We start from the raw sequence: 112,629 nt of genomic DNA on the forward strand, positions 1-112,629 counted from the left end.
CAGCGCGCCCTGGAGAAGGCGCAGACGAAGTGGCTGGTGTGGGCGGGCACCGCGATCGGCCTCGCCTTCCTGGTCAAGACGCTGCAGGCGTTCCTGATCCTGCCGGTGCTCGCCCTGGTGTACGTCGTCCTCGCGCCGACGAGCCTGAGGAAGCGCATCGGGCAGGTGCTCCTCGCCGGTCTCGCCATGGTCGTCGCCGGCGGCTGGTGGGTGGCGGTCGTCGAGCTGTGGCCTGCGTCCTCCCGCCCGTACATCGGCGGCTCGCAGAACAACTCCTTCCTGGAGCTGACCTTCGGCTACAACGGCCTCGGCCGCATCAACGGCGAGGAGACCGGCAGCGTCGGGGGCGGCGGCTGGGGTGAGACCGGCTGGGACCGGATGTTCAGCTCGTCCATCGGCGGTCAGATCTCGTGGCTGATTCCGGCCGCGCTGATCCTGCTGGTGGCGGCCCTGGTCCTGACACGGAAGCTGCAGCGGACCGACACCGTCCGCGCCGGCTTCCTCCTCTGGGGCGGCTCGCTGCTGATCACCATGGTGATCTTCAGCTTCATGCAGGGCATCTTCCACGAGTACTACACCGTCGCCCTCGCCCCCTGCATCGCCCCGCTGATCGGCATGGGCGCCGCGCTGCTCTGGCAGGAACGCGGCCGGATGCGGGTGTCGCTGACGCTGGCGGCCGCGATGACGGCCACCGCGGCCTGGGGATACGTCCTGCTCAACCGCTCCTCCGACTACTACCCGTGGCTGAAGTGGCTCGTCCTCGCCGGCGGTCTGGTCGCCGCGCTCGGCCTGGTCTTCGTGGGCCGACTTGGGCGGCAACTCGCCCGGGCTGTCGTCGCGTTGGGCTTCGTCGCCGGGCTGGCCGGGCCGACCGCGTACACGCTCACCACGCTGGGCGAGGGCCACACGGGGTCGATCGTGACCGCGGGCCCGTCCGTCCAGGGCGGCATGGGCGGCGGCCGTCCGGGCGGTGGAGGCATGGGCGGCGGGCCCGGTGGCGGTGGCATGCCGGGTCAGCAGAACCAGCAGAACGGACAGAACCAGCAGAACGGACAGCAGCAGGGCGGCGGCATGGGCCAGCCCCCGACCGGCGGCTTCCCCGGCCAGAACCAGCAGGGCCAGCAGGGCCAGCAGGGCCAGCAGGGTGGTCTGGGCCGGCAGAACGGGACCGGTGACGGCGGCGGCATGGGCGGCGCCGGCGGCATGGGCGGCCTGCTCAACGGCGCCTCCGTCAGCGACGAGGCCAAGGAACTGCTGGAGGAGAAATCCGGCGACTACACCTGGGTCGCCGCCGCCATCGGCGCCCAGAACGCCGCGAGCTACCAGCTGTCCACCGGCGACCCGGTGATGTCGATCGGCGGCTTCAACGGCACCGACCCGTCGCCGACGCTGGCCGAGTTCAAGGAGTACGTGGCGGACGGCAGGATCCACTACTTCATCGCCGGCGGCGGCATGGGCGGCGGCTCCGGCAGCGGTACGTCCTCGCAGATCACCTCGTGGGTCGAGGAGAACTTCAAGGAGGTCACGGTGGGATCCGCCACCTTCTACGACCTGACGCAGCCGACGAGTTCGAGCAGCAGCTGACCTACTCCCGACCGATTCCCGCCGTACCGGCTCTCCGCTTCCGCTTCCGTACGGCGGGAATCCGTGTTGTACGCCGTATAGGAACTGTTCTACGGTGTACAACATGTCGACGACCTCCCAGGCGCAGTCCCCGCAGCAAGCCCCGGGCGGCCACCCGCAGCGCTGGCTGATCCTCGGTGTCATCTGTCTCGCGCAGCTCACCGTGCTGCTCGACAACACCGTTCTGAACGTGGCGATCCCCTCCCTCACCGAGGAGTTGGGCGCGGCCACCTCCGACATCCAGTGGATGATCAACGCGTACTCACTGGTCCAGTCGGGTCTGCTGCTCACCGCGGGCAGCGCCGCCGACCGCTACGGCCGTAAGAAGATGCTGATCACGGGCCTGGCCCTGTTCGGCATCGGCTCGCTGGTGGCCGGACTGGCCGACTCCACCGGGCAGTTGATCGCCGCCCGGGCGGGTATGGGCGTCGGTGGCGCGCTGCTGCTGACGACGACTCTCGCCGTCGCGATGCAGATCTTCGCGCCGGAGGAGCACGCCAAGGCGATCGGCATCTGGAGCGCGGTCAACGCGCTGGGCTTCGCCTGCGGTCCGCTGATCGGCGGCTTCATGCTGGACCACTTCTGGTGGGGCGCGATCTTCCTGATCAACCTGCCGGTCGTGGCGCTCGGCCTGGCCGCGGTCGTGGCGCTCGTACCGGAGTCGAAAAATCCGCAGGGCGACCGGCCCGACCTGCTCGGTGCGCTGCTGTCCACCATCGGCATGTCGTCACTGGTGTTCGCGATCATCTCCGGGCCCGAGCACGGCTGGACGTCCGGCCGGGTGCTGGTGAGCGGGGCCGTCGCGGTCGTGGTGCTGGCCGCGTTCGCCTACTGGGAGAGCCGGATCCCGTATCCCATGCTCGACCTGCACTTCTTCCGCAACCAGCGGTTCACGGGAGCGGTCGCCGGCGCGGTGCTGATCACCTTCGGGATGGGCGGGGCGCTGTTCCTGCTCACCCAGCATCTGCAGTTCGTGCTCGGCTACGGCCCCCTGGAGGCGGGGCTGCGGACGGCGCCCCTGGCGCTGACCGTGGTGGCGTTGAACTTCACCGGTGTGGCGGCCAAGTGGACGACGAAGCTCGGCATGCCGGTGTCGATCGCGCTGGGCATGGTGCTGATGTCCGGCGGCCTGGTGTCGATCGCGACGCTCGCCTCCGGCGGATATGCCGGCACGCTGCTCGGACTGCTGCTCATCGGCGCGGGGTGTGCCATCGCCAACCCGGCCATGGCGCACGCCATCATGAGCGCGATTCCGCCGGCCAAGGCGGGTGTCGGCGCGGGGATCAACGGCACGCTGGCGGAGTTCGGGAACGGGCTGGGGGTTGCGGTGCTCGGCGCGGTGCTCAACTCGCGGTTCGCCGCGTTGATTCCGGTGGCGGCGAGTTCGTTGCCGGCGGCGCTGTCCTCGGCGGACGGCGAGGCGGAGCGGGGCCGGATCCTGGACGCGTTCTCCTCCGGACTGGAGAGCAGTCAGCTGGTGGGGGCGGTGGCTGTGTTGCTGGGTGGGTTGCTTGCGGCGGTGCTGCTGCGCCGGGCGGAGCGAGACGCGTGAGAGCTCGGGTGGCATTGTCGTCTTGCGGCTGCGGGATCGTCGTGGTTGTTCGCGCTCACGGTGGGGTCCCCCCGCTCGAGCGAAGCCGAGAGTGGGGGAGGAGCCGCATGTCGATACAGCCCCGCGCCCCTTACCGGCGTTGCAGCCTAGCCTTGTGACCAGTTGACCGGAGTGTCTAGGAAGGTGCGCCCATGGCGAAGGCAGCGGCCGGGCGTTCGGCGCGGAGCAGTGTCTGGCTGGAGGGCAAGGCACCCCGCGGCGGGCGTGGGGGCGGGCAGCCGTCGGGACTGGACCGGGAGCGGATCACCGCGGTGACGGTGCGGCTGCTGGACGCCGAGGGGCTGGCGAAGTTCTCGATGCGCCGGCTCGCCGCCGAGCTGAACGTCACCGCGATGAGTGTCTACTGGTACGTCGACACCAAGGACGACCTCCTCGAACTCGCCCTCGACGCCGCCTACGGGGAGCTCCGGCTGCCCGACCCGGACGCCGACGAGGACTGGCGCGACCAGCTGCGCGCGCTCGCCACCGAGTACCGTGCGCTGTTGGTGCGCCACCCCTGGCTGTCGCCGCTGGCCGGGACGTACCTCAACATCGGCCCCAACAGCCTCGCCTTCTCCCGCGTCGTCCAGCGGGTGATCCGCAAGACCGGGCTGCCGGCGCGCGGCGTCACGGGCGCCATCTCGGCCGTCTTCCAGTTCGTGTACGGGTACGGCACGATCGAGGGCCACTTCTTCGCCCGGGTCGCGGACTCCGGCATGACCCCGGACGACTACTTCCAGCACGCCATGAGCTCGGTGACCGAGGTGCCGGAGACCGCCGAGGTCATCCAGGAGTCCAAGGACATCATGGCGGCCCGCGGCGGCGACACGGTCGCGGAGATGCTGGACCGGGACTTCACCTTCGCCCTGGATCTGCTGGTCGCGGGCATCGAGGCGATGGTGGAGCGGGACTGACCGATCAGTCCCCCGTCCCGGACACCAGCCGCGCCGGAAAGCCCCCCGTCGCCACCGGACCCCACCGCTCCGGTGTGACCCGGATGATCGACTTGCCCTGCTTGACCATGGCCTGCCGGTACTCGTCCCAGTCCGGGTGCTCACCGGCGATGTTCCGGTAGTACTCCACGAGCGGCTCGACCGAGTCGGGCGTGTCGATGACCTCGGCCGTCCCGTCGATCTGGACCCACGGCCCGTTCCAGTCGTCGCTCAGGACGAGAACGCCGACCCGCGGATCCCGCTTGGCGTTGCGGGTCTTGGCCCGCTCCGGGTAGGTCGAGACCACGATCCGCCCCGAGTCGTCGACGCCGCAGGTCAGCGGGGATGCCTGCGGACTGCCGTCGGCCCGTCGGGTGAACAGGATGGCCCGGTGCCGGGGACGTACGAACTCCAGCAGCTCGTCCAGGGAGACACGGGTGTTGGTCGCGATGTTCGGTGCCATGGCGTCAGCTTAGGCTCCCCCCGTGCCTGCGCCGGCGGAAGAATCCCCGGACTTGATAGGCAAGTGTGCACTTGCCTATGGTGTGGTCGTGGCCGAAGAACTCTTCAAAGCCCTGGCCGACCCCACCCGCCGCACCATCCTCGACGAGCTCACGGAGAAGTCCGGACAGACACTGTTCGAGATCTGCTCACGGCTGAGCATGAAGCATCAGCTCGGCATCTCGCGCCAGGCCGTCTCCCAGCACCTCGCCGTGCTGGAGGCCGCCGGGCTCGTCGAGACCAGGCGGGAGGGCCGCTACAAGTTCCACGACCTGAACACAGCCCCGCTGCGGCAGATCGCCGAGCGATGGCACGTGCCCGGCGCATCCGGACCGGAGGAGAGCACCCCATGAAGATCCATCTGACCAGCGTCTTCGTCGACGACCAGGCCAAGGCCGAGCGCTTCTACACCGAGATCCTCGGCTTCGTGAAGAAGCACGACGTCCCGGTGGGCGAGAAGGACCGGTGGCTGACCGTCGTCTCGCCCGAGGAGCCCGGCGGCACCGAACTCCTCCTGGAGCCCGCCGGCCACCCGGCCGTCAAGACCTACCGCGACGCGCTCGTCAAGGACGGCATCCCGCTCGCCCAGTTCGCCGTCGACGACGTGAAGGCGGAGTACGAGCGCCTGCGCGGCCTCGGCGTCCGCTTCATCCAGGAGCCCGTGGAGATGGGCCCCGTCACCACCGCCGTCTTCGACGACACCTGCGGCAACCTGATCCAGATCGCGACACAGCCGCAGTAGGCGCCCTGGTGAACAGCTGTGCCGTCCGTCAGCCTGCCTGCAGGGGTACCTCCCCCTGCACCGCCTGGACGTCCAGCTCCACCTTCAGCGTCGCACCGATCGCGGCGATGCCCGCCTGGACGACCTGGTTGTAGTTCATGGCGAAGTCCTCCCGCCGCAGCTCCGTCGTCGCCCGGAAGGCGGCACGGGTGCCGCCCCAGGGGTCGGGGCCCGTGCCGAGGTAGGCGAGGTCCAGGTCCACCGGGCGTACGACCCCGTGCATGCCCAGCTCGCCGTGCACGGTCCAGCGGTCGGGGCCGTTCGCCGTCAGCCCCGTCGACCGGTAGGTGATCTCGGGATAGTTCTCCACGTCCAGGAAGTCCGGCGACTTCAGGTGTCCGTCCCGCATCGCGTTCCCCGTGTCGATGGAGGCGGCCCGGATGACCGCCTCCACCCGGGACTTGGCGATGTCGTCCGGGGCGATCTCGATCGCGCCGGTGAAGTCGGTGAACCGGCCGTGCACGCTGGAGATCCCCAGATGCTGGGCGACGGCACCCACGCTGGAGTGCGTCGGATCGATCGTCCACGGCCCCGGCGGGGGCAGCTCGGCCCCGCCCTGCCGGGCCAGCGTCACCGTGCCGACCTCGGCCCGGCCGCTTGCCGTGACGATCGCGCTCGCGGCGGCGGGCGCGTAGCCGACAGCCGTGACGATGACGGTGTACGCCCCCGGCTCCAGCGGGGTCGCATCCCGTACGGCTCCCTCCGCGTCCGCCTCCGCCCGCAGCACCTGCGTTCCGGTCATGTCGGTCACCGTGACGACCGCGTGCGACACGGCCCATCCGTCCCGGGTACGGATCCTCGCGGTCAGTCCCATCTCACGTACTCCTCAGAAGCTCAAAGAAACCGGCCCGTGGCGGGCGCACCTCCGCTCAGAGCGCGCCGCCGCCACGGGCCGGGGTTCTGCTACTCGCCGGGATGGGCGAGTTCGATGTCGTGGCCGTCGACGCCGGTGCCGGTGACCGTCAGTGCCGTCGCCGCCGGCGGGTAGCCGGTCGCGATGACCGTGTAGTCGCCGCTGTCGAGATCGGTGAAGGCGTACGCCCCGTCCGTCCCGGTGGTGGCGGTGCCGACGACGTTGCCCGCCGCGTCGACCAGCGTCACCCGGGCGTCGGCCAGCGGCCCGTGCGGCGCCCGTACGACGCCCTGCACCTGGGCGCCCGCGTCCAGGTCGACCTCGATGCGGGTGATGCCCGTGCCGCCCACCTCGACGGGCAGCGCACGCGGCCGGTAGCCGGCGGCGTTCACCGCGACGGTCACCGTCCCCGGCACCAGCTCGGCGAAGCCGAACTCGCCGTACTCACCAGTGGTCTGGCTGGCCAGCAGGTCGCCGCGCACATCGGTCACGATGACCATCGCGTCCTTCACGGGCAGCGCGTTGCCGACGGCCCGCACGACACCGGTCAGCCCGCTGGTGCCGCTGAGCAGGATGTCGTACGTGAGCGGCTCACCGTTCACGACGATCGTCGACGCCTGCGGCTGGAACCCGTCGGCGGAGGCGATCAGGACGTACGAGCCCGTGCCCGGCGCGTCCACCGCGTAGGAGCCGTCGGCCTGCGCGACCGACCGGCCCAGCTGGCGGCCCGAGAGGGAGATCAGCGTGACCGCGGCCTGCGGGACGGGCGCGCTCTCGGCGCCGCGGACCTGGCCGCGGACCGGGATGCCGTCGCCGGCGGGACCCGGCTCGGCTGCCGTGGTGGCGACCGCCGCGAGCCGCTGCGTCCCCTCGGGACCGGCCGTCGGCGCCGCGGCGCCGACGGCCGGGACCCGCTCCTGCGCGCCGGCCGGCGCGGGCACGTCGGCGGCCGTCTCCGCCTGGGTGGACTGCTGGGCGGACTGTGCCAGCGCCTGGGTCTTCAGCGGAACCTCCTTGATGAACAGGGAGAACAGCAGAGCGAGCAGCGCGACCGGCGCGGCGTAGAGGAACACGTCCGCGATGCCGTGGCCGTAGGCGCTCTCCAAGAGGGTGCGGATCGGGCCGGGCAGGGCGTCCATGTCCGGGATGCTGCCGGAGGAGCCGGCCTCGGAGAGCGCGGACGCGTACTTCCGGGGGAGGTCGGACGCCCCTTCCTCGACGTAGTGCGTGATGCGGGTGCTCAGGACCGCGCCCAGCGCGGAGACGCCCACCGCACCGCCGAGGGACCGGAAGAAGTTCACCACCGAGCTCGCCACGCCCAGGTCGCTCGGGTCCACCTGGTTCTGCGTGGCGAGCACCAGGTTCTGCATCATCATGCCGACGCCGAGGCCCAGCAGCGCCATGTAGACCGCCACGTGCCAGTACTCGGTGTCGTAGCGGATCGTGCCGAGCAGGCCGAGACCGCCGGTCACCAGCACACCGCCGGCCACCAGCCAGGCCTTCCAGCGTCCGGTGCGGGTGATGACCTGGCCGGAGACGGTGGAGGAGAGGAACAGACCGCCGATCAGCGGGATGGTCAGGACGCCGGACATGGTCGGCGACTCGTTCCGGGCCAGCTGGAAGTACTGGCTGAAGTAGATCGTGCCGGCGAACATCGCGATGCCGACGAACAGCGAGGCGAGCGAGGCCAGCGTGATGGTGCGGTTGCGGAACAGCCGCAGCGGGATGATCGGCTCGGACGCCTTGGACTCGACGATCAGGAAGATCACCAGCAGCGCGAGCGTGCCGCCGAGTATGGCGTACGTCTCGGTGGACACCCAGTCGTACTTGTCACCGGCGAAGGTCACCCAGACCAGCAGCAGGCAGACCGCGGCCGTGATGAAGAAGGCGCCCGCCCAGTCGACCTTGACCTTCCGCTTGACGACCGGGAGGTGCAGGGTGCGCTGGAGCACGATCAGGGCTATGACGGCGAAGGGCACGCCGACGTAGAAGCACCAGCGCCAGCCCAGCCAGTCGGTGTCGGTGATGACACCGCCGATCAGCGGGCCGCCGACCATCGCGGTCGCGAACGTGGCGCCGAGGTAGCCGTTGTACCGGCCGCGCTCACGCGGCGAGATCATCGCCGCCAGGATGATCTGGGCCAGCGAGGACAGACCGCCCATGCCGAGGCCCTGGACGGCGCGGAACGTGATCAGCATCTCCGGGTTCTGGGACAGACCGGCGGCCGCCGAGCCCACCACGAAGATCACCAGGGCCAGCTGGATCAGCAGCTTCTTGGAGAAGAGGTCGGCGAGCTTGCCCCACAGCGGAGTGGACGCGGTCATCGCCAGCAGCGACGCGGTCACCACCCAGGTGTAGGCGCTCTGGCCGCCGCCGAGGTCGCTGATGATGTCGGGCAGCGCGTTGGAGACGATCGTCGACGACAGGATCGCGACGAACATGCCGAGCAGCAGGCCGGTCAGCGCCTCCATGATCTGCCGGTGCGACATCGCAGCGCCGTCGGCGGAGCCGTGCGAGCCTCCCCCGTGCTTGGCGTGGGCCCGCACACCGGCTGGTGTGGTCGTTGCCATGGGCTTCCTATCTCTTACGCGCATCTCTTAGGTGCGTGCGGGTGTACGGGTGGTCGGGTCGGCAGGAGGGGCGGACCGGGCGGTGGACCGGCAGTCGCCGAAGCTGGTCCGGAGCCGGGTCATGAGCCGGGTGAGTTCACCGACCTCGTCGTCGGTCCAGTCGCTCAGCCGGTCGGCCAGCAGCTCTGTGGTCCGCCGGGTCAGCTCGTCGAGCTTGGCGCGGCCGGTCGGGGTCAGGCGCAGGATGCGCGAGCGCTTGTCCGCCGGGTCGGGGGAGCGTTCGATCCAGCCCCGCTCGGCGACATGGGTGACATGGCGGCTGGTGACCGACATGTCGACGGCCAGCAGCTCGGCGAGCCTGCCGATGCGGATGTCGCCGTGCCGGTCGAGCAGCGTCAGCACGGCGACCGAGCCGCCCGGGCAGTCGGTCGGCAGAATCCGGGCCATCTCCCGCTTCACGGCCCCGACGCCACTGAGCTGGCGGGCCAGCTCCTCGTACTGCGCCTGTTCGGCCATGGCATCTCCCGTGTTTGTTGCTTAGGGCAACCATAGATTTATTGGTTGCTGCAGGCAAACTAAATCGGGTGTACCGGGCATAAAAACTTGGCAAAGGCAAGTATTGGCGGATGTAAAGGTGCAGGTCGGGCCTGCCGGTGCCGTGACGAACCCCGCACTTGGGCAGCCCCGACGTTTTCGCTAGGGTCTCGGGCCATGGCCAACACCCAGAACCCCCAGGGCAACCACGACCCCGCCGGCAGCACCCAGATGTTCCGCGCGTTCGTCGACGAGGGCCCTCAGACCCGGCAGCAGGCGGCCGCCCCGGCGGGTCCCCGCCTCGGCCTGATCGTCGGCATCGTGGCCGCCGTCGTGATCGTCGCCGCGGTCGCCTGGCTCGCGCTGAAGTAGCTCACCCGCACGGGAAGCGGCTCACTCCCACCGGACGTCGACGTCCCGCGTCTCGATGTGCATGCCGAGCGGCACGCGCCACGCGTCGACGCACACCGTCCAGGACTCTTCCTTCCGCGCGCCGGCTGCGATCGGCGCCGGAAGTTTCCCGCTGGACTCGACCGTCCCCCAGTCGATGCCGAGCGCGCCGATGATGTGCGTCCCGAAGGTCACCGTGCCCGAACGCACCGCGGTTCCCCCGGTGTTGTGCAGGGCGAGCGTCACCTTCTCGCACCAGCGTTTGTCGGTGGGCTCCCGCACGGGCTCGCCCACACTCAGCGCGGCCGGCCCCTGAGGTGCCGTACGCGTGGGGGAGGGCGTCGGAGCCGGCGAATCCGCCTCCGTGGGAGCGGAATCCGCGCCCGAGGGAGCGTCGGCGGCCGGCCTGCTGTGATCGCCGCTCGTGGGGACGGAGCCGCTGCCTGCGCTCGGCGTGCCGTCCGGCGACGGCTGACCTGAACTTCCCCTGCCGGCAGAAGAGTTGGCCGAAGGGCTGCCCTCGCCCTCGCCCTCGCCTGCCGCCTCCGCTCCGTCGAGGGGCACCAGCCGCACGCCACCCGTCGGCTCCGCCGCCGTACGCCCGGACGGGCCTCCGCCCGCGCCGACCGCGACGTATCCGCCGTCCGCGCCGCCGCCTCCGTACCCGGCGAGTACCGCACCGAGGCAGACGACGGCCGCCGACGCACCGATCACGGCACCCCGGCGGCCACGGGTCCAGGTCGCTGGAAGCATCGCGCCATAGTGGCTGACACTCCGTCAAATAGGAAGCACTCAGTCGGAGATGAGCCCCTCACGCAGCTGGGCCAGGGTCCGGGTGAGGAGCCGGGAGACATGCATCTGGGAGATGCCGACCTCCTCGCCGATCTGCGACTGGGTCATGTTGGCGAAGAAGCGCAGCATGATGATCCGCCGCTCCCGGGGCGGGAGCTTGGCCAGCAGCGGCTTCAGGGATTCGCGGTACTCCACGCCCTCCAGCGCCGTGTCCTCGTAGCCGAGCCGGTCCGCCAGCGAGCCCTCGCCGCCGTCGTCCTCCGGGGCCGGGGAGTCCAGGGACGAGGCGGTGTAGGCGTTGCCCACCGCGAGGCCGTCGACAACGTCCTCCTCGGAGACACCGAGAACGGCGGCGAGTTCGGTCACGGTCGGGGAGCGGTCCAGCTTCTGGGACAGCTCGTCGCTGGCCTTCGTCAGGGCCAGGCGCAGCTCCTGGAGACGGCGCGGCACACGCACCGACCACGACGTGTCCCGGAAGAACCGCTTGATCTCGCCGACGACCGTGGGCATCGCGAACGTCGGGAACTCCACGCCCCGTTCGCAGTCGAACCGGTCGATGGCCTTGATCAGGCCGATCGTGCCGACCTGGACGATGTCCTCCATCGGCTCGTTGCGGGAGCGGAAGCGGGCGGCCGCGTAGCGCACGAGGGGGAGATTGAGCTCGATCAGGGTGTCCCGGACGTACGCGCGCTCCGGGCTGTCCTCGTCGAGCGCGGCGAGCCGCAGGAACAGGGAGCGGGAGAGGGTGCGGGTGTCGATGGACTCCGAGGCCGGCGGGGCCGGGGTGGGCGTGGCCTCGAGGGCCGGGGCCGGCGTGGCCTCGAGGGCCGATACGTCGTTGAGGGCGCCGATGGCGTCGAGCGCGTCGAGAGCCTCCGGCGCTGCCTCGCTCTTCGTGAGCGTCAGCACCTTCGAGCTGCCCTGGTCTGCGGACATGCCACCCCCTTTGGGTCGCGGGACGGTCGCGGCGAACGCTCCCGATGAGGAACGTCAGCCTTCACCTGAATACCGGCGCCGGGGCACCGGCAAACGCTCTTCCCGCAGAATGTCACATGTCGGCAACACGCTGTAGAGACATGTCGACACGTGAGATGCGAATCCGCCCTGGAAGAAGGGGGTCTGACGGTCCTTCGGTACAAATTCGACGGCAACGGCCCTGGTGAGCGATTCGCCCGTGCTGGTGATGCCTCGATCCCCCTTTCGGTTGTGCGCCGGTTCGATTCCCGGTGGCGGGGCGATCCGGTTTCACGGCCGGGGCCTGTCCGGCGTGCGGCTGGGCAACGCCCTTAAGGGGCGCGGGGAACTGCGCGACCAGCCACAACGGCGCCGCAGACGACCGACGGCCTGTCCCGGCACCCCGCGGAGCGCTACGCCTCGATCCGGTTCGCCGAACGCAGCCGCTGAAAGCTCCGTGCAAGCAGCCGCGACACATGCATCTGCGAGACCCCGAGCTCCGCACTGATCTGCGACTGGGTGAGGTTGCTGTAATAGCGCAGCAGCAGAATCCGCTGCTCGCGTTCCGGGAGCTGGACGAGCAGATGCCGGACCAGGTCGCGGTGCTCGACCCCGTCCAGGGCGGGGTCCTCGTAGCCGAGGCGGTCGAGCAGGCCGGGCAGGCCGTCGCCCTCCTGGGCCGCCTCCAGGGAGGTCGCGTGGTAGGACCGTCCGGCCTCGATGCAGGACAGCACCTCGTCCTCGGTGATGCGCAGCCGCTCGGCGATCTCGGCGGTCGTCGGGGTACGCCCGAAGGCGGTGGTCAGATCCTCGGTCGCGCTGTTGACCTGCACCCACAGTTCGTGCAGCCGGCGCGGTACGTGGACCGTGCGGACGTTGTCGCGGAAGTACCGCTTGATCTCCCCGACGACGGTCGGCATCGCGAAGGTCGGGAACTGCACGCCCCGGTCCGGGTCGAAACGGTCGATGGCGTTGATGAGCCCGATGGTGCCGACCTGGACGACGTCCTCCATGGGTTCGTTGCGGGAGCGGAAACGGGCGGCCGCGTAGCGTACGAGCGGAAGGTTGGCCTCGATCAGCGCCCCCCGCACCCGGGTGTGTTCCGGCGTGCCCGGCTCCAGCTTCTTGAGCTCGGCGAACAGAACCTGGGTGAGTGCCCGGGTGTCGGCGCCCCGGCTGCGCTGTGGCGCGGCCTCCTCCTCGGGGGGTGCTTGAGGCGCAGTACTGGCCGACACGGTCAACTCCACCTCATGGTCCATCAACACATCCGTCAAAAGCGGTCATAGCATCACAAGACATGTGCACCGTGTGCAAGCACCGCATAACGCCGTGTTGAAGGCGAGTTGGGGCATAAGATGCATGGGAGCCCCCCGCCGTTCCGGCGGAGGGCTCGGCGGTCCGTGGGCCTCAGATCTCGTAGTCGGCGATCACCCAAGTGGCGAACTCCCGCCACAGGGCGACGCCCGCCCGGTGCGCCGGATGCTCCACATAGCGCTTGAGGGCGTCCTGGTCGTCGACGGCCGAGTTGATCGCGAAGTCGTACGCGACGGGCCGGTCGCTGACGTTCCAGCCGAGCTCCCAGAAGCGCAGCTCCTCGATCTGGTCGCCGAGGGCCCGAAAGGCCTCGACGCCCTGCACGACGCGCGGGTCGTCACGCTCGACGCCCTCGTTGAGCTTGAACAGGACCAGGTGGCGGATCATGACTCTCCTCCGTTGGCGACCCAGGTCATGAAGTCACCGATGGCCTTGGCGGCGTCCGATATGCCCTCGAACCCTATCTGGACGTAGTCGGCGGCCTTGGACGGATCCGTGATGATCACGTAGAGCGCGAAGACCACAAGCACATAGACGGCGATCTTCTTCGAATTCACCGCCACTGCGGCCTCCCCTGTGCCTGCTGCGCCTGATGGGACCCCTGTTGCCGGCGGTGAGTGTAACTTCACGTCGTATTTGACGACCAACGCCTCGCCGGGCGGGATCCGCTGTCCCGGCATGTCCCGGCATGCACGAAGGGCCCCGTCTGACGACGGGGCCCTTTCTCGAGCGGTAGCGGAGGGATTTGAACCCTCGGTGACTTGCGCCACACTCGCTTTCGAGGCGAGCTCCTTCGGCCGCTCGGACACGCTACCGAGGGAGACCTTACAGCAAGGTGGGGCATGGTCCGAAATCGGTATTCGCGCCTGCCACGGCGGCCGGTCAGCGGTCGCGGAAGAAGTCGGTGAGCTGCCGGGCGCACTCCTCGGCGAGCACGCCCTCGATGACCTCGGGGCGGTGGTTGAGCCGCCGGTCGCGTATGACGTCCCAGAGGGAGCCGGCCGCGCCCGCCTTGTCGTCGCGGGCGCCGTAGACGACGCGGTCCACGCGGGACTGGACGATCGCGCCCGCGCACATCGTGCAGGGTTCGAGGGTGACGACGAGGGTGCAGCCGGCCAGCCGCCACCCACCGAGCTTCGCCGCCGCGCGGCGGATGGCGAGGACCTCGGCGTGCGCGGTCGGGTCGCCGGTGGCCTCGCGTTCGTTGTGCCCGGTGGCCAGCACGGTCGTACCGTCACCGGACAGCACGACCGCGCCGACGGGGACGTCGCCGCCGCGGACGGCCCGTTCGGCCTCGTCCAGGGCGTGCCGCATCGCGGCCCGCCAGCGGTCGCGTACCGGGTCTGGGGACCGTGCGGTGCCGGGCGGGGTCAGCGGACGGTCTCCAGGACGTCCGAGGCGCCCAGGGACTCGGCGATCGAGGTGAGGGCGTCCTCCGAGAGCGACAGCAGCTCCTTCTCGCTGACGCCCAGATCGTCGAGGACGGCGGTGTCGCCGACCGGGCCGTGCGGCACGGCCTCGGCGGAGCCGCCGTCGCCGGCGTCCGCGTCGGCGTCGTCGTCGGCGGGTTCACCGTCCTCGGTGCCGTCGAGGTCCAGGGAGTCCAGGTCGGCGCTGTCGTCGCCGGGCTCCCTGCCGAGCAGCTCGTCGGTGAGCAGGATCTCGCCGTAGCTGCTGCGGGCAGCCGCGGCGGCGTCCGAGACGTAGATCCGAGGGTCGTCCTCGCCATCGATGCGGACGACGCCGAACCAGGCGTCCTCCTGCTCGATCAGGACGAGCACCGTGTCGTCGTCGGGAGAGGCTTCCCGGGCCAGGTCGGCCAGATCCGACAGGGTCTCCACATCGTCGAGCTCTGTGTCGCTCGCTTCCCACCCGTCTTCGGTGCGCGCGAGCAGTGCGGCGAAGTACACCGTGACTCTCCCACTGGTCAGAGGCGTGCCGGTTGGGGATCCCCCCGGCGGAGGCTGCGGGCGGGGAGAGCTCGGGCTCCGAGTCCCACCCACTCGGAATCGTGGCAGAAACAAGGCGCTCAGGGGACGTCTTCGGCTCCCTGTGTCCGGCAGTTTTGATCGTACGTACGCGAACGACTCACCGGCGCACTCATTGCCGCCACCTGCGGATCGTACGCGGCTTTCGAGGCCGACCCCGCACGTCCACTCCCACAACGACCGTTTGGGGCGCAGATCTTCCCGCCGCCGGCCCGGGCAGTGGATCTACCAGCGGAACGTTCGCATGCGCATGGCGTGGCGCAGCCGGGCCGTCTTGGCGCGCCGGGGCTGGACGCGGTCACGAAGTTCTCGCGCTTCGGCGAGTTCGCGCAGGAACCGGGCCCGGCGCCGCCTCCGCTCGGCGTCGGTCTCCTGCGGCGTCGCGGCTGTGCGCCGTCCGGCGGAATCCCGGTCCCCCGGAGTGTCGCCCTCGGGCAGGTCAGGCAGGTCAGGCATAGGCAACCACCCCTATCCGTCACTCCCACCTTCCCCCGGACGGGGGGTTTGACGCCAGGGCGTGGCGGCCACGAAGCGCGGCTACTGTTGGGGACATGCGTCTCCACGTCGTCGACCACCCCCTGGTCGCCCACAAGCTCACCACGCTGCGCGACCAGCGCACCGACTCCGCGACCTTCCGCCGTCTCGCCGACGAGCTGGTCACCCTGCTCGCCTACGAGGCCACGCGCGACGTGCGCACCGAGCAGGTCGACATCACGACCCCGGTCGCCTCCACCACCGGCGTGAAGCTCTCCCACCCGCGCCCGCTGGTGGTGCCGATCCTGCGGGCCGGCCTCGGCATGCTGGACGGCATGGTCCGGCTGCTGCCGACCGCCGAGGTGGGCTTCCTGGGCATGATCCGCAACGAGGAGACGCTGCAGGCGTCCACGTATGCCACCCGTATGCCGGAGGACCTCTCCGGGCGGCAGGTGTACGTCCTGGACCCGATGCTCGCCACCGGCGGCACACTGGTCGCGGCGATCCAGGAGCTGATCAAGCGCGGCGCCGACGATGTGACCGCGGTGGTGCTGCTGGCCGCCCCGGAGGGCGTCGAGCTCATGGAGCGCGAACTGGCGGGCACCCCGGTGACGGTGGTGACGGCCTCGGTCGACGAGCGCCTCAACGAGAGCGGCTACATCGTGCCGGGCCTGGGCGACGCCGGGGACCGGATGTACGGGGCGGCCGAATAGGGCCCTGCTGAAGCCTCGTACGAGGCTTCAGCAGCTCTTCTTCGACGCGGTGGGCGTCGGCTCCGGCTCGGCCAGTGCGGCCAGCGCCGCGGCGGCGTCCGCCTGCTTCGTCAGCCCCTTGAAGCCGTTGCCGAGGATCAGGTCGACGGCCGGGCCCTTGCGTCCGGCGTCGGTGCGGCGTTCGGCGGTGGTGAGCTGGGTGGCGAGGACGGGCAGCGAGGTGTTCAGGGACGCGTCGGGGCCGAGGAGTATGCCGGTGCCGCGGACCTTCTTGTCGAACTCCTTCGGCGCGTTGCCCACGTCGCCGATCCTGAAGCCACGTTTCTTCAGTTCGTCGGCGGTCTGCTTGGCGAGGCCGCTGCGGGTCGTGGCGTTGAGCACGTTGACGGTGATCGCGCGGGGCTCGGGCAGGTCCCTGGCCGCGCTGGGCGAGGGGCTCGCCTTGGTCGCGCAGTCCGCCTTGGAGCCGGCGGCCGAGGCCTTGTCGCCGCCGGTGAAGACGTCGACGAGCTGGAGGGTTCCCCAGCCGAGGACGCCGAGCACGGCGACGGAGGCGGTGACGAGGAGTACGAGCCTGCCGCGCCGCCGGGGCGGGCGCATCCGCGGGTACTTGTCCCCCGTGATGCGGTACTGGCCGCCCATGCCGGGGGGAGTCAGCATGCTCATGGGCGCAGCGTAGTGCGCCCGGGCGGCAATGCCTACTAGATGATCATTCGACGCCGCTCAGGAGAACCCGAAAGGGCCAAGCCGTTGCCGGCGGGTGCCTCGGGCGGGCCTCAGTCCAGCTCGAGCACGCGGGCGTGCAGCACCTGGCGTTGCTGGAGGGCCGCCCGCACCGCGCGGTGGAGGCCGTCCTCCAGATACAGGTCTCCCTGCCACTTCACGACGTGCGCGAAGAGGTCGCCGTAGAACGTCGAGTCCTCGGCCAGCAGGGTCTCGAGGTCGAGCTGCTGCTTGGTCGTCACGAGCTGATCGAGGCGGACCGGGCGCGGCGCGACGTCCGCCCACTGCCGGGTGCTTTCCCGGCCGTGGTCGGGGTACGGCCGGCCGTTTCCGATGCGCTTGAAGATCACACGGAAAGCCTACCGGTCAAGCCTCCCCGGCCGCAGCTTCCCGGCTCGGGCCGTGCTGGTCAAGTGCGCGCAAATCATGGTCAATACCGGTCAAAGGGGGTGGGTGTGGATGAGGCCGCCCGCAGAAAGCGGTGAGCCGGACGCCCCGTGCGGGGCGTCCGGGCTTCACGTCAACCGCGCCGCCGCTCCCCGACGTGGCCGGGCTGTTGCTGCGGCTTGGCTTCCTTCGCTTCCGGTTTCGGGGCACTGCGGGCGGCCTCCGCGCGCACCAGGGCGCGCAGCACCGCGTAGGGATCTGAGGGCATGGCTGCTTCTTCCTTGCGTCCGTCTGTCTTCCTTGCGTCGTACTGACCGGCCTGGGGGACGACGGGTGCATCAGCAGCGCAGGACCACGGAACGCAGGGCGCTTGGGGTGTACGGCGGCCAGGACGGGGCCGGGCAGAGGCGGGCCGGCATCCCGTGGGGCGCCGGGGCCGGTGCGCGGACCGGCCGCTGCGGCAGGGCGGGCTGGTGCACGGCCCGCCCCGGCGGCCGTACGGCGGTGTCCAGCACGTCGCCCTCGGTCACCTCGCCCACCACGGTCACGGCGGGCACGGCGACCGCTTCGGTGTGCGCCGCCGGCACGAGCAGGGCGAGCAACAGCACGACCATCCGGGCCCAGCGACCCGGAGACGGGACGGCATTCACGGCTGCTCACCTCCCCGGCGGGCGGACGAGGCCCTTGGGGCCTGCGCTATTCGCTCGCTCGGCGTAGCGGGCTCGGGCATGACGGGCATGAGGTTCTCCCGGTCACAGCTCGCGGGGGACGTGGCGGGTGAGGGCGCGGATGCGCAGCGCCGTGAGGAGCTCGACGATGCCCACCGCGACCAGCCAGCAGCCGCCGACGATCGTGAGGACGGCGACCGACTCGAACGGGGAGACGATCAGAACGACGCCGGCGAGGACGGTGACGATGCCGAGGAGGATCTGCCAGCCGCGGGCGGGCACCGCCGGGTCGGACGCGGCGGCCAGGGTCTGGGTGATCCCGCGGAACAGCCAGCCGATGCCGATCCACAGCGCGAGCAGCAGGATCGACTGCATGGCGCCGCGGAAGCAGAACAGGCCGAGCAGGATCGACAGGGCGCCGCTGATGAAGGCCAGCACACGCAGCGAGGTCGTCTTGTGGGTGCCGAAGGCGGAGGCGAGCTGGAGGACGCCGCTGACGAGGAGGTAGAGGCCGAAGAGGATGCCGGCGGCCAGCAGCGTGGCGTCCGGCCAGAACAGGACCAGGACGCCCAGGGCCAGCGAGGCGATCCCGGTGACCAGCACGACCTGCCAGGCGGCGCGGGAGATCAGGTGCAGCGGTCCCTCGAAGGGCGGTTCGGGGCCGTCGTACGGCGGGCGCGGCGCGTGCGGGTCACGGGTGGCGTGCACGCGCCGGTCGTCGTACTCGGGACCCCAGGGGGAGCCGCTCGGTGGCTCGGTCATGCTCCATGCTGGGAACGCCGACGAACGGCCCGCATTTTGGAGCGGGCCACTCGGCTGACAGCTGCTTCTTCGCGGCCCTGGCCGCCGCCCGCACCCTGGCCGGCGACTCCGGCTCGCCGTAGGCGCCCTTCCGGACGGCGCTCACATCACCGTCGTAGTGCTCGGCGAGGTACTGGCACCACTGCTGGATCCGCCGCGTCCGGTGTCAGGTCGCGCGCCAGTACCCCAGCGCGTGCATACGGTCCTTCGGCACGGACAGGTCCTTGCGGACGTACGCCGACAGCGTGCGGGTCGTCGCGGTGTCGCAGGCGATCCAGACGTACGGGTGCGGGGTGGCCGCCAGGAGTTCGGGCAGCGTCGTCTTCACGTCGTCGACCAGGTGTCCGCGGGGGAGCGTGCGCAGCTCGTGGCGGTCGTTGTCCCCCCGGTACGGCAGTCCGGCCGGCTCGCCCTCGAACCAGATCGTCGCCGGCGCCGAACCCAGTTCGTCGAGGAGGGAGTTGAGCGCGGGCAGCGAGGCCGGGTCCCCGATCGCGAAGACGTGCGAGGGCTCGGGATGGGGCCGCTGGAACCCCGTTCCCTGCACCGTCGCCTCGATCGTGTCCCCTGGCTTCGCCGCCCGCGCCCAGTCACTGGCGCACCCCTCGTGGAGTGCGAACTCGAGGCTGAAGGTGCCGGCCGCCGGATCCGGGTCGACCAGCGTGTACGCCCGCTGGTGCGGCTTTCCCGCGTTGTCGAACCACAGCCGGACCCACATCGTCGGGTGGACGCCGGTCGCCGCGAGCATCCCGCCGTCGGTGAGGTGGAGCCGCCGGTACTCGGCGGTGACGTCCTCGGCGCCCGTCACGGTGAACACGAAGTCCTTCGCCCGCAACAGCCTGAGGACCGTGCCCTCCCAACCCCGCCCCTGCCCCATCGCGTCTTCACCCTTCGCGTACGATTCCGCCACGACTCACTTAGGTGAGCCTAACCTAAAGCACAGGAGGGTGACAGGGTGACCACCGAGATCCACCGCGATGCCTGGGGCATCCCGCATCTGCGCGCTTCCGGCGCCCGCGAACTCGCCCGCGCCCAGGGCCGGGTCACCGCCCTCGACCGCGCCTGGCAACTGGAGGTCGAACGCCACCGCGCCCAGGGCACCTCGGCGTCCTTCCTCGGTCCGGACGCCGTGGCCTGGGACGTCTTCGCGAGACGGGCGCGACTGGACGACACGGCGAGACGTTGCTTCGACGCGCTGGACCCCGACACGTCCGACTGGGTCCGGGCCTACGTCGACGGCGTCAACGAGGGCCTCGCCGAAGGCGCCCGCCGTACGCCCGAGTTCGCCGCGACCGGACTGGCCCCCGGCCACTGGGAGCCCTGGACCCCGCTCGGCGTCTGGCTCGCCACGCACATCCTGTTCGCGGGCTTCCCGGCGAAGCTCTGGCGCGAGCAGGTCGTACGGCACCTGGGACCGCAGGCGGTGGGGCTGTTCGCCACCGACGGTCCCGGCACCTCCGGCAGCAACGGCTGGCTGGTCGCCGGCGAACGCACCGTCACCGGGCAGGCCGTCATCGCGGGCGACCCGCACCGGTTCATCGAGGACCCCGGTGTGTACCAGCAGATCCGCCTGTGCTGCCCGGAGTTCGACGTCGTCGGCCTCGCCGTCCCCGGTGTCCCCGGCATCGCCCACTTCGGCCACACCGGCACGGTCGCCTGGGCCATCACCAACGCCATGGCCGACTACCAGGACCTCTACCGGGAGCGGCTGCGGCGCACCGGCGCCGGTGTCGAGGCGCTCGGCCCGGACGGGCGCTGGCAACGGGCCGCGCGGCACACGGAGTTCGTCGAGGTCGGCGGTGCGGAGCGGGTGCCGGTCGAGGTGATCGAGACCGAACGGGGACCGGTCGTCGCCGGTGGACCCGAGGGGCTCGACGACGGCACCCCCCTCGCCCTCAGCCTCCGCTACCCGCCCCGCGTCACCGGCGACCTCGGCTTCGCCGCCCTGCTGCCGCTGCTGCGGGCCCGCACGGTCGCCGACGTCGACCGCGCCTTCGACGTATGGGCCGAGCCGGTCAACGTCGTCCAGGCCGCCGACACCGAGGGCGGGACCCTGCACCGGGTCGCGGGCCGGGTACCGGTGCGCGCCGAGGCCAACCGCATCCGGCTGGTCCCCGCCTGGGAGCCCGGCCACGAGTGGCGCGGCTGGCACGAGATGCCCCGCGCGGGCCTGACCGACGGCATCGCGGTGATGGCCAACCAGCGCGGCCCCGCCACCCCCCTCGGCGTCGAGTTCGCCGCGCCGCACCGCGCCGGCCGGATCGCCGCGCTGCTGGGCGAGAAGGACCAGTGGTCGGCAGCCGACATGCCCGCGATCCACACCGACACCCACCTCGCCTCCGCCGGGCCCCTCCTCGCCCACCTCGAGGCCCTCGACGACCTGTCCCCCGACGCCGCCGCCCTGCGCGAGAGCCTCCTGCGCTGGGACCGCCGGATGGACGCGGCCAGCCCCGAGGCCGCCGCCTACGCGGCCCTGCGCGGCGCGGTGGTCCGCCGGCTCGCCGCCCACCCGGCGTTCACCCCGCTGACCGAGCCGCCCGCCTACCCGGAGGTCCTGCTTCCGTGGCTCGCGCCCGTCCCGCGCATCGGCCTCGCCCTGGAACATCTGCTGAGCACGGAGGAGTTGTACGGCATCGACCGCGCCGCGATCGTCCGGGACGCGGTCCGGGAGGTCGCCGGGCAGCCGCAGCGCACCTGGGGCGACACCCACCGTCTCGCTCCGTGGCGGGCCCTGGCCGGCCCGTCGGACGACGAGCCCGGCCTGTCCGGCGACCACGACTGTGTGCTGTGCACCTCCGCCGTCCCCGGCCTCACCGACCGCGCCGCACGCGGCCCGGCCGCCCGTTACGTGTGGGACCTGGCCCGCCGCGAGGACAGCCGGTGGGTGGTGCCCTTCGGCGCGTCCGGCGTCCCCGGCTCGCCCCACCACCGCGACCAACTCCCCTTGTGGCTCAGGGGAGATCTCGTGCCCGTCGTCACCGACTGGGCCCGTCTGACGAAGGAGACCGACGATGTCTGACCCGTACGCCGCCCGCACCGCCGTCCACGAACAGGCGGTCGACGGATTCGGCACCGTCCGCATCCTGCCCCTGGACGCGAAGGGCGACGCCGAGGTGATCCACGGCTGGGTCAGCGAGGAACGGGCCGCCTTCTGGGGCATGAACGGCCTCACGCCGGACCAGGTCGCCGACATCTACGCGCACATGGACACCCTCGACACCCACCACGCCCACCTGGTCGTGCGGGACGGCGCACCGGTCGCGCTGCTCCAGACGTACGAGCCCGGCGCGGACCGGGTCGGCGAGGCTTACCAGGTCCGCCCCGGCGACATCGGCATCCACCTGCTGCTCGCGCCCACCGGACCGGGTGGCGCACACCCCGGCTGGACGGCGCTGCTGGTGTCCGCCATCACCTCGTACGTGCTGCTCACCCTGGACCGGCAGCGGATCGTGGTCGACCCCGACGTGCGCAACGACAGGGCGATCGCCCGTTTCGTGCGGCAGGGCTTCGAAGCGGGGCCGAAGGTCGTGCTGCCGGAGATCGACCTGCCCGATGTGTACCTGCCGGAGAAGCAGGCTCAACTCGCCTTCCTCGACCGGGCGGTAGCCTTCCCGGCGTGACCCCAGAAGACCTCGTCGCGCACTACGCCATGGAGCCGATCCCCCGCGAGGGCGGCCTCTTCCGAGAGACCTGGGCGGGCCCCCGGCGGCCCGACGGGCGCCCGGAAGGCACCGCCATCGTCGCCCTGCTCAAGCGGGACGACTACTCCGCCCTGCACCGCCTGCCCACCGACGAGGTCTGGCACTTCTACCTCGGCGACCCGCTGGAACTCCTGCTCCTCGCCCCCGACGGCACCTCCCGCACCGCCGTGCTCGGACCGGACGTACTCGACGGCCAGCACCCCCAGTTCACCGTGCCGGCCGGTACCTGGATGGGCGGGCGGGTCGTCGAGGGCGGCGCCTGGACGTTCTTCGGCTGCACGATGGCACCCGGATTCACCTTCGAGGGATACGAACACGGGGACGCCGCCGACCTCACCGCCCGCTACCCGGACCGGGCCGACCGGATCGTGGACCTCTGCCGCCCGTGAAGCGTGTGCGTGAGCACACCGGCGCCCGCGTCCGTACGTATCGCGGAGACACATCCGACGACGGAGAAGCGATGGGGCTGCGCGATGGCGGACAACGGGACGACGGCGACCACGGAGCGCACGGACACCCCCGGCGACTTCACCGGCTGGTGCTGCTGGGCGCCGTGCTGGTCCTGCTCCTCCTCGGCGGGGCCGGCCCCGCGTCGGCCCACGCCGGACTCGGCAGCACCGACCCCCGCGACGGCACCCTCCTGGACGCCGCCCCCCGGCACCTCACCCTGACCTTCACCGAGTCCGTCGGCCTGCTCGACGACTCGGTCCGGGTCATCGCCCCCGACAACCGCCCGCTGCGCACCAGCGGGGCCGCACACGTGGACGGCAGCTCCGACACGGTCCGGCTGCGGCTGCCCGCCGGCCTGGAGGACGGCACGTACACCGTGGCCTGGCGCGTGGTCTCCGCGGACAGCCACCCCGTCTCCGGCGCGTTCATCTTCTCCGTCGGCGAACCCTCCGCGACCACCGTCGCCGTCACCGCCCCGGCCGAGGACCCGGCCACGACCTCGCTGTACAACATCGCCCGCTACTGCGCGTACGGCGGACTGGCCCTGCTCATCGGCGTCCTCGTGTTCACGGCCGCGGTCCTCGGCGGCCCCTCGAAGGCCCTGCGCCGGCTGATCCCCGCGGCCTGTCTCACCCTGCTGGTGTCCACCACCGCCCTGCTCATCCTGCGCGGCCCCTACGAGCGCGGCACCGGTCTCGCCGACGCCCTCGACCCGGCCGTCCTGCGCGCCACGCTCACCAGCAGACCGGGACTGGCGCTGCTGGCCCGGCTGGCGCTGCTGGCGGGGGCGTTCCTCCTCGTACGACGGTCCTGGCGCCGTCCGCACGCCGTGCTCGGCGTCCCCCTCGCCCTCGGCCTCGCCCTCACCTGGGCCGCCGCCGAGCACGCCTCCGCCGGCATCCAGGTGCCCGTGGCGATCACCTCCTCGGTGCTGCACCTGCTCGCCATGGCCGTCTGGCTGGGCGGTCTGACCGCCCTGCTCACCGTGCTGTACCGCGCCCCGCAGGACCTCACCGCCCCCGCCGTCACGCGCTTCTCCCGGCTGGCCTTCGTCTGCGTGGCCGTCCTGACCGTCACCGGCGTCTACCAGTCCTGGCGCGGCGTCGGCTCCCTCGACGCCCTCACCGGCACGACGTACGGCCGCCTCCTGCTCGTCAAGCTGGCCGCGGTGACCCTGCTGCTCGCGGCCGCGGCCGTCTCCCGCCGCTGGACGTCCCACTGGGCGGCACAGCCGGCCCGCACCACTGCCGCGGAGAGGGTTCCGGAACTGGTGGGGGGCCGGCCGGCGGGCGGGAGCGAACCGGTCGACGGTGCCCCCGTCCCCACCCCGACCCCCACCCCACCTCCCGACGGCGACCCGCACCGCCGTGCCCTGCGGCGCTCCGTCCTCGTCGAGTTCGTGACCGGAGTGCTCGTCCTGGTGATCACCACGCTCCTCACGGTCACCCTGCCGGGCCGGGTCGCGAGCGAGAGTGCCGCCGCTCAGGCGGCCCCGGCGGGCGGGGCGGCCGCCGCCTCCAGCACGATGGTCCCCTTCGACGTCGGCACGCCGAACGGGCGGGGCAAGGTGCAGGTCGAGCTCTCCCCCGGCCGCGTGGGCCGGAACCAGGTGCAGGCCGTGGTCTACGGCTCCGACGACGGCCTGTCCACCGTTCCCGAACTGCGGATGACGTTCACCCTGCGCGCGCAGGACGTCGGCCCGATCGACGCCCGGCTGGAGGACCGCGGCGGCTACTGGGTGACGGACACGCTCCGGCTCCCGCTGGCGGGCACCTGGACGATGCGGATCACCGTCCGGACCACGGAGATCGACCAGGTCACGGTGGAGAAGGACGTCCGCCTCGGCTAGGACAGGCCCGGGGCCCTGACCGGTTGTGTTGGTTTCTGTGACGGCCTGTGCGTGATCGCTGGGGCGTACGCGTGTGACGGTTACGTTTCAACAAAGAGTGACGGCCACTCTTGACGTATGACCGGACATGCGGCTGTTATTACGCCACCCTCGTGTTCGGTCAGGTTGTTTTCTGATTGGTTTCGACCAATTTTCGGACCGAACCCTGTGCCCCCTCAGGAGCCGCTATGCACACAACTCCCTCCGGCCTCACGCTCCCCGGCCCGAGCCGCCGCACCCTGCTGCGCGGCGTCGGCGGCGCCGCCGTTCTCGGCGCCGGCATACCCCTGCTCAGCGCCTGCGGCGGCAGCGGCACGGCAGCCGACCCGAAGACGGTCACCCTGGGCTCCAAGGCGTCCGACCCGGTGCCGAAGAAGGCGTTCGCCGACATCTACGCGGCCTACAAGAAGAAGTCCGGCATCACGGTCGACGTGAACACCAAGGACTCGAACACCTTCCAGGAGCAGATCAACTCCTACCTCCAGGGCACGCCGGACGACGTGTTCACCTGGTTCGCCGGGTACCGGATGCAGTTCTTCGCGGCCAAGGGCCTCGCCACCCCGATCGACGACGTGTGGCAGAAGATCAGCGGCAACTTCCCCGAGGCGATGCAGAAGCTCAGCAAGGGCGAGGACGGCAAGTACTACTTCGTGCCGCTCTACACGTACCCCTGGGCGGTCTTCTACCGGAAGAGCGTCTTTGCGGAGAAGGGCTACGAAGTCCCCACCACCTGGGACGACTTCATCGCCCTGTGCAAGCAGATGCAGAAGGACAACCTGGTCCCGATCGCCTTCGGCGACAAGGACGCCTGGCCCGCGCTCGGCACCTTCGACCAGATCAACTTCCGTAAGAACGGCTACGACTTCCACGTCGACCTGATGGCCGGCAAGGCCTCCTGGACCGACGCCAAGGTGCGCGCCGCCTTCGACCTGTGGGCCGAGATCCTCCCCTACCACCAGGAGGGCGCCGTCGGCCGCACCTGGCAGGACGCAGCCCAGACGCTGGTGTCGAAGAAGGCCGGCATGTACCTCCTGGGCTCCTTCGTGGCCCAGCAGTTCACCAACCCGGACGACCTCGAGGACCTCGACTTCTTCGCCTTCCCCGAGATCGACCCGGCCCACGGCCAGGACACCGTCGAGGCGCCGACCGACGGCTTCATGATGAGCAAGAACCCGAAGAACAAGGCCGAGGCGGTCAAGCTCCTGGAGTACCTGGGCACGCCGGAGGCCGAGGACATCTACCTCAAGTCCGACCCGAGCTCGGTCCACGCCTCCAGCAAGGCCGACACGTCCTCGTACACCCCGCTGCAGAAGAAGGCGTACGAGATGATCTCCGGCGCCAAGTCCCTGACCCAGTTCATGGACCGTGACAGCCGCCCGGACTTCACCTCCACGGTCATGCAGCCCGCGCTGCAGAAGTTCGTCCGTGACCCCAAGGGCGTCGACAGCCTGCTGTCCTCGATCGAGCGCCAGAAGAAGACGATCTTCGCGTCCTCATGAGCACCGACATCACCAAGGAGATCCCGGAGGCGGCCGCCGTGCCGCCTCCGGGCGCTGCCCCCGCCCAGCAGAAGAAGGTGTCCCAGGGGCACCGTCGCCTGCTCACCCGCCGCGACCGGCTCACGCTCGGTCTGATGGCGACCCTGCCGACGATCCTGCACATCGCCCTGGTGTGGGTGACCGCGCTCGCCTCGATCGCCCTCGCGTTCACCACCTGGGACGGCATCGGCTTCGACTCGATCCAGTGGGTCGGGCTCGACAACTTCCGTGAACTGTTCATCAACAACCCGCAGTTCTGGCCGGCCGTCCAGCACAACGTCATCTGGTTCGTCGTGCTGATCGTGATCCCGACGCCGCTCGGCCTCTTCCTGGCCGTGCAGCTGGACAAGAAGATCAAGTTCAGCCGCTTCTACCAGACGGCGTTCTTCCTGCCGGTCGTGCTGTCCATGGCCGTCATCGGTTTCGTCTGGCAGCTCGTCTACAACCCCGACACCGGCCTGATCAACAGCATCATCGGCGCCAACGAGCCCGGTAAGTACATCGACTGGATCGGTGACCCGGACCTCAACCTGTGGGCGATCCTCGTCGCCGCGTCCTGGCGGCACGCCGGCTACATGATGATCCTCTACCTGGCCGGTCTGAAGGGCGTCGACCCGTCGCTGCGCGAGGCCGCGGCGATCGACGGGGCGGGCGAGTGGCAGACGTTCAAGAACGTCGTCTTCCCGACCCTGCGCCCCACCAACACGATCGTCCTGGTCGTCACCATCATCGAGGCGCTGCGCGCCTTCGACCTGGTCTTCGTCTTCAACAAGGGCGCCGAGGGCACCGAGCTGCTGTCGATCCTCGTGACCAACAACATCGTCGGTGAGTCGAGCCGGATCGGATACGGATCCGCGATCGCGGTCGTGCTGCTGCTGATCTCCCTCGTCGTGATCATTCCTTACCTGGTGAGCACCTTCCGGAAGGAGCGGCGAGCATGAGCACCGCGACTGTTGCCGTGAAGAAACGCACGCCGGTCCGCCCCGCCCGGGTCCTGCTGCACGTCGTGCTCGGCAGCATGGCGCTGGCCTGGCTGGCGCCGCTGCTGTGGGCGATCTACGCGGCCCTGCGCCCGTACGCCGAGACCAGCGAGAAGGGCTATGTGTCCCTCCCGGACACGCTGAACTTCGACAACTTCACCAACGCGTTCACGCAGTCGGACATGACGCACTACTTCGGGAACACGCTGCTGATCGCCGTGCCGGCGGTGCTGCTGACGCTGTTCCTGTCGTCGATGGTCGCCTTCTACGTCAGCCGCTTCGACTTCCGGATCAACCTGTTCCTGCTGCTGGTCTTCACGGCCGGCAACCTGCTGCCGCAGCAGGTCATCATCACCCCGCTGTACCGCATGTACCTGCTCATCGACCTGCCCGGCATCACGATGAGCGGCAAGCTGTACGACTCCGCGCTCGGCCTCGTCCTCATCCACGTGGCGTTCCAGTCCGGGTTCTGCGCCTTCGTGCTGAGCAACTACATGAAGATGCTGCCGCACGAGCTGACCGAGGCCGCGCTGGTCGACGGCGCCTCGGTGTGGCGGCTGTACTGGCAGATCACCCTGCCGCTGTGCCGTCCGGCGATGGCCGCCCTGGCGACGTTGCTGTCCATCTGGATCTACAACGACTTCTTCTGGGCCCTCGTCCTGATCTCCACCGGCGAGAACATGCCGATCACCTCGGCGCTGAACAACCTCTCCGGCCAGTACTTCACCGACCCCAACCTGGTCGCCGCCGGCGCCCTGCTCACCGCGATCCCGACGCTGATCGTCTACTTCCTGCTCCAGCGGCAGTTCGTCAGCGGCCTCACGCTCGGCGCCAACAAGGGCTGACGCCCGCCTTTTCGAAAGAGAACCACCGTGCCCCACCCCTTCACGCCGCTCGCCTCCGTGCCCGTGGACGTCGGTACCGCCCGCGTCCACGAGGAGGGCTGGCAGTCCTGGAGCCCCAGCGGCGCCTACGCCCTCGGCGACAAGCCGTACCGCCCGACCAACGACAACTGGGCGACGGTCTGCTACCGCCCCGGCCACACCGTCCCGGACGACACCTTCCAGGGCGAGGGCCTGCTCGCCCTCGACCCCGGGGACGGCTCCCCGGTCCGCCTGTGGGCGGCGGCCGACCCGACCCGCGAGGTGCCGTCGATCCGGCTGGTCGTGACGGACGGCACCGCGGAGGTGAGCGCGAACGGCCCGGTGAAGGAGTGGACGGGCGCGGACATCCAGTCGACGCTGGCGGACTGGGCCTCGGGGCTCGGCCTCGAAGCCCCGCGCACCGCACCCACCGTCTGGTGCTCCTGGTACGAGTACTTCACCGCCGTCACCGAGGACGACATCCACGAGAACCTCCGTGCGATGGACACCCTCGACCTGCCCGTCGACGTCGTCCAGATCGACGACGGCTACCAGAAGGCCCTCGGCGACTGGCTCACCCTCTCCGGGCGCTTCCGCTCCCGCGCCGGGATCGCGGACGCCATCCGTGACCGGGGCCGCCGGGCGGGCATCTGGACGGCGCCGTTCCTGGTCGACCCGGCCAGTGCGCTGGCCGCCGAGCACCCCGACTGGCTCGTCCGGTCGTCCGACGGTGCCCCGCTGCACGCGGGCCGCAACTGGGGCCACGACCTGTACGTCCTCGACACCACCCACCCGGACGCGGCGGCGTACCTGACGGAGGTCTTCACGACCCTGCGCTCCGAGGGCTACGACTACTTCAAGGTCGACTTCCTCTACGCGGGCGCCCTGGAGGGCGTACGGCACACGTCGGTGGACGCGCTCACCGCGTACCGCTCCGGGATCGAGCTGATCCGCGCGGCGATCGGCCCGGACGCGTACCTGCTGGGCTGCGGCGCGCCGATGCTGGCGTCGATCGGCCTGTTCGACGCGATGCGGGTCAGCCCCGACACCGCCCCGCACCGTCGCCCCGAGGCCGACGACTACAGCCAACCCGGCCAGGACCCGGCCGAGTTCACGGGCGTCGGCCGCCAGTGGCAGCACGGCCGCCTCTGGATCAACGACCCCGACTGCCTGATGGCCCGCCCGGCCGTGGAGACCCGTGAACGCTGGGCCGCGCACGTCGAGGCGACCGGCGGCCTGATGGCCTCCAGCGACCGCCTGCTGTCGCTGGACGAGTGGGGCGTGGCCACAACCCGCCGTCTGCTGGGCGGAGGTGCCCGATGAAGCGTGTGCTGAACGTCCCCGGTATCGCCTACGGCGGCGACTACAACCCCGAGCAGTGGCCCGAGGAGGTCTGGGCCGAGGACATGCGCCTGATGCGCGAGGCCGGGGTCACCATGGTCAGCGTCGGCATCTTCTCCTGGGCGCTGCTGGAGCCGGCCGAGGGGGAGTTCGACTTCTCCCGCATGGACAGGATCCTCGCCCTGCTCCACGAGAACGGCATCGCCGCCGACCTGGCCACCCCGACGGCCGCACCGCCGGCCTGGTTCTTCCGCGCCCACCCCGAGGCGCTCCCGGTGGACAGGGACGGCCGCGGACTGTCGTACGGCAGCCGCCAGACGTTCTGCCCGAGCAGCCCGGCGTACCGCAGGGCGGCCCTGCGGATCACCCGCGCCCTCGCCGACCGCTACGCCGACCACCCGGCGGTGGCGATGTGGCACGTCCACAACGAGTACGGCTGCCACAACGCGGAGTGCTACTGCGACACGAGCGCGGCGGCGTTCCGGGTCTGGCTGCGCAACCGGTACGAGGACCTGGCTGCCCTGAACCACGCCTGGGGCACCACCTTCTGGAGCCAGTGGTACTACGACTGGGACGAGATCCTGCCGCCCCGCGCCACCGGAGCCGTCCCCAACCCGACGCACCAGCTGGACTGGCGCCGCTTCTGCTCCGACGAGCTGCTGTCGCTCTGCACCGCCGAGCGGGACGTGCTGCGGGAGGCGGCCCCCTCGATCCCCGCCACCACCAACTTCATGGTGATGCAGAACTTCGACGCGCTGGACTACTGGCGCTGGGCGCCCGAGCTGGATGTCGTCTCCAACGACCACTACCTGATGTCCACCGACCCCGAGTCGGAGATCGACATCGCGCTCAGCGGCGATCTGATGCGCTCGCTGGCGGGCGGCCCGTGGCTGCTGATGGAGCACTCGACGGGCGCGGTCAACTGGCAGCCCGTCAACCGCGCCAAGCGCCCCGGCGAACTGCGCCGCAATGCGCTGGCCCACGTCGCCCGCGGCGCGGACGGCATCGCGTACTTCCAGTGGCGGGCCGCGAAAGCGGGCGCCGAGCAGTGGCACTCGGCGATGCTGCCGCACACCGGCACCGACAGCCAGATCTGGCAGGACGTCGTCCAACTGGGCGCAGATCTGCAGGCGCTGTCGGAAGTCCGCGGCAGCACCGGCACCGCCGAGGTGGCCGTCGTCTGGGACTGGAACGCCCGCTGGGCCCTGGAACTCCCCTCCCAGCCGAACGGCGAACTCCGTTTCCAGGACCTGGTACGGCACTGGTACGAGCCACTGTGGCGCGCGGGCATCGCCGTCGACTTCGTCCGCCCGGACGCGGACCTGTCGTCGTACCGCCTGGTCCTGGCCCCGAACCTCTACCTGGTCGACGACACGGGCGCCGCGAACCTCACCGCCTTCGCCCGCCGCGGCGGCACCCTCGCGGTCGGCTTCCACAGCGGCGCGGTCGACGAGAACTGCCACGTACGACTGGGCGGCTACCCCGGCGCGTTCCGCGAGGCGCTCGGCGTGCGCAGCGACGAACTCTTCCCGCTCCTCCCGGAAGAGACGGTCGGCCTGACCGGCGAGGTGCCGCCGGGCGCGAGCGGGACCCTGTGGTCGGAGCGGGTGCGCACCGAAGGTGCCCAGGTCGTGGCCTCGTACACGGACGGTCCCCTGACCGGCCGCCCGGCGGTGACCCGCCACACCTTCGGCGAGGGCACGACGTGGTACCTGGCCACCCGTCCCGACCCGGCGACCCTCGGTTCGCTGCTAGACCGCATCCGCTCGGAAGCGGGCGTGGCGCCGGTCCGCACGACACCGGACGGGATCGAGGCGGTGCTGCGCCGCGGCCCGGACGCCGACTACCTCTTCCTGATCGACCACACGGGCCGGGGCGCGGAGGTCTCCGTGTCGGCAGCGGCGACGGAACTGCTCACCGGCAAGCCGGCCGAGGACGGTTCGGTCACGGTCCCGGCGGGGGGCGTGGCGGTGGTACGGGAGCCGCGGGAGTAGCCCCTGACACCGGGAACACATCGCCCGGAGGGAGCCACCATGGAGGTGAGCGTGCTCACCGTGCCCGGCCGACCGCTGGGGGGCTCCCTCCATGCCCGAACTGCCAGACGTCGAGGCATTCCGGAAAGTGTTCGAGTCCTGCGCGCTGCGCAGGGTCGTCCGACGCGTCGACGTGCGTGACGCCGGTGTGCTGCACGGGGTGAGCGCGCGGGGGCTGCGCGACGCGCTCGAGGGCCGGCGGTTCACCGGCCTCGAGCGCCACGGCAAGTGGCTCCTCGCCCGTACCGGCGGCGGCCACACCCTCATGCTGCACTTCGGCATGACCGGTCGACTGGTCTGCGGCCGTCCCGACGACGCCGCCGAACCCCACGACCGCGTTCTGTTCACCCTGGGCCGGGACCGTCAGCTCCGCTACCGCGACCAGCGCAAGCTCCAGGGCCTCTGGCTGGCCGACGACGCGGATGTCGCACGGTTGCTGGCCCGTCAGGGCCCCGACGCGATGGCGGTGGACCGCAAGGAGTTCGAGGCCGCGCTGTCCTCCCGCCGCGGCGCCCTCAAGACCGCTCTCACCGACCAGTCCGTCCTGGCCGGACTCGGCAATCTGCTCGCCGACGAGATCCTCTGGCGCGCGCGACTGCGCCCCACCGGCCGGGCGAGCGAGCTCACCGAGGCCGACCGCCGGCGCCTGTACACACAGATGCGCCGCACCCTGCGCTCCTCGGTCACGGCCGGCTGCGTACCACCGCGTGACTCCTGGCTCACCGGCCACCGCGACGACCCCGACCCGCACTGCCCACGCTGCGGCACCTCCCTGCGCCGGTCCCGCCTGGCAGGCCGGACCACGATGTGGTGCCCGCGGTGCCAGCCACTCGGCCGTCAGCCTTGATCTTCTTCATGGTGAGGTGGGACTCGAGGCGATGAACCGCGGCCAGGCCCATGAGCTTCTCGGTGACGAAGGCTTCGTAGGCGGCGTGGTCGGCTACGGCGACGCGGACGAAATAGTCGGGGCGTCCGTACATGCGACGGAGTTCGATGACCTCTTCATAGGAGGCCACGGTGTCCTCGAACTCCTCGACGGTTCTGCGGTCCTGGGCGTAGATCTCGACGTCGACGAGGACTTCCAGCCCGCGTCCCAGGGCCTCGGGATCGATGACGGCCCGGTAGCCGGCGATGACGCCGGCCTCTTCCAGCCGCTTGACCCGGCGCAGACAGGGCGGCGGGGTCAGACCGACCCGCTTGGCCAGTTCCACGTTGGTCAGCCGCCCGTCCTGACGTAGATGAAACAAAATTTCCTTGTCCAGGGCGTCAAGGCTGATTTCATTGCTCATGAAGGGATCATACGGGCACAATTGGCAACCATGTAAGGCAAGAAGCTTTCTAAAATGTCGACATGCGCACAAGTCCCGCCGTTACCGCCACCACGGCCGTTGCCGACGGCCGGTCCGGACCCGCCCCCATGCGGGCGGCCTTCACGGACTCCACCTCGGTGGGCCTGGGCTTCCTCCCGCTCGGTCTCGCCTTCGGGGCGCTCGTCGTTCAGTCCGGTCTCGACTGGTGGTGGGCGGGCCTGTCCGCCGCGCTGATCTACGGCGGATCGTTCGAGTTCCTGCTCATCGGCATGGTCACCGCCGCCGCCCCCCTGGCGGCGATCGCCCTGACCGCCTTCATGGTGAACGTCCGGCACGTCTTCTACGCGCTGTCCTTCCCCCTGCACCGTGTGACAGGCCGCCTCGGCAAGGCGTACGGCACCTTTGCGCTGTCCGACGAGGCGTACGCCCTGACCGCCGGCGAGCAGGCCCGCACCTGGCCCAGCCGCCGCATCCTCTGGCTGCAGTTCTTCCTGCACCTGTACTGGGCGGGCAGCTCGACCGCCGGAGCCCTGCTCGGCTCCCTCATCCCGGACAGCGTCACCGGCCTGGACTTCGCCCTGACCGCCCTGTTCACCGTCCTGGCCCTCGACGCCCTCCGGGACCTGCGCGGCGACCTGCCCACCCCGCTGCTCGCCCTCCTCAGCGCCCTGGCCGCCCGTCTCCTCTTCCCCGGCCAGCTGCTCCTGGCCGCCTTCGCCCTGTTCACGGCCGGGCTCCTGGCCCGCCACTGCACGACCGGCAGGAAGCCGAGCCATGTCTGACACCCGCTATGCCATCGCCGCGATCGCCGTCACCGCCGCCGTCACCTGGGGCCTGCGCGCCCTGCCCTTCGTGGCCCTCGCCCCCCTCCGCGCGAGCGGCACCGTCCAGTACCTCAGCACCCGCATGCCCGCCGGCGTCATGGTGATCCTGGTCGTCTACTGCCTGCGCGACCTGCCGCTGCCGGAGCCGCGCGCCGTCGCCCCACTGGCTGCCCTGGCCGTCACCGTCGGCCTGCACCTGTGGCGCCGCAACGCCCTCCTGAGCATCCTCGGCGGCACGGCCGTACACGTGCTCCTGGCGAACATGGCCTTCGCGCACTGAGCCCGAACGACCAGGGCGGGACCTACGTGGGCATGACACCGTGAATGCGGGAGAGGGTGAAGACGCGGTCGTCGTCGCGCAGGTGGCACCAGGCATACAGGTAGGGCGCGTCGAGTTCGAGCTCGCTGAGGGTGCGCACGGTGCGGCTGCCCGAGGCGGCGACGTACTCGATGGTCACCTCCCGGCCCTCGTCGATGGCGTGGGCCAGCTGACGGACATCGGCGAGGGACAGCAGGCGCGCGCACCCGGCGACGATTTCCTCGGTGTCGCTGTCGAAGGGGATTCCGTTGCCCGGATCGGGCTGCGGGGTGCTTGGCGGGGCGGCCCGCAGCCTGGTGGCCAGGGCGCCCAGGTCGACGGCCGCCGGGACCTGCGGGGTGCGGGCGGCCGCGTTCCGCCTGCCCGCCGTGCCGCCCGGCAGGCGTGGCGGCGGGACCGGGCCGGCGGCGCGGGGGCGCCGGTTCTGCTCCACCCGTACGGTTCCGTCAGCGGTCTCGGCGACGGGGGCGTAGCCCGCGGCCCGGAGCGCGGCCAGGGTCTTCTCGAGCGGGGTCCGGCTGACCAGCACCGTGGGTGCCAGCTGCCGCAGGCCGAGGCGGGTGAGCTTCCGGTGGGCGGCGAGTTCGGCGAGGAGGGCGGGTTCTTCGCCGTGGATCACGCAGGCCGCGGAGGTCACGCGCATCCGGCCGTGGCTGCGCGCGGTGTCGTGGATCAGGTACGACAGCGGCTGGGGGAGGGCGCCGACGGCAACGGCGGCCAGGTCGGCCGCGAGGGAGTCGGGAGTCCGGCCGGCGTCCAGGGCGCGGCGGACGGTGCTCGGGCTGAAGCGCCACACGGATGCCGTGCCGCCGGCTTCCCTGTCGGCGACGGCATCCAGCAGCGCGGCGAGGTGGGCGGACGGTGTGCCGGTGACGACGGCGGTGAGGTCGGTGCCGAAGCGGGCTGTCCTGGTGGCCGTCGGCAGCAGCCGCTGACAGGCCACGGCGAGTGCTTCGGCGTCGTCGGCCTCGAGCGCGGCACCGATGCGGGACAGGGCACCCCGCGCGATGACGCCGAGCAGTTCCGCCTCGCGGACCAGGGTGGCGAAGGGTGTGGTGTCCTCGGGGAGTCGATCGGCGAGCGGGCGGTACCAGGCGACCAGCGGCCCCAGTTCCGCGGCGTTCTTCGCTCCCTGGCCCGCAGGAAGGTGCGTTGCGGCGGTGAGGAGCCCGTGCCGGGCCTGTACACAGCCGGTGCAGGGCGGTGCTCCGGCGAGTGCGGGCAGCGCCTTGCCGTCTTCGTCGCGGGCCCCGGTCGGGGTGAGCGGCAGCGTCCGCCAGGCCTGGAGCAGCACGGTGAGCTGCTCGGCAGGTTCTCGTTCCGCCCAGGCGTCGTAGCCTTCCGTCGCCGCGACCTGGTCGCCGTCCCGGGCCAGCAGCCCGGCGGCGTACGCCGTTTCCAGAACGAGACGTACCACGATGTCGTCGCACTGCGCTGCCCTGCCGGTCCGGGACAGTTCACGTGCCCCGACCCCGCCGGACTTCAGCCGCTTCGGCGGAACGGCGGCGCACGCCGCCAGCACCGAGGCGGCATGCGCGGCGAACGCCGTGGCCGCGGCTGCCGCCTCCCGGTCCACTTCTGCCGAGCCGACGGGCACCGTATGCACGACGGGCGGGACGGGTTCGAACGGGGCGCGCCAGTCGGCTCCCCGCAGGGCGAGCGCCACCTCGGCCGGCATACGGGCGGCTCCGTACCGGTGACGGTCCTGGACCAGCAGTCCCCGCTCCAGCGCCCAGCGCACACCCGGCCCCGAGTCGGCCTGCGGGGCCCCGAAGACGGTGAACTCCGGCCGGTCCGGCGCGTAACTCGCCCGCCGCTCAAGCAGGTTCCGGGTGGTCGCGGGTGCCTGTGCCACCAGTGCGGCGATCCGTTCCGGGTCGCTGTGGTGATCCACCAGAGCCGCCAGCCGTTGCTGCTTGGTGCCACCGGGCCGTTCGCCCAACGCCACCAGCATGGAGCGCAGTTCCTCGGAGGTCATGTCCGCCAGCAGCCGGGTCAGGGGCGCGTCCAGCCCCAGGGGTGCGTCCCACGCCTGCCGCAGCGGGGCCGCCATGTGCAGCAGGCCCTTGTCGTCCGGCCAGACCAGTGCGTGATCGGCCAGCACGTCCAGCGCCGCGTCCAGCCCGCAGGCGCTCTCCTCGTCCGTGGCTCCCAGCAACCGCGCCAGGCCGGCGCGCGGCACGGACGCCACGGCTGCCAGCGCCTCGGCCACCTGAAGATGCGGCAGCGCGAGCCGGGGCAGCACCAACGCCACCGATGCCGGGCGCTGCAGACGGTCCGCCAGTTCGCCGACCGATCGCGGCTCCGGCGGGGACACGGCGTCCGCCCGAGCCGCGAGGACCCGCTCCAGCCGTGGGGTGTCAAGACCGCGTAGCCATGCGGCCAGAGTCGATCCGCTGCGCATACTGATGCGAACACCTCACCGTGACAAGAACACCCTGTGCTTTCCGGACCGGCGACGGCCCTGGCAGGGCACAAGGATGGCGCATCGAAGGACGGCGCGCGCCACACGGCAGCAGGATTCAACCGGAAGGGCAACTGAAGGCCGGCGAGAGGGTGTGGCAGCTGCGTACCCTGCGGCGGCGCCGCAGGGCAGCGGTCACGGACCCGGTGCTGCGCCCGGTGGCGGTGCGCGGCCGGCAGCTCTAAGGACGGGTCGTGACCCGGTTCAGCGCTGCCGAGGCGGCCGCCCCCAACCTCGGCCTGGTCGTCGCCGCGCTGTAACAGGCTCCGCAGCTCTGTGCAGATCGATCAGCGACGGTCATGGCGGTCACGCCGAAGCCTCCAAGAGACACTGCGGGCGTGTGCCCTACTTGAAGCGGGAATCCTTGTTCTGCGCCGCGTCGGCACATCCCCGAACCCAGTCCTTCTCAACCACCTTGTGGTCCGGGGTGGCGAGTTGACGCTGCCGGAAGAAGGAATCACAGTCCGCCTCCACCTGCTCGCGGCTCCGACCGTCTGTAGGTACGAGCGCTCCACCGAAGGCGTTGTAGCCCTTGGTGTAGCTGTACCTGTCCACATTGGAGTTGCCGGAGTGATTGACCACGATCAAGGCGAGGAGCAGAACGGCGACACCGATCACTACACCCATGACGATCTGGCGGACGAGGTACGTCACTTCACCCTCCTCGGCGGCTCGAGAATCCTCACCTACCCAGTACCTGCGGAAGACTCGGTCCAACAGCGCCCGAGGTGCGTGAGCGCAACGACTCCTGTCGCTTCCCGCCGGGCTGGGCCCGCGAAGGGCACTGGGCTGCCACCGATCACCGCTTCAGGAGTTCGATCACCGACCGCCCACGAGGGCTGTGTGGTGCTTGGCCTGTGGCTCAGTCGCCCGAGTGGCCCCAGAAGTAGATCTCTTGGGGGTTGCCCTCGTCGTCGTGCAGCACCGCGCATCGTCCGATCCACCGCGACCGGGGGAATACGTCGAAGTCCTTGACGTGCGCACGGGTCAGCTTGTCGGTGCCCAGCAACGCGCGCGCTTCCTCAGTCGTCACGGGTTCCACGGTGTTGTAGTCCGGGGTGTCGTCAGGCCCCACGACGCGGAAAATGTCCAGGATCGAGTGGGTGCCGGCCTCCTGGACCAACTCGTCCTCCCACAGCTCCTCCAGAGACTGCGGCCGCGGCTCCCGCTCCTCCTCCGGTCGCCAGTCGCCGCCGTTGACCCAGTAGTAGTCCCCCTTTGCGAACACCTCGTGCCGCAACTGTTGAAGCGCCGCGTCCAGGTCCTCCTGGTACGGCACGTAGTAGTCCCACCCCGAAGCCCCCATCAGGCCCCCATCCTCTTTCGTTTCTCCGAGACGGCGGAACTTAGCAGTCGGGTCCGACATCGATACCCGCAGCTTGAAGCGCTCCGGTATCGGTGGAGGCTCCGGCCTGCCCCGGAGCGCTTCCTGCCGCTCGCTCCGGTACCGACTGCCATCCCGGCTTGCTTACGCCTGGCCGTAGAGGCCTGTCAGGTCGACGAGTTGAATGTCCGGTGAGGTCTCAGTGGCGGCGTGTGCCGTGTCGTTGAAGCCTGCTGCTCCGCTGAAGCACAGCAAGCGAGTGCGGGTGGTGGCGTAGCGGCCGGCCTGGGCGATGAGCTCGCGGATGTGCTTGAGACGTTCGATGTGGGCGACGCCCATGGTGTCGTTCCACTTGGCTTCGCCGATGGCCAGAAGCGGGGGCTTGGCGTGTCCGTCGGCGATGCCCACAACGGCCACGTCGACCTCGTGGCCGGTGCGGGCTTTGGGGTCGTGGGCCACTCCATGTCCGACGCGGGCGGGCAGGCCACCGAGTACATCGGCGTCGGCATGATGCAGGGCCCAGTCGCGGCAGAGCTGCTCGAAGTGGGGGCCCCAGGACGTTGCTGACGAACCGGCGGCGGCTGGTCTGCCAGACCCGGACAGCGCTGCCGGGGCGCTCCAACTGGTCCCATACCGGGCGCATGACGGCGTGGTAGAAGCCGATCAGTGGTTCGGCGATGCGGTAGGTGGGGCGGTTGTCGCGGAAGGCGTCGGCGTCCCGGTACAGCAGACCGGCGTCCTCGAGGACGTGGATGGGGTGTGCGATGTCGGTGGCCTTGCGCTCCAGATACCCGGCCATGCCTCCACGCGTGGCGTTGCCGTCGGCCACAGCCGCCAGGACGGACAGGTACAGGGCGGTGTCACGCAGGTCTGGTTCCTCGGCCAGCAGGTACCGAGCCTCGCGAAAGAGGGGCGTCTCGGGGTTGAGGACCGTACGTACGACCCAGTCGTCGAAGTCCTCCGGCCCGGCTGGACTGTCGCCTCGGGCGAACTCACGCCGGTAGGCGGGAGTACCGCCGACGATCGAGTTGACCTGCAGCGCAAGACGGGGGATCCGTGATGTTCCAGAACTCGGCGGCGAAACGGTGATCGAGGGGGCGTACGACAAGTTCCAGTCCCGCCCGGCCGCGCAGAGGCGCGTTGCCTGACAGCAGCCGGCCCATGAAGGACAAGGCCGACCCGCACAGCAGCAACCGAGTCCGGGAGCCGGTGCGCCGGTCACGCAGAGGACGCAGGGCCTCCTGGATGATCGAGGGGAGCTCCGGGTCGGCCTTGGCGAGGTACGGGAACTCGTCGATCACAACGGGGACGGGGCGCTCGGAACCGAGGGCGAGCAGAGCGTCGACGGCCTCCGACCAGTTGGCGAAGTGGTACGGGCCGGCGGGGCGGACGTGGGCGGTCAGCGCGGAGCTGAGCCGGCGAAGCGACTCGGCGTCGGCTGCTTCGGTCGCACCGAAACAGAACCCACCGGCGGCACGGCAGGCGGCGTCCAACAGGAATGTCTTGCGCTGGCGGCGACGTCCGGAGACCACGCCGAGGGTCGCGCCTGGCTGCGGATCGGTGATGAACCGGCTCAGCGCTGACCACTCGTAATCCCACGCCCCGCGGGTGTACCCGTCGAGCCCGAGCCGTGCCCGAGGGTTCGCCGGGGCGTGCGCCGCTCCGCATGAGAGGAATGCCCCTGATGCCGGAGATGAATGAGACCAAAACTGAGACCAGGGCACGCCGAAGGCCCCGGCCGCTGAGCGGTCCGGGGCCTTCGTTTCGCCTGTTCGGGCGACTGCGGAGGATACGAGATTCGAACTCGTGAGGGGTTGCCCCCAACACGCTTTCCAAGCGTGCGCCCTAGGCCTCTAGGCGAATCCTCCGCCGGAAACATTACATGACCGAGAGGAGTGCTCGCGAACTCGTTCCCGCACCTCAGCATCAGGTAGGCTGTGCGAAGCCCCTCACGCGGCGCTATCTGACTGAACTCCCCCAGGGCCGGAAGGCAGCAAGGGTAGGTTGGCTCTGGCGGGTGCGTGGGGGGCGCTTGCGTTGCCGGGGCCGGGGGCTCGCGGTTTCCTGGGCGGGGCCTGTTGTCAGTGGGCGCCTATAACCTCGTATGCGTGTCGTCTCTCGCGCTGTACCGCCGCTATCGCCCGGAGTCGTTCGCCGAGGTCATCGGGCAGGAGCATGTCACTGACCCGCTGCAGCAGGCGCTGCGGAACAACCGGGTCAATCACGCGTACCTGTTCAGCGGTCCGCGTGGATGCGGCAAGACGACGAGCGCACGGATCCTGGCGCGGTGTCTGAACTGTGAGCAAGGTCCTACGCCGACCCCCTGCGGGGAGTGCCAGTCGTGCCGGGATCTCGCGCGGACCGGACCGGGATCCATCGACGTCATCGAGATCGACGCCGCCTCGCACGGTGGTGTCGATGATGCCCGTGAGCTGCGGGAAAAGGCCTTCTTCGGACCCGCGAGCAGCCGATACAAGATCTACATCATCGACGAGGCCCACATGGTCACGTCGGCCGGCTTCAACGCACTGCTCAAGGTCGTCGAGGAGCCGCCGGAGCATCTGAAGTTCATCTTCGCGACCACCGAACCCGAGAAGGTCATCGGCACGATTCGGTCGCGGACCCATCACTATCCGTTCCGGCTCGTGCCCCCCGGCACCCTTCGGGACTACCTCGCCGAGGTGTGTCAGAAGGAGAGCATCCCCGTCGAGGACGGCGTGCTGCCGCTGGTGGTGCGTGCCGGTGCCGGGTCCGTACGTGACTCCATGTCCGTCATGGACCAGCTGCTCGCGGGCGCCGGGGCGGACGGTGTGACGTATGCCATGGCCACCTCGCTGCTGGGCTACACGGACGGCTCACTGCTCGACTCCGTCGTCGAGTCCTTCGCCACCGGGGACGGGGCCGCCGCCTTCGAGGTCGTGGACCGGATCATCGAGGGAGGCAACGATCCGCGGCGGTTCGTCGCCGACCTGCTGGAGCGGCTGCGGGACCTGGTGATCATCGCCGCCGTGCCGGACGCGGTGGGCAAGGGGCTCATCGACGCTCCGGCCGACGTGCTGGAGCGGATGCAGGCCCAGGCAGGCACCTTCGGCCCCGCCGAGCTGAGCCGAGCAGCCGACATCGTCAACGAGGGGCTGACCGAGATGCGGGGAGCGACCTCCCCGCGCCTCCAGCTCGAGCTGATCTGCGCGCGCGTGCTGCTGCCGGCCGCGTACGGGGACGAGCGGTCCGTGATGGCCCGTCTTGACCGGCTGGAGCGGGGGGTGAACTTCTCGACGGGTGCCGGGGCGCCCGCCATGGAGTACGTGCCCGGGCCCGAGGCGCACGGGGGAGCGGCTGCGGCGATTCCGCCGGGCGGTGGCGTGGCTGCGGCTCGGGCTGCCGTACGAGGGGCCGGCGGCGGCCCTGGCGCGCCGGGTACCTCGGATACGGCGGCTGGTCCCCCGCCCGGTGGTCCCCAGCAGGACGGAGCGCCGGGAGGCCCGGGCGGGCCCGGGGAACGGCGTGTGGCCGCCGCTCAGGGCGCGCCGGGTGGCCAGGACCTTCCCGCCGGGCCCGCTCCTGCCGTGGGCGAGCCTGCCCAACCTCCGGCTCCCGCACCAGCAGCCTCCGCACCCGGAGCCTGGCCCACCGCGACCGCCGCGGGCAGTGGCCGACGGCCCGGCGGCTGGCCCACCGCGGCCCCCGCGGGCGGCGGCGGCCGACCCGCGACGCCGCCCGGCGCCTCCCCGTCCGCGTCGCCGACGCCTGCCACGCCCCCCACGCCTTCCGTGCCCGCCGCCCCGCCGGCTGCCTCACCGGCCCCGAGCGGCGGCCTCGACCCGCGCGCGCTCTGGCCCAACATCCTGGAGGCGGTCAAGAACCGCCGCCGCTTCACCTGGATCCTGCTCAGCCAGAACGCCCAGGTCGTCGGCTTCGACGGCACCACTCTCCAGCTCGGTTTCGTCAACGTCGGCGCCCGGGACAACTTCGCGAGCAGCGGCAGCGAGGATGTGCTGCGCCAGGCGCTGGGCGAGCAGTTCAACGTCAACTGGAAGATCGAGGCGATCGTCGACCTGTCGGGCGGTTCAGGCACGCCGCCGGCCGGGGGCTTCAACGCCGGTGGTGGCTACGGCGGCAGTGCCACGGGCGGTCACAACAGTGCCGGTGCCGCCGGTGGCTACGGCAGCGGCACTGCCACCGGTGCGTACGGCAGCGGTACGGCGGCCGCTCCGCAGCGCCCCGCACCGGCACAGGCCGCCACGTCCCCTGCACCGGCCCCGGCGACCCCGGCACCGGCTCCCGTCCCCTCGCCGCCCTCCGCCCCGGAGTCGCCGTCCTCCGCCCCCGTCGCCCCCGAGGACGACATCCCCGAGGACGACGACCCCGATCTCGACGAGTCGGCCCTCTCCGGCCAGGAACTGATCGTGCGGGAACTGGGCGCGACGGTGGTGGAGGAGCTCTCGAACGAGTAGCGCAGGCCCCTTCCGGCAGGGCCTCGTTCGAGCACGCCTTCCTTCGAGCCGACTCTCCTTCGAGCAGGCACAAGGCCTCCTTGGAGGAACCCACAAGCCGCCTCCCCCCACCCTTTCGGAAGCCCGCACAAGGACACCCCGCCGCCTGCCGTTAGGCTGACCCCGTGAAGGTCCTCGTCATCGGCAGCGGCGCCCGCGAACACGCCCTGTGCCGTTCCCTGTCCCTCGACCCCGCCGTCACCGCGCTGCACTGCGCCCCCGGCAACGCCGGCATCGCCGAGGTTGCCGAGCTGCACCCGGTCGACGCCCTGGACGGCGCGGCCGTATCGGCGCTGGCCGCACAGCTCGACGTCGGGCTGGTGGTCGTAGGCCCGGAGGCCCCGCTTGTCGCGGGGGTCGCCGACGCCGTGCGCGAGGCTGGTATCCCGGTGTTCGGCCCGTCCGGGGAGGCCGCGCAGCTGGAGGGGTCCAAGGCCTTCGCCAAGGACGTGATGGCCGCGGCCGGGGTTCCCACCGCCCGCTCGTATGTCTGTACGACGGAGGCGGAGGTCGACGAGGCGCTCGACGCGTTCGGCCCGCCGTACGTGGTCAAGGACGACGGTCTGGCCGCCGGCAAGGGCGTCGTCGTGACCGGTGACCTCGACGCGGCGAAGGCGCACGCGAACGCCTGTGAGCGCGTCGTCATCGAGGAGTTCCTCGACGGCCCTGAGGTCTCCCTCTTCGCGGTCACCGACGGCGAGACGGTCGTCCCCCTCCAGCCCGCCCAGGACTTCAAGCGCGCGCTGGACAACGACGAGGGCCCGAACACCGGCGGCATGGGCGCGTACTCCCCGCTGCCGTGGGCGGACCCGAAGCTGGTCGACGAGGTCATGGAGACCGTCCTGCAGCCGACGGTCAACGAGATGCGGCGTCGCGGCACCCCGTTCTCCGGCCTCCTCTACGCCGGGCTGGCGATCACTTCCCGCGGTGTCCGAGTGATCGAGTTCAACGCCCGTTTCGGTGACCCCGAGACCCAGGTGGTGCTGGCCCGTCTGCAGACCCCCCTGGCCGGCGTCCTGCTGGCCGCCGCGAACGGCACCCTCGCCGACCTGGAGCCCCTGCGCTGGAGCGACGACGCGGCCGTCACGGTCGTCGTCGCCTCGCACAACTACCCCGGCACCCCGCGCACCGGCGACCCGATCACCGGTCTCGACGAGGTGGCCGCGCACGACGCCCCGCACGCATACGTCCTGCACGCGGGTACCAAGCGCGGCGGCGATTCCGTCGTCAGCGCGGGTGGTCGTGTCCTGTCCGTCACCGCGACGGGCGGTGACCTCACGGAGGCGCGGGAGCGGGCCTACCGGGCGGTCTCCCGCATCCGTCTGGACGGCTCCCAGCACCGTACGGACATCGCGGCGAAGGCGGCGGGCGCATAGTCCCACCACCCGTACGATCCACCGCCTGACCAGGCACTTCGCAGGCCCCGGATGCTTCCCGCAGCCGGGGCCTGATCCTTGCCTTCCGTCATCCACCTCTCCCCAGAGCCATTCCATCGAGTGACCGATGTCCTATCCGGCTGACGAGGGACGAGGCCCCAACTAGGGTGCGGCGCAAGCGTTCCGGCACTTGGCCCATCGGCATTGCGATGTCAGTGGTGGGTGCCACAGTGGGGGAGTGAGCAACGCCAGGACAGCCAGGACGGGAGGGGGTGAGATCCGGTCGTGACCGGTATGGGTGTGGAGACGGGGGCGCAGGCCGCGCGCTCCCGGGCGCTGGCCGTGCTGCGGATCCGCAGCCGGGCGCTGGCCGTCGCCGTGCTGCCCGGGGCGGTCGCCGTGGTCCTGCTCGCGGGCGGTTCCACCGGCCATCTCGTCGGCCTCGGCTGGGACGTCGCCCGCTGGGCGGTGAGCGCAGTCGCGCTCCTCGTCCTGCTGGCCGCGGGCGGTTTCGCGCTGCTCGTCGCCCGGGCACGGCCCGCGGTGAGTCCGACGGTGCCGATCGCCGAGGAGGCGGCCCCCGATCTGTACCGGTTGGTGCGCGACCTCGCCGACCGTCTCGACGTCCCCGCCCCGTCCGCGATAGCGCTCACCCCGGACTGCGACAGCTGGCTGGAGGACCGCACCCATCCGGCCCACGGTCCCCCGCACGCGCTCGGAGGCGCCGAGGGGACGTCGGGCACCGAACGGCACGCCGCCCAACGCCGTACGGACGCCGCCCCCGTCCTCGTCATCGGCTCCCCGTTCCTGTGGTGGATGCGGGTCGGGGAACTGCGCGCGGTCCTGGCCCCGGTCGTCGCCGGTACGGGGCCTTCCGCACACCCCGACATAGCCGCGGCCCGGCGCTTCGTCCGGGGCCTGGACGCGGCGGCGGCCGTCGCCTCGACGCCGGGCCGCGGTCCCGTGGTCCGCACGGTGTGCGCGGGCCTCGGCTGGGTGGCCCGCCTGCTGCTGCGCGGCTGCCAGGAGCACACGGCCCAGATGGAACGCGGAGTCGCCGCAGCGGCCGCCGAGCGTGCACAGGCTGTGGATTACGGGCTGCGGATCGTCGCGCAGGAACAGGTCGGGCTGGCGTACGCCGGTTGGGACCGTCTGCTCACCCGGGTCGCGCTGCCCGCCTGGCGGATGGGCCGCTGGCCCTCCCGGCTGGACGCGGGCGTTGTCGCGGCCCTCACCGAACTGTCCCGACGCGACCGCCTGGCCGAGGGCTTCGCCTCCCGACTGGGTGAGCGTCCCGCCTGCGACCTGCTCGAAGAGCCCGGCGCGATCGACGAGGCCGCTTCACTGCTCGCCGCCCGCCTCTTCCACGGCGGGCCGGCCGAATCCGGTCCCGCCTGGTCGCCGGTGGACTGGCAGGAGTACCCGGACGAGGTCGTCGACCGCAAGTGGCGCACGGACGCGGCCCGCCTCCACCGCGTCCTGGACACCCTCGGAGTCCGCCGAGTCACCCGCGGCGCGGACAGCGGCCCAACCCTGGCCCGCGTCCTCGACCACCTCACAAACCCACCTCCCGCACACGGCCCCCCACCGGACCCAACGACACCGGAACCCCTGATGCGGGCCTCGGACCGATCAACCGGGACATCGGGTGTGCCGAGGGGCGCATCGGATCTGCCGACCGGCATATCGGACCTGCCGACAGGGGCCTCGGGCGGGTCGGCCGAGGCGTCGGGCGAGTCGACCGAGGGATCGGTCCCCTCGGCCGGGCAGCCGGGTCAGCAGATCGAGGGGCCGGTCTCCCCGACCGGGACATCGGGTGTGCCAATCGGCATATCGGACTCGCCGACGGGAACCTCTGCCCGCCCGACCGACGCATCGGACCAGTCAACTGGCATAGACGCATCGGACCAGCCAACTGGCATATCGGACCAGCCAATTGGAACGTCGGGCCAGTCGACCGAGACTTCGGACCGCCCGACCGAGACTTCGGACCGCCTGACCGAGACCTCGGACCGCCCGACCGACGCATCAGACCAACGGACCCGGACACCGGCGGCCCCCCAGACCCCGACCGCCCACCCACCTCAGGCGCCGGACGCCCCCACCCCCGCCGCCAAGCCCGCCAACCCCCCAACCCTCCACCCGCCCACCCACGAGCCCCCGGAGCCCCTGCTCATAGCCGACCCCCCACCCCCAACTCCCCGCTGCGCCGCCCTGGCCGCCGGGCTCAGTGCGGAGCTGGCGCGGGAGGAGGCCTCTGGTCTCGCCCCCCAGGCAGGCCCACCGGCCGCCGCCCTCGACATCCCCCTCTGGGACGGCGGAACGCTCCCCCTCTTCCCGCTCCAACCCCCACGCACCCCCCGCGAACTGCTCGCCGACCACGTCACCGCGATGGTGTGCTGTGCCGCGATGGACACCGCCGGCGCAGTCCCCGGCCTCGACTGGCTCGACGGCCCGTCCCTCCTGGTCAACGGCGAGCGCGCAGCCGATCTGACCCCCAAGGTGCTGAGCCTCATAGAGGACGGCGACCCGGCACCCCTGCGGTCCTGGCTGGCCGAGGTCGGGATACGCCCGGAGAAGCCGGTACGGCTCGTCTGAGCCCCGACACGGAGCCCCCGACGCGGAGCCCCTTCTTCCGTTTTCGGTCAATTCAAAACGAACCGTGACGGACTCGGTGCGGAATGTGATGTGCTGGGTACTGAACGCGCACATGGCAAGAGCGCTCGACATAGGACGAGCACGCAGGACACGCACCACGCACCGCAGGACCCGCACCACAGGACAAGCACGCACCCGCAGCCGGCACAGCACGACAAAACGGGGCCCGAGGGAGGCGACCATGGGGTCGGAGCAGATCCGCCGCTGGGAGTCGGGAGCACTGGCACACGCCGTGACGGATCCCTTCGGCCAGGGCCCGGTCCCCTGGCTGCGCGGCAGCGAGACGTACTTCGACGACACCGGCCAGGTCGTCCCCTGGTACGTGGACCCCGCCCCCGGCCGGCAGCCCCCGCCCACCGCAACCGGCACCCCCCGCGTCCCCGCCCCCCGCTCCGCCGGCGGCCCCCGCTCCGCGGACGACGTCCACCGCCAGATCAAGGGCTTCACGTCCACCGGCGCGGTCGCACCCGGCGAGGCAGTCGACTTCCACATCACCGTCGACCCGCCCCAGGAATTCGCCGTGGACATCTACCGCATCGGCCACTACGGCGGTGACGGTGCAGCCAAGATCACCACCAGCCCCCGGCTGTCAGGCATCGTGCAGCCCCCGCCGCTCACCGCAGACCGCACGGTCTCCTGCCACCACTGGTGGCTGTCCTGGCGGCTCCAGATCCCGTCGTACTGGAACGTCGGCGCCTACGTCGCCGTCCTCACCACCGCCGACGGCTACCGCTCCCACGTCCCCTTCACGGTCCGCCACCACCACCCGGCCGACCTGCTCCTGCTGCTCCCGGACATCACCTGGCAGGCGTACAACCTCTACCCGGAGGACGGCCGCACGGGCGCGAGCCTCTACCACGCCTGGGACGAGCACGGCCGGCTGCTCGGCGAGGCCGACGCCGCGACCACCGTCTCCTTCGACCGGCCGTACGCGGGCGCGGGCCTGCCCCTCCATGTGGGCCACGCCTACGACTTCATCCGCTGGGCCGAGCGCTACGGCTACGACCTCGCGTACGCCGACGCCCGCGATCTGCACGCCGGCCGTGTCGACCCCACCCGCTACCGCGGCCTGGTCTTCCCCGGCCACGACGAGTACTGGTCGACGAGCATGCGCCGCACCGTGGAACTCGCCCGGGAGTACGGCACGTCCCTGGTCTTCCTCTCCTCCAACACCATGTACTGGCAGGTGGAGCTCGGCCCGGCACCGTCCGGCACCCCGGACCGTCTCCTCACCTGCCGCAAGCGCAAGGGCCCGGGCAGGCCGGTGCTGTGGCGTGAAGTCGACCGCCCGGAGCAGCAGTTGATCGGCATCCAGTACGCGGGCCGCGTCCCCGAACCGCACCCCCTGATCGTGCGCAACGCCGACCACTGGCTGTGGGAGGCGACCGGCGCGCACGAGGGCGACGAGATCGAGGGCCTGGTCGCGGGAGAGGCCGACCGCTACTTCCCGCGCGCCCCGCTCCCCGACCACGACGAGCGTGTCCTGCTCGCCCACTCCCCCTACACCGACAGCGAGGGTGTGCTTCGCCACCAGGAGACGTCCCTGTACCGCGCCCCCTCAGGGGCCCTCGTCTTCGCGGCCGGGACGTTCGCCTGGTCCCCCGCCCTGGACCGCCCCGGCCACGTGGACGCCCGTGTCCAACGGGCCACGGCCAACCTCCTGGACCGCATCTGCAAACGTGACTGACCTGACCCGCTGTCCACGCTCATCCCGGCATACGGGAGAATCGACCCATTGGACAGAACCACGGGGAGGAACCGTGTCCGGATTCGTAGAAAAGCCCGAGCCGATCCAGGTTCCGGGCCTGGTGCATCTGCACACCGGCAAGGTGCGCGAGCTGTACCAGAACGAGGCGGGCGACCTCGTGATGGTCGCCAGCGACCGTATCTCCGCCTACGACTGGGTGCTGCCGACCGAGATCCCCGACAAGGGCCGCGTCCTCACCCAGCTCTCCCTGTGGTGGTTCGACCAGCTCGCCGACCTGGTCCCGAACCACGTCCTGAGCACCGAGCTGCCGCCGGGCGCCCCCGCCGACTGGGCCGGCCGCACCCTGGTCTGCAAGTCGCTGCAGATGATCCCGGTGGAGTGCGTGGCCCGCGGCTACCTCACCGGCTCGGGCCTGGCCGAGTACCGGGAGTCCCGTACCGTCTGCGGCCTCGCCCTCCCCGAAGGCCTCGTCGACGGCTCCGAACTCCCCGCCCCGATCTTCACGCCCGCCACCAAGGCCGAGGTCGGCGAGCACGACGAGAACGTCTCCTACGAGGAGGTCGCCCGCCAGGTCGGCGCCGACACCGCCGCCCAGCTGCGCCAGGCGACCCTCGCCGTCTACTCCCGCGCCCGCGACATCGCCCGCGACCGCGGGATCATCCTGGCCGACACCAAGTTCGAGTTCGGCTTCGAGAACAAGAACCTGGTACTCGCCGACGAGGTCCTCACCCCGGACTCCTCCCGCTTCTGGCCGGCTGACCAGTGGCAGCCGGGCCGTGCGCAGCCGTCGTACGACAAGCAGTACGTCCGCGACTGGCTGACCTCCGCCGAGTCGGGCTGGGACCGCACGAGCGAGCAGCCGCCGCCCCCGCTGCCGCAGCAGGTCGTGGACGCGACCCGGGCCAAGTACGTGGAGGCGTACGAGCGCCTGACGGGCACCACCTGGAGCTGAGCCACGAAAAAGACCCCGGTCGTGATGACCGGGGTCTTTGTCCAGAGCGGACGACGAGGCTCGAACTCGCGACCTCAACCTTGGCAAGGTTGCGCTCTACCAACTGAGCTACGTCCGCAGTGCGCCGTGGCGCGAGAGCAACTATACCCAACCCCGCTCGCGGGCGAGCCGTACCGCCGTATGACGGTTCTCCGCCCCGAGTTTCGACACGGCCGACGACAGATAGTTCCGTACGGTCCCCTGTGACAGCGCGGCCCGCTGGGCGATCTCCGCGACGGGCGCCCCGTCTGCGGCCAGCTCCAGCACCTCGGCCTCGCGTGCGGTCAGTGGCGAGTCCCCGGCGGAGATCGCGTCGGCGGCCAACTCGGGGTCCACGAACCGGTTTCCCGCATGCACCGTGCGGATGATCTCAGCGAGCCGCTGCGCACTGACCGTCTTCGGGACGAACCCGCGCACACCTGCCGCGAGCGCCCGCTTCAGATGCCCGGGCCGCCCGTGGCTGGTCACGATCAGCACCTGACAGCCGGGCAGTTCGGCACGCAGGGATGTGGCCACCTTCACACCGTCCGCCCCGGGCATCTGAAGATCGAGCACAGCCACATCCGGCTCGTGCGCCCGCGCCATCGCCAGCGCCTCCGGCCCGCTGGCCGCCTCGGCGACGACCATGAGGTCGTCCTCCAGGGAGAGCAGCGCGGCGAGCGCACCCCGGATCAGATGCTCGTCGTCGGCGAGCAGCAGGCGCACGGTCACGAGGCGACCTCGCAGTCGGCCGCCGTGAACGGCACCTCCGCCACCAGCCGGAACATCCCGCCACCGACCGGCCCCGCCGCCAGCGTCCCGTCGACCGCGGTCAGCCGCTCCCGGAGCCCGGCGAGACCGGAGCCCCCGCCCGCGGCCCCCAGCCCGGCAGGCCCCGAGCTCCCGCCCCCGGCCCGCAGCCCGCCCGCACCGTCGTCCGCCGCACTGCGGCCCTGCGAAGCCCCGCGGCCCGAACCGCTGCTGTCCGAACCCCGGTCGCCTGTACCTCCGTTGCCGGAACCGTTGCCGGAGCCCCCGCTGCCCGCGCCCCCGTCGGTGACCCCGTCGTTCTCCACCGTGAGCACCACAGTCCCCTCCTTCACCCGCAGCCCCACGACACATCGCCCGGCGTCCCCGTGCCGCAGCACGTTCGTCGTGGCCTCCCGCACGACCCATCCGAGCGCCGACTGCACCTCCCCCGGCAGCCCGGTGACCTCCCCGGTCACCTCGCACTCGATGCCGGCGGCCGTCAACACCCCGTGTGCACCGGCGAGTTCCACCCCGAGGTCGATCTCGCGATATCCCCGTACGACATCCCGTACCTCGCGCTGCGACTGCTGCGCGATCCGCTGCACCTCGATCATCTGCTCCACCGCCTCGGCCCGGCCGCGTCGGGCCAACTGCACGGCCAGTTCGCTCTTCAGCGCGATCACGGCCAGGTTGCGCCCCATCACATCGTGCAGATCCCGGCCGAACCGCAGCCGTTCCTCCGCGACGGCGAGCCGCGCCCGGGTCTCGCGGGCGGCGTCGAGTTCGTAGACGGCGTTGAGCAGCCAGACGGAGAAGACGGAGGTGAAGGCGAGGAACCCGCCCCCGAACAGCACGGCGAACGTCCCGATCAGGGCGTCTCCCCAGGGGGTCCCCAGCGGCAGCGACACCGCTCCGGCGCCCGCGGCGAAGCCGGCCACGACCGCGAACACCCGCCGTCGGCTGCGGATGCCGAGCGTGATGCTGCCGACACCGAAGATCAGGACGATCCCGAAGACCGTGCCGGTGGCGGTGGCGGCCTCGCCCCGGACCGGGAGGTACTTCACGAGCACGAGCGCGGTGACGGAGATCACGGTGCTGAGCGCGCCGAGCGTCCACAGCAGCCGGACCGGCTGCTCGCGCCTGCCGAGCGTCCAGTCCAGAGCCCGCGAGGCGGTCACGGCGCAGACCCCGGCGTGCACGCACACCATCAGCAGGAGCCAGCTCCCCAGCCCCGGCCCCGCCTGGCCGATGACCGGAACCCCGATCGTGAGGAGCTCGGCCACCCCGAAGAAGTGGTACGACCACCGGGTGTACGTCTCGATCTTGGCCGGCGTGCTCTTGCCCCGCCACCAGCTCCCCGGCCCGTGCAATGCCCCGCTCCTCCCGTTCGTCAGCGCCTCGGCTCCCAGCGGAACCATCGCCGTACAGCAAACACCGCGAGCACGGTCCAGGCCAGTGCGGTCGCCACGGCGCCCAGCGCCTCGTAGGCGGACAGGTCCCCGGTCCAGCCGCCGCGCACCAGGGTGATGACCGGCGTCAGCGGCAGCAGTTCGCACACCGAGGCCAGCCGGTCGGGGAGCAGTTCCAGCGGGACGGTGACGCCCGAGCCGAGCATGGACACGAACAGCAGCGGCAGGCTGGTCACCTGGGCGCTCTCGGCGGTCCTGGTGAACCCGGCCGTGACCGCTGCCAGCGCCCCGCACAGCACGAGCCCCAACAGCACCCCGACGACAGCGAGATGAGGAGCGGGCGGAGCCCCGAGATCCAGCAGGACCGTGCAGCCGGCCGCCAGCAACACGCACTGGATGAGCCCGATCCCGGTCGCCGGCAGCGCGGCGCCGACGAGGATCTCCCGGTCGTGCAGCTCCCCTGTGCGCAGCCGTTTCAGCACGAGTTCCTCGCGGCGGACGACATAGGCGCTGGTGAGGGCGGCGTAGACCGCGAAGAGCAGGGAGAAGCCGACGGCGGCGGGCAGGAGCACGGTGCCGACCGTGAGCCCGGCGTCCGCCAGGTCCATCCCGTCGATGGCGGAGCGCGCGCTCAGCGGCAGCAGCAAGGGCACGAGGACCGCGGTGACGAGGGTGGCCCGGCTGCGTACCAGCAGGGTCAGTTCGGCCCGCGCCAGCGCACTCATCCGAGCCGTGACGGTCGTGGTCATGCGGTCACCTCCGCCTTCTCCGTCTCGGCGACGGCACCGCGCCCGGCGATCTGCAGGAACGCCTCCTCCAGCGAGGCCGACCGCACATCCAGCCCCCGCAGTTCGACCCCGGTGTCCCGGGCCCACATCAGCAGTGCGGTGGCCGCCCGTTGCACCTCGTGCGTCCGCAGCCGTACGGCCCGCCCGTCCACCTCGTGCCCGACGACCCCCAGCTCACCGAGGGGCGGCAGGTCTCCCAGGAAGTAGCCGTGGGGCAGCTCGAAGGAGATCCGGGCCGGCTGTGACGCCGTCACCTCGGCCGGTGTCCCGGTGGCCGCGATCCGCCCCTTGTGCATGATCGCCAGCCGGTCGGCCAGCCCCTCCGCCTCCTCGAGGTAGTGCGTGGTCAGCAGGACCGTCGTCCCCGTGTCCCGCAGTCTGCGGACCAACTCCCAGGTGTCCCGTCGCCCTTCGGCGTCCAGCCCGGTCGTCGGCTCGTCCAGGAACAGCACCTCGGGATCGCCGAGCAGGGCGAGCGCCAGGTCCAGGCGCCGCCGTTCACCCCCGGACAGCTGCTTCACGCGTACGCCGGACCGCGGGCCGAGCCCCACGAGCTCCAGCGCCTCGTCCACCGTCCCGCCCGTCTCCCGCCGCCACCCCTCCAACGAGCGGCTGCGCCGCGCACCCCTCTTTGCCCCGCTGGTACAGCCCGCCCACATCCGCACGGTCTCCGCGACGGTCAGCTCCGAAGGAAAACCGCCCTCCTGCAACATGACCCCGGTCCGCGGCCGGACGACGGCCCGCTCGGCGTAGGGATCACTCCCCAGCACCCGCACCTGGCCTCCGGCGGGCGCCGCGAGTCCCTCCAGCAGTTCGACGGTGGAGGTCTTGCCGGCGCCATTGGTGCCCAGCAGCGCGAAGAGCTCGCCACGTTTCACGTGGAACGTGATCCCGCGCACAGCCTCGAACCCGCCCCCGTACACACGCCTCAGGTCGGTGACCTCGATCACGTGCTCGTGCTCGTGTTCCTTCGTGTTCATGACCACAAGCATCCCGGCGGCCGCGGCCCGGCAGGAGTGCACGGTGTCACCACTCGGGATGACAAATGTCAGACGCCGGCCGTCCGCACCTAGGCCAAAGGCCCCGGTCGATGACCGGGGCCTTTGTGACTGGAGCGGACGACGAGGCTCGAACTCGCGACCTCAACCTTGGCAAGGTTGCGCTCTACCAACTGAGCTACGTCCGCATTGCTCCCGATCAGCTTTCACTGACCGGTGCGAGCACCAGCCTACCTGATCCACTTGAGTGGTCGGGACGGCGATGCAGAGCGGGTGACAGGGATCGCACACTGCGCCTTCCCCCTGGAAGGGGGATGTTCTACTACTGAACTACACCCGCATGACTCCGTGGGCTGGGCTTTTCCGCCTCGCCCCTCGGCGTGCTCCAGACTCTAGCTGATCACCAGGGGTGCTGCGCAAGTCGGCTCCTGCGAGGGGCGCGTGAGCGGCCGAGCCCGGAGCCCGTCCAGCTCCACGGTGCGGGCTCACCGGGCCGCGGCGAACGCCTCGTAGACCTTCTTCGGGATCCGGCCCCGCGCGGGCACGTCCATCTTGTTGGCCTGTGCCCAGGCCCGAACGGCCGCCGGGTCGGGGGCGACCTCCGTCTGCCGATAGGCCTTGCCCGACTTCGACCGCTTGCGGCCGGCTTCCACGTACGGCTCGAGCGCCTTACGCAGTTTTTTGGCATTGGTTTCGTTCAGGTCGATCTCGTACGACTTGCCGTCGAGTCCGAAGGCGATCGTTTCCGCCGCTTCCGAGCCGTCGATGTCGTCAAAGAGAGTGACTACGACACGCTGCGCCACGAATATCGGTCCCTTCGTGCGGCACCTCGGTGATGACGTGCCAAGACGTCATGGAGATGCCGCGGAGATGTCGGCTGTCGGCCAGTTATCGGGGAAAGTATCGGCTATTGCCAATTCATTTGTACAGTGCTCGGCAAAGCAATGTGAAGCCCGAGTAAATCTCCCCGCGTGTCCAGGATTCAAGGGGGAGGGCGGCGACTTCGATTGAGGGTGGTGGGGGGAGGTGGGCGGGCGCAATAGCCATCGCGTGCGGATCCTGGATCTTTCCCAGAACTTTTCGTGAACGGGTCACTCCGATGCCGGATCGTGATGATCAACCCGTAGCTTCCTACAACTCTACCCGCGTAGAAATTTTGTGCGGGTAGTCTGAAGGAACCTGCTCAGCACCACACACCGGGAGTGCCAGTGGCACGCGTCGTAGTCGACGTCATGCTCAAGCCGGAGATCCTCGACCCCCAGGGCCAGGCGGTGCAGCGCGCACTGCCGCGGCTGGGTTTCGACGGGATCTCGGACGTACGTCAGGGAAAGCGATTCGAACTGGAAGTTGAGGGGCCGGTCGACGAGGCCGCGCTCGCCCGCATCCACGAGCTTGCGGAATCCTTCCTCGCCAACACCGTGATCGAGGACTTCACCGTCAAGGTGGAGGAAGTCGCGGGGGCTGCGAAGTGACCGCACGTATTGGCGTCGTCACTTTTCCGGGCAGCCTCGACGACCGGGACACACAGCGTGCGATCCGGCTCGCGGGCGCCGAGCCTGTTGCTCTCTGGCACAAGGACAAGGACCTGAAGCAGGTCGACGCCGTGGTGCTGCCCGGCGGTTTCTCCTACGGCGACTATCTGCGCGCCGGGGCCATCTCCCGTTTCTCGCCGGTGATGGAGACCGTCATCGAGCAGGCGAAGTCCGGACTTCCGGTCCTCGGCATCTGCAACGGCTTCCAGGTTCTCACCGAGGCCCACCTCCTCCCGGGCGGGATGCTCGGCAATGACCATCTGCACTTCATCTGCCGCGAGCAGAAGCTGCGGGTGGAGAACGCGGACACCTCCTGGACCAGCGACTACACGGCCGGCCAGGAGATCCGCATCCCGCTGAAGAACATGGACGGGCGGTACGTCGCCGACTCGTACACGCTCGACCAGCTGGAGGCGGAGGGCCGGGTCGTCTTCCGCTACCTGGACTTCAACCCGAACGGTTCCCTTCGGGACATCGCCGGCATCACCAACGAGGCCGGCAACGTCGTGGGCCTGATGCCGCACCCGGAGCACGCCGTGGAGCCGCTGATCGGCACCGGCCGCACCGACGGCCTCCCCTTCTTCACCTCGATCCTCAAGAAGCTGGTCAACGCATGAGCAGGACGCCTCTGGACACGGTCGAGCACGCGGCCGCGACCCCCGACGTCGCGCTGCCCTGGGCCGAACTCGGCCTGAAGAAGGACGAGTACGAGCGGGTCGTGGAGATCCTCGGCCGCCGCCCGACCGGCGCCGAACTCGCCATGTACTCGGTGATGTGGTCCGAGCACTGCAGCTACAAGTCCTCCAAGGTCCACCTCCGCCAGTTCGGCGAGAAGGCCCCCGAGTCCGACGCCCTCCTCGTCGGCATCGGTGAGAACGCCGGTGTCGTGGACGTCGGCCAGGGCTATGCGGTCACCTTCAAGGTCGAGTCGCACAACCACCCGTCGTACGTGGAGCCCTACCAGGGCGCCGCGACGGGCGTCGGCGGCATCGTCCGCGACATCATCGCGATGGGCGCGCGCCCGGTCGCCGTGGTCGACCCGCTGCGCTTCGGCGCGGCCGACCACCCCGACACCAAGCGCGTCCTCCCGGGCGTCGTCGCCGGTATCGGCGGCTACGGCAACTGCCTGGGCCTGCCCAACATCGGCGGCGAGGTCGTCTTCGACCCCTGCTACCAGGGCAACCCGCTGGTCAACGCCGGCTGCATCGGCGTCATGCGGCACGAGGACATCCACCTCGCGAAGGCGTCCGGCGCGGGCAACAAGGTCATCCTGTACGGCGCCCGGACCGGCGGCGACGGCATCGGCGGCGCGTCGATCCTGGCCTCGGAGACCTTCGACGACGCCAAGCCGTCGAAGCGTCCGGCCGTCCAGGTCGGCGACCCCTTCCAGGAGAAGCTCCTCATCGAGTGCACCCTGGAGGCGTTCCGGGAGAAGCTGGTCGTCGGTATCCAGGACCTGGGCGCGGCCGGTCTGTCCTGCGCGACCAGCGAACTCGCCTCCAACGGCTCCGGCGGCATGACGGTCGTCCTCGACGACGTACCGCTGCGCGACTCCACGCTCTCGCCCGAGGAGATCCTCATGAGCGAGTCGCAGGAACGCATGTGCGCGGTCGTCGAGCCGGGCAAGGTCGACCGCTTCCTGGAGATCTGCGAGAAGTGGGACGTCATCGCCACGGTCATCGGTGAGGTGACCGACGGCGACCGCCTCGAGATCTTCTGGCACGGCGAGAAGATCGTCGACGTGGACCCGCGGACGGTCGCCCACGAGGGCCCGACGTACGAGCGCCCGTACGCCCGCCCCTCCTGGCAGGACGCCCTCCAGGCCGACGACGCGGGCAAGCTCCCGCGCCCGGAGACCTCCCAGGAGCTGAAGGACCAGGTCCTGAAGCTGGTCGGGTCCCCGAACCAGGCCTCCAAGAAGTGGATCACCTCGCAGTACGACCACTTCGTGCAGGGCAACACCGTCCTCGCCCAGCCCGAGGACTCCGGCATGATCCGCATCGACGAGGAGACCGGCCTCGGCGTCGCCATCGCGACGGACGGCAACGGCCGGTACGCCAAGCTGGACCCGTACAAGGGCGCCCAGCTGGCCCTCGCGGAGGCCTACCGGAACGTGGCGACGACCGGCGCGAAGCCGCTGGCCGTCTCCGACTGCCTGAACTTCGGCTCGCCTGAGGACCCGGCGGTGATGTGGCAGTTCGCGGAGGCGGTGCGGGGCCTGGCGGACGCCTGCCAGCAGCTGGGCACGCCCGTGACCGGCGGCAATGTCTCGCTCTACAACCAGACGGGCGAGGCGGCCATCCACCCGACCCCGGTCGTCGCGGTCCTCGGCGTGATCGACGACGTCGCTCGTCGCACGCCGGTCGGTTTCCAGGAGGAGGGGCAGCTGCTGTACCTCCTCGGCGACACGCGTGAGGAGTTCGGCGGTTCGGCCTGGTCCCAGGTCGTCCACGACCACCTCGGCGGCCTGCCGCCCGAGGTGGACCTGGAGCGTGAGCGGCTGCTCGCCGAGATCCTGATCTCCGCCTCCCGCGACGGAATGATCGACTCCGCGCACGACCTGTCCGACGGCGGTCTCGTCCAGGCCGTGGTCGAGTCGGCGCTGCTCGGCGGCAAGGGCGCCCGTCTGGTCGTCCCGGACGGTCTGGACGCCTTCACCTTCCTCTTCTCCGAGTCGGCCGGCCGCGCGATCGTCGCCGTCCCGCGCTCGGAGGAGGTCCGCTTCAACGACATGTGCGGCGCACGCGGCCTTCCGGCCACCCGCATCGGTGTCGTGGACGGCGACGCGGTCGACGTCCAGGGCGAGTTCGCGCTCTCCCTGACGGAACTGCGCGAGGCCCACGAGGCGACGATTCCGGCGCTGCTGGCGTAACCACTCGCACGACCTCGAAGGCCCTGTCCGGTTGCCGGGCGGGGCCTTCTGGTGTCCGTACCCACGTCACCGCTGTCGCCGAGCGGCGTGCCTGCACGGACGTGAAGTTCCCGGCCCCGTCGACCTTCCGAGGGAAGAACTAGGCTCCGACCATGCCCCCGGCCAAGAAGCGCCCCCGCACCTACGACCCCGCCAAGACCCGCGCAGCCGTGCTCGCCCAGTTCGGCAACGTACGGGAGGCCGTCCGCAGCCTCACCCCCGAGCAGCTGGCCCTGTCCACCCGCCTCGGTGACTGGACCGTACGGGAGTTGATCGCGCACACCGGGATGGCCCTCGCCGCGGTGAGCCGGCTGGTGCGGGAGCCCGCGCCCGCACGGCAGGACGCGCGGCTGCTCGACTGGCCGTTCGCGATCGCCGACGACGCCCCGGGCATCGCCGACACCGCCCGTCACCTGGCCGAACAGCACCCCGACCTGGACGCCCACCTCGCCGGCCTCGAGCAGCGCTTCACCGCCGACCTCGCCGTGCACCCCGGCACCCGGCTGCTCCCCACCAGTGCGGGCGCCCTCCCGCTGGCCGACTACGTCGTCACCCGCACCGTGGAACTCGTCGTCCACACCGACGACCTGAACGCAGCCGTCCCCGGCCTCGGCATCCCCTACGACCGTCAGGCCCTCGCTGCCGCCACCCGGCTGCTCGCCGATGCGCTCGCCGCGAAGGCACCCGGCGGGGCGACCGAGGTGCGGATCCCGCCCTACGCCGTCGTGCAGTGCGTCGAAGGCCCCCGGCACACCCGCGGCACCCCGCCCAACGTCGTCGAGACCGATCCGCTGACCTGGCTCCGGCTCGCCACCGGGCGGATGGAGTGGACCGAGGCCGTCCGCGAGGCGAAGGTGAGCGCGAGCGGGGAGCGGGCGGATCTGGGGGAGTTCCTGCCCTTGATGCGCTGAGTCGCGCACGGGGTGGCGTACGTATGGAACCAATCACCCCACCCGCCCCGTCGAATCGGCATGTACAGGCAGAAGCAGCGCATCACCCTCACGGCCGCCCTCGCCCTCGTCCCCCTCGCCGCGGCCTGCGGCAGTGAACAGGCGGGCAGCACGTCGGCCGCCGCCCAGAAGCCCGTCACCGGCGTGCACTGGACCGTCGACAGCCTCACCGTCGACGGCAAGCAGCACGACGCCCCCACCGACGCACACGTCACCATCGACGACAGCGGCAAGGCCCAGGGCAACTACGGCTGCAACCACTTCAGCGCCCGGGCCGCCTTCGACGGCGACCGCATCCGGCTCAGCGACGCCACGATGACCGAGATGGCCTGCGAGGAAGCCCCCATGGCCTTCGAGGAGAACCTCGCCCGCACCCTCGCCGACGGCCCGCTGAAGACCGAGGTCAGCGGCGACCGCCTCACCCTCACCACCGACGCTGGCGACACCGTCCGTCTGACCGAGGAGCAGGACGCCCCGCTGTACGGCACGAAGTGGACGGTGACGGCACTGGGCGAGGGCGCGGTGGCCGAGTCCCTCCCGAAGGGCGCCGAGGGCAAGGCGTACCTCACCTTCGAGGAGAAGCCCGGCAAGGTCGGCGGCCGCCTCGCCTGCAACAAGGTCAACGCCGAGGCCACCGTGCGCGACGGGCGGATCACCCTGGGCACCGCATCCACCACGCGCATGATGTGCGAAGCCTCACTCATGGATACGGAAAAGCGCCTCCTGCGCCTCTTCGACGGCACGGTCAGCTACCGCCTGGAGCACCGCACCCTCACGCTGACCAGCGAAAACGGCGAGTCCGTGACCGCGACGGCCGGGAAGTGACCGGTTACCGCCGAGTATCCCCAATTCGGACCAGTGGTCGATCTCGCCTACACTCGGAGCCGTGCCACGTGGTGACGGTCGACTCAATCACGATCTGCTTCCCGGCGAAAAAGGCCCCCAGGACGCGTGTGGCGTCTTCGGTGTCTGGGCTCCGGGTGAAGAGGTCGCAAAGCTCACGTACTTCGGGCTCTACGCCCTCCAGCATCGGGGCCAGGAATCCGCGGGAATCGCGGTCAGCAACGGCTCCCAGATCCTCGTCTTCAAGGACATGGGACTGGTCTCCCAGGTCTTCGACGAAACCTCCCTCGGTTCCCTCCAGGGTCACATCGCGGTCGGTCACGCCCGCTACTCGACCACCGGCGCCTCGGTGTGGGAGAACGCCCAGCCGACGTTCCGCGCCACCGCGCACGGTTCCATCGCGCTCGGCCACAACGGCAACCTGGTCAACACCGCCCAGCTCGCCGAGATGGTCGCCGACCTGCCCAAGCAGGACGGCCGCACCACCCGGGTCGCGGCGACCAACGACACCGACCTCCTGACGGCCCTGCTCGCCGCCCAGGTCGACGCCGAGGGCAAGCCGCTGACCGTCGAGGAGGCGGCCCCCGTCGTCCTGCCACAGGTCAGGGGCGCCTTCAGCCTTGTCTTCATGGACGAGCACACCCTGTACGCCGCCCGCGACCCGCAGGGCATCCGCCCCCTCGTCCTGGGCCGCCTGGAGCGCGGCTGGGTGGTGGCCTCCGAGACCGCCGCTCTCGACATCGTCGGCGCCAGCTTCGTGCGCGAGGTGGAGCCCGGCGAGTTCATCGCCATCGACGAGCAGGGCCTGCGCACTTCGCGATTCGCGGACGCGAAGCCCAAGGGCTGTGTCTTCGAGTATGTGTACCTGGCCCGCCCGGACACCGACATCGCCGGCCGGAACGTCTACCTCTCCCGCGTCGAGATGGGCCGCCGCCTGGCGAAGGAGGCCCCCGCCGAGGCCGACCTCGTCATAGCGACCCCGGAGTCCGGCACCCCGGCGGCCATCGGTTACGCGGAGGCGAGCGGCATCCCGTTCGGCGCGGGTCTGGTCAAGAACGCGTACGTCGGCCGTACGTTCATCCAGCCCTCGCAGACGATCCGCCAGCTCGGTATCCGTCTGAAGCTGAACCCGCTCAAGGAAGTCATCAAGGGCAAGCGCCTGGTCGTCGTCGACGACTCGATCGTCCGCGGCAACACCCAGCGGGCCCTGGTCCGCATGCTGCGCGAGGCCGGCGCGGCCGAGGTCCACATCCGGATCTCCTCCCCGCCCGTGAAGTGGCCCTGCTTCTTCGGCATCGACTTCGCCACCCGCGCCGAGCTCATCGCCAACGGCATGACCACCGACGAGATCGGCACCTCCCTCGGCGCCGACTCCCTGGCGTACATCTCCATCGACGGCATGATCGAGGCGACCACCATCGCCAAGCCGAACCTGTGCCGCGCCTGCTTCGACGGCGAGTACCCGATGGAGCTCCCGGACCCCGAGCTGCTCGGCAAGCAGCTCCTGGAGACCGAGCTTGCGGCCGGTACGGCCGCCCCGGCTGCCGTCGACGCGATCCGTCGCCCGTAAGCCCCGTAGCAACCAACCCGAAAGATCCCAGGCAATGTCTGAGACCAATGCCGGTGCGTCCGGTGCTTCCTACGCGGCTGCCGGCGTCGACATCGAGGCGGGCGACCGCGCGGTCGAGCTGATGAAGGAGTGGGTGAAGAAGACGCAGCGCCCCGAGGTCCTCGGTGGCCTCGGCGGCTTCGCCGGCCTCTTCGACGCCTCCGCTCTCAAGCGCTACGAGCGTCCTCTGCTCGCCTCCGCCACGGACGGCGTCGGCACCAAGGTCGACATCGCCCGCCGGCTGGGCGTCTACGACACGATCGGCCACGACCTGGTCGCGATGGTCATGGACGACATCGTGGTGTGCGGCGCCGAGCCGCTGTTCATGACCGACTACATCTGCGTCGGCAAGGTCCACCCCGAGCGGGTGGCCGCCATCGTGAAGGGCATCGCCGAGGGCTGTGTGCTGGCCGGCTGCGCCCTGGTCGGCGGTGAGACGGCCGAGCACCCGGGTCTGCTGGGCGAGGACGACTTCGACGTCGCCGGTGCCGGTACCGGCGTCGTGGAGGCCGACCGGCTGCTCGGCCCGGATCGTATCCGTACGGGTGACGCCGTCATCGCCATGGCGTCCTCCGGTCTTCACTCGAACGGGTACTCACTGGTCCGGCACGTTCTGCTGGACCGTGCGGGCCTGGCCCTGGAATCGGAGATCGCCGAGCTCGGCCGCACCCTCGGTGAGGAGCTGCTGGAGCCGACGAAGATCTACTCCCTGGACTGCCTGGCCCTGACCCGCACCACCGAGGTGCACGCCTTCAGCCACATCACCGGCGGCGGACTCGCGGCCAACCTGGCCCGGGTCGTCCCCGACGGGCTGCACGCGATCGTCGACCGCTCCACCTGGACCCCGGCCCCGGTCTTCGACCTGGTCGGCCGGACCGGTGACGTCGAGCGCCTCGAGTTGGAGAAGACCCTGAACATGGGCGTCGGCATGATCGCGATCGTGCCGGAGGAATCCACCGAGGTGGCGCTGGCGACGCTGGCCGACCGCGGGGTGGACGCGTGGGTCGCCGGCGAGATCACGGACCGGGGTGAGCACACGACCGGTGCCGCCCTCGTGGGTGACTACGCGTAAACGGAAAACCCCTTGGGCTCCCCCTGCTCGAGCGCAGTCGAGCGTGGGGAGTTCGAGGAGCGGGTCCGGGACGAAGCCCTGAAGCGGCAGCACGAAACCCGGTCCGGCGCTCGAAGCCCCGGACCGGGTAAGGCACGGCTAAGCCGCTGCAGGCATCACGCGCCGCGACGATGCTGAGAGGACTGGTCGTCCTCGTCGTCCTCGTCGTCGTCCTCATAGAGGTCGGCGTACCGCGAATACAGGTCGTCGTCCTGCTCATCGTCCTCGAAGCGGTCGCCGTTCGGCGACTGGTTCGACGTCGATGCGCCCAGCTCTTCAGCCAGGCGTGAGAGGTCAGTCCCACCGCTGTTGTACTTCAGCTGGCGGGCGACCTTCGTCTGCTTGGCCTTGGCCCGGCCGCGCCCCATGGCTCGACCCCCTCAACGACGGGGCTCGACGGCCCCAGAGTCTGACACGCGTTCATGATCCGGAACGGACTCTCCGTGGAGAGGCCGGTCCGTAGGGCTTCCACGGTACCTGAGCCCGCGCCCATACGGTACGTCGCCCGCAGGAAGGGCGTGTGCACAGGACCTTCGAGGAGCCCTGTCCTCGCTGGTCAGTGGCGATTTTAACCACTTATTGGCGGACGACCCGCCGGTCGAAGTGAGAGTTCTCTCCAAGTGCCCACCGGCAGGTACCGCCCAAACCTGTCAGGCGCCCGCGCCGAACGTCACCATCCCCGCAACGCGGCGCCGTCATGCATCCGCTGTTCCGCGATCCGGTCGGCCGCGGCAGCCGGCGGAATGCCATCCGCCTTCGCGCGTGCGAATATGGCCAGCGTGGTGTCGTAGATCTGCGCGGCCTTCGCCTTGCACCGGTCGAAGTCGAAGCCGTGCAGTTCGTCGGCGACCTGGATGACGCCGCCGGCGTTGACCACGTAGTCGGGCGCGTAGAGGATCCCGCGGTCGGCGATGTCCTTCTCCACGCCCGGGTGGGCGAGCTGGTTGTTGGCCGCGCCGCAGACCACCCTGGCGGTCAGCACCGGCACGGAGTCGTCGTTCAGCGCCCCGCCGAGCGCGCAGGGAGCGTAGACGTCGAGCCCGTCGATCCGGATCAGCGCGTCGGTGTCGGCAACGGCCAGCACGTTCGGGTGCCGCTCGGTGACCCGCCGTACGGCCTCCTCGCGCACATCCGTGACGAAGACCTCGGCGCCCTCCGCCAGCAGGTGCTCCACCAGGTGGTGGCCGACCTTGCCGACGCCGGCGATCCCGACCCGGCGGCCGCGCAGCGACGGATCGCCCCACAGATGCTGGGCGGACGCCCGCATGCCCTGGTAGACGCCGAACGCGGTGAGCACGGAGGAGTCGCCCGCGCCGCCGTTCTCCGGCGAGCGCCCGGTCGTCCAGCGGCACTCGCGTGCGACGACGTCCATGTCGGCGACATACGTACCGACGTCACAGGCAGTGACGTACCGACCGCCCAGCGAGGCCACGAACCGGCCGTAGGCGAGCAGCAGCTCCTCGGTCTTGATCCGCTCCGGGTCACCGATGATCACGGCCTTGCCGCCGCCGTGGTCGAGCCCGGCCATGGCGTTCTTGTACGACATCCCGCGGGCGAGGTTCAGCGCGTCGGCGACGGCCTCCGCCTCGTTCCGGTACGGGTAGAAGCGGGTACCGCCGAGCGCGGGGCCCAGGGCGGTGGAGTGGATGGCGATGACGGCCTTGAGGCCGCTCGCGCGGTCCTGACAGAGCACGACTTGCTCATGACCCCCCTGGTCCGAGTGGAACAGGGTGTGCAGTACATCAGCAGGTGCGCCGGTTACGTCGGTCACGGTGGTGACTCCTGAGTAAGTAGCGGCGGTTGACGGGGCTCCCGTGGTGGTGGCGGGGGCCTGTGAGCATGAGATTAGAGCCTTGTGGCCCCGCCGACCGAGCAGTGCTCAGGATCACCTCCGGACGGAGTACGTCCGTGCGACGATTTGCATAGTTTTCCCGCGCGTTTGTGGGCGGGTTCCGCAGTTTTCCCCGGCAGCCGGCGGGGGAGGGAGCAGGCGTGCCCAAGGTGTCCTCGGTGATCGTCCCGTATGCGGCGTACCTGCGCGTGTACGAGCCGCTGGCCGCCTTCCCGGAGCCGGAGCGCGGCCAGTGGGCCCGCTACGCCCACCGCCCCGGCCGCCCCTCCTACCAGGACGAACTCCGCCGCTCCCTGGCCGACTTGCTGCCCACCCCGCCCGTCGCGGTGCCGGTGCACGAGAGCCGCGACGCTTTCGTGCTGGAGGCCGACGGGGTGGTCCACGTCTGCCCCTGGCGCACCCGGCTGCGCGGCTGGCAGGCCCTGGGCGATCTCGCCGAGGAGTTCCCGCCGCCCCTGTTGGACGCCGTCCTGCCTCCGCTGGTCCGCCACCAGGCCGCCCAGGACTACGAGCGCTGGCTCGCCCTCAACCCGGACGCCCGCCCCTGGATCCGCACCGCGACCTGGCAGGTGCCGCTGACCTGGTTCGTCCTGGTCTCGGACGAGGAGCGGCAGTACGACAAGGGCGCCGGGGGCACGGAGGACTCCGCGCCGGTGCTGCGCTACCGCACGCCCATGGTGCAGGCCCGGCGCCGGGTGGCCCGCGCCCTGCGCACCCTCAGGAACGCCATGGACGAGGGACCGCTCATCGACGGTCTCGTGGACGTCGGGCGCTGGCTGGAGGAGTTCCATCCGCGCTCCCTGGTGGAGCTGGACTACGGCGGGCTGGTGCACGCCCTGCCGGCCGGCGAGCTGGAGGGCGATCACTCGGCGGCCGACGTGGCCGAGGGGATCGAGGCGCTGCGCAACGGCGACGGGGCCGCGGCGGGCGAGGCGTACGGCCGGCTCGTGGAGCGCTGGCGGTCGGTACGCGACCTGCGTTCGGCGAACTGACGTACTGTGCTGTGACGCACCTTACGGAGCCTCAACAACGGACCTAGAGTGCGATCTGGGCGTTTGTGTCAAGGGTGTGACGGGGGCGACAAGCGTGACGGACCGCACTTACACGTCCCTTGCGCCGCTTGACCCCCCTCATGCCAAAATAGGACAAGGAGTCCGGGGAGGACTCCCTCCGTCCCATGTGCTCAACTATGGCCGGAATCTCAGCATTGCACGCTTTGGTGGGTCTAGTGACTCCGGATCGCCGCTGTGACTGATCGTCACAGCGGCGTGACTGTCCGCTATGGCATGGTCCATCGGCTTCCGTCGCTGATGAACACCTGGGAGGGCAATTCCATCGGTTTGGCCGACGCGGCTGGACAGATGGTGTAGTTGTAGTGCCGAGGACAAGCCGTTCGTCCTATAACCGACTCGACTCGCGTCCGCCATTTCGGGCAACGCGGGTCAAGGTGCAGAATTTAGAGGAAAGAACCGAGAAGGTTCGGTTCTCCCGAGGAGGCCGCTCATGACCGCTCGCACCCCTGATGCCGAGCCGCTGCTGACCCCGGCTGAGGTCGCCACGATGTTCCGCGTCGACCCGAAGACGGTCACGCGGTGGGCGAAGGCCGGCAAGCTCACTTCCATCCGTACGCTCGGCGGGCACCGCCGCTACCGCGAGGCCGAGGTCCGCGCACTGCTCGCGGGCATCCCGCAGCAGCGCAGCGAGGCCTGAACAACTGAATAACCGGGCAAACCGGCTGGTTCCCCCAACCAGCCGCGGCGTCCGAACCAAGCTCCAACCGACGCGGATCCTGCCCCAACAGGGTCCACGCCCAAGGTCTTCAGGCAACTGACAGGGTGCGTCATCGATCGCGCTGGACTCCGCCGGGTCCAGCGCGATCTTTTTGTGCGCCGGAGGTCGACCCTGTGGGCTGCCTTGTCGGAGTCTGGGGAGGGGTGTCGGAGCTGCTGTGCAGGCACCCTCCCCGGTGGTGCAATTGCACATATTAAATTGAACTGTTGTAGGGGATGGGTAAGTACCGCGGTTTCAGAAACTCATGCGGTGACACCCGTCACATGACGGGGTGCTTGTTGCCTCTGACCCATGTGCGATAGGGGAGTTGGTCATGTGACGGAGGCGCTCGAGGGGCGCTCGTCCTCGGCGCTCTCCTCCGGTACGTCCGTCGCCCGCGGCGCGGAGGCCATGGCGAGCCGCAGGAGCTGGTGGCAGATCGGGCAGTGCCGGGTCAGATGCCGATACGACGATGCGGCCGACAGATGCGCGCGGAGCAACGCCCGCGTCTCGTGCCTGACCGATGCCGCCATACGCCACCTCCGGGGTCGTACGGGAACGCTGCCCTGGTTTCTGAGTACCGAGCGAATGTGACGCCGTCAAGGCGGCGAGGGGCTCCGCCGGTACCGGCGCTTCGTGACACCCGGCGCTGCGGTGACCGCCCCTGGGGGCCTGCGGCCCCCAGACCTCCGCTTCGGCCCTGAACGGGCCTCGTCCTCAACCCCCAGAGGGGGCACCCCCCAGACGGGCTGAGATTTCGCCGACCGGCGCCGGATGTGTGCGCCAGGGCATGAGTAAGGCCCGCAGCCTCTTGCGGGATGCGGGCCTCAATCGTTTGCTGCGGTCCTGACGGGATTTGAACCCGCGGCCTCCACCTTGACAGGGTGGCGAGCACTCCAAACTGCTCCACAGGACCAGGTTTCGCTGCGCGTTTGTTGCGTTGCGCTGCGAGAAGAGACTGTACAGGAGGGCGGGGCCCTGGTCGAACTCACCCTGGGTGGCTACTCCGTTACGGGGCCGCCGCGTCGATCGCCTTCACGATGCGCTTGTCGGAGACCGGGTACGCCGTGCCGAGGGCGTGCGCGAAGTAGCTGACGCGGAGTTCCTCGATCATCCAGCGGATGTCCAGCACCGAGGACGGGACCGGGCGCCCCTGTGGCATCTGCTCGAGGAGCCAGGCGTACTCGTCCTGCATCTCCTTGACCTTCTCCATGCGCGTGGCGTCCCGCTGGACGTTCGTCGGCATCTGCTGCAGCCGGCGGTCCGCGGCGACCAGGTAGCGCATCAGGTCCGGCAGGCGCCGCAGCCCCGCCTCCGTCACGAAACCGGGCTTCACAAGGGCGTCCAGCTGCCCCCGTACGTCCTGGACGTTTGCCAGGAGCGCGGGGCTGCGTACGGCCTTCAGGCGGCGCTCACAGGCCTGCCAGGCGGCCAGGACCTGCTGCACCTGCCCGACCGTACGGACCGTCGTGTCGACGATCTCGGCACGCACCCTGTCGTACAGCTTCCGGTACGACTCCTCGTCCCACGCCGGCCCGCCGAAGTCCGCGATCAGCCTGTCGGCCGCGGCCGTCGCGCAGTCGTCGAACAGGGCCTGGATCGAGCCGTGCGGGTTGGCGGAGAGGGCGAGCTTCTGAGCGTTCGTCAGCTTCTCGGATGCGAACTTCGCAGGATTCACCGGGATGTTGCGGAGGATCAGGCGGCGCGTGCCCTTCCACATGGCCTCGGCCTGCTCCGCCTCCGTGTCGAAGAGGCGTACGGAGACCGTGTCGCCGTCGTCGACGAGCGCCGGGTACGCCTTCACGGGCTGGCCGGCCCGGCGGGTCTCGAAGACGCGGGTGAGCGTGCCGATCGTCCAGTCGGTCAGGCCCTTGCGCTCGACGGACTCGCCGCCCTGACGCTCGGCCGTGGCCGCGGCGGCCTGCGAGAGGGCCTTGCGGGCCTTCGGCTTCAGCCGGAGCTTCAGCGCCTCAAGATCCTTGTCCTCCGCCAGCTTGCGGCGGCGCTCGTCGACGATGCGGAACGTGATGCGCAGATGGTCGGGGACCTTCGACCAGTCGAAGTCCTCGGCGGTGAAGGGGACGCCGACCATCCGCTTCAGCTCGCGGGCCATGGTGATGGTGAGGGGTTCCTGGAGGGGTACGGCCGTGTCCAGGAACCGCTGCGCGAAGTTCGGCGCCGGTACGTAGTTGCGGCGGATCGGCTTCGGGAGGGACCGGATCAGCTCGGTGACCACTTCCTCCCGCAGGCCCGGGATCTGCCAGTCGAAGCCCTCGTCCGTGACCTGGTTGAGGACCTGCAGCGGAATGTGGACGGTGACGCCGTCGGCGTCCGCGCCCGGCTCGAACTGGTACGTGACCCGGAACTTCAGCGGGCCCTGCCGCCAGGAGTCCGGATAGTCCGCCTTGGTGACCGCCTCCGCCGACTCCCGGATGAGCATCTCGCGCTCGAAGTCCAGGAAGTCCGGCTGCTCGTGCCGCTTGCGCTTCCACCACGAGTCGAAGTGAGCGCCGGAGACGACGTGCTCGGGGATCCGCTGGTCGTAGAAGTCGAAGAGGGTCTCGTCGTCGACCAGGATGTCCCGGCGGCGGGCGCGGTGCTCCAACTCCTCGACCTCGGTGAGGAGTCTGCGGTTGTCGGCGAAGAACTTGTGGTGCGTGCGCCAGTCACCCTCGACCAGGGCGTTGCGGATGAAGAGCTCGCGGGATGCCTCCGGCTCGATCCGGCCGTAGTTGACCTTGCGCTGGGCGACGATCGGGACGCCGTACAGCGTGACCTTCTCGTACGCCATCACCGCGGCCTGGTCCTTCTCCCAGTGCGGTTCGCTGTACGTCCGCTTGAGAAGGTGCTCGGCGAGCGGCTCGACCCACTCCGGCTCGATCTTGGCGTTGACGCGGGCCCAGAGGCGGGAGGTCTCCACAAGCTCGGCGGACATCACGAACCGCGGCGGCTTCTTGAAGAGCGCCGAGCCCGGGAAGATCGCGAACTTGGCGTTACGGGCGCCGAGGTACTCGTTGCGCTCCCTGCGCGCGCCGGAGTCCCTGCTGTCCTTGGACTCCTTCACGTCCTTCATCCCGATGTGGGAGAGAAGGCCGGCGAGCAGGGAGACGTGGATGCGGTCGGTGGGGGCGTCGTCCTCGTTGACGTGGATGCCCATCTGCTTGGCGACCGTGCGCAGCTGGGTGTAGATGTCCTGCCATTCGCGGATGCGCAGGAAGTTGAGGTACTCCTGCTTGCACATCCGGCGGAAGGAGGACGAGCCGCGCTCCTTCTGCTGCTCGCGGATGTACCGCCAGAGGTTGAGGTAGGCGAGGAAGTCGCTGGTCTCGTCCTTGAAGCGGGCATGCTGCTGGTCGGCCTGGGTCTGCTTGTCGGCCGGGCGCTCGCGCGGGTCCTGGATGGACAGCGCGGCGGCTATGACCATGACCTCGCGGACGCAGCCGTTCTTGTCGGCCTCCAGCACCATGCGGGCCAGCCGCGGGTCGACGGGGAGCTGCGCGAGCTTGCGGCCCGTGTCGGTGAGACGCTTGCGCGGGTCCTTCTGGGCCGGGTCGAGCGCGCCCAGCTCCTGCAGGAGGTGGACGCCGTCGCGGATGTTGCGGTGGTCCGGCGGGTCGATGAACGGGAACTTCTCGATGTCGCCGAGGCCGGCCGCGGTCATCTGGAGGATGACGGACGCCAGATTCGTCCGCAGGATCTCGGCGTCCGTGAACTCCGGCCGCGCGAGGAAGTCGTCCTCGCTGTACAGCCGGATGCAGATGCCGTCGGACGTACGGCCGCAGCGGCCCTTGCGCTGGTTGGCGCTCGCCTGGGAGACCGGCTCGATGGGCAGCCGCTGGACCTTGGTGCGGTGGCTGTAGCGGGAGATCCGGGCGAAGCCGGGGTCGATGACGTACTTGATGCCCGGGACGGTGAGGGACGTCTCGGCGACGTTGGTTGCCAGAACGATCCTGCGGCCGGTGTGCGGCTGGAAGACCCGGTGCTGCTCGGCGTGGGACAGGCGGGCGTACAGCGGGAGGATCTCGGTGAAGCGGTACTGCTTCCTGGTGAGGGCGTCCGCGGTGTCCCGGATCTCCCGCTCACCGGAGAGGAAGACCAGGATGTCGCCCTGGCCCTCCCTCTGGAGCTCCTCGACCGCGTCGGTGATCGCGGTGATCTGGTCGCGGTCGGCGTCGTCGCCGTCCTCTTCGAGGAGGGGCCGGTAGCGCACCTCCACGGGATACGTACGTCCGCTGACCTCGACGATCGGCGCGTCGCCGAAGTGCCGGGAGAAGCGCTCGGGGTCGATGGTGGCGGAGGTGATGACGACCTTGAGATCGGGCCGCTTCGGCAGCAACTGCGCGAGATATCCGAGCAGGAAGTCGATGTTGAGGGACCGCTCGTGGGCCTCGTCGATGATGATCGTGTCGTAGGCGCGCAGCTCGCGGTCGGTCTGGATCTCGGCGAGCAGAATGCCGTCCGTCATGAGCTTGACGAAGGTGGCGTCCGGGTTCACCTGGTCGGTGAAGCGGACCTTCCAGCCGACGGTCTCCCCGAGCGGAGTGTCCAGCTCCTCGGCCACCCGCTCGGCGACGGTACGGGCGGCGATACGGCGGGGCTGGGTGTGCCCGATCATGCCGCGGACACCACGCCCGAGCTCGAGACAGATCTTCGGGATCTGTGTCGTCTTGCCGGACCCGGTCTCACCGGCGACGATCACGACCTGGTGGTCGCGAATGGCGTCGGCGATCTCGTCCTTCTTCTGGCTGACGGGCAGCTGGGGCGGGTAGGTGACCGCGGGCACGCGCGCCCGCCGGCCGGCCATCCGCTCCTCGGCCCTGGCGACTTCCGCCTCGATCTCGGCGAGCACGGCGGCACGCGCCTCCGGCTTACGGATCTTGCGCGCACCCTCGAGCCGCCGCCCGAGCCGGTGCGCATCGCGCAGCGAGAGCTCGGTGAGGCGGGGGGCGAGGGTGCCGAGGGCGGGGGCGCCGGGGGCAGGCTGCGTAGACATACGGGACCCAGGATCTCATCCCGGGGAAATCCATGGCGAATGCTTTTGTAGGTGCCGCAACGCGAAACCCCCGCCGATGATCTCGACGGGGGTTTGCTGCCCTCGGGGCGGTGGTGGCTGGGGCCGGGGTCGAACCGGCGACCTTCCGCTTTTCAGGCGGACGCTCGTACCAACTGAGCTACCCAGCCACGAGGTTTCACGTGAAACCTCAGCGGTCCTGACGGGATTTGAACCCGCGGCCTCCACCTTGACAGGGTGGCGAGCACTCCAAACTGCTCCACAGGACCAAGCTATGACGTACGACAGTGTCGCACACCGTACTGCGTGCCCCCAACGGGATTCGAACCCGTGCTACCGCCTTGAAAGGGCGGCGTCCTAGGCCGCTAGACGATGAGGGCTATCGGCCCGCCTGGGCGCTTCTCAGCGCGTCGGGGACGTGAGAAGCATATGGGATGGCGGGAGGGATCGCCAAAACGGTTTATGGAGACGGGGTGGGCGAGGGAGTGGGGGACGGGCTCGGGGACGGGGTGGCTCCCGGCTGGTTCTCCTCGACCAGGTGGCGGCTGACCTCCGCCGTCGTCAGGCCCAGACCGCCCAGCCTGATCGCGTCCCAGGCCTGGAGGCGGCGGGTGTCCCGGTCGAAGTAGAGGATCGACGCCTCGATCGGGTCCGGGTGCTCGCCCTCCACCGCGCGCAGGCCGCTGCCGCCCGTCGAGCCTTCGATGCGCAGCCGGGTGCCGTACCGCATGACCTCCGTTTCCTGGTGGTGCACATGGCCGGCCAGGACCAGGGGGACCTCGCCGTCGGTCTGGCGGGCGGCCGGCGGCTCGTGGGCGATGGCCACGTCCACGGGGGTGCCGGCGGCCCGCTGGTCGCGCAGTGCCGAGGCCAGGCGGGCGCCGGCCAGTTCCTGGGAGGCGTCGGCTCCGGGTTTGTTGGTGCGGTCGGGGGTGAACTGGGGGTCGCCGATGCCCGCGAAGCGCAGGCCCGCGATGGTCGTCGCCCGGCCGTCGTCCAGGACGTGCACGTTCTTGAGGCCTTCGAGGTAGCGCTGGGTGATCAGGGAGTCGTGGTTGCCGCGGACCCAGATGTACGGGGCGCCCAGGTCCTCGATGGGGTCCAGGAAGCCGTTCTCCGCCGCTGTGCCGTGGTCCATCGTGTCGCCGGAGTCCACGATCACGTTCACCTCGTACTGCTCCACCAGCGAGGCGATGATCTTCCAGCTGGCCGGGTTCAGGTGGATGTCGGAGACGTGCAGGACGCGGATGGTGGTGGGGTCCGGCTGGTAGGCGGGGAGCGTGGAGGTGGCGTCGTAGAGCTTCGTCACGTTCGTCACCAGGCGGGCCAGCTCCTGTTGGTAGACGTCGAATTCGGTGACGATGCTGCGGGCGTCGCCGACCAGGGAGGGGGCGGAGGAGAGCAGGCCGGAGAACCTCGGTTCCAGGACGGACTTGGGGTTCCAGGTGGCGTACGCGGTCGCCCCGGAGGCGGTGAGCAGGGTGAGGGCGAGGCCGCCGGCCGCCAGGGCCCGGCGCGGGCGGCGGTAGACCGCGAGGCCCAGGGCGGTGGCGCCCGCGACCACGGCCACGCAGGAGCGCACCGCCAGGTCGAGGGCGCCGTGGCCGACGTCCTGGGCGACCTCGTCCTGGAGGCCGGAGAGGCGTTCGGGGTGGTCGACGAGGGCCTGGGAGCGGTCCGGGTCGAGCTGGTCGACGTTCACGTCCAGGCGGACCGGGGCGATGTGGCTGTCCAGGTGGAGGGCGCCCAGCGGGGAGATGTTGATCTTCGTGCCGCCGGCGAGGGACGGGCGCAGGGTCATCGTCGTGTCCATCGGGCCGACCGGGACGCGCACGTTGCCGACGACCAGCAGACCGAGCCAGGCGCCCAGCAGGACGACTGTGATCAGGCCGAGGGCGCGGATCCAGGGGTTGTGGGGCTGGGAGACGAGTTCGACCGCGGGGTGGGGGCGGAGGCGGCGCGGCCTTCGTATGCGGGTGATCGTCTTCAGGACTGCGGCTGGGACGCGGGCCATTGGTCCCCTATGCCCGTGTGCGGGGGTGGGTATGCGGGGCTGTGCGGGTCGTAACGGGGCGGTCCTGTGGCTCTCGTACGGGGGTGTCGTGCCGGACAATGGGCCTGTGCTGGAGATGACGCGCGAGGAGTTCGAGGAACTGGTCGCCGAGGCGCTGGACCGGATTCCGCCGGAGCTGACGCGGCTGATGGACAACGTCGCGGTGTTCGTCGAGGACGAGCCTCCGGTGGACGATCCCGAGTTGCTGGGGCTGTACGAGGGGACTCCGCTGACGGAGCGGGGCGAGTGGTACGCCGGGGTGCTGCCGGACCGGATCACGATCTACCGGGGGCCGACGCTGAGGTTCTGCGTGTCGCGGGAGGACGTCGTCGCGGAGACGGAGATCACAGTGGTGCACGAGATCGCCCATCACTTCGGGATCGACGACGCGCGGTTGCACGCCCTGGGATACGGATGACCGTGCGCGTGTCCTCTTGTGGGCGGCGGGAGTTGGGCATGTTGACTCCTTCACCCTCCCCGGAGGTGGCTGCCCGTGCGCCCCTTGCTCGTACCTGTCCGCCTGGCCGCCACCGTCGTGGCCTTCGCCGCTGCCGCCGGCTGTATGAGCGTGGGTGACGACGACGGAGGGCGGGCCAGGCCGTCGCATTCGGCGGGGCAGGAGGGCGGGGCGGCGCCCGGCGGGGGGCCGGTGGGGCCGGACGGTGGCGCCGGGCACGGAGAGGCCGCGGGCGGGGCCGAGGACGGGCGCGGCAAGGGCAGGAAGGGACACGGTACGGCGAAGCCGGGGGAGTCGGCCTCGCCGTCGGGGTCGGCGGACGTGCCCGGGGCGAGTGCCTCGGCTTCGGTGCCGGGCGGGCCGGGGCGGACCGTGGGGCCCGGGGATCCCGCGCCGACGCCTGCGCCGCCGAGTCCGACGCGGACCAGTCCTGCGCCGGAGCCGCCCCCGCCGTCACCGGAACCGCCGGCGTCTCCCGAGCCGACGGCTGCCGAGCCGTCGTCGTCGGCGCACGAGGAGCCGAGGCCGCAGCTGGTGCACCGCGAGCCGGCGCCGGAGGCCGGGGCGCCGGTCTAGTGCCGCGCCGTTGGGCCGGGTGTACCAGCTCGGTTTGCCATGAGGGGCGGTGGGTGCGTATGGTGGTAGATCGTTTGATCCCATTTGCCCGGCGCCACCGCAGAGCGCGCCGTGTGGCGCGTACTCTCCCTTGCCGTGGCGGACCGCATTGAGGCGGTCGTATTGCGAATCACGGAGTTGACGGGCGCGTGCCGACGAGACTCCGGAAGGTTTCGCATACGCATGTCCATTTCCAGTACTGATCACGTCGTCGTGCCCGAGAACGAGGCCGTCGAGGAAACCCCCGAGCTGACCTTCGCGGACCTCGGCCTCCCCGAGGGTGTCGTGCGCAAGCTCGCGCAGAACGGCGTGACCACCCCCTTCCCGATCCAGGCGGCGACCATCCCGGACGCCCTGGCCGGGAAGGACATCCTCGGCCGTGGCCGCACCGGCTCCGGCAAGACCCTCTCCTTCGGTCTGCCGACCCTGGCCACGCTGGCCGGCGGTCGCACCGAGAAGCGCAAGCCGCGTGCCGTCATCCTCACGCCGACCCGTGAGCTCGCCATGCAGGTCGCCGACGCGCTGCAGCCGTACGGGGATGTCCTCGGGCTGAAGATGAAGGTCGTCTGCGGCGGTACGTCGATGGGCAACCAGATCTACGCCCTGGAGCGCGGCGTCGACGTCCTCGTCGCCACCCCCGGTCGCCTTCGCGACATCATCACCCGCGGTGCCTGCTCCCTCGAGGACGTGCAGATCGCGGTGCTCGACGAGGCCGACCAGATGTCCGACCTGGGCTTCCTGCCCGAGGTGACGGAGCTGCTCGACCAGGTTCCGGCGGGCGGTCAGCGGATGCTGTTCTCCGCGACGATGGAGAACGAGATCCAGACCCTCGTCGACCGGTACCTCAACGACCCCGTCTCGCACGAGGTCGACGCGGCGCAGGGCGCGGTGACGACCATGTCGCACCACATCCTGGTCGTGAAGCCCAAGGACAAGGCGCCGGTCACGGCGGCCATCGCCTCCCGCAAGGGCCGCACCATCATCTTCGTCCGCACCCAGCTCGGCGCCGACCGGGTCGCCGAGCAGCTGCGCGACGCCGGTGCCAAGGCCGATGCGCTGCACGGCGGTATGACGCAGGGCGCGCGCACGCGGACGCTGGCGGACTTCAAGGACGGCTACGTCAACGTCCTGGTCGCGACGGATGTGGCGGCGCGCGGCATTCACGTCGACGGCATCGACCTCGTCCTGAACGTCGACCCGGCCGGCGACCACAAGGACTACCTGCACCGGGCCGGCCGTACGGCGCGCGCCGGGCGCACCGGCACCGTCGTCTCCCTCGCGCTGCCGCATCAGCGGCGCCAGATCTTCCGGCTGATGGAGGACGCGGGCGTCGACGCCTCGCGGCACATCATCCAGGGCGCGGGCGCCTTCGAGCCGGAGGTCGCCGAGATCACCGGCGCCCGTTCGATGACCGAGGTGCAGGCCGAGTCCGCGGGCAATGCGGCGCAGCAGGCCGAGCGTGAGGTCGCCCAGCTCACCAAGCAGCTGGAGCGGGCGCAGCGCCGTGCCGCCGAGCTGCGCGAGGAGGCCGACCGGCTGGTCGCCCGGGTCGCACGCGAGCGGGGCGAGGACCCCGAGGCGGCGGTGGCCGAGGCGCAGGCCGCGGTGGCGGAGGCCGTCGAGGTGTCCGTGCCCGAGCAGCCGGTGGCGCGGGACGTGGACCGGGCCGAGGCTTCGTCGTCGTACGAGCGTCGTGAGCGGCGTGAGGAGCGGGGTGACCGTGGTGGCTTCCGTCGGGACGACCGGGGTGACCGTGGTGGGCGTTCCTTCGAGCGGCGGGACGACCGGGGCGGGTTCAACCGGGACCGGGACCGTGGCTTCGAGCGCCGGGACAACGACCGTGGTGGCTTCCGTCGGGACGACCGCGGTGACCGTGGCGGCCGTTCCTTCGAGCGTCGGGACAACGACCGCGGTGGCCGTTCCTTCGAGCGCCGTGACGGTGACCGGGGCGGCTTCCGTAGCGACGACCGGGGTGACCGTGGTGGCTTCCGCCGTGATGACCGCGGTGACCGTGGCGGGCGTTCCTTCGAGCGTCGGGACAACGACCGTGGTGGGCGTTCCTTCGAGCGCCGTGACGGTGACCGGAGCGGCTTCCGCCGTGACGACCGCACCGCCGGTCGCCGTGACGAGCGCGGCGGCCACCGTGGCAGCGACCGCCCGTTCAACCGGGACCACCAGGGCGACCGCCCGGGCTTCCGCACCGGCGGTCACGAGCGTCCGTACGGCCGCCGTGACGACCACCGCGGCGGCGGTTCCTTCGGGCGCCGCGAGGACAAGCCGCGTTGGAAGCGCAACGGCTGACGCCGACTGACCTTCGAGGGCCCGTACGACTCCGGTCGTGCGGGCCCTCGCGCGTTCTGCGGGGGTCAAGTAGGGGTCGAGTACGGGGGGCAGTAACGGTTTTCTCTGCGCTCTCTATTCACTACCGGAACCTGTGTGACGGTTGTTAACATCCCTTGGCTTGCATGGGGGAGCGCGGCCGAGGGGGAGTTCGACGAGGCGCGCATCGGCACAGGGCGAATACACACCCGGCCGCCATGCCTTCTCGTATCCCTGGGGAGGGACCCTTGACTCGGCGTGTACACGCACGCTCTGCCGCGGCCCGGCGTGGCCGCATCGCACTCACTCTGGTGGGCCTGGCGGCCCTGGGCGCCGGCTCGCTGACCACCGCGGGCCCGGCGGCCGCGGACACCACGCCGATGCCGCTCCGGACGGACGGGGTGTGGGGCATCGACTACGCGGGGGGTGTCCTCACCACCGTGGAGGTCGCCCCGAGCGGTTACCGCTTCGTCCTCAACCGTCCCGTCTCCGCGGACGGTTCCACGGTGGGCGAGCTGGAAGGCCGCGGCTACGCCGACACCTTCGCGGGCGGCGACCATGTGCAGCGGGTGTCCTGCGACGCCGGCTCCTGTGTACCACTGCGGGCGGCCGGGAACGGCGACGTCGGCTACTTCTTCGTCGATGACGGCAAGGAGTACGCGCAGGTCTGGACGGGCGAGGACACCCTTCACCAGGGCGAGGAACCCGGCGTGACCGGTGGCCGGTTCGTGGACATCACCGGACGCTTCTACGTCTACAACGCGGCCTCGACCGGCAAGCAGTACGTCGATTCCGTTCAGCCGTACCACTATCAGGACGTTCGCAGGACGCGCTCCGTCACCGCCGCCTCCGTGTGGGGCACCCGGCTGTACACGCCGGGCTCGGGCGCCGGTGCTGTCACCGTGTACGACCTGGAGCAGAAGAAGACCGTCGAGACACTCGCCACTGGCGCGCCCTGCACGGTCAAGGAGCTTCAGGTGGTGGGCCGTTGGGTTTACTGGAACTGCGGGGCCACGGGCGCGGCGGGGGTCTACGACCGCACGGCCAAGAAGAAGATCACTGTGCCGTCCGGCCCCACGCTCGTCGGTGACGGCTATCTCGTCCGGCACGACAGGACGGCCGGGAAACTGATGCTCACCGACTTCCACACGGGTACGGCCGCGGCGGCGCGTGCGATCGCCGACCTGCCGACCGGGACCACCGCCGACCAGCGGCGGCAGACCTGGGCCGTGGACAAGTTCGGCGGGGACATCGCGTACGTGGACGCGGACCACGACGTGCACGTCGTGCAGAGCGGGGTGCCGTCGCAGCCGCTGCTGAAGATCGAGTCCGAGGTGGCCGGCGACTACGTCAACGCCAAGGACGCGTACTGGAACAGCACCTGGCAGTTCAACAAGCCCGCGACCTGGACCTTCACCGTGAAGGACGCCCGCGGCCGTGCCGTCTACACCCAGACCGGTACGGGCGCCGAGGCCGACGCCGGCTGGAACGGGAAGACGGACGCGGGCACGTACGCGTACAACGGGAGCTACACCTGGACGCTGGCCGCCACGGCGACCGAGGGCAGCGGCACGTACACGACGAGCGGTGCGTTCGGGCTCAACGGCGGACTGCCGGGCCACCACGACCAGGGGTACTACAGCTTCGGCGAGCTGGTCACGCTCAACTCCTCAGGTGGCCTGACCCTGCACTACACCAAGGGCAAGGGCACGTTCACCCACAAGGAGTCCGCCTCTGGCTGGCCCGCCGGCACTCTCGCCGTGCCGTTCGGCGACATGGGCAAGGACCGGTGCGGCGAGATGCTCGTCCGCATGCCGAACGGTGAACTGCGCCGCTACACAGGCCGGTGCGGGTTCTCGTACAGCCCGTCGAACAGCCACACCTCGCTGGGCACCGGCTGGAACGCGTACAACGTCCTCACCGCGCCCGGCGACCTGACCGGTGACGACCGGGCCGATCTGCTGGCGCGGAAGGCGTCGACGGGGGACGTGTACCTGTTCGCCAACGACGGTGCGGGGAAGCTGAAGGCGGGCGTCAAGATCCGTACGTGGTCCGGGTACAAGAAGATCGTCGGTGCCGGTGACCTGAACGGCGACGGCTTCGGGGACGTGCTGGCGCTGGACAAGGCGGGGACGCTGTGGCGCTACGACGGCACGGGCGCCGGCCAGGTGAAGGAGCGCGTGAAGGTCTTCTCCGACTGGGGCGGCACCTACAACGCGATCGTCGGCGTCGGTGACATCACCGGCGACGGCAAGAACGACCTGGTGTCGCGGGACACCGCGGGCAACCTCTACCGCAACACCGGTACGGGCAAAGGGTCGTTCGCGCCGCGCGTGAGGATCGCGAGCGGCTGGCAGGGCTACAGGGGGATTTTCTGATGCGTCACTCGTTCATACGCGCCGCGAGCGCGGCCGGAGTCCTGGCCCTGACCCTGGTCCTCACTCCGGTCGTCGGGGCCCCGGCCGCCGCTGCGGACGCCCCGGCCCAGCTGGACGTCACGCCCAACTGGCGTACCGTGCCCCGGGCCGACTCACTCGGCTCCTTCGGCGCGACCGGGTTCGTGCACTCGCCGGAGGATGCGGAAGACAGCTTCGGGCAGGAGTTCCAGTGGACCCGGCTCGACACCGGGGAGACGACCACGCTGCTCGGCTACGGCAACAACGAGGAGGCCGAGTTCGGCGAGTTCGGCGCCGAGTCGGACTATGCCGCCCACCACCACCTCGGCTCGATCGACATCCGGAACATGGCGGACGGCACCACGCGCCGGTTCGACGTGCCGTCCGGCGACCTGTTCGAAGGGCTGGTCGGTGCCGCAGTCCTGGTGAAGGACTACACCGGTGACGACCTGGAGACGGTCGACAGCTGGTATCTGCTCCCCGCGGACAACCCGGTGGCCGACGCCAAGGTTCCCGTGACGGGCTGGCCCGAAGGCACGGACCTCAAGGGCGTGCGCCTGGTCGCGGGTGACGCGGACGAGGCGGTCGTACGCTTCTCCACCGCGCCGGAGACGCCCGAGGCCCGTCACTTTCTGGGCCTGCTCGACCTGAAGACGGGGCAGCTGCGTTCCTTCGCCGCCGACGGTGTCACGTCCGTCGCGCTCGACGGGGGCACCGTGGCCTGGGTCGGCACCGACGGGAAGGCTCACTTCCACTCGCGCGGCGACCTGGAGTCGCCCGAGATCGCCTTCCCCCTCCCCGACGACCTCGACCGCTCGAAGATCGGGCTGATCGACGGCTGGCTGCTCGCCTTCACCCAGGCCGACGGCACGGACGCGGCGCTGAAGCGCAGCCTGGTGGCCGTGTCGGTCGGGCAGGAGCGGCGGACGCTGCTGGAGAAGGCCGACAAGGAGGCCGTGCAGATCGCGGGCGGCGGCGTCGCAGTGATCGGTGGGACGTCCTCGGCGGACTGGCACCTGCAGAAGGTGACGGTCGAGGGCGGGCAGCCGAAGCTGGAGAAGCTGCGGCGCGTCGCTCCCGTCGCCGTCGGCATCGACGCCATCGCGCTGAGCGCGGGCACGCTGTCCACCGTGGAGAAGGACGGCCCGCAGGGCGCCGGGTTCTACCACCGCACGCTCAGCCCCGCGCAGGCTCCGGCCACCGTGTCCGACCCGGCGTGGGTGGGACGCGAGAGCGGACGGTCGTACGACTACACGGTCTGCGGGCAGATGCCGTGCACCCAGCTGTTCGGCAGCGGCGACGGGCGCAGTGTCTACCAGGTGCGCAACTACCAGTCGAACCCGCAGGTCGAGATCGTCGGCCGGCGCGGTCCCCAGCAGGCGGACCGGGCGCTGACCGGCGACTTCGACGGGCGACTCACGGACTCCTTCGGGCGGTACGCCGTCTACCAGAGCGACCGGCCGACGGGCGCCGGGATCCCGGTGACGGACGGCAAGACGATCGTCGTCGACCTCGACACCGGGTCGGTCGTCGACGAGCGGGCGCAGACCGGCGCGACCGTGTGGGGCAGCACGCTGTACGCGGGGACGGCGGCGGCCGGCACGGTCGCCCGCAAGGATCTCGCGACAGGCAAGGACACCGGGACCGTCGACACGGGCGCCCCCTGCGTGCCGGTCGAGCTGCAGAGCGCCGGGCCGTGGCTGTACTGGACGTGCGAGCAGTTCCGTCAGCACGGCGTGGTCAACATGGGCACCGGCGAGAAGATCGCGCTGCCCGCCGGCCGGGGCGGTCTGCTCGGCGACGGCTACTTCGTCAACCAGCGTTATGTGGGCTCGGGCCTGCGTCTGACGGAGTTCCAGAGCGGCGGCACCGCCGTCACCCGTGACCTGGGGATCCCCATGTCCGTCGACGGCAGCGACACCCGGCGCCGCACCTGGACCGTGGACCGCTTCGGCGGCGGCATCGCGTACGTCGACAAGGAGAACCAGGTCCATGTGGTGCCCAGCGGGGTGCCCGCATCGCCCCTGACGGTGGCCTCGGCGTCCACGCCGACTGCCTTCAAGGCGTCGGACACCTGGAAAGCGTCCTGGCAGCTGTCCAAGCCGGCCGCGTCCTGGAAGCTGACGGTGAAGTCGGCGACGGGCGCGACGGTGCGCACGCTCGGCGGAGGCGAGGCCCGCGGTCTTGTCACAGCCGCCTGGGACGGCAAGGACACGGCGGGCACGTACGCGCCGAACGGCTCCTACACCTGGACCCTCACCGCCCAGCCCGCCGACGGCCAGGGCACGCCGCTGACCGCGACCGGGAAGACCGCGCTGACCGGTGGCGCGGCCGTGCGTCACGACCACGTCGGCGGCGACGGCATCGGCGACCTGCTCACCCTCAACTCCTCCGGCGGCCTGACCTTCCAGCAGGGCACGGGCAAGGGCACGTTCTCCGGAAAGGTCACCGGCAGCGGCTGGGCGACGAGCGTGCGGGCGGTGCCGGTCGGTGACCTGAGCGGCGACCGCTGCAACGACGTTCTCGTCAGGTTCAGCAGCGGAACGGTGCGGTTGTACAAGTCGGCCTGCAACGCCGCGCTGACGCCGTCGACGCCGTACACCACGATCTCGACGGGCACCGGCTGGAACCAGTACGACGTGCTCACCTCGCCCGGTGACGTGAACAAGGACGGGCGGCCGGACCTGATCGCCCGCACCGCTTCCACCGGGGCGGTCTACCTCTACAAGGGCACCAGCACCGGCAAGCTGTCGTCCCGCGTGAAGCTGTACGACAACTGGAAGACGTACAAGAAGGTCGTGGGCGCCGGGGACCTGAACGGCGACGGCATCGGTGACCTGGTCGCGCAGGACAAGACCAACGCGCTGTACCGCTACTACGGCACCGGCAAGGGCACCTTCTCCTCGCGGGTGAAGCTGTCTGCGAGCTGGGGCGTGTCCTACAACGCGGTCGTCGGGGTCGGCGACATCACCGGGGACGGCGCGGCCGACCTCGTCGCGCGCGACACCGCCGGGGTGCTCTACCGCGTCCCCGGCACCGGCAAGGGCACGTTCGGGACGCGTGTGAAGATCGCGACCGGCTGGCAGGGCTACAAGGGCCTGTTCTGATGCGCCTGTTGTAACAAGCTGTGACGCATGTCACGCCCCTGGCGAGGGAATCGCTGGGGGCATGACAGATGACGCCATACGCAGTGCGCCGCCCTCGGACGAGGAGCGGCTGGCCCAACTCGGTTACCAGCAGGTCCTCGCCCGCCGGATGTCGGGGTTCGCCAACTACGCCGTCTCCTTCACGATCATCTCGGTCCTGTCCGGCTGCCTGACCCTCTACCTGTTCGGCATGAACACGGGCGGCCCGGCGGTGATCACCTGGGGCTGGGTCGCCGTCGGCCTGATGACGCTGTTCGTCGGCCTGTCGATGGCCGAGATCTGCTCCGCCTATCCGACCTCCGCGGGCCTGTACTTCTGGGCCCACCGGCTGGCGCCCCCGCGCTCGGCCGCCGCGTGGGCGTGGTTCACGGGCTGGTTCAACGTGCTCGGCCAGGTGGCGGTGACGGCCGGCATCGACTTCGGGGCGGCATCCTTCCTGGGCGCGTACCTGAACCTGGAGTTCGGCTGGGAGGTCACCCCCGGCCGGACGATCCTGCTCTTCGCCGGCATCCTGATCCTGCACGGCCTGCTGAACACCTTCGGCGTACGGATCGTGGCGCTGCTCAACAGCGTCAGCGTGTGGTGGCACGTGCTGGGCGTCGCGTTGATCGTCGGAGCGCTGACCTTCGTACCGGACGACCACCAGTCGGCGTCCTTCGTCTTCGGCGAGTTCGTCAACCACACGGGCTGGGGCAGCGGGGTGTACGTGGTGCTGCTGGGTCTGCTGATGGCCCAGTACACGTTCACCGGCTACGACGCCTCCGCCCACATGACGGAAGAGACCCACGACGCGTCGACAGCCGGCCCGAAGGGCATCGTCCGCTCCATCTGGACCTCCTGGATCGCCGGCTTCGTACTGCTGCTGGGCTTCACCTTCGCCATCCAGTCGTACGAGGGCGCCCGCACCTCGCCGACCGGTGCGCCGCCCGCGCAGATCCTGCTCGACGCGCTCGGCGCGAGTGCCGGCAAGCTGCTCCTGCTGGTGGTGATCGGCGCGCAGCTGTTCTGCGGGATGGCGTCGGTGACGGCCAACAGCCGCATGATCTACGCCTTCTCGCGCGACGGCGCGCTGCCGTTCTCGCACGTGTGGCACACGGTGAGCCCGCGCACGCGGACGCCGGTCGCGGCGGTGTGGCTGGCGGCCCTGGGCGCGCTCGCCCTCGGCCTGCCGTACCTGATCAATGTCACGGCCTACGCGGCGGTGACGTCGATCGCCGTGATCGGCCTGTACATCGCATACGTCGTCCCGACCCTGCTGCGACTGCGGAAGGGGCCGGCGTTCGAGCGGGGGCCGTGGCATCTGGGCCGGTGGTCGACGGTGGTCGGAGTCGTGGCGGTCGGCTGGGTCGGCGTGATCACGGTCCTGTTCATGCTGCCGCAGGTCTCCCCCGTCACCCGGGAGACCTTCAACTACGCCCCCGTCGCCGTCCTCGTCGTCCTGGGCTTCGCTGCGACGTGGTGGCTGGCGTCGGCACGGCACTGGTTCCTCAACCCCGCCCACGAACGCACCGTCGCCCGCGAGGCGGCGCGTTCCGGGACGCCCGACCCCGTTGATCCGTAGCGCTCGGGGTCGCCTCTCCCGCCCCGACGGGGCCGTGTCCCGGATACCCGATCGGCGACGCGGCCTCGTCCGGCTATGCTCGGGTAGGCAACATCGCCTGGGCCGTTAGCTCAATTGGCAGAGCAGTGGACTTTTAATCCATTGGTTGTGGGTTCGAGTCCCACACGGCCTACAGGAGAGCCCCAGTTCAGACTGTGTCTGGACTGGGGCTCACGACGTTTCGGGGCGTTGGAGATCGTTAGCTGGCCCGCTGCTGGCCCGAAGAAAGACGATCAAGACATGGAGCGGTCCCGGTCGGCGATGGGGACGCGGCCGGGGCCGCGGGGTGAGTCAGGGCTTGGGCGGGGTGACGAACCCCCGTACAGGCCGTTCCTGCTGCGGATCGCGGGAGTCGGGCTGCTGCGCGCGCTTCCACGCCGCCACCAGCTCCGCGTACCGCGGGTCGATCCACTCAGCCATGCGACACCTCCAGCCGTCAGCCTACGGGCGGCTGGGGCTTCGGCATGGGACGGATCGTGCACTCGGGCGCGTGCTGGCACTTCGCCACCACGGACACGAGCGTCTCGTCGGACGGCGGCCCCCACAGCTCCAAGTCGGCCTCCCAGCCGAGTTCCGTGATCTTCTCGCGGGTGCGGTCCAGGATCGGCGGGTCGTAGTTCGTGGGGTCGTAGCCCGGGTAGTGGTGCACGAAGCAGCCGAGGGACTCGCACAGCTCCGCGTACATGGCGGTGTGCAGGATCAGGGCGTGCCAGCCCTCGTCGACGATCCGGGACGGCGCGAGCCCGGCGCCGGGGTTCTTCGCGCAGGCCGTGACGAACTTCAGGCCCTCCTCGACGATGCGGCCGGCCATCTCCTCGGGCATGTCCGGGTGGGCGTCCATCACGGTCTGGCGGCAGCTGGTGAACTGCTGGTCGGTGATGAGGAGCCGAGGGATTGCGGGGATCGGACCGGGCTTCGGATCCGGGTCAGGTCCAGGGCTCGGAGGTACGCTCACGAGATCTCCTTCGCTGGTTGCGGATGGGATGGCCCGCCCCGGTCGGGAGTTCTTGGCCGGATTCGCCGACCAGGGCGGGAGTCTGTGTGGAGCGCGCACAGCGCGGGCGGCGCTGCGAAATCTGCAGCAGCGGGGGCGATGAGCCCTGACAATGCTGCGGCCCCACCCGTGCCGCGGGTCCCGCCCACCCCTGAGCGACGGGTACGGGACGGGCGGGTCGTCCCGCTACCGGCGTGATCAACGACGCTGCTGGGGCGGGGTCAGTGGGAAGCGGCGGGCCCGCGCCGTGCCTGCCGGTACTCCTCGTAGAGCCGGTCGCCGGTCTCGCAAGAGACGTCGGCGTTCGACCCGTCCTCGTTCACTGACCGGCATGTCGGGCACGCGGAGCCGTGCACCAGCATGCGTCGGTACGCGGCCTGCCCGGGTGTCTCTTCGGGGCCCGCAGGGTGAGGCCCTCCGAGGTTCTCGTAGTGGTCGCACAGGGCGTTCACCGACCGGGCGAGCTGCTGAGCGTGTGAGATGCCGACGGGCAGGCTGCGGCCGGGTTCCAGGTTCAGCCGCATGCGGGCTTCGCCGACGCAGGCCAGCGCGCAAGCCCGCGGGATGTCGTCCTCTGGCAGCCTACCGGCGGCCGTCTCGACTTCCGGGACGGCCAGCATGAGATGCCCGCGCAGTTGGAGAGTAAGCGTCTCCAGTTCGTCGGGCATGGGGGGCTCGGCGTCGTCGGCGAGAAGACGGCGCGCCGTGCCGCGCATTGTTGCGATGTCGACGGGCGGGGCGGCCGCCTCTGCCGTGCCGGTCGGGCGAGTAGTAGAAGTGGTCACTGTCGGCGCTCCTCAGCAGCGTTGGCCGCGCCCCGGGAGGCCTCCACCTCACCGGGGTCTTCACGATCTGGCCAGGATCTTGTGACGCTTGGTGTCTGCTCGATCCCCCACCGGTAATCTCACAGTGGGATGACTTTTCATCCTGTTCCTGGATATCGGGGGGCGTGCCATGGGGACCGCGCTGGAGCCGATCGAACTGCCCGACTGGGCATGGGAGCGCGCCGAGGTGCGTCAGGCTTTGCGTGCGAGGGACATGGGCGCCGTGTTCCGGCACGTGCAGCAGTACGCCGGCGCCAGCCAGTCCCGCATCGCCGCAGCCGCTGGGATGACGCAAGCCCGCGTCAACGAGATCATCAACGGCCGCCGCGAGGTCTCGAGGCTCGACGTGTACGAGCGGATCGCGGACGGCCTTCACATGCCTGACGACGCGCGGCACCTGCTCGGGCTTGCTGCCAGCCGGGAGAAGCGTTCCGGCGGTGCCGCCTTCGACCTGGCCGCGTTCCCGGAAGTCGTCCGCGTGTACGCGTCGCAGGACTCTGCGGCGGAGGAGATCCAGCAGCAGGCCCGCGAAGCTGCGGAGCTGGACGTCCTGGCCGTGCGCGGCCTCGGCCTGGTCGGGCTGAACGACTCGCTCTTGCGTGCCTGTCTGCCGCGCGAACAAGGCGGCAAGGGCCTCAGGATCCGGGTGGCGCTTCTCGACCCCGACAGCGACGCCCTGGCCCGGCGTGCAGCCGAGATCGGGGAATCCGCCGAGTCCCTCGCCTCCGGCGTCCGGCTGGCCGAGGCGCGGTTGAGGGAGCTCGCCGATTCATGCGACATCCAGGTTTACCGGTACCGGATGCTGCCCACTTGGCGGCTTATCCGCACGGACTCCACCATGTTCGTCGGCGCCTTCGACGCTGGGTGGGAAGGGCATGAGTCGGCAACGTACAAGGTGATGGCTACGCCGCACGGTCCCTTGTTCCGGGGGTTTTGCAGGATGTTCGAGGCGGTCATCGACGGAGCTGAGCGAACGGTCTGAAGAGAAAGGGAACGGCTCGTGATCGAGGCGGAGTTGAAGGCGCGCGTGCATGCGCCGGAGGCTGTCATGCGGCAACTGGAAGCGCGCGCAGCGGCCCGCGTCGAGGTGTACCGAGACACGTACTACGACCGGCCGGACGGCTCGTTGGAGAACGCGGGCGAGGAACTGCGGGTCCGCACCGTGCACGGTGCGGACGGCACGCGGACGGTCCTCACTTACAAGGGCCCCGTGGTCGACGAGGCTTCCGGGTCGAAGCCCGAGCACGAGACCCGGGTCGAGGACGCGGAGGCGGCACACGCCATCCTGCGCGGGCTCGGCCACGTGCCGTTCATCGCGTTCGAGAAGCGGTGCCGGAACTACGACTTCGAGGCCCGGGGCCGGAAGATGCTCGCGACCCTCGTCCGCGTACCGGAGATCGAGGGCACGTTCTTGGAGGTCGAGACGCTCGCCGACGAGGACGAGGTGACCGTGGCCCTCGATGACATCCGCGTGGTGCTCGCCGAACTGGGCATCGGGCCGGATGACCTGACGCGCGAGACGTACACGGGAGCGGTGGCGGCACAGCGCCGCTGACCTCGACCTGGGTAGCGTTCGCTACACCCTTGCCTGGGAGCGACGATGCGCCCCCTGCACGACCCCCGAATGCAGACCAGGAACCTGATGGGACGTAGGCAAGGGGAGGCAGCCATGCATATGGAAGAGGCAAAGCTGCAGAAAGGGTGGAAGGCCAAGGGCTCGTCGCCGTGCGAGCAGGCCCATGGCCAAGCCCAGCCGCCCGTAGCCTGAGCGCTGGGGTGGCACATGTCCGGCCGGGGTGGCGTGGTGTCCGCCCCGCATGCGGCCGCGCACCGCAGCGGGACGTCGCGCCCCAGCGGGGCGGGAGGTGGCTCCTCCCCGCGCAGGACGTCGTCCACGACGTCCACCACCGCGATGTCGGCGAACCCCGGTACCAGGGCCTGAACGCACTGTCGGCAGGTGACCGTGACATCGAGGCTCCGCCCGACGGCCGCCCGGACCGCGGCCGACGCCGCCTCCCGCTCGACCTCGCCCGCCTGCTCGTCGTACGCCGCACTGGTCCATCGCACCCGCAGGTCCTCGTCCAGGACGTACCAGGTGGCGGGAAGAAGCGGAGCGGACGATTCCGGGTCTTCGAAGTCCGACGCGCGCTCTCACCACCTCGCCTCCACGATCCGCCACCGGCTGGACCACAGCATCCGGAAGATGCCGCCGACGAGGGCGCCTCGGTGAGCAGTAACAAAAAGTGCAGCACTGGAGGAAATGCCGGACGGTTGTCATTGTTCGCACCGCCGTCCGAGTAGGTGACGCATGACCGAGGCCGAGACCGCTCGGGACGCCGACGCCTTGCCGCGACCAGCCAAGTTGTCCCTTCCCACGCTGACCGCGATGGTCGTCGGCTCGATGGTGGGCGCCGGAGTGTTCTCCCTGCCCAGCCGCTTCGCCGAGGAGACCGGCGTCGCGGGAGCGCTCATCGCCTGGTCGATCGCGGGCGTCGGCATGCTGATGCTCGCCCTGGTCTTCCAGACGCTCGCGGTACGGCGTCCCGACCTGGACGCGGGGGTGTACGCCTACGCCAAGGCGGGCTTCGGCGAGTACCTGGGTTTCTTCTCCGCCTTCGGGTACTGGGCGAGCGCCTGTGTGGGCAACGTGACGTACTGGGTGCTGATCATGTCGACCGTGGGCGCCGTGGTGCCCGCCCTCGGTGAGGGCGACACGGTCCTGGCGTTGGTGCTCTCGTCCATCGGCCTGTGGGGCTTCTTCCTGCTGATCCGCCGTGGGGTCAAGGAGGCCGCGGCGATCAACCGGATCGTGACGGTGGCCAAGATCGTCCCCATCCTGGTGTTCATCGTCCTGGCGCTCTTCTACTTCAAGGCGGACGTCTTCGCGGAGAACTTCGCCGGCGCGGACTACGCCGGCTCGCTGTTCAGCCAGGTCCGCGGGACGATGCTGGCCACGGTGTTCGTGTTCCTCGGCGTGGAGGGCGCGAGCGTGTACTCACGGCACGCCAAGCGCCGGGAGGACGTCGGACGGGCGACGATCCTCGGGTTCCTGAGCGTCTTCGCCGTCTTCGCGTCGGTCACCATCGTGTCGTACGGGATCATGCCGATGAGTGAGATCGCCGAGCTGCGCCAGCCGTCCATGGCCGGCGTCCTGGAGCACGCGGTCGGCACGTGGGGCAAGGTCTTCGTGAGCGTCGGACTGATCGTCTCCGTGCTCGGCGCCTATCTGGCGTGGGCGTTGATGGCCGCGGAGGTGCTGTTCGTCGCGGCCAAGGACGACGACATGCCGCGGTTCCTGCGCCGCGCCACGCCCGCCGACGTGCCCGTGCCCGCGCTGCTGATGTCCTCGCTGCTGTCCCAAGTGGTGCTGATCGTCACGCTGTTCTCCGAGGACGCCTTCAACTTCGCGCTCGACCTGACCAGTTCGCTCTCCCTGATTCCCTACCTGCTCGCGGCCGCCTTCGCCGCGAAGATCGCATGGCCGCGCCGGCCGCCCGCTGCGACTGCCGGCCCGCGGCGCGGCCGCACCGGCGAGCTGGCCGTCGGCGTTCTGGCCACCGTCTACACGGCCTTCCTGCTGTTCGCGGCGGGGCTGAAGTTCGTCCTGGTGTCCTTCATCCTCTACGCCCCGGCCACGGTGCTGTTCGTCATGGCGCGCCGCGAGCAGAACAGACGCCTCTTCTCGCCGCGTGAAGTCGTCATCTTCATCATCTCGGTCGCCGGAGCAGTGATGGGCCTCGTCGCACTGGCAGCGGGCTGGATCCACCTCTGATCCGGCCCCGGCACATCGGCTTCCAGAAAGACATCGGCTTCCAGAAAGGCTTCAGCTTTCAGAAAGGCACGACATGACAGCCCAGGACACCCGCTCCCAGCCCGCGTACGGCGTTCACTCGGAGGTCGGCAGACTGCGCAAGGTGCTGGTCTGCGCGCCCGGGCTGGCCCATCGCAGGCTCACCCCGACCAACTCCGACGACCTGCTCTTCGACGACGTCATGTGGGTGGAGAACGCCCAACGCGACCACGCCGACTTCGTCAGCGAGCTCCGCGAACGGGGCGTCGACGTCGTCGAGCTGCACGACCTGCTCACCGACACCATGGCGATCCCCGAGGCGAAGGCGTGGCTCCTGGACCGCAAGATCGTCGCGAACGAGGTGGGCACAGGGCTGATCGACGACACCCGGGCCTTCCTGGAGTCGCTCGAGCCGCGCCGGCTGGCCGAGTATCTGATCGGCGGTCTCGCCACCACCGACCTGCCCGACGAGTTCCGCTCCGGGTACGTGGCCCTGGCCCGCGAGTCGGCCGGCGTCCGCGAGTACCTGATGCCGCCGCTGCCCAACACGCTCTACACCCGGGACACCACCTGCTGGCTCTACGGCGGCCTGACCCTCAACCCGCTGTACTGGCCCGCCCGGCACGACGAGACGCTGCTGATGAAGGCGCTCTACACCTTCCACCCCGACTTCGCGGGCTCCACCGTCTGGTGGGGCGACCCCGAACTCGACTGGGGCCAGGCCACGTTCGAGGGCGGCGACATCATGCCGGTCGGCAACGGTGTCGTCCTGATGGGCATGAGCGAGCGCACCTCACGGCAGGCGATCACCCAGGTGGCCAAGGCCCTGTTCGACAACGGCGCCGCCGAGCAGGTGATCGTCGCGGGCATGCCCAAGCTGCGCTCCGCGATGCACCTCGACACCGTCTTCACCTTCGCCGACCGCGACCTCGTCACCCTCTACCCGCGCATCATGGAGGCGGTGCACACGTTCTCGCTGCGGCCCAGCGACAGGGCTCCCGGCCTTGAGATCACCGACGAGGAGTCCCGTGCGTTCGTCGACGTCGTCGCCGAGGCGCTCGGCCTGCCCCGGCTGCGGGTGGTGGAGACCGGCGGAGACGTGTACGCCTCCGAGCGTCAGCAGTGGGACAGCGGCAACAACGCCGTCGCCCTGGAACCGGGCGTGGTGTTCACGTACGACCGCAACACCCAGACCAACGCGCTGCTGCGGCAGGCCGGCGTCGAGGTGATCACCATCGTGGGGGCGGAACTCGGCCGCGGGCGGGGCGGCGGACACTGCATGACCTGCCCGATCATCCGCGAGCCGGTCGACTTCTGAGGGCTGCGACCGTCGCTGCCCTGCTCCGTCAGCGGCAACGCGACCGGCTTGGGCGCGGGGGCACCCCGCCGGCGCCGGGATGCCCCGCGTCAGCCCAGCAAGTGCCCGTTCGGAGCCTTCGCCGCCCCCTCGTACTCCGGCAGCACCACCACATCCACGCCCGCCCGGGCCAGCGCCCCGCTCCCGTCGGCCCCGGCGACGAACGTGTCCGGCTCCCGCCAGGCCGTCACCACCCGCCGCACCCCGGCGTCGAGGATCAACCGCGCACACGGCCGCGGCCGTGAAGCCCGGCGCACGCAGGGCTCCAGGCTGCTGTACACCGTCGCACCGGCCAGCCTCGGATCGCCGGGGTCGATCTTCGCCAGCGCGGCTTCCTCCGCGTGCACGACCGGATCCCCGGCCTCCCGCGAGTACCCCCGCGCGAGCTCGGTGCCGTCGTCCGCGACCACCACGGCCCCCACGCTGAACGCGGTCTTCGACGGGGGGCACTGCGCGGCCAGTTCACAGGCGAGCGCCAGCCAGTGCCGGTCGGCAGCCGACGGCAGCCCGCCGACGCCCGGTGCGGTGGGCTCGTAGCGCATGAGAACGACGTCACCGATGGCCCGCGTCTCCACCAGGCGCAGCCGCCCGCCCTGATACGGGCCGGGCCCGAAGAGCCGGGGCGCGTTCGGGTCCCCGACGAACAGCGGGGCGAGGACGAGGTGCAGTTCGTCCGCGAGGCCGTCCCGCAGCAGCTGGGTGTGGACGGTGCCGCCCCCCTCGACCATGAGCCGCCGCACTCCCCGCACGTCGTGCAGATGCTCGAGCAGCGCCCGCCAGTCGAGGCCGGGCCCGAGCGCCACGACGTCCGCGGCGAGGTCCGTCGCCCGGAGCCGCCGGGCGCCCTCCGCGGTCGTGTAGACGACCTTCTCCCCGCCCGTGTGCCAGAACTTGGCGGCCGGGTCCAGGTCCCCCGATCCGCTCACCGTGACCTTCAGCGGATACTCCGGCTTCCCGGCGGCCACGCGGGCGGCGCGCCGCTCGGGCGAGTTGACCAGCAGCCGGGGGTTGTCGGCGCGGATCGTGCCGGCGCCGACCAGGATGGCGTCGACGGACGCCCGTACCTCGTCGACCCGGTCGAAGTCGGCGGGGCTGGAGAGCAGGAGGCGCTCGGGGCCGGTGTCGTCCAGGTAGCCGTCGAGGGAGACGGCGGCGGACAGCAGGACGTGAGGGAAGGGCATCGGCACACCCATCTGGGAAACGGCCGGGACGGCCGGAGACGGCGGGCTTGGTTCAAGTTTTAAGCAAACCTACACTGGTCGTATGACGACTCGCTGGCTCACCCCCGAGGAGCAGCGCGCCTGGCGCGCGTACATCGCGGCCACCCATCTCGTGGAGGACGCGCTCGACCGGCAGCTCCAGCAGGAGGCCGGCATGCCGCATCTGTACTACTCCATCCTGGCCAACCTCTCCGAGACCGAGGAGCGCCGGCTGCGCATGACCGACCTCGCGGAACGGCTGAAGATCACGCGCAGTCGGCTGACGTACGCGGTGGCCAGACTGGAGAAGGACGGTCTGGTGCGGCGGGAGGAGTGCCGGTGGGACAAGCGGGGCACCGTCGCGGCTCTGACGGACGAGGGGATGGCCGCCCTGGAGCGTGCGGCACCGGGTCACGTCGAGACGGTCCGTGCCCTGCTCTTCGATCACCTCACCCCGCAGCAGGTGGGCCAGCTGGAGGAGATCTTCACGGGCGTCACACAGGCCCTCCAGGGTGACGACTCGCAGAGCGCGTCCACCGATGTCCCCTGGCTGCGCCGCTCGTCATCCTGTTCGTGAGCCGCGTCACACATCGCCGGTCCCGCCGCATCCGCGTTGCTTCAAACTTCAAGCATGGGTAGGGTCCCTGATCGAGAGGCTGCTTCAAATCTGAAGCAGCTTGTACGGAATCGGAGGCCCGCATGCCCGACTTCCCCGCCGCCACGCCGCGCGCCCGCGTCCGGGTACCGCTGCGCTTCCACGACGGCTACAGCGTCGACGCCGAGCTGGTCACCTTCCACGGTCTGACCGACGGCCAGGAACACGTGGCCGTCGTCCTCGGCGACCCCGGGCCCGTGCCCCTGGTCCGGCTGCACTCCGAGTGCCTGACCGGCGACGTCTTCGGCTCCGCCCGCTGCGACTGCGGCCCCCAGCTGCGCGAGGCGGTCGAGCGCATCGCGGCCCGCGGCGGCGTCCTGCTCTACCTCCGCCAGGAGGGCCGGGGCATCGGCCTCTACAACAAGCTCGACGCATACGCCCTCCAGGACCAGGGCCTGGACACCTACGAGGCGAACACCGCCCTCGGCCTCCCGGAGGACGCCCGCGACTACACCTCGGCGGCCCAGATGCTCCAGGCCCTGTCCGTCACGGACCTGGACCTGCTGTCCAACAACCCCGACAAGGCCGACCAGCTGCGCACGCTGGGCCTCACGGTCCGCGACCGCATCCCGACGGGCGTCTTCACCACCGCCCACAACGTCCGCTACCTGCGCGCCAAGGTCCTGCAGACGCAGCACACCCTCCCGCTCGGTCAGCTGACCGAGCTGAACGCGGGCTGAGCGGCCTGTCGCCGGGCGGATACAAACCCTGGCGCGACCGGCCCCGCGGATGGCGTACACTGGAGTCACAACGACGCGGGGTGGAGCAGCTCGGTAGCTCGCTGGGCTCATAACCCAGAGGTCGCAGGTTCAAATCCTGTCCCCGCTACTGAAGGCCTGAGGCCGGAATCCAGTTCATGGATTCCGGCCTCAGGCGTTACCGGACATGACCGAGGGTTACCGGCATGTCATCCGGTCGGCCCATCCGGCTCGCCCCCCGCCCCCGCTCCGGAAAACCTGGACGGACGAGGCGGTGTGTGGACGTACGTGGCGGGAGACGAGGGTGCGGCCTGCGGAGGCTGAAGGAGAGAGGCCGTACACCCGACGGGGCGGGCGGTTGCCTGAAGAGACGGTCCCCGGCCACGGGCTCGGCGGCGAAGCCGCGCACCTGCACGGCCGGAGCGAGACGCGACGGATCTCCTGCGCCCGCACCTTCGTCCGGGCGCTCCCCGCACTGCTGCTCGTCATCGGCGGCGTCTACGACTACCTCACGCCCCGCCCCTACACCGCGGCCCCCCTGTTCACCGCCGCACCCCTGGTCGCCGCGCCGCTGCTGTCCCGGCGGGTCACGATCCTCACCGGCATCGCGTCCGTCGCCGTCGTGCTCGGGCTGCACATCCGGTACGGCACGGTGTCGCGCGTCGACGCGCTCACCGAGCTCGTCACCGTGGCGACGGTCGCCGTGCTGGCCGTGCTCATCAATGTGCTGGTACGCCGCAGCCACGCCCGGCTCGACTCGGCGTGGAAGATCGCCGAGGCGGCCCAACGCGCGGTGCTGCCCGAACCCCTCGGGCGGATCGGCGGCTTCGACATCGCGGCACGCTACGAGGCGGCCCAGGCGGACGCCTTCATCGGCGGCGACCTGTACGCGGTGCAGGACAGCCCGCACGGTGTACGGCTCGTCGTGGGCGACGTACGGGGCAAGGGGATGGGCGCGGTGGGGACCGTCGCCGTGGTCATCGGGGCGTTCCGGGAGGCCGCCGAGCAGGAGGCGACGCTTCAGGGGGTCGCCGAGCGGCTGGAGCGGGCGCTGACGCGCGAGGCCGCGCGGCGCGACGGCGTCGAGGCCACCGAGGGGTTCGCCACCGCCGTACTCGCCGAGCTGCCGCCCGGTGACGGGGTCGTACGGATCCTCAACCGCGGTCATCCGCCGCCGCTGCTGCTGTGTGCCGACGGCACCGTACGTCCGCTGCCCGCCCGCGAACCCGCGCTGCCGCTCGGCATGGGCGATCTGGGCGCCTGGCCGGCCCGTGTGGAGGAGTCCCGTTTTCCGGACGGGGCGATGCTGTTGCTGCACACCGACGGCCTGTCCGAGGCCCGCGACGCGCACGGCAGGTTCTACGACCCCGCGGCGCGGCTGGCGGGCCGCACCTTCCGCGGACCGGGCGAACTGCTCAGCACCCTGGCCGAAGAAGTGCGCCGGCACTCCGGGGGCGGGATGACCGACGACATGGCTCTGCTCGCCGTACGACGACCGTCACCAGACGTGACCGGACGAACGCCCTCCGCATAACAACTGACACACAGTCAGAAACTGTGACACCCCTGAGTCGCGGTCAACTCGCCCGATTTTCGCCATTCATGACCCTGTACGTCCGGCCGGAAATCGTTAAAGATCAAGTGGAACCGCTTGGAATTCATGCCCCGCTTCTATTAACGTCCGATAACGCAGCGCGGTCGTCCCAGCCGTCACAAGAGTCGGCTCCGTGCGCACGCGCCGAATCCTGCAAGGGAACCGGGGAACCACCAACTTGGGGTGAATCGCGGGTAGGTCGCCGTGGCAACACGGCTGATTTACGCGCGTAGGAGACCTTCCTGCTCCGAACCCGTCAGCTAACCCGGTAGGCGAGAAGGAAGGAAAGGAGTACGCCTACGTGGCGTCCAACCGGCCTGCCCCAGAAGCCCCCTTCGTGCCGGCCCAGCGCTCCGGCGACACCGTCGTCTACGGCGGGCAGCGCACCGACGAGGGTCCCTGGGAGGAGTGGAACCCCACCGCGGAGTCCCTCCGCCCCGTACGCGGCCGGCATCGCGTCTCCAAGCAGCGCGGCGGTGGACTCGCCCGCAGCTCCACGGTTCTCGGCGTCGGCGTCATAGCCGCGGTCGGCGCGGGCGGCATGGCCAGCGCGCAGACCGGCAAGCCGCCGGTGTCGATCTCGATGCCCGACCTGCCGTCCGTGGGCGGGCTCATCTCCGACGACTCCGACGACTCCGACACCTCCGGCGAGACCGCCACCGCTCCGCTCAGCAGCCTCGGCATGACCACCGCGGACACCGCCCAGGGCACCACCGACGCCGGTGAGGCGCTGCGCACCCGCATCATCGCCCAGGCCGAGCAGCAGCAGGACCAGGTCGACACCAAGGCCGCCACCGCTGCCAAGGTCGCCGCCGAGAAGGCCGCCGCCGAAGCCGCCGCCAAGGCCGAGCAGGAGGCCGAGGCCAAGGCCGCCGCCGAGAAGGCGAAGGCCGAGGAGGAGGCCCGCCAGAAGGCCGAGGCCGAGCGCCTCGCCCAGCTGGCCAAGCAGTACGCGCTGCCCACCTCCTCGTACACCATCACCTCGAGCTTCGGTCAGGCCGGTGCCCTGTGGTCCTCCGGCTACCACACCGGCCTCGACTTCGCCGCGCCGACGGGCACGCCGCTCAAGGCCGTGCACAGCGGCACGATCACCGAGGCCGGCTGGAACGGGTCGTACGGCTACAAGACCGTCCTCACCCTCGATGACGGCACCGAGGTCTGGTACGCCCACCAGTCCTCCATCAACGTCAGCGTCGGCCAGAAGGTCACCACGGGCGAGGTCATCGGGCGCGTGGGCGCCACGGGCAACGTCACCGGGGCTCACCTGCACCTGGAGGTGCACCCCGACGGCGCGGGCAGCGGCATCGACCCGCTGGCCTGGCTGCAGAGCAAGGGCCTCAACCCCTGACATCCGCTCCTTTCGAACCCCGGCGGTCCTGACGGCACCCCCCCGACGTCAGGGCTGCCGGTTCGCGGTGTGTGCGGAACGGCTGTTGCCGGGACCTCACGGCGCCGATCGCCCGGCGCGCCCCTACGACTGGTACGGGTTGTACGCGGGATGCCGTTGGTACGGGGGATACGGCTGGTATGCGGGATACGGCGCCGCCATCGGCCAGGGCGGCACAGCCACCGGTACCGGCGGAGCCGTCACCCGCGCCGCATACTCCAGCGCCGGCCGCGCCACCTCCCGTCGGCTCCACAGCTCCCGCAGCAGTTCGCCTTCCCGTAGGACGAAGTCCGCGCCGGCCCGGCCCCGGCGCCCGCGATGCCGTAGGAACGCCAGCGAGGTCGCGTACGCCTCGTACTGCGCCACCGCCCGCGCGGCCGGCTTCCCCAGGTGGTGCCCGGCGTACTCCCTGGCCAGCCGGCGCGCCCGCATCGAGCCCAGCGCGAACGGTATGGCCGGTGTCAGCCAGCCGGCGGCGACATAGGCCGGGAGTTCCTCGCGCACGGTCCGCAGCTCCCGCTGCCGGGTCCAGATCACCAGCCAGGTCAGCAGCCCGAACGCGGGCACCATGAACCCGCCGTACACCGCGAAGAACCCGAAGTTGCCGAAGGTCGCCGAGCCGTTCCAGAGCGCGTGCATGCCCATCGCGAGCAGCAGCCCGGACAGCGGCATCAGTACGCGCCGCAGATGCTGGCGCTGCCCGGAGAGCGCCGCGATGCCGAAGCCGATGCCCGTGAGGACGGTGAAGAGGGGGTGCGCGAACGGGGACATGATGACGCGGACGAAGAAGGTCGCCGCCGTGACGGAGGCGATGCCGCTGCCGCCGGTGAGCTGGTCGGTGCCGAAGGCGGTGCCGAGATAGAGGATGTTCTCGGTGAACGCGAACCCGGTCGCGGTGACCCCGGCGATGACGACACCGTCGACGATCCCGGTGAAGTCCCGGCGGCGGAAGAGGAAGAGCAGGAGTATGGCAGCCGCCTTCGCGGACTCCTCGACGATCGGCGCTATGACGGTGGCGCCCAGGGTGTCCGCGCTCGCCGGATCGGCGGTCGCCGTCGCTATCCATCTCGTCGCGAAGCTGTTGGCGACGATCGCTATCAGCGCCGCCGCGCAGGCGCCCCAGGCGAAGGAGAAGACGAGGTTGCGCCAGGGGCCGGGCTCGACGCGGTCGAGCCAGCGGAAGGCGGCTATGAGGAGCGGTACCGGGAGGACCGCGAGGCCGAGACCGACCAGGAATCCCTCGGTTCCGGTCTGCTCGCGGACGAGGGCGAGGATGACGAGGCCGGAGATCGCGAGCAGGGTGATCAGTGCGCCGTAACGCACCCATGTGCGCTGCCACCAGTGCGGATGCCGCCGCAGTGCGCCGCCGGTGGGAACGCTGGGGTGCGTCGGGTACGGGGGACTGGTGGCCACGGCATTGACCCTAACGAGGCAGGGGCGCCGCCCGCGAGGGCGCGAGGGCTCAGGCGCCGGTGGAGGACTGGTCGTGGTCCTGCTGGTGATGCTCTTCGTGCTGTGCGTGCTCTGCGGGGTGCTGCTCGTGCTGTACGCGGCGGAAGAGCAGGTCGTTCACGACATGACCCTTGTCCAGGCCCTGGCCCTCGAAACGGGTGAGCGGGCGGAAGCCGGGGCGTGGCGCGAAACCGCCGTCGGGCTGGGTGTTCTCGAAAGCGGGGTGCGCCGTGAGGACCTCGAGCATCTGCTCGGCGTACGGCTCCCAGTCGGTCGCGCAGTGCACGATCGCCCCCGGCCTGAGCCGGGTCGCGGCCAGCGTGAGGAAGGCCGGCTGGATCAGGCGCCGCTTGTGGTGCCGCTTCTTGGGCCAGGGGTCGGGGAAGTAGACGCGCAGCCCGTCGAGGGAGTCGGGGGAGAGCATCTCGCGCAGCAGGATGATGGCGTCGCCGTTGCCCACCCGGATGTTGGTGAGGCCGGACTGGTCGGCGAGGTTGAGGAGATTGCCCTGGCCCGGCGTGTGGACGTCCACCGCGAGGATGTTGGTGTCCGGGTCGGCGGCGGCCATCCGGGCGGTGGCCTCGCCCATCCCGAACCCGATCTCGAGCACGACAGGGCCCGCGTTGCCGAACAACTCCGTCAGGTCGATGACCCGCTGCCCGTCGATGTCCAGTCCCCACTTGGGCCACAGCCGCTGCAACGCGTCGGCCTGCCCGGCGGTCACCCGGCTCCGCCGCGGCTGAAAACTCCGAATCCGCCGCTCGAAGTGCGACCCCGCAGGATCCGCCTTGGGCCCATCGGGAAACCGCGGCTCCCCCTTCCCCCGCGTACGCCGAACGGAGACACCGGGGATGGGGTGGGGGGCTTCGGGGGTGTGGAGGGAGTCAGACACAGTGGAGTCGATTTTAGCCCCGTCAGCCCGCGAGCATTCATGCCGCCGTCAGCCTCCCCGTCAGTCCGCGGGCGGCGCCATGCCTCCCCGTCAGTCCGCGGGCACCCGTGCCGCCTGGGGCGGCACGGGTGGGCGCTGGGGGTCCCCCCTGGGGGAGGCACCCCGCCGGCGCCGGGCTGCGCACCCCACCCCCGCCCGGCCCCCACGCCGGTTCCCGTAAAACCCCGCCGAGCTGCACCCCCGCCAAGCTGCAGCCCTGCTCAACTGCACCCCCGCTCAGCCCACCCCACCCAACACCCCCAACACCCTCCGAGCCACCGCCCTCCCGATCGGCAGAGACGCCGTAGCCGCAGGAGACGGCGCGTTGAGCACATGCACGGCCCGCTCCCCCTCCCGAATCAGAAAGTCGTCCACCAGCGTCCCGTCCCGCAGCACCGCCTGCGCCCGCACCCCCGAAGCCGCCGGCACAAGATCCCCCTCCGTCACCGCCGGCAACAGCCTCCGCACCGCCTCCGTGAACGCCGCCTTCGACACCGACCGCCGCACCTCCCCGCCCCCGTATCGCCAGTGCCGCCGCGCCATCCGCCACGCCCCGGGCCAGCTCAGCGCCAGCCCCACCTCACGCGGCCGGACCACCCCCCACCCGTAGCCCTCGCGGGCGAGCGCCGGCACGGCGTTGGGCCCGACGTGCACACCTCCGTCGATCCCGCGCGTGAGATGCACCCCGAGGAACGGGAACGCCGGATCCGGCACCGGATAGACCAGGCCCCGCACCAGCTCCGGCCGCCCCAGCTCGTAGTACTCGCCCCGGAAGGGAATGATCCGCATTCCCGGGTCGTCCCCGGTCATCCGCGCGATCTCGTCGCAGTACAGCCCGGCGCAGTTCACCAGCACCCTTCCCCGCACGACCGCCCCGTCCGCGGTCCGCACGGCGACCCCCAGCTCCGCCCGCCGGTCGACCCGCAGCACCTGTGCCCCGTACCGGATCTCCGCCCCGGACGCCTCGGCCAGCTGCCTGGCAACGGCGACGAAGTCGCAGACGCCGGTCGTACCGACGTGGATCGCCGCCAGCCCCCGCACCTCGGGCTCGTACTCCGCGATCTGCGCCGCGACCAGCTCCCGTACCGGAATGCCGTTCTCCCGGCCGCGCTGCACGAGCGCGTGCAGCCGGGGGAGCTCCGCCCGCTGCGTGGCGACGATCAGCTTGCCGGTGACGGCGTGCGCGATGCCGTACTCCGCACAGAACTTCACCATCTCGGTCGCGCCCCGCACCGCGTACTGCGCTTTCAGGGAGCCGGGGCGGTAGTAGATCCCGCTGTGGATGACGCCGCTGTTGCGCCCCGTCTGGTGCCGGGCCGGGCCCCGCTCCTTCTCCAGCACCGTCACGCGCGTGCCCGGCGCGGCACGCGTGATCGCATACGCCGTCGACAGACCGACGATCCCGCCGCCGATCACCAGCACGTCGCAGTCGTAGGCGATCTTCCGCACCTGCTCCACCTCCCGGCTTCGATAGTGCACTGCGCCACTGACAATGCGCTCAAACCCAGGCGGGCCCTCAGCCGGCCCTTCGGCCTCAGGCCGGTGCCATCAGCAGCGGGCGGGCCCGCTCCCGCAGTTCCACCACGCGCGGTTCGTCGCCGTACGGCTCCAGACGGTGCAGGAGGTCCTTCACGTACTCGGTGGTCCGTGCGGAGGAGATGCGCCCGGCGACCTCGACCGCCCGCACGCCCTGCTCGCAGGCCGCGTCCAGGTTTCCGGACTCCAGTTCGGCGACGGCCGAGACGACGAGCCGCAGGCCGTGGGAGCGGACGTACTCCTCCGTCGGCTTCGACAGCGCCTGCTCGGTGAAGCGGCGGACCTGGCGGGGTGCCTTCAGGTCCCGGTAGCACTCGGCGGCGTCGGCGGCGAAACGGTCGTAGGAGTAGAAGCCGAGCCAGGACGGGTCGCTGTCGCCCTCACGGGACCGCTCCAGCCAGCCCTCGGCGGCCTTCAGGGCCGCTCCGGCCGCCTGGGCGTCACCCGCGCGCGCATGCGCGCGTGCCTCGACGAGCCGGAAGAAGCTCATGGTGCGGGCCGTGGCCAGTCCCCGGTTGCGCTCCAGCGCCGCCTGGGCGAGGTCGACGCCCTCGTCGCCGAAGCCGCGGTAGGTGGCCTGGAGCGACATGGACGCCAGGACGTATCCCCCGAGGGGGACGTCGGCCGCCGCGCGGGCCAGGCGCAGGGCCTGGATGTAGTAGCGCTGGGCGGCCTCCTGTTGGCCGGTGTCGAAGGCCATCCACCCGGCGAGGCGGGTGAGTTCGGCGGAGGCACCGAACAGGGCGCGGCCGACCTCGTCGGAGTACGAGCCGAGCAGCAGCGGGGCCGCCTCCACGCGCAGGCACTCCGGCACCATCGACGAACGCCAGTCGCCGCCCCCGTACTTGGAGTCCCAGCGCCTGGCGTCCTCGGCTGCCTCCCGCAGCTTCTGTACGTCGCTGTGGCCGACTTTGAGCGGTGCGCCGGAGCCCTCGGCGGGGTTCGCGTCCCGCGCGACCGAACTGTCGGCCGGGGTTATCAGCCACCGTGAGGCGGGCGTTGCGTATGCGCTCACTGCGAACGATCCGGCGAGCGACTGCCAGATACCGCCGGAGCCCGCCCGGCGGCCGGCGAGGTCGAGGCGGTACAGCTCCGTCGCCGACTTCACCGCCTGCCCCACGTCCCGGGGGAAGGCGAGGCCCACCTCGGGCGCGGGGTCCGCGTCCGCCAGGCCTATCTCGTGCAGCGGCACCGGGCGGCCGAGCTTCTGGCCGATGGCGGCCGCGATGAGGTGCGGCGCGGCACCCTGCGGCACCATGCCCTTCGACACCCAGCGCGCCACGGACGTCTTGTCGTAGCGAAGCGTCAACCCGCGTTGTGCGCCGAGGTCGTTGACCCGTCGTGCGAGTCCTGCGTTGCTGATTCCCGCGAGGGCGAGAACGGCGCCGAGCTTTTCGTTCGGCCCGCGTTGCTCCCTGGACATGCGCCACCCCTCGACACAGACGGCTGCCGCGCTGGCATAACCACGCGGCATTCGTAAACCCAGCGTAGTTCGCCGCATCCCAAGCGTTAAGGGGCATTCTTCCGGATGGCGGGATTGTGGTCCGTACGCAAGTACGGTCCCGGTACGCACAGTTGTGACGTGCTCCCGATGTGTGGCCGTGCGCCCGTCCGTGCGCTCTTCTCCAGCCATCTCGGGAGCGGTTCCATGGTGGTGCGTGGGTCGGCCCGCTGTACTGGACCAGTGGGCTGGGGGACACCGCCGCCTCAATCCCCGCGGGCGGCGGACCGGTCCGGGGGGCGAACTCCGCCTCCCGGACCGTGCGCTGACCGAGCAGTGCGCAGAGCCTGTACGGAGCGTGTACGGAACGCTCGTGGTCGACGTGGCGTAGCAGCGAATTGGCCGAAAATCGACCCGGCCGTCTGTGCGTGATACCGCGTCCACCATGGAGTTTGAGGGCGCTTTGGGGGTTCTCGGGGAGCGTATCGGGGGCGCATTCACGTCGCAGTTGCCTTGTGCCGGCCGGGGTGTTGAGGGCCCATGAGCCGACTGCGGGGTTGCACGGGGCGGTGCGTGGGGCGCATTTCGGGGATCACAAGCGGCACCGTCGACGCTCTGGGGCGCGCGCTTCGTGGCAGCATGGGGAACCGGTTCGTACGGTGCACTGGTTGTCCCCAGCCTGTGGAGGCGTCGATGCGGTGGTTGGTGGGATGGAGCAGCACCGCCGCGGGGGCCGCCGCCGACCTCGGCTCCGCGGGAGCCACCGGCTACGACGGCGAGACCCTGCACCCGGTGGGCTCCCAACTCCTGTGGGGCGACCCCGATCCGCTGTGGGCGGTCGGCGACTGGCGTCCCGACGAGGTGCGGGTGGTCACGGCCGACGCCCAGAACCGGATCGCGGTACTCGGCACGTGCGGGGCGTCGGACGAGGAACTGCGGGTCGGGCTGTTCGCCGCGCGCGGAGGGGCACTTCGGCATCTGACGGCCTGGCCGGGCAGCTACACCGCGGTCGTCCAGGCCGGCCGGCGGATCACGGTCTGCGGTGACCTGGCGGGCGCCCGCCCGGTGTTCTACACCCCTTGGGCGGGCGGCACGGCGTACGCGACCGCCGCGCTGCCGCTGGCCGACCTCATCGAGGCCAACCTCGACTTCGGTCACCTCGCCGCCCTGCTGGCCGCCCCCGACGTACCCGCCGCGCTGCAGGACTCCACCCCGTACGACGGCGTGCTGCGCATTCCGCCGGGGCATGCACTGATCCTGCGCGCCGGGGCGCGCGAGATCGCCGGGTACGAGCCGGTGGCCTCCCTCGCCGTCGCGGCGCCGCCCGCCGATCCCGACAGCGCGGTCGGTGCCGTGCGGGACGCGCTCGTCGAGGCCGTACGCGCCCGCCTCGCCGCGCCCCGGCACGTCCCCGGCGCCGACATCGACCCCGGGCCCGTGCCCGGCATGGGGCCGGCCGAGCGGCGTGCCGCACGCGGGATGCCGGTGCCCGGCATCGGCGCGGATCTGTCGGGCGGGCCGGCCTCGGGCACCCTCGCCCTGCTGGCGGCGGGGCTGCCCGGGATGCCGGGAACCGTGCTGGGGCACGGCACGGGCGCGGGCGAGCGGCTGCTCGCCGTCACCTTCAACGACCTGACCGTCGGCGGCCGGGAGGCCGAACTGGAGCGGGCGGGCACTCTGGCCGCCAACCCCCGCCTGCACCACGTGGTGGTGACCGGCGGCGAGGAGACCCTGCCGTACGGCAACCTGGACGGCCCGCTGACGGACGAGCCCGGCCCCAGCCTGGTGACCGCCGTACGGCATCGCACGCGGCTCGCCGCGGGCAGCGCCGACCACCTCACCGGCTACGGCGCCCGACAGGTGCTGGACGCCCATCCGGCGCGCCTGGCCGACCTGTTGATGGACCGGCAGCGGCGGCACCTGGTGCGGCCGGTGGCCGCACTGGCGAAGGCCGACGGCTCGGTGATGGTCCCCGCGCGCGTGTACGCCGCCGCGCGCCGGCTCGCCCGGACGCCCTACGGCGCGGGTCTGGAGAGGCTCGCCGAGCGGCTGCTCCAGCAGCGGTTCGACGAACCCGGCGGGGCGGTGGGGGCGTCGCTCGCCGCGCTCACCTGGGCCAGACCGGGGCCGGCGGCCCGGTGGCTGACCGGTGAGGCGCTGGCAGAAGTATCGATTCGCTTGCAGGGGGCGACCCATCGCTCCGGAGTAGGACCCGGGCAGCGGCCGGGCGACTTCCGCGCGCGCGGGGCGCTGGCCCGGGCGGCCGCGGACATCCGCGTACTGGAGCAGGCCGCGGAGATCCGCTTCCAGCGCCTGCACACACCCTTCCTCGACAACCAGGTCGTGCGCGCCTGCCGGGCCCTCCCCGAGGCGCTGCGCGTCCAGCCCGGGGCCCGGGCGGCGATCCTGCGTACGGTCCTGAAGGGCGCCGGCGTCGCCGACCTCCCGCCCGGCTGGGGCGCGCCCTCGCATGCGCCCGCGGCGGCGGCCGCACGTGCGGGACTGCGCGTTGCCGTGGACTCCCTGATGGCGCTGTTCGACACGCCCCTGCTGGCGGAGGCCGGGCTGGTCGAGGCCCGGGTCGTCCGCAAGGCCCTGCGCGCGGCGGCACAGGGCGAACCCCTGCCCCTGGACGGGCTCGCCGACCTGGTGTCCCTGGAGCTGTGGCTGCGTCGCCTGCTCGCCCGGCGCGGCACCTGCTGGACGGGAACACCGGCACGCGCGCGTGCGGTACCGGCGGGGATCACACCGCGCCGGGGGGCGCTGGCCTCGGGCGCGTGAGCCGGCGCGCGTGCGGAACGCGCCTCGACGCCCCTTACGAGCAGGTGAACTTCGACGCGGCCCAGTCCGCGAGTACCAGGTTGTCGAGGTGGCTGTGCGGTTCCACCACCAGCCGTACGGTCCTGCGCCCGGTGAGGTCCACATGGACGGGGACGGCGGCGTCGCCGCCCTTGAGCACCCCGGACTTCCACAGCTGGACACCGTCCGCGTGGACGGAGAAGGAGACCTGGCCGAGCTTCAGCATCCCGTCGTCGACACCGACCCACGCGTCGTAGGAGGCGCACTCACGGTTGAGGTCGACGGTGACGGAGGACCGGCCGTGGACGGTCACCCCGCGCGCGTACGACGTACCGCCGATCGACAGGCCGCCCCGCTGCCACACCCAGGTGCTGCCGCTGAGCCGCAGCTCGGGCTCGGTGCCGTCGCCGGTGAGGTCGTAGGACAGCTCGCTCAGCTGGTAGTCGGTGCCTGGGGGCGGCGGGGTCGGGGTCGGAGGGGGCGTCGCCGTAGACGTCGGGGTGGGCGTCGGCTCCAGGGTGGGCGTGGGCGTCGGAGCGGGCGCTGCAGTGGGCGTGGGGGACGGTGTGGGCGTCCGGGCCGGCTCCGCCGCCGGGACGATCGCCGGCGGCCGCGGCGCGGGCTGCTCGGGCGACGGCGTGGGCGTGGGGGTGGGCACGGGCGGCTCGGGCCGGACGATCGGCGCGGACGCGCGCGGCCTCGCCTCCGGCTCCTCGGGCGTGCTGTCGTCGCCGGCAAGGGCGAGCGCGACCACCGCGATCGCCGTGGCGACCACCCCGGCCGCGATACCGGCCTTCACCGGCGCACCCAGCCCCTCCGACGCCGCACCACCGGCGCCGGCCCCGCCGGACGAGCCACCGCCCGCAGCGCCCGCAGCACCGGCTCCGGCGCCTCCGGCGACGAGCCCGGCCGCCTTGGCGTAGCCGGCGGCCCCGAACCAGCCGATGACCGCGACCGGCACGACGGCGGGGATGCCTCCGGCGACCTCCTCGATCTGGCCGGCGGCCAGCCGGCACCTGGCGCACTCCTCCAGATGCTTGCGCAGCCCTCGCTCGGCGCGGGTGCGCAGCCTGCGGCGGGCATACGTGCCGAACTGGTCGGCGTAGCGCGCGCACTCCTCGTCGCTGGTGAGGGCGGCACTGACGTGGGCCTGGAGGTAGGCCTGTCTGAGGCCCTCGCGGGCGCGGCTGGCGAGGACGCGGGTGCCGTTGGCGTCGAGCCCGAAGAGCGTGGCGACCTCGCTCGGGGACTCGTCCTCGACCTCGGTGTGCCACAGCACGGCCTGCCAGCGCTCCGGCAGCGACCGGAAGGCCCGCATCGCCAGGGACTGCTCGGCCTCGTGCATCGCCCGTACGTCGGCGCCCAGTTCGAGTGTGTCCGGGTCGGATCCGTCCGACCGGGCGGCCTGCGTGGCGAACACCGCGAAGTCGTCGACCAGTTGCTCCCGCTTCGCGGAGTTCGTCCAGTTCGCGGCGACCCGCCTGACGGTGGTGAGCAGGTACGCCCGTACGGCGTGCTCGGGCCCGGAGCCGCCGCGTACCGCCTGGAGCATGCGGGCGAAGACCTCGGCGGTGAGGTCGTCTGCGGTGTGGGCGTCCCGGCAGCACGTGCGCGCGTACCGGCGGACCGCGTCCGCGTGGCGCCGGTACAGCTCCTCGTAAGCCGTGTCGTCGCCCGCGCGCATCCGTGTGATCAGCCCGGCGTCGGACGTCGGCGGCTCGGTCGGCGGCGTCAGGACGCCGTCCTGCCGCCGGTCGCGCTGCGCCGGTACCAGGGGTGGCGTGCGGCCCTCGGCCTCGGTGCCGTCGCCACCGAGCGACTCGTCCCGCCCGTCAACGCCCATCGCGGAAAGCCCCCGCCGCCTGCCCAACCAGTCCCGAACAGGAGCCAGAGTGCCATATTGGCTTTTGTTCAGGCAGCGGAGTACGGACCATCCACTCGTCCGTGGGACCTGTTTCGAGCCGGTACCGGTCGTCAGCCGTTCGAGCAAGGCTCAACGGGCGGTCACGGATGAGGCGTTGGGCCGGGGGTGGCGCACCGCCCCCGGCCCGCTGCACCACACGTCACGCCGGTCGCGACCGCAGCCCCTCCAGCAGGATGTCCAGCAGCCGCGCCGAAGCCGCCGCCTGCTGCGCGGCATCCGGCAGCGAGGGCGCCGCCGTGGCGATGACCAGCAGGACGTCCGACACCGACACGTCCGGCCGCAGCTCACCCGCCGCGCGCGCCCGCTCCACGAGCTGGCCCACGACGTCCAGCAGCGCCGCCGCCCCGCTGTCCTCCTCGGCCGCGGACGACCCCTCCGGCACGAGCCGCAGCTCACCGGCGCCGGGCTGGATCCGCTGCTGCGGCACCCGCGCCTCGTCGAGCCCGGCGCGTTCGCCGGCCTCGTCCGCGACGCCGACCCGCAGCACCTGCGGCGGCAGCAGCCGCCCGGCACCCGAGGCCACCGACGTACGCAGGAAACGCGACAGCGCCGACCACGGCTCGTCCTCCTGGCCGAGCGCCGCCCGGGCCTGGTCGGTCAGCCGGGAGGTCTCCTCCTCGGCTATCCGCCGGACCAGGACGTCCTTGCTCGGGAAGCGCCGGTACACCGTGCCGACACCGACCCGGGCGCGCCGCGCCACGTCCTCCATCGGCGCGCCGTAGCCCAGCTCGCCGAAGACCTCGCGCGCCGCCCGCAGTACATGCTCGAGATTGCGCTGTGCGTCCACGCGCAGCGGCGTCGTCCGCGGTCCGTCCCCGCGTCCGTTGCCCGCCGTCGCACCCACCACGCCACCAGGTGCGATGGCAGAAGTGGTAGACCAACGAGAGTCCTGAATGTGCATAAGAATTCCCCCGGTAATGACGTCTCCCCCCGGAGACTCTCCCCGCCATAGGTAAGCCGGAGCGTGTGGAACAAGCCCGGAACCGCGAGCCCGCCGGACCACGAGCCTGCCCGTCGCGAGCCCGAGACCCAGGAGTCCGGGAACCCGGTGAGCGCATCCCCCTACACCCCGTCGACATACGAACATAGTTGAGAGGGACTCAATTCAGAAGGGGCAGGTTCCGCACGGAGCGCCCCCCGATCGGAGTACGGGTCGTATACGTCCCGGTTGCACACCGTTACGCCACCCGGCTTCCCTCCGCTGACCTGCACGGCTGTCGCCTGCGCCGACATTTCGGCCAACCCTGCGCATGCCCCGCGCGCGGTCACACAATTTGCCGGGGCTGTGGACAAACGCAAGCGCCGGGTGCGTCATGGGATGGTGAGGGAACCTGCGCGCATTCTCGTTGTCGGCGGCGGCTACGTCGGGATGTACACGGCCCTGCGCCTGCAGCGGAAGCTGAAACGGGAACTCGGGCGCGGCGCGGCCGAGATCACGGTCGTCACGCCCGACCCGTACATGACGTACCAGCCGTTCCTCCCCGAGGCGGCCGCCGGTTCCATCTCCCCCCGCCATGTCGTCGTACCGCTCCGCCGCGTCCTGGCCGACTGCCGGGTCGTCATCGGCGAGGTCCGCTCCGTCCGGCACGCCGAACGTGTCGCGACCCTCACCACCCTCGCCACCGAGGAGGAGGGCACCGGCATCGAGCAGCTGTCGTACGACGAACTCGTCCTCGCCCCCGGGTCCGTCTCACGCACCCTGCCCGTCCCCGGCCTCGCCGACCACGGCATCGGCTTCAAGACCGTCGAGGAGGCCATCGGCCTGCGCAACCACGTTCTGGAGCAGATGGACATCGCTTCCTCCACCCGCGATCCCGCCATCCGCGACGCGGCCCTCACCTTCGTCTTCGTGGGCGGCGGATACGCCGGAGTCGAGGCGCTCGGCGAGCTGGAGGACATGGCCCGCTACGCCACGCGCTACTACCACAACGTCCAGCCCGAGGACATGAAGTGGATCCTCGTCGAGGCCTCGGACCGCATCCTCCCCGAGGTCGGCGAGGAGATGGGCCGCTACACGGTCACCGAACTACGCCGCCGCAACATCCAGGTCCTCCTGGGCACCCGCCTCGAATCCTGCGCCGACCGGGTCGCGGTCCTCAGCGACGGACAACGATTCCCCACGCGTACGGTCGTCTGGACGGCCGGCGTGAAACCCCATCCGCTGCTCGCCGCCACCGACCTGCCGCTCACCGAGCGCGGCCGACTGCACTGCACCGCCGAACTGTCGATCGAGGGGCACGCGCACGCGTGGGCAGCGGGAGACGCCGCCGCCGTACCCGACGTCACCGCCGGCGCATCCGGCACCACATGCGCACCCAACGCCCAGCACGCGCTCCGTCAGGCCAAGGTCCTCGGCGACAACATCGTCCACTCCCTGCGCGGCGAACCCCTCCAGACGTACGCCCACAAGTACGCCGGTTCGGTCGCCTCCCTCGGACTGCACAAGGGCGTCGCCCACGTCTACGGGCGCAAGGTGAAGGGCTACCCCGCCTGGTTCATGCACCGCGCCTACCACCTCAGCAGGGTGCCGACCTTCAACCGCAAGGCGCGCGTGCTGGCGGAATGGACCCTCGCGGGCCTCTTCAAACGGGAGATCGTCTCGCTCGGTTCACTCGAACATCCCCGAGCCGAGTTCGAACTCGCGGCCGGTGGAAAGCCTCCTTACGACCCGAAGGGGTCGACCTGACCCTCGCGAGGAACTCCTGCGGCCACCCCGGCGTCTGACGGATGTCGGCCCGGTCGGCCACACTGCCAGACTGATCCCCGCGACAGGGCGAGCCCCTGCCCACCAACCCACGAGGCTTCTCCCAAGTGCTGCACTTCCCAGGGGCCGTGACAAGGTACGGCCACCGACGTACGACCCCCGGGGGACCGGGCCGGATCCGGAGCCGGTCGACGACAACTACACGAGGCAAGGATTCGTGAACTTCACGCGCTGGAGCGCCCGGCTCCCCGGAACGCAGCGCCGCGCCGCAGCGCGGACCGCACACACGGTCACCCCGGACCGGCGAGGGGACGGCTCCGTCCCCGCAGCCCGCACCGAACACCTGACCGACGACCCGGTGCCGGTCCCCGCTGTGGACGAACTCCCGGTACGCGAGGTCCTCGACCGCGTCCCCGGCCTCGTCGCCCTGGTCCACGGCCCCGACCACCGCCTCGCCTACGTCAACGACGCCTACGCCACCGCCTTCGGCGTACGCCCACCCGGCGCACCTGCCCGCGAGGCCCTGCCGGAACTCCACGAACTGGGCCTGCTGCCCCTCCTGGACCAGGTCCTGCGCAGCGGCAAGCCCCGTACGGTCAAGTCCCGCAAGGCCCCCGACGGCCGCTCCTACACCTTCACCTGCACCCCGGTCGCCGAGGGCGACGGCAGCGACCCCGGCGTCCTCGTCTTCGCCACCGACGTCACCGACCACGCCGAGGCCGCCGAACGCCTCCGCGCCAGCGAACGCCGGCAGCGCGAGACCGCCGTCACCCTCCAGCGCTCCCTGCTCCCCCAGGAGCTGGAACAGCCCGACGACCTCCGCATCGCCGCCACCTACCAGCCCGGCGGCACCGAGGCCGCCGTCGGCGGCGACTGGTACGACGTGATCACCCTGGGCGGCGGCCGCACGGCCCTGGTCATCGGCGACGTCATGGGCAGAGGCGTCCGCGCCGCCGCGGTCATGGGCCAGCTCCGTACCGCCGTCCGCGCGTACGCCCGCCTCGACCTGCCCCCGCACGAGGTCCTCCAGCTCCTCGACGGCCTCGCCGCGGAGATCGACGCCAACCAGATCGCCACGTGCGTGTACGCCGTCCACGACCCGAACGAGGGACGGCTGGTGTACGCCTCGGCCGGCCACCTCCCCATCCTCGTCCGCGACGACAGCGGCAACGTCCTGCACGCCGACGAACCCACCGGCCCGCCCCTCGGCACGGGCGGCTGGATGCACACCTCGGGCTCGATCCCCCTGGGCCCCGGCTCCACCGCCGTCCTCTACACGGACGGCCTGGTGGAGCGCCGGGACAAGGACCTGGACGAGGGCATCGCCGCCCTCGAACGCGCCCTGGCGGGCGCGACCGGCACCCCGCAGGTCATCTGCGACCGCCTGGTCCGCTCGGCGGGCGTGACGGCGGACCACGACGACGACGTCGCCGTCCTGGTCCTCCAGCACCCGGCCCGTACGGGCCCGGAGAGCGATCTGTTCCGCAACGCGGCCCTGGAACTGCTCGGCGGCGTGGAAGCGGCCCCACGCGCGCGTGCGTTCGCCTCCGGCGTCCTCACCAGCTGGCGCTTCCCACCCGAGCTGCACGACCTCGGCGTCCTCGCGGCGAGCGAGCTGGTCGCCAACTCCCTCCAACACGGCACCCCACCCATGCGCCTCCGCCTGCGCCGCACCGACCGCCGCCTGATCGTCGAGGTCACCGACGGCAACGACCACCTCCCCCGCCGCCGCCGCGCAGAACCGGGCGACGAGTCGGGCCGAGGCATCGCCATCGTCGCAACGATCGCCTCCAACTGGGGCAGCAGACGAACCCCGGGCGGCGGAAAAGCAGTGTGGTGCGAGTTCGCCCTACCGAAGGCCTGAGGCCGACACCGTAGTCCGCGGGCATCCGTGCCTCCCCGTCCAGCCGCGGGCAGTCGTGCCGCCTGGGGCGATGGGGGTCCCCCCGCTCGAGCGAAGCCGAGAGTGGGGGAGGGTGGGCGCGGGCGGCTCCCCGTAAGCGCCGGGCTGCGCGACCCACCCCCGCCCAGCCACAACGCTGGCGATCCGCTTTACGCGTCCGTAGCTCACGCCTCCGCAGGAACCGCCTCCGAAGCCCCACCCCGCGACACAACCCGACTCCGCCCCAGCCACGGCTGATCCTGCACGTCAGTCAGCTGCCGCCCCAACCGCACCGCCAACACACTGATCCCCAAGGAGAAGAGCAGAAACGTCACGACATACGGCCCATGCAGCGCAGCCCCCATCGGTCCCCCCACCGCCGGCCCAACCGCCAACGCCAGCTGCTTCACCAGCGCGAACGCCGAGTTGTACTGCCCAGCCATCCCCACCGGCGCAAGATCGGCAACCAGCGGAGCCACCGTCGGCGACAACATCGCCTCACCCAGCCCGAACAGCGCATACGTCGAGATGAACGCGGCCGTAGCCATCTCCTGGCTACCGTGCCCCAGCCCCGCATACCCGGCCGCGACCCACGCGACGGCCCAGATCAGCCCGACCACCGCGATCACCCGCGACCGCCGCCGCCGCTCGACGAACTTCAGCACGGCGAACTGCGCCACCACGATCATCGCGGTGTTGGCAGCCAGCGCCGTCCCCAGGGCAGACGTAGAAATCCCGGCCGCCTCGACCCCGTACGCGCTCAGCCCCGACTCGAACTGCCCGTAGCACGCAAAGAACAGCACGAACCCCAACACGCACAGTTGCACCATCGCCCGGTTACCCAGCAACTGCTTCCAGCTGCCCTTCGCCGACCGCCCCGGCGCATCCCCGATCCGCGGCGAGTGCGGCATCCGCACCGTCGCCATCACCACGACCAGCAGCAGGAACATCACCGCCTCGATCGTGAACAGCAGCGTGAAGGACGAGACCCGGGTCGCATCGACGAGATGACCACCGATGAGCCCGCCGACACCCAGCCCCAGGTTCTGCAGGAAGAACTGCATCGCGAACGCCCGAGACCGCGTCTCCGCCGACGAACAGTCCACGATCATCGTCGCCAGCGCCGGCTGCATCACGGCCTGCCCGGCTCCGAGTGTCCCCGCCGACAGCAGCACAGCCACCGCATTGCCCGCGAACCCCAGGCTCAGCGCCCCCAGCGCGGCGGTGATCAGGGCGGCGAGCAGCACCGGCAGCGGGCCACGCCGGACGATGGCCCGCCCGGCGAACGGCAGCACGATCAGCGCGGCCACGGCGAAAACGGCGAGTACGAGCCCCGCCGTCACGGCCCCCAGCCCCCGCACCTGCGCCACATAGACGTACAGGTAGGGGACGGTAAAGCCGAGCCCGAACGCGCTGAGTGCGTTGCCCACGTGGATCCGGCGCATCGCTGCGCCCATCGCCCTGGTCACGTTCACCTCTCTCAAGTACTTGCGAGCGTCACTAGTTAGAGATGAAGACTTCACCTCTAAACTTCGAAGCTAAAGACTACATAGAGAAGGACTTCAACGCCAAGCAGGCCCGTGCGATACTCCCTCCATGGGCGACACCACCGGCACCGGCGTCACCGAGCCGACACTCGAAGAACAGATCGCCGCCTACCAGCGCGAGTTCCGGGACCTCGACCCCCAGGTCGAGAAGATCGTTTCGGCGCTCTCCCGCCTGAACCGCCGTATGAACGTCGCCTACGGCCGCCAGACCGCCGCGCTCGGCATCAGCAACGCCGAGTGGGAGGTCCTCAAGGCCCTCGTTCTCTCCGGCGCCCCCTACCGCATGGGCCCCAGCGACCTCGCCAAGCGCCTCGGTCTCACACCGGCTGCGATGACCCATCGCATCGACCGCTTGGTCGCCGAGGGTCTGGTCACCCGGGAGCGGGACGAGACCAACCGCGTACGGGTGATCGTGGAGCTGACCCCCGAGGGCCGAGAGAAGTGGCTCGAGGCCATGCGACTGGCGTCGGTCTTCGAGGAGGACCTCCTGCAGGACCTGTCCCCGGACGAGCGAACAGTCCTCGGCGAGGTCCTGACCAGGCTCCTGCGCAGGGTGGAACACGCCCAGCCGGACGCCGGCGGCCGCCTCAGCGACCTGGACTGAAGCGAGCGTAAAAGATCTTGACAGGGGGCACTTGACAGCCCCCTACCCGCTCCGTAAAGTTCTTCGGGTTGCCACGGAGCCGTAACGGTTCTGCGGCAGCACCTCCCGCCGCGAAAGCGGCAAATCAAACCACCAGCACGATCTCCCGACGGGGTTGATTTCGGCGCGCCCGAATTCAATTCGAATGGGACTCGGCGGCCCGATTGGGAATCGCCGAGAGGATCCGCTAAGGTTTGAGACGTCGGAACGGCCCAACGGCCGGGAAGGCAAGCCCCGCTGACTGGGAGTCAGGCCCGAAAGGATCTGATAGAGTCGGAACCGCCGGAAAGGGAAACGCGAAAGCGGGAACCCGGAAAGCACCG

At 70.8% G+C, this 112,629-nt stretch carries 93 protein-coding genes, 11 tRNA genes, 1 other RNA gene, 2 pseudogenes and 1 riboswitch (1 of these 108 running past the window's edge); of the genes and pseudogenes, 54 read left to right on the forward strand and 53 right to left on the reverse strand.

From position 1 onward, the window contains the following. The 3 genes from ACFV7R_RS17710 to ACFV7R_RS17720 form a co-directional block, all read left to right on the forward strand. A protein-coding gene (locus tag ACFV7R_RS17710; RefSeq protein WP_385264293.1) for an ArnT family glycosyltransferase crosses the window boundary here: on the forward strand, window positions 1-1,584 show its 3' portion. 558 nt of this gene lie to the left of the window's left edge; the window shows 1,584 of its 2,142 coding nt (coding positions 559-2,142); the start codon falls outside the window, past its left edge; it ends in the stop codon at window positions 1,582-1,584. Between the two features lie 103 nt (window positions 1,585-1,687). Continuing rightward, window positions 1,688-3,175 (forward strand): MFS transporter, encoded by a 1,488-nt coding sequence (locus tag ACFV7R_RS17715; RefSeq protein WP_385264294.1) that lies wholly within the window; start codon window positions 1,688-1,690, stop codon window positions 3,173-3,175. A 191-nt stretch (window positions 3,176-3,366) separates the two neighbouring features. After that, entirely contained in the window at window positions 3,367-4,128 is a 762-nt protein-coding gene (locus tag ACFV7R_RS17720) for a TetR/AcrR family transcriptional regulator (protein ID WP_385264295.1), read from the forward strand. Between the two features lie 4 nt (window positions 4,129-4,132). Here the strand turns inward: ACFV7R_RS17720 and ACFV7R_RS17725 are convergent, their stop codons facing one another. After that, window positions 4,133-4,609 (reverse strand): PPOX class F420-dependent oxidoreductase, encoded by a 477-nt coding sequence (locus tag ACFV7R_RS17725; RefSeq protein WP_224737193.1) that lies wholly within the window; start codon window positions 4,607-4,609, stop codon window positions 4,133-4,135. Between the two features lie 88 nt (window positions 4,610-4,697). On the opposite strand from ACFV7R_RS17725, the gene ACFV7R_RS17730 reads away from it, so the two are divergent. Further along, the gene (locus ACFV7R_RS17730) at window positions 4,698-5,000 is read left to right on the forward strand and encodes an ArsR/SmtB family transcription factor (protein WP_385264296.1); all 303 of its coding nucleotides are present in this window, start codon (window positions 4,698-4,700) and stop codon (window positions 4,998-5,000) included. Beyond that, complete coding sequence (locus ACFV7R_RS17735; protein ID WP_385264298.1) at window positions 4,997-5,389, forward strand: VOC family protein; 393 nt, start codon at window positions 4,997-4,999, stop codon at window positions 5,387-5,389. The genes ACFV7R_RS17730 and ACFV7R_RS17735 overlap by 4 nt, the downstream gene beginning before the upstream one ends. Before the next feature lie 28 nt (window positions 5,390-5,417). Here the strand turns inward: ACFV7R_RS17735 and ACFV7R_RS17740 are convergent, their stop codons facing one another. The 3 genes from ACFV7R_RS17740 to ACFV7R_RS17750 form a co-directional block, all read right to left on the reverse strand. Then, window positions 5,418-6,242 carry a YceI family protein gene (locus tag ACFV7R_RS17740; RefSeq protein ID WP_385264300.1) on the reverse strand — a complete coding sequence of 275 codons (825 nt, stop codon included), beginning with the start codon at window positions 6,240-6,242 and terminating at the stop codon, window positions 5,418-5,420. An 89-nt stretch (window positions 6,243-6,331) separates the two neighbouring features. Next, window positions 6,332-8,851 carry an MFS transporter gene (locus tag ACFV7R_RS17745; protein WP_385264301.1) on the reverse strand — a complete coding sequence of 840 codons (2,520 nt, stop codon included), beginning with the start codon at window positions 8,849-8,851 and terminating at the stop codon, window positions 6,332-6,334. A gap of 27 nt (window positions 8,852-8,878) precedes the next feature. Beyond that, window positions 8,879-9,367 carry a MarR family winged helix-turn-helix transcriptional regulator gene (locus tag ACFV7R_RS17750; RefSeq protein ID WP_385264303.1) on the reverse strand — a complete coding sequence of 163 codons (489 nt, stop codon included), beginning with the start codon at window positions 9,365-9,367 and terminating at the stop codon, window positions 8,879-8,881. A gap of 195 nt (window positions 9,368-9,562) precedes the next feature. On the opposite strand from ACFV7R_RS17750, the gene ACFV7R_RS17755 reads away from it, so the two are divergent. Continuing rightward, window positions 9,563-9,757, forward strand: a complete 195-nt coding sequence (locus ACFV7R_RS17755) for a hypothetical protein (protein ID WP_385264304.1) — start codon at window positions 9,563-9,565, stop codon at window positions 9,755-9,757. Between the two features lie 21 nt (window positions 9,758-9,778). Here ACFV7R_RS17755 and ACFV7R_RS17760 read toward each other — a convergent pair whose 3' ends face one another. From ACFV7R_RS17760 to ACFV7R_RS17800, 9 genes are all read right to left on the reverse strand, one after another. Next, a complete protein-coding gene (locus ACFV7R_RS17760) occupies window positions 9,779-10,528 on the reverse strand; it encodes a hypothetical protein (protein ID WP_385264305.1) in 750 nt (249 codons plus the stop codon). 39 nt (window positions 10,529-10,567) lie between these two features. Then, window positions 10,568-11,503: an RNA polymerase sigma factor SigF gene (locus tag ACFV7R_RS17765; RefSeq protein WP_385264307.1), complete on the reverse strand. Its 936-nt coding sequence runs from the start codon at window positions 11,501-11,503 to the stop codon at window positions 10,568-10,570. Window positions 11,504-11,934: 431 nt separating this feature from the next. Next, entirely contained in the window at window positions 11,935-12,780 is an 846-nt protein-coding gene (locus ACFV7R_RS17770) for an RNA polymerase sigma factor SigF (protein ID WP_206306856.1), read from the reverse strand. A 148-nt stretch (window positions 12,781-12,928) separates the two neighbouring features. Beyond that, window positions 12,929-13,222, reverse strand: a complete 294-nt coding sequence (locus ACFV7R_RS17775) for a Dabb family protein (RefSeq protein ID WP_385264309.1) — start codon at window positions 13,220-13,222, stop codon at window positions 12,929-12,931. Next, window positions 13,219-13,398 (reverse strand): hypothetical protein, encoded by a 180-nt coding sequence (locus ACFV7R_RS17780; protein ID WP_129798666.1) that lies wholly within the window; start codon window positions 13,396-13,398, stop codon window positions 13,219-13,221. The genes ACFV7R_RS17775 and ACFV7R_RS17780 overlap by 4 nt, the downstream gene beginning before the upstream one ends. Before the next feature lie 167 nt (window positions 13,399-13,565). Beyond that, window positions 13,566-13,650: transfer RNA gene (locus ACFV7R_RS17785), tRNA-Ser, on the reverse strand. Window positions 13,651-13,717: 67 nt separating this feature from the next. Next, a complete protein-coding gene (gene tadA / locus ACFV7R_RS17790) occupies window positions 13,718-14,149 on the reverse strand; it encodes a tRNA adenosine(34) deaminase TadA (protein WP_385264311.1) in 432 nt (143 codons plus the stop codon). 56 nt (window positions 14,150-14,205) lie between these two features. Beyond that, the gene (locus tag ACFV7R_RS17795) at window positions 14,206-14,745 is read right to left on the reverse strand and encodes a hypothetical protein (protein WP_129798664.1); all 540 of its coding nucleotides are present in this window, start codon (window positions 14,743-14,745) and stop codon (window positions 14,206-14,208) included. A gap of 303 nt (window positions 14,746-15,048) precedes the next feature. Then, window positions 15,049-15,279 (reverse strand): hypothetical protein, encoded by a 231-nt coding sequence (locus ACFV7R_RS17800; protein WP_224737178.1) that lies wholly within the window; start codon window positions 15,277-15,279, stop codon window positions 15,049-15,051. A gap of 95 nt (window positions 15,280-15,374) precedes the next feature. On the opposite strand from ACFV7R_RS17800, the gene upp reads away from it, so the two are divergent. After that, window positions 15,375-16,010, forward strand: coding sequence for a uracil phosphoribosyltransferase (gene upp, locus ACFV7R_RS17805; RefSeq protein WP_385264313.1), 636 nt, complete (start codon window positions 15,375-15,377; stop codon window positions 16,008-16,010). A 27-nt stretch (window positions 16,011-16,037) separates the two neighbouring features. Here the strand turns inward: upp and ACFV7R_RS17810 are convergent, their stop codons facing one another. From ACFV7R_RS17810 to ACFV7R_RS17835, 6 genes are all read right to left on the reverse strand, one after another. Beyond that, entirely contained in the window at window positions 16,038-16,652 is a 615-nt protein-coding gene (locus ACFV7R_RS17810; RefSeq protein ID WP_385264431.1) for a LytR C-terminal domain-containing protein, read from the reverse strand. A 134-nt stretch (window positions 16,653-16,786) separates the two neighbouring features. After that, entirely contained in the window at window positions 16,787-17,083 is a 297-nt protein-coding gene (locus tag ACFV7R_RS17815; RefSeq protein WP_004943146.1) for a type II toxin-antitoxin system VapB family antitoxin, read from the reverse strand. Window positions 17,084-17,253: 170 nt separating this feature from the next. Next, window positions 17,254-17,388, reverse strand: coding sequence for a hypothetical protein (locus tag ACFV7R_RS17820; RefSeq protein ID WP_263495087.1), 135 nt, complete (start codon window positions 17,386-17,388; stop codon window positions 17,254-17,256). A 70-nt stretch (window positions 17,389-17,458) separates the two neighbouring features. After that, the gene (locus ACFV7R_RS17825) at window positions 17,459-17,770 is read right to left on the reverse strand and encodes a hypothetical protein (RefSeq protein WP_385264314.1); all 312 of its coding nucleotides are present in this window, start codon (window positions 17,768-17,770) and stop codon (window positions 17,459-17,461) included. A gap of 102 nt (window positions 17,771-17,872) precedes the next feature. Then, window positions 17,873-18,550 carry an HdeD family acid-resistance protein gene (locus tag ACFV7R_RS17830; RefSeq protein WP_385264316.1) on the reverse strand — a complete coding sequence of 226 codons (678 nt, stop codon included), beginning with the start codon at window positions 18,548-18,550 and terminating at the stop codon, window positions 17,873-17,875. 205 nt (window positions 18,551-18,755) lie between these two features. Continuing rightward, a complete protein-coding gene (locus ACFV7R_RS17835) occupies window positions 18,756-19,466 on the reverse strand; it encodes a siderophore-interacting protein (RefSeq protein WP_385264317.1) in 711 nt (236 codons plus the stop codon). Window positions 19,467-19,544: 78 nt separating this feature from the next. On the opposite strand from ACFV7R_RS17835, the gene ACFV7R_RS17840 reads away from it, so the two are divergent. The 10 genes from ACFV7R_RS17840 to ACFV7R_RS17885 all read left to right on the forward strand — a co-directional run bounded on the left by ACFV7R_RS17840 (window position 19,545) and on the right by ACFV7R_RS17885 (window position 32,230). After that, entirely contained in the window at window positions 19,545-21,608 is a 2,064-nt protein-coding gene (locus ACFV7R_RS17840; protein WP_385264318.1) for a penicillin acylase family protein, read from the forward strand. After that, window positions 21,601-22,209, forward strand: a complete 609-nt coding sequence (locus ACFV7R_RS17845; protein WP_385264320.1) for a GNAT family N-acetyltransferase — start codon at window positions 21,601-21,603, stop codon at window positions 22,207-22,209. Before ACFV7R_RS17840 ends, ACFV7R_RS17845 begins: the two co-directional genes overlap by 8 nt. Continuing rightward, window positions 22,206-22,679 (forward strand): cupin domain-containing protein, encoded by a 474-nt coding sequence (locus tag ACFV7R_RS17850; RefSeq protein ID WP_385264321.1) that lies wholly within the window; start codon window positions 22,206-22,208, stop codon window positions 22,677-22,679. Before ACFV7R_RS17845 ends, ACFV7R_RS17850 begins: the two co-directional genes overlap by 4 nt. Before the next feature lie 71 nt (window positions 22,680-22,750). Next, on the forward strand, window positions 22,751-24,589 hold the full coding sequence (locus ACFV7R_RS17855; protein ID WP_385264323.1) for a copper resistance CopC/CopD family protein: 1,839 nt from the start codon (window positions 22,751-22,753) through the stop codon (window positions 24,587-24,589). Window positions 24,590-24,816: 227 nt separating this feature from the next. Next, window positions 24,817-26,127, forward strand: coding sequence for an ABC transporter substrate-binding protein (locus ACFV7R_RS17860; RefSeq protein ID WP_385264324.1), 1,311 nt, complete (start codon window positions 24,817-24,819; stop codon window positions 26,125-26,127). Beyond that, window positions 26,124-27,107: a carbohydrate ABC transporter permease gene (locus tag ACFV7R_RS17865; RefSeq protein ID WP_385264326.1), complete on the forward strand. Its 984-nt coding sequence runs from the start codon at window positions 26,124-26,126 to the stop codon at window positions 27,105-27,107. The genes ACFV7R_RS17860 and ACFV7R_RS17865 overlap by 4 nt, the downstream gene beginning before the upstream one ends. Next, entirely contained in the window at window positions 27,104-27,991 is an 888-nt protein-coding gene (locus tag ACFV7R_RS17870; protein ID WP_385264328.1) for a carbohydrate ABC transporter permease, read from the forward strand. Before ACFV7R_RS17865 ends, ACFV7R_RS17870 begins: the two co-directional genes overlap by 4 nt. Before the next feature lie 27 nt (window positions 27,992-28,018). Beyond that, window positions 28,019-29,332: a glycoside hydrolase family 36 protein gene (locus ACFV7R_RS17875; RefSeq protein WP_385264329.1), complete on the forward strand. Its 1,314-nt coding sequence runs from the start codon at window positions 28,019-28,021 to the stop codon at window positions 29,330-29,332. Continuing rightward, on the forward strand, window positions 29,329-31,344 hold the full coding sequence (locus ACFV7R_RS17880) for a beta-galactosidase (protein WP_385264330.1): 2,016 nt from the start codon (window positions 29,329-29,331) through the stop codon (window positions 31,342-31,344). Before ACFV7R_RS17875 ends, ACFV7R_RS17880 begins: the two co-directional genes overlap by 4 nt. Before the next feature lie 91 nt (window positions 31,345-31,435). Then, window positions 31,436-32,230 carry an Fpg/Nei family DNA glycosylase gene (locus ACFV7R_RS17885; protein ID WP_385264332.1) on the forward strand — a complete coding sequence of 265 codons (795 nt, stop codon included), beginning with the start codon at window positions 31,436-31,438 and terminating at the stop codon, window positions 32,228-32,230. Here ACFV7R_RS17885 and ACFV7R_RS17890 read toward each other — a convergent pair. Beyond that, window positions 32,220-32,672, reverse strand: a pseudogene (locus ACFV7R_RS17890) (Lrp/AsnC family transcriptional regulator); the annotation flags it as partial. The gene ACFV7R_RS17885 and the pseudogene ACFV7R_RS17890 sit on opposite strands and share 11 nt — an antisense overlap. 62 nt (window positions 32,673-32,734) lie before the next feature. Between ACFV7R_RS17890 and ACFV7R_RS17895 the strand changes: the two are divergent. Beyond that, a complete protein-coding gene (locus tag ACFV7R_RS17895) occupies window positions 32,735-33,475 on the forward strand; it encodes an AzlC family ABC transporter permease (RefSeq protein WP_385264333.1) in 741 nt (246 codons plus the stop codon). Further along, window positions 33,468-33,797, forward strand: coding sequence for a branched-chain amino acid transporter permease (locus ACFV7R_RS17900; RefSeq protein WP_385264335.1), 330 nt, complete (start codon window positions 33,468-33,470; stop codon window positions 33,795-33,797). Before ACFV7R_RS17895 ends, ACFV7R_RS17900 begins: the two co-directional genes overlap by 8 nt. A gap of 22 nt (window positions 33,798-33,819) precedes the next feature. Here ACFV7R_RS17900 and ACFV7R_RS17905 read toward each other — a convergent pair whose 3' ends face one another. The 5 genes and pseudogenes from ACFV7R_RS17905 to ACFV7R_RS17925 all read right to left on the reverse strand — a co-directional run bounded on the left by ACFV7R_RS17905 (window position 33,820) and on the right by ACFV7R_RS17925 (window position 39,492). Further along, window positions 33,820-36,240 (reverse strand): helicase-associated domain-containing protein, encoded by a 2,421-nt coding sequence (locus tag ACFV7R_RS17905; protein ID WP_385264337.1) that lies wholly within the window; start codon window positions 36,238-36,240, stop codon window positions 33,820-33,822. Window positions 36,241-36,645: 405 nt separating this feature from the next. Continuing rightward, complete coding sequence (locus ACFV7R_RS17910) at window positions 36,646-36,954, reverse strand: hypothetical protein (protein WP_385264338.1); 309 nt, start codon at window positions 36,952-36,954, stop codon at window positions 36,646-36,648. Window positions 36,955-37,162: 208 nt separating this feature from the next. Beyond that, entirely contained in the window at window positions 37,163-37,606 is a 444-nt protein-coding gene (locus tag ACFV7R_RS17915; RefSeq protein WP_385264339.1) for a hypothetical protein, read from the reverse strand. Window positions 37,607-37,768: 162 nt separating this feature from the next. Next, window positions 37,769-39,201, reverse strand: a pseudogene (locus ACFV7R_RS17920) (ATP-binding protein). Between the two features lie 206 nt (window positions 39,202-39,407). Beyond that, a tRNA-Ser gene (locus ACFV7R_RS17925) sits at window positions 39,408-39,492 on the reverse strand. A gap of 72 nt (window positions 39,493-39,564) precedes the next feature. On the opposite strand from ACFV7R_RS17925, the gene ffs reads away from it, so the two are divergent. The 6 genes from ffs (at window position 39,565) to ACFV7R_RS17955 (ending at window position 48,811) form a co-directional block, all read left to right on the forward strand. Then, window positions 39,565-39,663, forward strand: an RNA gene (ffs, locus tag ACFV7R_RS17930) — signal recognition particle sRNA small type. Window positions 39,664-39,732: 69 nt separating this feature from the next. After that, a complete protein-coding gene (locus ACFV7R_RS17935; RefSeq protein WP_385264341.1) occupies window positions 39,733-42,078 on the forward strand; it encodes a DNA polymerase III subunit gamma and tau in 2,346 nt (781 codons plus the stop codon). A 164-nt stretch (window positions 42,079-42,242) separates the two neighbouring features. Then, window positions 42,243-43,493, forward strand: a complete 1,251-nt coding sequence (gene purD / locus ACFV7R_RS17940; RefSeq protein ID WP_385264342.1) for a phosphoribosylamine--glycine ligase — start codon at window positions 42,243-42,245, stop codon at window positions 43,491-43,493. A 285-nt stretch (window positions 43,494-43,778) separates the two neighbouring features. Beyond that, window positions 43,779-46,091: a hypothetical protein gene (locus ACFV7R_RS17945; RefSeq protein WP_385264344.1), complete on the forward strand. Its 2,313-nt coding sequence runs from the start codon at window positions 43,779-43,781 to the stop codon at window positions 46,089-46,091. A 241-nt stretch (window positions 46,092-46,332) separates the two neighbouring features. Next, complete coding sequence (locus ACFV7R_RS17950) at window positions 46,333-47,838, forward strand: N,N-dimethylformamidase beta subunit family domain-containing protein (RefSeq protein ID WP_385264346.1); 1,506 nt, start codon at window positions 46,333-46,335, stop codon at window positions 47,836-47,838. 73 nt (window positions 47,839-47,911) lie between these two features. Further along, window positions 47,912-48,811 (forward strand): phosphoribosylaminoimidazolesuccinocarboxamide synthase, encoded by a 900-nt coding sequence (locus ACFV7R_RS17955; RefSeq protein ID WP_385264348.1) that lies wholly within the window; start codon window positions 47,912-47,914, stop codon window positions 48,809-48,811. Between the two features lie 45 nt (window positions 48,812-48,856). On the opposite strand, the gene ACFV7R_RS17960 is transcribed toward ACFV7R_RS17955, so the two are convergent. The 8 genes from ACFV7R_RS17960 to ACFV7R_RS17995 form a co-directional block, all read right to left on the reverse strand. Beyond that, a tRNA-Gly gene (locus tag ACFV7R_RS17960) sits at window positions 48,857-48,929 on the reverse strand. A 23-nt stretch (window positions 48,930-48,952) separates the two neighbouring features. After that, window positions 48,953-49,561 carry a response regulator gene (locus tag ACFV7R_RS17965; RefSeq protein ID WP_385264349.1) on the reverse strand — a complete coding sequence of 203 codons (609 nt, stop codon included), beginning with the start codon at window positions 49,559-49,561 and terminating at the stop codon, window positions 48,953-48,955. Beyond that, on the reverse strand, window positions 49,558-50,997 hold the full coding sequence (locus tag ACFV7R_RS17970) for a sensor histidine kinase (RefSeq protein ID WP_385264351.1): 1,440 nt from the start codon (window positions 50,995-50,997) through the stop codon (window positions 49,558-49,560). Before ACFV7R_RS17970 ends, ACFV7R_RS17965 begins: the two co-directional genes overlap by 4 nt. Then, the gene (locus ACFV7R_RS17975; RefSeq protein ID WP_385264352.1) at window positions 50,970-51,737 is read right to left on the reverse strand and encodes an ABC transporter permease; all 768 of its coding nucleotides are present in this window, start codon (window positions 51,735-51,737) and stop codon (window positions 50,970-50,972) included. Before ACFV7R_RS17975 ends, ACFV7R_RS17970 begins: the two co-directional genes overlap by 28 nt. Beyond that, a complete protein-coding gene (locus tag ACFV7R_RS17980; protein ID WP_385264354.1) occupies window positions 51,734-52,756 on the reverse strand; it encodes an ABC transporter ATP-binding protein in 1,023 nt (340 codons plus the stop codon). The genes ACFV7R_RS17975 and ACFV7R_RS17980 overlap by 4 nt, the downstream gene beginning before the upstream one ends. A gap of 130 nt (window positions 52,757-52,886) precedes the next feature. Beyond that, window positions 52,887-52,962, reverse strand: a tRNA-Gly gene (locus tag ACFV7R_RS17985). Between the two features lie 80 nt (window positions 52,963-53,042). Then, window positions 53,043-53,114 (reverse strand) — tRNA-Gly (locus ACFV7R_RS17990). 145 nt (window positions 53,115-53,259) lie between these two features. Beyond that, window positions 53,260-53,577 carry an Lsr2 family protein gene (locus ACFV7R_RS17995; protein ID WP_129798635.1) on the reverse strand — a complete coding sequence of 106 codons (318 nt, stop codon included), beginning with the start codon at window positions 53,575-53,577 and terminating at the stop codon, window positions 53,260-53,262. 405 nt (window positions 53,578-53,982) lie between these two features. On the opposite strand from ACFV7R_RS17995, the gene purS reads away from it, so the two are divergent. The 7 genes from purS (at window position 53,983) to purM (ending at window position 61,691) form a co-directional block, all read left to right on the forward strand. Next, window positions 53,983-54,246: a phosphoribosylformylglycinamidine synthase subunit PurS gene (gene purS, locus ACFV7R_RS18000; protein ID WP_129798634.1), complete on the forward strand. Its 264-nt coding sequence runs from the start codon at window positions 53,983-53,985 to the stop codon at window positions 54,244-54,246. Continuing rightward, window positions 54,243-54,923, forward strand: a complete 681-nt coding sequence (gene purQ, locus ACFV7R_RS18005; protein WP_385264356.1) for a phosphoribosylformylglycinamidine synthase subunit PurQ — start codon at window positions 54,243-54,245, stop codon at window positions 54,921-54,923. Before purS ends, purQ begins: the two co-directional genes overlap by 4 nt. Continuing rightward, window positions 54,920-57,178 (forward strand): phosphoribosylformylglycinamidine synthase subunit PurL, encoded by a 2,259-nt coding sequence (purL, locus tag ACFV7R_RS18010; protein WP_385264358.1) that lies wholly within the window; start codon window positions 54,920-54,922, stop codon window positions 57,176-57,178. Before purQ ends, purL begins: the two co-directional genes overlap by 4 nt. Before the next feature lie 152 nt (window positions 57,179-57,330). Continuing rightward, on the forward strand, window positions 57,331-58,128 hold the full coding sequence (locus ACFV7R_RS18015) for a sterol carrier family protein (protein WP_385264359.1): 798 nt from the start codon (window positions 57,331-57,333) through the stop codon (window positions 58,126-58,128). A gap of 60 nt (window positions 58,129-58,188) precedes the next feature. Further along, on the forward strand, window positions 58,189-58,992 hold the full coding sequence (locus ACFV7R_RS18020) for an META domain-containing protein (protein ID WP_385264361.1): 804 nt from the start codon (window positions 58,189-58,191) through the stop codon (window positions 58,990-58,992). Between the two features lie 61 nt (window positions 58,993-59,053). Continuing rightward, complete coding sequence (purF, locus tag ACFV7R_RS18025; protein ID WP_385264362.1) at window positions 59,054-60,580, forward strand: amidophosphoribosyltransferase; 1,527 nt, start codon at window positions 59,054-59,056, stop codon at window positions 60,578-60,580. A gap of 34 nt (window positions 60,581-60,614) precedes the next feature. Then, window positions 60,615-61,691 (forward strand): phosphoribosylformylglycinamidine cyclo-ligase, encoded by a 1,077-nt coding sequence (gene purM, locus ACFV7R_RS18030; RefSeq protein ID WP_385264364.1) that lies wholly within the window; start codon window positions 60,615-60,617, stop codon window positions 61,689-61,691. Window positions 61,692-61,846: 155 nt separating this feature from the next. Here purM and ACFV7R_RS18035 read toward each other — a convergent pair whose 3' ends face one another. Next, entirely contained in the window at window positions 61,847-62,098 is a 252-nt protein-coding gene (locus ACFV7R_RS18035; RefSeq protein ID WP_129798627.1) for a DUF3073 domain-containing protein, read from the reverse strand. A 302-nt stretch (window positions 62,099-62,400) separates the two neighbouring features. Further along, entirely contained in the window at window positions 62,401-63,501 is a 1,101-nt protein-coding gene (locus ACFV7R_RS18040; RefSeq protein WP_385264365.1) for a Leu/Phe/Val dehydrogenase, read from the reverse strand. Between the two features lie 221 nt (window positions 63,502-63,722). Between ACFV7R_RS18040 and ACFV7R_RS18045 the strand changes: the two genes are divergently transcribed. Next, window positions 63,723-64,574 carry a hypothetical protein gene (locus ACFV7R_RS18045; RefSeq protein ID WP_385264367.1) on the forward strand — a complete coding sequence of 284 codons (852 nt, stop codon included), beginning with the start codon at window positions 63,723-63,725 and terminating at the stop codon, window positions 64,572-64,574. Window positions 64,575-65,085: 511 nt separating this feature from the next. Further along, entirely contained in the window at window positions 65,086-65,292 is a 207-nt protein-coding gene (gene bldC, locus ACFV7R_RS18050; protein WP_003949541.1) for a developmental transcriptional regulator BldC, read from the forward strand. Window positions 65,293-65,684: 392 nt separating this feature from the next. Here bldC and ACFV7R_RS18055 read toward each other — a convergent pair whose 3' ends face one another. The 7 genes from ACFV7R_RS18055 to ACFV7R_RS18085 form a co-directional block, all read right to left on the reverse strand. Further along, complete coding sequence (locus ACFV7R_RS18055) at window positions 65,685-65,885, reverse strand: DUF6274 family protein (RefSeq protein WP_129798624.1); 201 nt, start codon at window positions 65,883-65,885, stop codon at window positions 65,685-65,687. Between the two features lie 308 nt (window positions 65,886-66,193). Next, a tRNA-Asp gene (locus ACFV7R_RS18060) sits at window positions 66,194-66,268 on the reverse strand. Between the two features lie 93 nt (window positions 66,269-66,361). Then, complete coding sequence (gene hrpA, locus ACFV7R_RS18065) at window positions 66,362-70,345, reverse strand: ATP-dependent RNA helicase HrpA (RefSeq protein ID WP_385264369.1); 3,984 nt, start codon at window positions 70,343-70,345, stop codon at window positions 66,362-66,364. A gap of 111 nt (window positions 70,346-70,456) precedes the next feature. Then, window positions 70,457-70,533, reverse strand: a tRNA-Phe gene (locus tag ACFV7R_RS18070). 24 nt (window positions 70,534-70,557) lie between these two features. Further along, a tRNA-Asp gene (locus tag ACFV7R_RS18075) sits at window positions 70,558-70,632 on the reverse strand. 38 nt (window positions 70,633-70,670) lie between these two features. Continuing rightward, window positions 70,671-70,743, reverse strand: a tRNA-Glu gene (locus ACFV7R_RS18080). Window positions 70,744-70,823: 80 nt separating this feature from the next. Continuing rightward, window positions 70,824-72,377, reverse strand: a complete 1,554-nt coding sequence (locus tag ACFV7R_RS18085; RefSeq protein ID WP_385264370.1) for a metallophosphoesterase — start codon at window positions 72,375-72,377, stop codon at window positions 70,824-70,826. 106 nt (window positions 72,378-72,483) lie between these two features. Here ACFV7R_RS18085 and ACFV7R_RS18090 point away from each other — a divergent pair, with 106 nt between their 5' ends. The 7 genes from ACFV7R_RS18090 (at window position 72,484) to ACFV7R_RS18120 (ending at window position 83,082) form a co-directional block, all read left to right on the forward strand. Continuing rightward, a complete protein-coding gene (locus tag ACFV7R_RS18090; RefSeq protein WP_129798619.1) occupies window positions 72,484-72,834 on the forward strand; it encodes a metallopeptidase family protein in 351 nt (116 codons plus the stop codon). Between the two features lie 75 nt (window positions 72,835-72,909). Further along, complete coding sequence (locus ACFV7R_RS18095; protein WP_385264372.1) at window positions 72,910-73,449, forward strand: hypothetical protein; 540 nt, start codon at window positions 72,910-72,912, stop codon at window positions 73,447-73,449. 222 nt (window positions 73,450-73,671) lie between these two features. Continuing rightward, entirely contained in the window at window positions 73,672-75,789 is a 2,118-nt protein-coding gene (locus tag ACFV7R_RS18100; protein WP_385264374.1) for a DEAD/DEAH box helicase, read from the forward strand. A gap of 266 nt (window positions 75,790-76,055) precedes the next feature. Beyond that, window positions 76,056-78,185 (forward strand): FG-GAP-like repeat-containing protein, encoded by a 2,130-nt coding sequence (locus tag ACFV7R_RS18105; protein WP_385264375.1) that lies wholly within the window; start codon window positions 76,056-76,058, stop codon window positions 78,183-78,185. Beyond that, a complete protein-coding gene (locus ACFV7R_RS18110; protein ID WP_385264377.1) occupies window positions 78,185-81,310 on the forward strand; it encodes an FG-GAP-like repeat-containing protein in 3,126 nt (1,041 codons plus the stop codon). The genes ACFV7R_RS18105 and ACFV7R_RS18110 overlap by 1 nt, the downstream gene beginning before the upstream one ends. A 61-nt stretch (window positions 81,311-81,371) precedes the next feature. After that, a complete protein-coding gene (locus tag ACFV7R_RS18115) occupies window positions 81,372-82,910 on the forward strand; it encodes an amino acid permease (RefSeq protein ID WP_385264379.1) in 1,539 nt (512 codons plus the stop codon). 99 nt (window positions 82,911-83,009) lie between these two features. Continuing rightward, window positions 83,010-83,082 (forward strand) — tRNA-Lys (locus ACFV7R_RS18120). Window positions 83,083-83,240: 158 nt separating this feature from the next. On the opposite strand, the gene ACFV7R_RS18125 is transcribed toward ACFV7R_RS18120, so the two are convergent. The 3 genes from ACFV7R_RS18125 to ACFV7R_RS18135 form a co-directional block, all read right to left on the reverse strand. Continuing rightward, window positions 83,241-83,369, reverse strand: coding sequence for a hypothetical protein (locus ACFV7R_RS18125; RefSeq protein WP_385264380.1), 129 nt, complete (start codon window positions 83,367-83,369; stop codon window positions 83,241-83,243). A 16-nt stretch (window positions 83,370-83,385) separates the two neighbouring features. Beyond that, window positions 83,386-83,904 carry a glycine-rich domain-containing protein gene (locus tag ACFV7R_RS18130; protein ID WP_385264382.1) on the reverse strand — a complete coding sequence of 173 codons (519 nt, stop codon included), beginning with the start codon at window positions 83,902-83,904 and terminating at the stop codon, window positions 83,386-83,388. 260 nt (window positions 83,905-84,164) lie between these two features. After that, window positions 84,165-84,659 carry a DUF6415 family natural product biosynthesis protein gene (locus tag ACFV7R_RS18135; protein ID WP_385264383.1) on the reverse strand — a complete coding sequence of 165 codons (495 nt, stop codon included), beginning with the start codon at window positions 84,657-84,659 and terminating at the stop codon, window positions 84,165-84,167. A 238-nt stretch (window positions 84,660-84,897) separates the two neighbouring features. On the opposite strand from ACFV7R_RS18135, the gene ACFV7R_RS18140 reads away from it, so the two are divergent. The 4 genes from ACFV7R_RS18140 to ACFV7R_RS18155 all read left to right on the forward strand — a co-directional run bounded on the left by ACFV7R_RS18140 (window position 84,898) and on the right by ACFV7R_RS18155 (window position 89,875). Next, window positions 84,898-85,749, forward strand: coding sequence for a helix-turn-helix domain-containing protein (locus ACFV7R_RS18140; RefSeq protein WP_385264385.1), 852 nt, complete (start codon window positions 84,898-84,900; stop codon window positions 85,747-85,749). An 18-nt stretch (window positions 85,750-85,767) separates the two neighbouring features. Beyond that, window positions 85,768-86,322, forward strand: a complete 555-nt coding sequence (cyaB, locus tag ACFV7R_RS18145) for a class IV adenylate cyclase (protein WP_385264387.1) — start codon at window positions 85,768-85,770, stop codon at window positions 86,320-86,322. 753 nt (window positions 86,323-87,075) lie between these two features. After that, window positions 87,076-88,539 (forward strand): basic amino acid/polyamine antiporter, encoded by a 1,464-nt coding sequence (locus ACFV7R_RS18150; RefSeq protein ID WP_385264389.1) that lies wholly within the window; start codon window positions 87,076-87,078, stop codon window positions 88,537-88,539. Between the two features lie 73 nt (window positions 88,540-88,612). Beyond that, the gene (locus ACFV7R_RS18155; RefSeq protein ID WP_385264390.1) at window positions 88,613-89,875 is read left to right on the forward strand and encodes an arginine deiminase; all 1,263 of its coding nucleotides are present in this window, start codon (window positions 88,613-88,615) and stop codon (window positions 89,873-89,875) included. Between the two features lie 89 nt (window positions 89,876-89,964). On the opposite strand, the gene ACFV7R_RS18160 is transcribed toward ACFV7R_RS18155, so the two are convergent. Next, window positions 89,965-91,095, reverse strand: a complete 1,131-nt coding sequence (locus ACFV7R_RS18160; RefSeq protein ID WP_385264392.1) for a dihydrofolate reductase family protein — start codon at window positions 91,093-91,095, stop codon at window positions 89,965-89,967. Window positions 91,096-91,177: 82 nt separating this feature from the next. Here ACFV7R_RS18160 and ACFV7R_RS18165 point away from each other — a divergent pair, with 82 nt between their 5' ends. The 5 genes from ACFV7R_RS18165 (at window position 91,178) to ACFV7R_RS18185 (ending at window position 95,408) form a co-directional block, all read left to right on the forward strand. Next, on the forward strand, window positions 91,178-91,690 hold the full coding sequence (locus ACFV7R_RS18165; protein WP_385264394.1) for a MarR family winged helix-turn-helix transcriptional regulator: 513 nt from the start codon (window positions 91,178-91,180) through the stop codon (window positions 91,688-91,690). Between the two features lie 122 nt (window positions 91,691-91,812). Further along, the gene (gene ribA, locus ACFV7R_RS18170; RefSeq protein ID WP_385264396.1) at window positions 91,813-92,448 is read left to right on the forward strand and encodes a GTP cyclohydrolase II; all 636 of its coding nucleotides are present in this window, start codon (window positions 91,813-91,815) and stop codon (window positions 92,446-92,448) included. Between the two features lie 74 nt (window positions 92,449-92,522). Further along, a tRNA-Met gene (locus ACFV7R_RS18175) sits at window positions 92,523-92,596 on the forward strand. Window positions 92,597-92,770: 174 nt separating this feature from the next. Then, window positions 92,771-94,000 (forward strand): PP2C family protein-serine/threonine phosphatase, encoded by a 1,230-nt coding sequence (locus ACFV7R_RS18180; protein ID WP_385264397.1) that lies wholly within the window; start codon window positions 92,771-92,773, stop codon window positions 93,998-94,000. Between the two features lie 192 nt (window positions 94,001-94,192). Further along, a riboswitch (cyclic di-AMP (ydaO/yuaA leader) is annotated at window positions 94,193-94,350 on the forward strand. 11 nt (window positions 94,351-94,361) lie between these two features. Next, the gene (locus tag ACFV7R_RS18185; RefSeq protein WP_385264399.1) at window positions 94,362-95,408 is read left to right on the forward strand and encodes a M23 family metallopeptidase; all 1,047 of its coding nucleotides are present in this window, start codon (window positions 94,362-94,364) and stop codon (window positions 95,406-95,408) included. A gap of 123 nt (window positions 95,409-95,531) precedes the next feature. Here the strand turns inward: ACFV7R_RS18185 and ACFV7R_RS18190 are convergent, their stop codons facing one another. From ACFV7R_RS18190 to ACFV7R_RS18205, 4 genes are all read right to left on the reverse strand, one after another. Then, entirely contained in the window at window positions 95,532-96,860 is a 1,329-nt protein-coding gene (locus ACFV7R_RS18190) for a PrsW family intramembrane metalloprotease (RefSeq protein WP_385264401.1), read from the reverse strand. Window positions 96,861-96,909: 49 nt separating this feature from the next. Further along, window positions 96,910-97,791, reverse strand: coding sequence for a tRNA (guanosine(46)-N7)-methyltransferase TrmB (gene trmB / locus ACFV7R_RS18195; protein ID WP_385264403.1), 882 nt, complete (start codon window positions 97,789-97,791; stop codon window positions 96,910-96,912). Between the two features lie 276 nt (window positions 97,792-98,067). Then, on the reverse strand, window positions 98,068-99,279 hold the full coding sequence (gene lhgO / locus ACFV7R_RS18200; RefSeq protein WP_385264405.1) for an L-2-hydroxyglutarate oxidase: 1,212 nt from the start codon (window positions 99,277-99,279) through the stop codon (window positions 98,068-98,070). Between the two features lie 85 nt (window positions 99,280-99,364). After that, entirely contained in the window at window positions 99,365-100,789 is a 1,425-nt protein-coding gene (locus ACFV7R_RS18205) for an MFS transporter (protein ID WP_129798599.1), read from the reverse strand. A 711-nt stretch (window positions 100,790-101,500) separates the two neighbouring features. On the opposite strand from ACFV7R_RS18205, the gene ACFV7R_RS18210 reads away from it, so the two are divergent. Further along, window positions 101,501-103,588, forward strand: a complete 2,088-nt coding sequence (locus tag ACFV7R_RS18210; protein WP_385264407.1) for an asparagine synthase-related protein — start codon at window positions 101,501-101,503, stop codon at window positions 103,586-103,588. A gap of 34 nt (window positions 103,589-103,622) precedes the next feature. Here ACFV7R_RS18210 and ACFV7R_RS18215 read toward each other — a convergent pair whose 3' ends face one another. Next, window positions 103,623-105,449, reverse strand: coding sequence for a sigma-70 family RNA polymerase sigma factor (locus ACFV7R_RS18215; RefSeq protein ID WP_385264409.1), 1,827 nt, complete (start codon window positions 105,447-105,449; stop codon window positions 103,623-103,625). A 220-nt stretch (window positions 105,450-105,669) separates the two neighbouring features. Further along, window positions 105,670-106,431, reverse strand: a complete 762-nt coding sequence (locus tag ACFV7R_RS18220; protein ID WP_385264411.1) for a TetR/AcrR family transcriptional regulator — start codon at window positions 106,429-106,431, stop codon at window positions 105,670-105,672. Between the two features lie 417 nt (window positions 106,432-106,848). On the opposite strand from ACFV7R_RS18220, the gene ACFV7R_RS18225 reads away from it, so the two are divergent. Both ACFV7R_RS18225 and ACFV7R_RS18230 read left to right on the forward strand, forming a co-directional pair. After that, window positions 106,849-108,216, forward strand: a complete 1,368-nt coding sequence (locus ACFV7R_RS18225; protein WP_385264412.1) for an NAD(P)/FAD-dependent oxidoreductase — start codon at window positions 106,849-106,851, stop codon at window positions 108,214-108,216. 235 nt (window positions 108,217-108,451) lie between these two features. Continuing rightward, window positions 108,452-110,098 (forward strand): SpoIIE family protein phosphatase, encoded by a 1,647-nt coding sequence (locus tag ACFV7R_RS18230; RefSeq protein WP_385264414.1) that lies wholly within the window; start codon window positions 108,452-108,454, stop codon window positions 110,096-110,098. A gap of 203 nt (window positions 110,099-110,301) precedes the next feature. Here ACFV7R_RS18230 and ACFV7R_RS18235 read toward each other — a convergent pair whose 3' ends face one another. After that, window positions 110,302-111,585: an MFS transporter gene (locus tag ACFV7R_RS18235; protein ID WP_385264415.1), complete on the reverse strand. Its 1,284-nt coding sequence runs from the start codon at window positions 111,583-111,585 to the stop codon at window positions 110,302-110,304. 127 nt (window positions 111,586-111,712) lie between these two features. Here ACFV7R_RS18235 and ACFV7R_RS18240 point away from each other — a divergent pair, with 127 nt between their 5' ends. Continuing rightward, a complete protein-coding gene (locus tag ACFV7R_RS18240) occupies window positions 111,713-112,267 on the forward strand; it encodes a MarR family winged helix-turn-helix transcriptional regulator (protein ID WP_385264417.1) in 555 nt (184 codons plus the stop codon). Window positions 112,268-112,629 lie beyond the last annotated feature (362 nt).

The sequence above is a fragment of the Streptomyces sp. NPDC059866 genome, from assembly GCF_042731325.1.
GTDB lineage: Bacteria > Actinomycetota > Actinomycetes > Streptomycetales > Streptomycetaceae > Streptomyces > Streptomyces flavusporus.

Coding starts and splice junctions, on each gene's coding strand:
- ACFV7R_RS18225 (WP_385264412.1), top strand. CDS start 106,849: ATGGTGAGGGAACCTGCGCGCATTCTCGTTGTCGGCGGCGGCTACGTC.
- ACFV7R_RS17830 (WP_385264316.1), bottom strand. CDS start 18,550: ATGACCGAGCCACCGAGCGGCTCCCCCTGGGGTCCCGAGTACGACGAC.
- ACFV7R_RS18140 (WP_385264385.1), top strand. CDS start 84,898: ATGGGGACCGCGCTGGAGCCGATCGAACTGCCCGACTGGGCATGGGAG.
- ACFV7R_RS18100 (WP_385264374.1), top strand. CDS start 73,672: ATGTCCATTTCCAGTACTGATCACGTCGTCGTGCCCGAGAACGAGGCC.
- ACFV7R_RS18085 (WP_385264370.1), bottom strand. CDS start 72,377: ATGGCCCGCGTCCCAGCCGCAGTCCTGAAGACGATCACCCGCATACGA.
- ACFV7R_RS18210 (WP_385264407.1), top strand. CDS start 101,501: ATGCGGTGGTTGGTGGGATGGAGCAGCACCGCCGCGGGGGCCGCCGCC.
- ACFV7R_RS17775 (WP_385264309.1), bottom strand. CDS start 13,222: ATGATCCGCCACCTGGTCCTGTTCAAGCTCAACGAGGGCGTCGAGCGT.
- ACFV7R_RS18015 (WP_385264359.1), top strand. CDS start 57,331: ATGCCCCCGGCCAAGAAGCGCCCCCGCACCTACGACCCCGCCAAGACC.
- ACFV7R_RS18135 (WP_385264383.1), bottom strand. CDS start 84,659: ATGCGCGGCACGGCGCGCCGTCTTCTCGCCGACGACGCCGAGCCCCCC.
- ACFV7R_RS17810 (WP_385264431.1), bottom strand. CDS start 16,652: ATGGGCGGCCAGTACCGCATCACGGGGGACAAGTACCCGCGGATGCGC.
- ACFV7R_RS18220 (WP_385264411.1), bottom strand. CDS start 106,431: ATGCACATTCAGGACTCTCGTTGGTCTACCACTTCTGCCATCGCACCT.
- ACFV7R_RS17755 (WP_385264304.1), top strand. CDS start 9,563: ATGGCCAACACCCAGAACCCCCAGGGCAACCACGACCCCGCCGGCAGC.
- ACFV7R_RS17970 (WP_385264351.1), bottom strand. CDS start 50,997: ATGGTTCCGCTGGGAGCCGAGGCGCTGACGAACGGGAGGAGCGGGGCA.
- ACFV7R_RS18115 (WP_385264379.1), top strand. CDS start 81,372: ATGACAGATGACGCCATACGCAGTGCGCCGCCCTCGGACGAGGAGCGG.
- ACFV7R_RS17750 (WP_385264303.1), bottom strand. CDS start 9,367: ATGGCCGAACAGGCGCAGTACGAGGAGCTGGCCCGCCAGCTCAGTGGC.
- bldC (WP_003949541.1), top strand. CDS start 65,086: ATGACCGCTCGCACCCCTGATGCCGAGCCGCTGCTGACCCCGGCTGAG.
- ACFV7R_RS17820 (WP_263495087.1), bottom strand. CDS start 17,388: ATGCCCTCAGATCCCTACGCGGTGCTGCGCGCCCTGGTGCGCGCGGAG.
- ACFV7R_RS18215 (WP_385264409.1), bottom strand. CDS start 105,449: ATGGGCGTTGACGGGCGGGACGAGTCGCTCGGTGGCGACGGCACCGAG.
- ACFV7R_RS17980 (WP_385264354.1), bottom strand. CDS start 52,756: ATGAACACGAAGGAACACGAGCACGAGCACGTGATCGAGGTCACCGAC.
- ACFV7R_RS17880 (WP_385264330.1), top strand. CDS start 29,329: ATGAAGCGTGTGCTGAACGTCCCCGGTATCGCCTACGGCGGCGACTAC.
- ACFV7R_RS17715 (WP_385264294.1), top strand. CDS start 1,688: ATGTCGACGACCTCCCAGGCGCAGTCCCCGCAGCAAGCCCCGGGCGGC.
- ACFV7R_RS17770 (WP_206306856.1), bottom strand. CDS start 12,780: ATGGACCATGAGGTGGAGTTGACCGTGTCGGCCAGTACTGCGCCTCAA.
- purL (WP_385264358.1), top strand. CDS start 54,920: ATGAGCAGGACGCCTCTGGACACGGTCGAGCACGCGGCCGCGACCCCC.
- hrpA (WP_385264369.1), bottom strand. CDS start 70,345: ATGTCTACGCAGCCTGCCCCCGGCGCCCCCGCCCTCGGCACCCTCGCC.
- ACFV7R_RS17885 (WP_385264332.1), top strand. CDS start 31,436: ATGCCCGAACTGCCAGACGTCGAGGCATTCCGGAAAGTGTTCGAGTCC.
- ACFV7R_RS17800 (WP_224737178.1), bottom strand. CDS start 15,279: ATGCCTGACCTGCCTGACCTGCCCGAGGGCGACACTCCGGGGGACCGG.
- ACFV7R_RS17905 (WP_385264337.1), bottom strand. CDS start 36,240: ATGCGCAGCGGATCGACTCTGGCCGCATGGCTACGCGGTCTTGACACC.
- ACFV7R_RS17855 (WP_385264323.1), top strand. CDS start 22,751: ATGGGGCTGCGCGATGGCGGACAACGGGACGACGGCGACCACGGAGCG.
- ACFV7R_RS17870 (WP_385264328.1), top strand. CDS start 27,104: ATGAGCACCGCGACTGTTGCCGTGAAGAAACGCACGCCGGTCCGCCCC.
- ACFV7R_RS17835 (WP_385264317.1), bottom strand. CDS start 19,466: ATGGGGCAGGGGCGGGGTTGGGAGGGCACGGTCCTCAGGCTGTTGCGG.
- ACFV7R_RS18150 (WP_385264389.1), top strand. CDS start 87,076: ATGACCGAGGCCGAGACCGCTCGGGACGCCGACGCCTTGCCGCGACCA.
- ACFV7R_RS18035 (WP_129798627.1), bottom strand. CDS start 62,098: ATGGGGCGCGGCCGGGCCAAGGCCAAGCAGACGAAGGTCGCCCGCCAG.
- upp (WP_385264313.1), top strand. CDS start 15,375: ATGCGTCTCCACGTCGTCGACCACCCCCTGGTCGCCCACAAGCTCACC.
- ACFV7R_RS17895 (WP_385264333.1), top strand. CDS start 32,735: ATGCGCACAAGTCCCGCCGTTACCGCCACCACGGCCGTTGCCGACGGC.
- ACFV7R_RS18020 (WP_385264361.1), top strand. CDS start 58,189: ATGTACAGGCAGAAGCAGCGCATCACCCTCACGGCCGCCCTCGCCCTC.
- ACFV7R_RS17865 (WP_385264326.1), top strand. CDS start 26,124: ATGAGCACCGACATCACCAAGGAGATCCCGGAGGCGGCCGCCGTGCCG.
- ACFV7R_RS17915 (WP_385264339.1), bottom strand. CDS start 37,606: ATGGGGGCTTCGGGGTGGGACTACTACGTGCCGTACCAGGAGGACCTG.
- ACFV7R_RS18160 (WP_385264392.1), bottom strand. CDS start 91,095: ATGCCCTTCCCTCACGTCCTGCTGTCCGCCGCCGTCTCCCTCGACGGC.
- ACFV7R_RS18055 (WP_129798624.1), bottom strand. CDS start 65,885: ATGGCGGCATCGGTCAGGCACGAGACGCGGGCGTTGCTCCGCGCGCAT.
- ACFV7R_RS17845 (WP_385264320.1), top strand. CDS start 21,601: ATGTCTGACCCGTACGCCGCCCGCACCGCCGTCCACGAACAGGCGGTC.
- ACFV7R_RS17765 (WP_385264307.1), bottom strand. CDS start 11,503: ATGTCCGCAGACCAGGGCAGCTCGAAGGTGCTGACGCTCACGAAGAGC.
- ACFV7R_RS18125 (WP_385264380.1), bottom strand. CDS start 83,369: ATGGCTGAGTGGATCGACCCGCGGTACGCGGAGCTGGTGGCGGCGTGG.
- ACFV7R_RS18205 (WP_129798599.1), bottom strand. CDS start 100,789: ATGTCCAGGGAGCAACGCGGGCCGAACGAAAAGCTCGGCGCCGTTCTC.
- ACFV7R_RS17740 (WP_385264300.1), bottom strand. CDS start 6,242: ATGGGACTGACCGCGAGGATCCGTACCCGGGACGGATGGGCCGTGTCG.
- ACFV7R_RS17760 (WP_385264305.1), bottom strand. CDS start 10,528: ATGCTTCCAGCGACCTGGACCCGTGGCCGCCGGGGTGCCGTGATCGGT.
- ACFV7R_RS18240 (WP_385264417.1), top strand. CDS start 111,713: ATGGGCGACACCACCGGCACCGGCGTCACCGAGCCGACACTCGAAGAA.
- ACFV7R_RS17725 (WP_224737193.1), bottom strand. CDS start 4,609: ATGGCACCGAACATCGCGACCAACACCCGTGTCTCCCTGGACGAGCTG.
- ACFV7R_RS18155 (WP_385264390.1), top strand. CDS start 88,613: ATGACAGCCCAGGACACCCGCTCCCAGCCCGCGTACGGCGTTCACTCG.
- ACFV7R_RS18110 (WP_385264377.1), top strand. CDS start 78,185: ATGCGTCACTCGTTCATACGCGCCGCGAGCGCGGCCGGAGTCCTGGCC.
- ACFV7R_RS18165 (WP_385264394.1), top strand. CDS start 91,178: ATGACGACTCGCTGGCTCACCCCCGAGGAGCAGCGCGCCTGGCGCGCG.
- ACFV7R_RS17720 (WP_385264295.1), top strand. CDS start 3,367: ATGGCGAAGGCAGCGGCCGGGCGTTCGGCGCGGAGCAGTGTCTGGCTG.
- ACFV7R_RS17745 (WP_385264301.1), bottom strand. CDS start 8,851: ATGGCAACGACCACACCAGCCGGTGTGCGGGCCCACGCCAAGCACGGG.
- purM (WP_385264364.1), top strand. CDS start 60,615: ATGTCTGAGACCAATGCCGGTGCGTCCGGTGCTTCCTACGCGGCTGCC.
- ACFV7R_RS17860 (WP_385264324.1), top strand. CDS start 24,817: ATGCACACAACTCCCTCCGGCCTCACGCTCCCCGGCCCGAGCCGCCGC.
- ACFV7R_RS17975 (WP_385264352.1), bottom strand. CDS start 51,737: ATGACCACGACCGTCACGGCTCGGATGAGTGCGCTGGCGCGGGCCGAA.
- ACFV7R_RS17950 (WP_385264346.1), top strand. CDS start 46,333: ATGGGGTCGGAGCAGATCCGCCGCTGGGAGTCGGGAGCACTGGCACAC.
- ACFV7R_RS17735 (WP_385264298.1), top strand. CDS start 4,997: ATGAAGATCCATCTGACCAGCGTCTTCGTCGACGACCAGGCCAAGGCC.
- ACFV7R_RS17900 (WP_385264335.1), top strand. CDS start 33,468: ATGTCTGACACCCGCTATGCCATCGCCGCGATCGCCGTCACCGCCGCC.
- ribA (WP_385264396.1), top strand. CDS start 91,813: ATGCCCGACTTCCCCGCCGCCACGCCGCGCGCCCGCGTCCGGGTACCG.
- tadA (WP_385264311.1), bottom strand. CDS start 14,149: ATGCGGCACGCCCTGGACGAGGCCGAACGGGCCGTCCGCGGCGGCGAC.